Source organism: Blastococcus jejuensis (genome assembly GCF_039534705.1).
Lineage (GTDB): Bacteria > Actinomycetota > Actinomycetes > Mycobacteriales > Geodermatophilaceae > Blastococcus_B > Blastococcus_B jejuensis.
The window spans coordinates 112197-224471 of record NZ_BAAAVV010000004.1 but is presented as its reverse complement, the minus strand read 5'-3'; the positions used below and the strand labels follow the sequence as shown (position 1 = coordinate 224471).

The following is a 112275-nucleotide window of genomic DNA, read 5'->3' as shown; positions in this document are numbered from 1 at the left end:
GCCCGTTGACGACGTCGTGGATCGTCCGCGCGATCGGCAGGTCCAGCCCGTGCTGGTCGGCGAGCTCCACCACCGTCGACGCCGTCTTGACCCCCTCGGCGACCATGCGCATCTCGCCCAGCACCTCGTCGAGCGGCCGCCCCAGCCCCAGCTGCTCGCCGACGTGGCGGTTGCGGCTCTGCGGGCTCATGCACGTGGCGACCAGGTCGCCCATGCCCGCGAGCCCGGCGAGCGTCTGCGCCTCGCCGCCCATCGCGACGGCGAGGGTGGTGAGCTCGGCCAGGCCGCGGGACATCACCGCGGCGCGCGTGTTGTCACCGACCCCGAGGCCCTGGGCCATGCCGGTGGCGATCGCGATCACGTTCTTCAGCGCGCCCCCGATCTCGCAGCCCACGACGTCGTGATGGGTGTAGACCCGGAAGAGGCCGCGGCCCACCTCGCGCTGCAGCGCCGCGGCCACGGCGAGGTCCTCGGTGGCGATCACGCTGGCCGCCGCCTGCCCGGCCAGGATCTCCCGCGCCAGGTTGGGGCCGGTGAGCGCCGCGGCCGGCCGCCCGGGCAGCACTTCCTTGATCACCTCGGTCATGCGCAGGTGGGTGCCCCGCTCGAGCCCCTTGCTCAGGCTCACCACCGGGATCCAGGGCGCCAGGTGCGGCGCGACCCGCTCGAGGCACTCGCGGAACCCGCTGGTCGGCACGCCCACCACCAGCAGTTCGGCGTGCCGGGTGGCCTGCTCGAGATCGGACGTCGCCCGCAGCCGCGCCGGCAGCCGCGCGCCCGGCAGGTAGGCCTCGTTCGTGCGCTGCCCGCCGACCTCGTCGGCGACCTCGGGGTTGCGCGCCCAGAGCAGCACCTCGTGGTCCCGGCGGCACATCAGCGCGGCGACCGTCGTGCCCCACGACCCGGCTCCGAGCACGGTGACCCTCATCGACGTCCTCCTGACGGTCGCGCCCGGAGGGCGACGGGCTGCCGGTGGTGATCACCGGCCCGGACAGGATGGTCGTCGCCGCTCGTCGCGGCCAGTGCCTGCGGCGTGACCGGTCGCCAGGCTGGTGATCCCGTCGTCACCGGCGGGTTCGGCTGGTGGTCGGCCCGCAGCCGCACGCGCTGCGCCGTGGCTGCGGACGCGGGTCAGGCGACCCGCCGGGCGCTGGTGTAGCTGCCCATCGAGTCCAGCGCGGCGGTCTTGACCGGTACGCCCGCCGTCGACGCGTGCACCATCTGGCCGTTGCCGATGTAGATGCCCACGTGGCTGACCGGGCTGTAGAAGAACACCAGGTCACCGGGCTGGAGCTGGTCGCGGGACACCGGTGTGCCCAGCTGCGACTGCATGCGGCTGGAGTGGGGCAGGCTGATCCCGGCCGCGGCGTAGGCGTACTGGACCAGGCCCGAGCAGTCGAACGCGTCCGGCCCGGCGGCGCCCCACACGTAGGCGTCGCCGACCTGTGCCATGGCGGTGTTCACCGCCGTCTGCGCGGCCGCGCTGCCACCGGCCACGACGGGCGCGGCCGGGACGACCGGAGCCGCGGGCGCGGGTGCGGGGCCGGCGTCGCCCGCGGGGGCGCTCTCGGCGGGCGCCGCCTCGACCGCGTGCCGCTCGGCGGCCGCCCGCGACGCCCGTTGCTCCTCGGCGCTGAGGCGGTCGTAGGCGGCCTGGTACTCGGCGATCTGCGCGTCGAGGTCGTCCCGCTGGGCGGTGACGTCCTCGAGCTGGGACTGCGCGTCGGCCGCCGCCCGCTGGGCCGTGGCCTGGGCCTCGTCGGCGGCGGAGGTGGCGCTGTCGGCGGCGCTCAGGACGCCGGCGTTGTGCTCGGCGATCGTCTGGAGGGTGCCGATCCGGTCGAGCATCTCCTCGGCGGAGTCGCTGGTCAGCATCGCCTCGAGGGCACCGAGTCGCTCCCCGGTCCAGGCGCTGTAGGCGACCGCACGGACCTGGTCGCGGGCCTGCCCGAGCGCCGCCTCGGCCGCGGCGAGCTGCGCGGCGGCCGCCTCGGCGGCGTCCTGCGTGGCGGCGAGCTGCTCCCGCGCCTCGTTGAACTGCTCGGTGAGGACTTCGAGGTCGTGGGCGCGCGCGGCGATGAGGTCGGCCGCCTCCGCCGAGGTGGCCGGAGTCGGGTCGGCCGAGGCCGGCGCCGGGAGGAGCGCGAGGCTGCCGGCGGCGAGCAACCCGGCGAGCAACCCAGCGAGGGCGGTCCGGCGGCGGGCAGGGGTGTGCGAACGCGCCATGCCGGCGGTCGTCCCTTCTTCCACGGCCGCCTGCCGCGTTAGCTGACGGGTTCGGGCGGGAAGACGCCCGGCGCCCGGCGGCCCGGTGGGCCGTCGATCGCTTCACCCCGGTGGTGCGTGTGGGTCCCCGGTCCAGGCCGGTGGCGGGCACCGGCAGATGGTTCGGCGGCGTCCGACCCGGTGGTCACTGGGCAGCGACGGAAGGCCGACCCGGACCGGTCGACGGTAGAGCCGTCGCCGGATCGGGACAACCCGGGGCGTCGCGGCACATCGTCGGTGGGCGACGGAGGATGCCACCCGCCTACGCTGCGCCGGTGCGTCCTTTCCGTGCTCGCACGGCGGGGCAGGGTCGCCCCGCCGGCGGGCCACGGGTCCTCCTCCCGCTCCTGGTGCTGGCCGCCGCCGTCGCCCAGGGCTTCGGTCGCTTCGGGTACGCGCTCCTGCTGCCGGCGGTGAACGCCGACCTCGTGCACTCCTACGCCGTCGCGGGACTCCTCGGCACGCTGAACCTCGGTGCCTACCTCGCGGGAACGCTCCTGGTCAGCCTGACCGCCGACCGCATCGCGCCGGCCGCCTCCGTGCGGACGGGCCTGCTGCTGGTGACGGCCGGGCTGGCCGTGCTCGCGCTGGCGCCGTCGGTGGCGGGGCTGGTCGTCGGCATGGTGGTGGCGGGGTTCGGCGGGGCGCTGGTGTGGGTGCCGGCCCCGGGGATCGCCGGTGCGGCCGTGCGGGCCTCCCGGCGCGGCCTGGCCATCGGGCTGGCGGGCAGCGGCGTGGGGGTCGGGGTGATGGCCAGCAGCGCACTGACCGCGCTCGTGCACGCCGTCGCCGGACCCGGCGCGTGGCGCCCGGTGTGGGCGATCGAGGCCGTGCTGGCCGCCCTGGTGGCGGTCGCCGCGCTCGGGTGGCTGCGCCCGCAGGCCGCGCCGGTGTCCGGTCCGGTGCGCATCTCGGCGCTGCGGGCCGTGCCCGGGTGGATCGGCGCGACGCTCTCCTACGGCGGGTACGGCCTCGCCGTCGCCGTCTACATGACGTTCGTGGTCGCCGCCTACGAGCACGACGCGGGCTTCGCCCCGGTGCACGCCTCGGCCGTCTTCGCGGTCGTCGGCGTCTGCATCACGGCCGGCGGCGTGCTGGTCGGCCGATGGTCGGACGGCGTGGGCCGACGGGCCGCCATGACCTGGGCCTACGTGGGCATGGCGGGGGCGATCCTGCTCGTCCCCGTCGGTGCCGAGCCGTGGGCGGTGCTGTCCGCGGCGGTGTTCGGCCTCGCGATGACCGGGGCGCCGACGGTGCTCGCTGCGCACCTGGCCGATTCGCTCGACCCCCGCCGGTTCGCGGCGGCCTTCGGTGCCGTCACCCTCGTCTTCGGCCTCGCCCAGCTGGTGGGGCCGCAGCTCGGCGGGTGGATCGCCGACCGGACCGGCAGCTTCTCCACCGCGTTCCTGGTCGCGGCCGGCGCCGCGCTGGCGGCGGCCGTCGCATCCTCGACCCTGCCCCGGCGCGGTGCCGCCGCCCGGCCCCGCACGAGCGCTCCCGGGGGTACCTGACCCCCGTCGTCCGGCTCGGTCCCGGTGCTCGGGTCAGGGTGCCCGCAGCGTCCGGTGCCGCCATCGGAGCCGCTCGGCGAGCCGGCGGAGGTGGGCGTCCAGCCCGCCGTCGACCGGCGCGGCGACCGGGGCGGTCCGGCGCTCGACCTGTGCCCGGAGCGCGGAGCGTCGGCGCTCCAGGGCCTTCACCTCCGCACGGAGCGACGCGACGCGGGCCGCGGCGTCCTGGTCCAGGCGGTGCCGGGTCGCGGCGGCCGCCGCGTCCGCCCGCCGCCGCTCCTCCCGGGCGGTGCCCAGCATCGCGACGATCTCGTCCCGGGCCTGCAGCCGGGCGGCCCGTGCCTCGTCGACGGCCTGGTGCCGGATCCGGTCGGCGTCCTCGGCGGCGCGCAGCATGATCAGGCGCGCCTTCTCGAGCCGGGCGGCCGCCTCCACGCGTGCCTCCCGGCCCGTCCGCTCGGCCTCGTCGACGATCCGGCCGGCCTCGGCGGTCACCGCCTCGGCCGCGACGACCGCCTCGGCGAGCGTCCGGTGGGCCTCGGCTCCGGCGTCGGCGAGCACCCGCTCCGCCTGGGCGACGGTCGCCTCCGCGTGCGCGGCGGCGGCGGACCGGTCGGCCTCGGCCTCGACCCGGATGCTCTGGGCCTCGTCGGCCGCGGCGGCCAGCATCGAGCCGATCCGGCCGGAGAGCCGCAGCAGCTCGCCGCCACCGGCCGAGTGGGACAGCAGCCGGGTGGCCTCGTCGAGCGCCGACCGCGTGGCGAGGTGCCGCGCCACGAGGTGCTCGCGCTCGCGCTCGGCGGCGGCGAGTTCGTCCTCGGCCCACCGGACGTAGGTGTCCACCTGGAAGCGGTCGTAGCCGGCCACGGCGCGACGGAACATCGGCGCTCCGTGCAGGACGGTGGCCAGGTCACCGGAGACGTTCGGCCGCCGGGAGTCCAGCGGGGCCGCCGGGCCACCGCCCGAGGGGCAGTCGGCCCCGCCGTCGGCCTGCCGTGCACTGCTCATTCGCACCTGCCTCCCCACGCAGCTCGGGTCCGAGGGAGCGGAACGCTACGGGCCTGGAACGGCCGGGACCCCCGGTCGGCGGACGGGCGTCACCCGGAGGGGGAGGGGGCCCACCCGATCCGGGAGCCGGGGCCATCGGCGGTGTCGCTGAGTGACGTCGCTCACACGGGTGAGGGGTCCGGCCGGCGCCGTGCGGGTGCCGGGAACGGCGCGCACCCTCGTCGGATGGACCCCGCCCCGACCCCGCCGCCTCCGGGGAACCTGACCGTCCCGCCGCTGTTCGGCTGGGAGGAGATCGTGACCGTCCTGGGCATCGTGATCGCCGGGGCCGCGGCGTTCCTGGTGATCGCGGCGATCGCGACCGCCTGGACCGGGCGGGCGGAGTGGCGGGCGTACCTGGACGCGCGGTCGCGACGCGACCACTGACCGGCTCTCAGGCGCGGGCCGCCTGGGCGGCCGGCTGGAGGAGGCGCTTGAGCTTCACGGGTGGGGTGCGGTGGTTGACCGCGACGATGCTGCGCGGTGCGACGGCGTCGGGCCAGGCGAGCAGGGCCGAACCCTGGTCGAGCGAGCCGTCGAGCACGGTCGGTTCGCCCTGCGGGTCGAGGTCGCCGACCATCTTGACGTCGAGACCGAACTGTTCGGTCCAGCAGTACTGCGACGGCCGGTAGGGCGCGGCGGTGTTCCCGTGCAGCAGCGCCCGGACCGCGGCGCGGGCCTGGTCGACGGCGTTGGTCCAGTGCGGCGAGCGGGTCAGTTCCCCGTCGCCGGCCGAGATCACGGTGACATCACCTGCGGCGACGACGCCGGGAGCGACCTGGCAGTGGGAGTCGACGACGATCCCGCCGTGCACCTGCACTCCCGAGCCGGCGAGCCACTCGACGTTGGGCACGTCCCCGACCGCCGAGACGACGAGGTCGGCCTCCAGGCGGGTGCCGTCGACCAGTTCCACCCCGGTGGGGGTGGGGGCGCCGAGCAGCCGGACGCCGCCGTCGGTCACGACGATGCGGACACCCGCCTGCGTCGCGACGGACCGCACGTGGCCGCCGACGACGGCGCCGAGCAGCCGGTCCAGCGGTGGCGCCAGGTCGACGACGGTGACGTCCTTGCCCAGCGTGCGAGCGGTGGAGGCGATCTCCATGCCGAGGAACCCGCCGCCCACGACGAGCACGGACGACGATGCGGCCAGGTCGTCGCGCAGGCGGACGCAGTCGCCGTAGGTGCGCAGCACCCGCTCGTCCTGGCCGGGGTGACCCAGCCGCCGGGCGCGGCCGCCGGTGGCGATGACCAGGCCGTCGTAGGGCACGGGCCCCGCGGGGGTGTGCACGGTGCGCGTGCGGAGGTCCAGCCCCGTCGCCGGCGTCTCCAGGCGCAGGTCGACCTCGTCGGCCAGCGGCGCGAGGACGACGTCGTCGATCGACTCGGTGCCGGCGAGCACGCCCTTCGACAGCGGCACGCGGGTGTAGGGCGGCACGTCCTCGTCGCTGAGCACCGTGATCCGGCCGTCGAAGTCCTCCATCCGCAGCATCTCCACCGCGGTGAGCGCCCCGATGGACCCGCCGACGACGACGACCTCGCGCAGGGTCACGGCTGCCCGCTCAGCTCTCGACGCGGAGCGCGGCGACCGGGCAGACCCGCGCGCCCGCCTCGGCCTTGCGCTCCAGCTCCGGCGGGATCGACTCGTGGAGGAGGACCACGATGGCGTCGTCGTCCAGCTCGTAGACCTCCGGAGCCGTGTCCGCGCACAGCCCGTGCCCCTCGCACCGCTCCCGGTCCGCGACGATCCTCATGCTGTCCACCGTCCTGCCGTCGATGCCTGTGCCTCCGAGGACGACCGTCACGCGGGCACGACCTCGAGGACGGGCAGCTTCTCGATGCTGCGGGTGATGTTGCTCGGGACGCGGAGCTCCTCGCCCAGGACCAGGCGCTGGGCCTGGGCGGCGAGGGCCTCGATGACGGCGTGCGCCTCGAGCCGCGCGAGCCCCTGCCCGGCGCAGCCGTGGGGGCCGTAGCCGAAGGTGAGGTGGTCGACCGGGTTGCGCTCGACCAGGAAGGCGTCGGGGTCCTCGTAGTGGCGCGGGTCGCGGTTGCCGGCGCCGAGCAGGATCGCGGCCTGCGAGCCCGCGGGCACCGTGGCGCCGTCGATCTCCACGTCTTTGGCGACGTAGCGGCCCCAGGTGTTGATGGGGGGCCAGAACCGGAGCACCTCGGCGAAGGCGGCCGGCACGAGCGAGCGGTCCTTCCGGACCAGGTCGAACTGCTCCGGATAGCGCCCGAAGAGCGCGACGATGTTGCCGATCGCGGCGATCGTGCTGTCGACGCCGGCCCCGAGGTACTGGTGGATGATGTGCCCGGCCGTGTTCGGCGGGATGTCGCCGCGTGCCTCGGCGTCGAAGATCCCGCGGCCCACCGAGCCGGGCGCCAGGTCCTCGGCGGTGACGCCGGCGCACCAGGCGTAGAGCTCGCCGGCGATCGGGAAGTTCTCCGCGGTCCGCTGGTTCATGGGGCCGATCACCTGCATCGCGGCCTGGCCCCAGCGCAGCATGTTGTCGCGCACGTGGCCGGTGAAGCCGATCAGGTCGGCGACGACCTCCAGCGGGAAGGCGCGGGCCAGCGCGTCGATGGCGTCGAAGGACCCCTGCGCGACCAGCTCGCCGACCAGAGCCTCGGCCTTGGCGTCGATCTGCGTCTTCAGCCCGCGCAGGGCCCGGGGGGAGAGGTTCTCGGTCAGCGTCGCGCGCAGCTGTGCGTGCACCGGCGGGTCCGAGGCGAGCGAGGTGCCCTGCAGGGCCTCGTTGACCATCGGGTTGAAGCCGATGCTGCGCGAGGAGAAGGTCTCCGGGTCGCCGAGGGCGGTGCGGATGACGTCGTAGCGGGTGAGCGCGTAGACGTCGTTCGCCGGCAGGTGCACGACCGCGCCCAGCTCGCGGAGCTCGGCGAAGTACGGGTAGGGGTCGAGCAGGACCTCGTCGGCGAAGAGGTCGATGTCGGATGTGGGGACGGTCATGAGCCACCTCGAGGGAGAGTCGGTGCCGAACCGGGCGTCGATCGCGCGGGTCACGCCTGCGTTGTGGCGGCGATCACGTGCTGATGCGCACCATGACACCTCACTTGACACTGTGTCAAGCAAAAGTCCGCCGTGTAAGGAACGCCGGGTCGCGATCGCGGCTATGGGCCACGTCGCGCGCGGCGCCCGATGACCGGCGCGGGCGTGGAGAGCATCGGCGTCGTCGGCGCCGGCATCGTCGGGCTGGCGGTCGCCCGCCGACTCGCGCAGCTGCGGCCCGACGCCCGGATCACGGTGGTGGACAAGGAGGACGACGTCGGGGTCCACCAGACCGGCCACAACAGCGGGGTGGTCCACGCCGGCCTGTACTACGCGCCCGGGTCGTTGAAGGCCGAGCTCTGCGGCCGGGGACGGGTACTGCTCCGGGAGTTCTGCGGCGAGCACGGGCTGGCCTACGACGAGTGCGGCAAGCTCGTCGTCGCCCGCGGTCCCGAGGAGCTGCCCGCCCTGGGGGAGATCGAGCGGCGGGCCACGCGGAACGGCGTGCCCGGGCTGCGCCGGCTGGCCGGCGCGGGGCTGCGGGAGGTCGAGCCGGAGGCCGTCGGCGCGGCGGCCCTGCACTCGCCGTACACCGCCGTCGTCGACTTCCGCGCCGTCGCGCGCGCCCTCGCCGAGGAGCTGCGCCGGCGCGGCCACGAGGTCCGGCTGGGCTTCGCGGTGACCGCCCTGGAGCGGCCGGCCGGTGGGGGAGTGGTGGTCCGCTCCGAGCGCGAGGCGTTCGCCGTCGACCGGCTCGTCGTGTGCGCCGGCCTGCAGGCCGACCGCGTCGCGCGGCTGGCCGGGGACGAGGAGGGCCCGGCGATCGTGCCGTTCCGCGGCGAGTACTACCGGCTGGTGCCCGAGCGCACCGGCCTCGTCCGGGGCCTGATCTATCCGGTGCCCGACCCGCGCTACCCGTTCCTCGGCGTCCACTTCACCCGCCGGGTCGGCGGCGGGGTCGACATCGGCCCCAACGCGGTGCTCGCGCTGGCGCGCGAGGGCTACCGATGGGGGGACGTCCGCCTCGGTGAGCTCGTCCAGACGCTGGCCTGGCCCGGCACGCGGTCCCTGGCCCGGCGGCACTGGCGCACGGGCGTCCGGGAGGTCCGCGGCTCCCTGTCGCGGAGCGCCTTCCTCGCCGCGGCGCGCGAGTTCGTCCCCGCGCTGCGGGACGACGACGTGCAGAAGGCCCCCGCCGGGGTCCGCGCGCAGGCCGTCGACCGCGACGGCACGCTCGTCGACGACTTCCGGATCCACCGCATCGGCCCCGTGGTCGCCGTCCGCAATGCGCCCTCGCCCGCGGCGACGTCGGCACTGGCGATCGGCGAGTACGTCGCCGAACGCGTGCTGGAACGGACCGGCGGCTAGGTGTACTGCTAGTCGACCCGGCGGGGGGCCCGGAGGGTCTTGCGGGGGCCGGACCCGGCGAAGATCGAGTGGACGATGTCGTCCGGGCTGAAGTCCCCGGTGAGCTCCTCCACCGCCCCGCCCTCGCGGAAGACCACGACCCGGTCGCAGAGCAGGGCCAGTTCGGTCTCGTCGGTTCCCGAGACGAGCACCGCGCACCCGTCGTCGGCCGCCCGGCGGATCGCCGACGTGATCACCTGCCGAGCGCCGACGTCGACGGCCTGGGTGGGCTCGTGCAGGACGAGCAGCGTGGGCCGCGTGGCCAGCCACTTGGCGAGGAGCACCTTCTGCTGGTTGCCGCCGCTGAGCCGGTCGACCGTCGTCGACGGGTCGGGCGGCCGGACGTCGAGCGCGTGCACCCATTCGCGCACGCTCCCGGCCTCGGCGCGACGCTCCAGCGGGAACACCGCAGACCGCGACCGGCGGCGGGGCAGCGAGATGTTGTCGGCGACGGTGAGATCGAGGGCGAGCCCCTCGTCCGCCCGGCTCTCCGGCACCAGCGCCACGCCGGCGGCCATCGCCCGGGCGCTGTCGCAGCGGGTCAGGTCCAGCGTCGTCGACCCGATCTGCACCGTGCCGGCGCGGGCGGGCCGCGCCCCGGTCAGCAGGTAGGGCAGCTCGTCGTGGCCGGACGCCGCCAGCCCGGTGACGCCGACGACCTCGCCGGGGGCGACATCGAGGTCCACGCCGGTGGCCACCGTGCCGGTCACCCCGCGGATCGCGACCGGCCCGGACCCCCGCCCCGGCCCCTCGCCGGCGGTCGTTCCCTTGGCGGCCAGAGCCTCGAGCGGACGGCCCATCACGGCCCGGACGAGCTCCCGTTCCGTGAGCTCCGCGGTCGGCACACCGCGCTCCACGGCGACGCCGTCGCGCAGGACCGTCACCCGGTCGGTGGCCTGGAGGACCTCCTCCAGGTGGTGGGTGATCAGGAGCACCGACGTGCCGGTGGCGACCACGCCGTCGACCAGTTCGTAGAAGTGCTCGAGGCTCCTGCGGGTCAGCGAGCGCGTCGACTCGTCGAAGATGATGATCCCGCGGCCGGCCTCCGCGTCCTGCAGGGCCCGCGCGATGGCGACGGTCGCGCGGTCCTCCTCGGTGAGCGACCGGACCGGGAGGTCGAGCCGCACCGGGCGGCCCAGCCGCTCCAGGACCGCTGCCGCGTCGTCCCGCTCCTGCCGCCACCGGATGGCGCGGGTGAAGCGGTTGGCCGCGAACCGGCCGACGCGGAGGTTCTCCACGACGGTCATGTCCTCGACCAGGCCGAGGCTCTGGTGCACGACCGCGAGACCGCGTCGCCGGGCCTCGAGCGGGCGGACCGGGAGCCGCAGGGGCTCCCCGTCCACCAGCACGCGGCCGCCCGGGTCCGCGGGGTGGTACCCCGTCAGCACCTTGGCCAGCGTCGACTTGCCGGAGCCGTTCTGGCCGATCAGCCCGTGCACCTCGCCGGGGACGACGTCGAGGTGCACGTTGCGGAGCGCCCGGTACCGGCCGAACGTCTTGGAGACGTCGTCGACGCTCAGTCGGGTACCGGCCGGCTCCACCCTGCCGCTCCGGATGCTGGCGTTGCCCTCGTGCACGACCGGTTCGGCGGTCAGGCTCAACTCAGGCCCCACAGCGCGCGGAACTCGTCGACGTAGTCGGTCGGGCCGTACCAGTCGCCGGAGGCCTCGCCGTCCTCGGTGAGCTCGATGTCACCGATGTTCTCCTGGCTGAAGAGGCGGTAGGCGATGTCGTACTCGGGGACCTCGGCGCCGCCCAGCATGAGCCGGAAGAGGGCGTCGGCGGTGGCCCAGCCCTGGTAGCTGAAGTCCTGGCCGACGTTGGCGTAGAGCAGGTTGCCCTCCTCCAGCTGCTGCAGGCCGGCCAGGGTCGCCGCGCTCGTCACGATCTTGATCTGGTTCGCCTTGCCGGACTGCTGGATGCCGCCGATGGTCGGCTGGACGAAGAACTCGAACTCGGCGAGGACGTAGTCGACGTCGGGGTTGCTCAGGATCGCCGCGCTCGTGGAGGAGGGGATCAGCGGGAAGTTCGTCGCCGACACCTCGTTGACCACCACGGTGCAGTCGGGGCAGCGGTCGGCGAACTCGGACTCCGCGGCTTCGGCGTAGGCCAGCGTCGAGGGGTTGTCGGTGACCTTCTGGATGACCACCGTCGCCTCGCCGTTCGAGTCGGCGATGATCCAGTCCGCGGCGCTCGCGAGCATCTGCGGTGCCGGGCCGGAGACGTAGGCCAGGGTCTCGTCGGCCGGCAGCTGCGGGTCGACGACCTGGTTGGCGATCAGGACGGGGATGCCGGATGCCCGGGCGGCCTCCAGGCCGTTGGCCGCCATCCCGTAGGGGATGTTGTCGACCACGATCGCCGCGGCCGACGCGCCCACCGCCTGGTCGATGCAGCCGGCGATCTGCGACGGGTTGGAGCCGCCGTCGCAGACCTGCAGGTCGACGTCGGCCTCGGCCAGCGCCGCGCCGAGCAGCTCGCCGTACAGCTGGAACACGCTGATCTGGGCGGTCAGGGGGACGTAGTACACCGTCGTGCCGGCCAGCGAGGAGAGGTCCCCGGGGAGTTCCTCGGTGGGGGCCGAGATCTCGTCCCGCGGCTGCATCGCCGTCTCGACGTCGGCCTGCACGTCGGCGACGGGGGAGTCCGAACCGCCGTTCGAGGTGGCCGAGCCGCCGTCGTCGTCCGTCGTACCGGGCGAGCAGGCGGCGAGCAGCGTCACGGCGAGGGCCGTGGCGCCGAGGGTGAGCTTGCGCCGAGCAGTGGACATCGATGTACGCCTTTCGGACGGGACGAGCAGGACCAGACGAGTGGAAGGGACGAGCAGAACGGGACGAGCCCGGCCGGGGACGAGCCGGGACGGAGTGCCGGGGAACGGTCAGCCCGAGCGGCGGTGCAGCACGGACGAGATGGTCACGGCGACCACCAGGACGCCGCCGTAGAAGACGCTCGTCACCCAGCCGGTGAAGCCGAGCAGGTTCAGGCCGAGGATCCCGGTGGCCAGGAAGTAGACGGCGATGAGCGTGCCCAGCGGGTTGAAGCGGCCGGGCTGCAGGATCGCCGTGCCCAGGAACGTCGCGGCGAACATCGGCAGCAGATAGCTCTGCGAGGCGTTCGGGTCGAACCCGCCCACCGCGGCGGCCGCGAGGACGCCGCCCACCCCGGCGATGACCCCGGCGGTGACGAAGGCCCCGAACCGGATGCGGTTGACCCGGACGCCGGCCAGCCGGCTGACCTCCCGGTTGGCGCCGACGAAGCGCATGTTGCGGCCGAGCGGGGTGAACGCGAGCACGTAGGCGAACGCGAGCATGAGCAGCAGACCCCAGTAGAAGCCCAGCGGCAGGCCGGCGACCCGGTACAGGGAGATCTCGCCGAACTCGCGGGGGAGGCCGCTGATGGACTGCAGGTCGGTCAGCCACAACCCGACGCCGAGCAGCAGCGTGCCCATGCCGAGGGTCACCACGATGGTGTTGACGCCGAGACGGACGACGAGGAACCCGTTCACGGCACCGATCAGGCCGGCGGCGACCACGGCCGCGAGGGAGGCCGCCCAGACGCTCCAGTCGTGATCGACCACGAGCAGGGACATCAGGACGGCGGCGAACCCGAGCACCGAGGGCACCGACAGGTCGACGAACTCGCCGATGACGATCGTGCACAGCAGGGCGGCGGTGAGGAAGACCAGAGCCTGCTGGCTGCCGAAGATGGTCTGGAAGGTGCCGGTCGTGAAGAACCGGTCGGGCTGCAGCGCCGAGTAGAGGGCGATCATGGCGACCCAGACGCCGATGACCGCGAACCGGGCGCCGAAGATCCCGGCCGCGGAACGGCGGGCGCCGTTCTGCTCCGGCTGCGGAGCCGCCCCGGACGGGGCGCCCGCTCCGCCGGGAGCCGGTCTCTCCGACGAGATCGTCGTCATCGCCGGGCCCCAGCGTCGGCGCGGATCAGCCGGGGGGCCTCGAGGGCAGGACGGTGGGGCTCGATGCGCACGTGGACCTCACTCGGGGTCGGTTGTGGCGCACATCATGTTCGTTAGGTTTACGCACTGTCAAGGGATCGGGCACGAAGTCCGCCGAGACGGCGGTGCTGCCGGTCGGGCTACTCGACCAGGAGGGCGCACCAGGAGTCGGTCATGAGTTCCAGTGCCTCGTCGCGGCCGACGTCCCACCCGTGCCGCATCCAGCGCACCGACGAGAACTCGAGCTGACCGAAGGCCAGGACCCCTCGGATGCGCCGCGTCGAGGGCTCGAAACGGCCGGCGCGGTCCAGGCCCGCCGCGATGTCACCGATCGCGCTCTCGAACCACTGGTCGATGGCTTCCTGGATCTCCACGTCGGACGCGGCGGCCTCGTGCGCCGCGGTCACGTACGGGCGGATCTGCGGCCACTGGTCGATCTTCCGCGACAACCAGGTCCGGATCTGCGCGCGGTCGCCGGACGCCACGACCTCGGCCAGCGGCGGGTCGTCGGACCCGATCAGGATGTCGTTGACGGCGACGATGAGTTCCTTGAGCAGCTGCGCCTTCGACGGGAAGTGCATGTAGAAGGTGGTCCGCGTGGTCCCCGCGGCGGCCGCGATGTCGTCGATCGTCGTCGCGCCGTAGCCCTTGCTCTCGAACATGGCCAGCCCCTCCCGGAGCAGGAGCTCACGGGTCAGGCGCTTCTGGGCTTCGCGGAGACTGGTCACGGCGCGAGGATAGGTCCAACCCGCGCGGTCCTCGACGGGCCGAGCCGACCGGGTCACTCCAACGGCGGGCGGCCCGACCCCGCGCGACGGACGTGTGCCGCGGGACGCCCCAGTTCGGCCCGGAGGGCGTCGAGCGTCGCCGCGCGGCCGGCGCGCATGAACTGCGGCCACTCCGAGGAGTCGAGGAACTGCTCGTAGAACCCGGTGCCGTAGACCTTCTGGTAGGGGACCGGCTCGACGAGCAGGACCTGCGCGCGGGCCCGGAGGCGGGCGAGATTCTCCCGCGCCAACTGCACCTGCTGGCTGGTGCGCACCTGACTCCCGACGTGCAGGACGCTCAGCCGCCGTCGGTCCCAGCCGGACACGTCCTCACCGCGGAACTCGTGCGGGTAGAAGGCGTTGACCGCGATCGCGGTGTCGATCGGCGGTTCGATGTCGAGGACCGGGTGGACGGGGAAGATGTCGACGATGCCGCCGTCGCACCACGAGCGACCGTCCAGCACGACGGGCTGCACGAACAGCGGGAGAGAGACCGCCATGCGGATCGCGCGGGCGACGGGCAGGTCCGGGTAGGTCGCCGGGCCCAGGTACTCGACGGTGTTGGTCTCGATGTTCCAGATCGGCGCGTACGCCGGTGTGGGGAGCTCGCCGAGCGTGCGGTCGCCCAGCCACCGCCGGTAGAACTCCTCGATGCCGTCGCCGCGGAGCAGTCCGGCCCAGCCGCGGCCGCCGGTGGCCACCGCCCTGGCCAGGTCGCGCCACGAGACGTCGACGTAGTCCCGGGGGACCATCGACGCGACCCTCACGGCCACCTCGTCGGCGCTGAACCCTGCGGCGAGCGGGAAGCCGAACATCGCGCCGCCGGAGCACAGCGACCACACCGCCACCGTGGTGCCCGACTCCTCGAGGGCGCGGGCGACCCCGATGAGCGAGGCGAGGGCACCGCTGCCGCCGGTGCTGACGACACCGACCCGGCCGGGCAGCGGCGAGACCGGCGCGGCGTCGCCGGCCGGGAACGGCGATCCGACGGGGGCGCGTCGGGGTGCCGTTCCCGGCAGGATCGCTCGCCGGACGCCGTCGACGAACCCGAGGTCGCGCCGCACGCCGTCCAGCAGGTCACGGCTGCGGACCAGCACGTCGAAGTACTGGCGCACCCGGAAGACGTCGAGGGCGAGGTCCAGCGGACTCGGGGCGCGCCCTCGGCTGGGTGTCGTCACGGTGCCACCTCGGCAAGGCGATCGGAGGCAGGGGCGCCCCGCAGCGTGCGCCCCGCGTTCCCGCGCGACGCAGAGGCGAACGACCCGATCACCGGACCTCCCCGACGATGGCCGTGTGGCACGGCAGGGGTTCTCCGTCAGCGGTCACGGGACCTTGGTCCGTGCCGCGCGGAGCCGGACCGCCACGAGGATCGACGGTGCGACCCTCCACAGGGGCGACCACCCGGCTCCGAGGACACATGGTCATGACCAGCGCAGACACGGACAACCCCAGCGTCCTGGCGCCAGCGGCGTCGGTGGCTCGAATGTTCTTCGACCGGGTGGCGGCGACCCCGGACGCCGAGGCGTTCCGTCACCCCCTCGATGGCGGGTGGACCTCGGTGACCTGGGGCCGGACCGCCGAGACGGTGACGACGACGGCGGCCGGCCTGCTGGCGCTGGGGATCGCGCCGGAGGATCGGGTCGCGATCGCGAGTGCCACCCGCATCGAGTGGCTCTACGCGGACCTGGCGATCATGTGCGCCGGCGCCGCGACGACGGCCGTCTACCCCTCGACCAGCGCCGCGGACGTCACCTTCATCCTGTCCGACAGCAGATCGCGGGTCGTCTTCGCCGAGGACGACGCCCAGATCGCCAAGCTGCGTGCCCAGCGCGACCAGCTGCCCGACCTGCTCCGGGTGGTCACCTTCGACGGCGAGCCGGACGGCGAGTGGGTGATCAGCCTGAGCGACCTGCAGTCCCTGGGCGCCGCGCTCCTCGCCGAGCGGCCGACCGCCGTGGACGAGGCGGTGTCGGCCGTCGGCCCGGAACACCTCGCCACGATCATCTACACGTCGGGGACCACGGGACGGCCCAAGGGTGTGGAGCTGCCCCATCGCTGCTGGACCTACATCGGCGCCGCGGCCGAGACGCTCGACCTCCTGCACCGGGACGACCTGCAGTACCTGTGGCTCCCGCTGGCGCACTCGTTCGGGAAGATGCTCGAGGCGGTGCAGTTGCAGGTCGGGTTCCCCACGGCGGTCGACGGCCGGATCGAGCGGATCGTGGAGAACCTCGCCGTCGTCCGCCCCACCTTCATGGCCGGTCCGCCGCGGATCTTCGAGAAGGTGCACGCCAAGATCACGCAGACCGTCAGGGACGAGGGCGGGCTGAAGCTCCGGCTCTTCACGTGGGCGTTCTCGGTCGGACGCCGGGTCTGGCGGGCCCGCGTGGACGGCACGCCGGTCGGGCCGGCGCTCCGCGCCCAGCACGCTCTGGCCGACCGGCTGGTGCTGTCGAAGATCCGGGCCCGACTGGGGGGACGGATCCGTTTCCTCGTCTCCGGGAGCGCGGCGCTCTCACCGGACATCGCCGACTGGTTCGGCGCCGCGGGCATGGTGGTGATCGAGGGATACGCGCTGACCGAGACCGGTGCCGGGGCGTGCGTCGCCAGCGTCACGCACCCGACGCCCGGGATGGTGGGGGCGCCGCTCGTGGGCTCCGAGGTGAGGATCGCCGACGGCGGCGAGATCCTGATCCGCGGGCCCCACGTGATGCGCGGCTACCACAACCGGCCGGACGCCACCGCCGAGGTGCTCAGCGCCGACGGCTGGTTCGCCACCGGGGACGTCGGCGAGCTCGACGAGCAGGGCCGGCTGCGCGTCACCGACCGCAAGAAGGACCTGATCAAGACCTCCGGCGGCAAGTACATCGCACCGCAGACGATCGAGGCCGAGTTCAAGGCGGTCTGCCCGCTGGCCAGCCAGATGCTGGTGCACGGCGACGGCCGCAACTACGCGACCGCGCTGATCACTCTCGACCCCGACGCGCTGGCCCAGTGGGGCCGTGCGCAGGGACTGGCGTCGACCGACTACGCCGTCCTCGTGGCCGACCCCGCCGTCCTCGACTACCTGCGGGCCTGCGTGGACGAACTCAACGGTCGGCTCAACCGCTGGGAGACGATCAAGGACTTCCGGGTCCTCGACCACGACATGTCGGTCGAGTCGGACGAGCTGACGCCGAGCATGAAGGTCAAGCGGAAGACCATCGAGGCGAGGTACGCGACCCTGCTCGACTCGATGTACGTCAGCCGATGATGTGGATGGATGCAGCGGCCAGGTGCGCCTGCAGCCGCGCCTGATCCAGGCCGACGGACGCGAGCACCTCGCGATCGCGGTCGGTGTCGATCTGCTCGGGCAGCGCCGCATCCGCGCGGTCTGCCGTCGCGTTGTCTCCCTGGGTGTGCAGCAACTGGACCAAGTCGTGCTTGGACAGCTTCATGTCGTGCTCCCGCCTGGGCTCTCCGGTCGGTGGCGTTCTGCGGGCGAGGATGGCCCGCGGCTGCTCGGGGCGGCCACCGCCCGAGGTCCGAGTCGAGCGGGACCTTGGTCTCGACCGACCTCAGGACGCTGATCCGGGGATGCCGGCATGGACCGGATGACTACGTTGCGAGCATGGCTGCTCCGGGGAGCGTGCGGGACGGCGCCGCGGCACGCCAGGTGGCGGCGCGGATGGCCGAGGCCGCCGCGGCGTGGCTGGACGCCCTCGACGCGGATCAGCGGGACGTCGCCTCCGCGCCGGTGCCGAGCGCCGACGACGTGCCCGACGCCGAGCGCCGGCGGTGGTTCTACACGCCCACCGACCACGGCGGCCTGACCTTCCACCAGCAGCGGCCGGCTCAGCAACGGGCCGCGATGCGGCTGGTGGCCACGGGGCTGTCCACGCCCGCCTACGTCACGGTGGCGACGATCGTCGGCCTCGAGAACGTGCTCGACCAGGTCGAAGGCTTCGTGGCCCGCTTCGACCGGGAGCGGGGCCGCGACCCCGGCCTCTACTACCTCCGCGTCTTCGGCCCCCCCGGGGGCACCGATCCGTGGGGCTGGCGATTCGGTGGCCACCACGTGTCGCTCAACAACCTCGTCGTCAACGGCGCGCTCGTCGCCACGACGCCGTGCTTCCTGGGCGCCGACCCGGCGACGGCGCCGCTGCTCGGCGGCGCGGCCAGCCGTCCCCTGGGACGGGTGGAGGATCTCGCGCGTGATCTCGTCCGCTCGCTGCCGGCTGGTCTCGCCGCCCGGGCGCTGCTCCTGGACCGCGCGCCGTCGGACATCGTCACCGGCAACCGCACCACTGTCTCCGCGGGGGACCGAGCCCTGCCGCTGACCGCCATCTGGCGGGACGAGCGGTTCCCCGACCCGGCCGAGCAGGCGAAGCTGCAGGCGGCCAGCGATGCCATCGACGAGGCGGCCGGGTACGGGGACCGGGAGCACGCGGCGCTGGAACACACGTCGGAGCCGCGCGGCGTGCCGGCCGCCGAGCTGGACGCCGAGCAGCGGACGGCGCTGCGGGCGCTGCTGGGTACCTACCTCGAGCGGGTGCCGCCCGAGGTCTCGCCGCTGCGCCGCTACGACGACGACGCGGCGCTCGATGCGGTCTTCTTCGCGTGGGCGGGGCCGACCGAGCCGGGTGCACCGCACTACTACCGCCTGCAAGGCCCCCGCCTGCTGATCGAGTGGGACAACACCCAACGCGGTGCCAACCACGCCCACTCCGTGTGGCGCGATCCGGCGGCCGACTTCGGACTCGACGTGCTGGCACGGCACCGAGCCGCGCACGCCCACTGACCGGCCCGCCGGGTCAGCCCGCGGGCGTCGCGACCGTCTCGGTGGCCAGGTGCTCCTGCGAGGCCGCCCACGACGCGAGCAGCTTCAGCGCGTCGGCGGTCGGGGTGTCGGGAGCGGCCGTGTACACGTTGAGGTAGAGGCCCGGCGACGAGGCCAGCTCCATCCCCTCGAAGTCGAGGTCGAGCTGGCCGACGACGGGGTGGCGCAGCCGCTTCAGCCCGCTGCGGTGGAACGTCACGTCGTGCTGGGCCCACCGATGGCGGAACAGCTCGGAGCGGGTGGACAGCTCACCCACCAGCTCGATGAGGCCCTTGTCGTGCGGGTTGTGGCCGGCCTCCAGGCGGAGCATCGCGGCCGCGTCGTCGGCGATGCGGTCGTAGTCGACGAAGAACTCCCGGGCGGCGTCGGGGTCCAGGTAGACGAAGCGGGTGGTGTTCGCCGGACGACGCGGGTCGGCCAGCACGGGGGAGTACAGCGCCCGGGCCAGCTGGTTCATGGCCACGATGTCGTGTCGGCCGTTGCGCACCCACGCCGGTGCGTCCGTCATCGCGTCGAGCAGCTGCTGCACGGCCGGTCGGACGCTCGTCGGCGCGGCGCGCTTCCGCTGGTTGCCCCGAGCGCCGCTCTCCCGAGCGAGCGCGTACAGGTGGGTCCGCTCGGCCTCGTCGAGACGGAGGGCGCCGGCCAGGGCGTCGAGCACGCTCTCCGAGGCAGAGGCGAGGCCGCCGCGCTCCATCCGCACGTAGTAGTCGACGGACACACCGGCGAGCATCGCCACCTCCTCGCGGCGCAGACCCTTGACCCGGCGGTTGCCGCCGTAGGCGGGCAACCCGGCCTGCTCCGGGGTGATGCGCGCCCGCCGCGTGCTGAGGAACTCGCGGATCTCGGCGCTCAGATCAGTCCTGCTCACGGCTCCACGGTAGGCAGTCCGGCCGGCGGGAGGGAGGGACTGCCAGTACCCGGAACCAGCGGAGACTCCCGGCCCGCGCCGACGACGAGGGGGGCACTAGCAGTGCCTGGATCGACAGGCACTGCCACCGGGGCGGAGGGGCGCCGAGCATGGACCTCATGCGCAGCTCCTCCTTCATCCTGAACAACGGGGTCGAGATCCCCGCCGTCGGGTTCGGCGTCTTCCAGACGCCGCCGGACGAGACCGCCGCGGCCGTGGAGACGGCGCTGGCGGCCGGCTACCGCCACATCGACACCGCCGCGGCCTACGGCAACGAGCGCGGGGTGGGGGAGGCGATCCGCCGGTCCGGCCTCGACCGCGCCGAGCTCTTCGTCGAGACGAAGGTGTGGATCAGCGACTACGGCTACGAGGCGACCCTGCACGCCTTCGACAAGAGCGCCGCCAAGCTCGGGGTCGACCAGCTCGACCTGCTGATCCTGCACCAGCCGCTGCCAGGCGAGTTCGCTCTCACGCTGGACGCCTACCGGGCGCTGGAGCGGCTGCTGGCCGACGGCCGGGTGCGCGCCATCGGCGTCAGCAACTTCATGCCCGCGCATCTCGACCGGCTGCTGGCGGAGACGTCGGTGGTGCCGGCGGTCAACCAGATCGAGGTGCACCCCTATTTCCGGCAGCCCGAGGTGCTCGCGGCCGACGTCGAGCGCGGGATCCTCTCCCAGGCGTGGTCGCCGATCGGCGGCATCACCTTCTACCGAGACGGTTCGCACGGCAGCACCCTCCAGGACCCGACCATCGGGCAGATCGCGACGGCGCACGGCAGGACGCCCGCCCAGGTGATGCTCCGCTGGCACCTGCAGCAGGGCCGTCAGGTGATCCCGAAATCGGTCACGCCGTCCCGGATCGCCGAGAACATCGACGTCTTCGACTTCCGGCTCACCGATGACCAGCTGGCCGCCATCGACGCCCTCGACACCGGCGTCCGGGGTGGCCCCGAGCCGGAGCAGATCACCCGCGAGACCTTCGGCCGCGCGATCCCCGAGGCCTGAGCACGTCCCTCGACAGTCACCCGAGAGAGAGGCACGGATTCGTGCGAGCAACAGTCATGTACGGCGCCGGCGACGTGCGGGTCGAGAACCTGCCCGACCCGACGGTGCAGGCCCCGACCGACGCGGTGGTGCGCGTGGTGCGCGCCTGCGTCTGCGGGAGCGACCTGCACCCCTACCACTCCATGCCGGCCTCGGCGCAGGGCCGGCCGATGGGCCACGAGTTCGTCGGCGTGGTCGAGGAGGTCGGCGCCGAGGTCTCCCGGATCGCGCGGGGCGACTTCGTCATCGCGCCCTTCGCGTGGTTCGACAACACCTGCGAGTTCTGCCGCGAGGGCCTGACCACCTCCTGCCTGCACGGCGGGTTCTTCTCCGAGACGCAGGCCGAGGCCGTCCGCGTGCCGCTGGCCGACGGCACCCTCGTCACCGCCCCGGTCGGGGAGGACTCGGCGCTGCTGCCCTCGCTGCTGACGCTGTCCGACGTCCTCATCACCGGGCACCACGCCGCGGTGACGGCGGGCGTGAACGCGCGGACGTCGGTCACCGTCATCGGTGACGGCGCAGTCGGGCTCCTCGCCGTCATGGCCGCGAAGAGGCTGGGCGCCGAGCGGATCATCCTGATGGGCCGCCACCAGGCCCGCACCGACCTCGGCCGGGAGTTCGGCGCCACCGACGTCGTGGCCGCGCGCGGCGACGAGGGCATCGCCACGGTGCTCGAGCTGACCGGCGGGCAGGGCACGCACACCGTGCTCGAGTGCGTCGGCCACATGCCGGCCTACGAGCAGGCCGTCGGCACGGTCCGCGCCGGTGGCGTGATCAGCCGGGTCGGCGTGCCGCAGTACGAGGAGGCGCCGGTCGGTTTCGCCAGCCTGTTCGGCCGCAACATCACCCTCACCGGCGGCCCGGGAGCGCAGCGCTCATACATCGAGGAGCTGCTGCCCGACGTCCTGGAGGGCCGCATCGAGCCCGGACGGGTCTTCGACCGCACGGTGGGCCTTGACGAGACGCCCGAGGGCTACCGCGCCATGGACCGGCGCGAGGCGCTGAAGGTCCTCGTCCGCCCCTGACCTCCCGGAGAGGAACGACTGTGGAGCTCCTGCCGCAGTAGCAGCATCTGCGGACAGTTGTGCTCTGCCCACAGGGGTGGGCAGAGCACAAGCATGCAAAGAAACCTTTGCACGCGATCCTAGTGCTCTGCCCACGGGGGTGGGCAGAGCACTAGCTGGCTGGGAGGAGGGTGCGGGGTGCGGTGCCGCGGTCGGCTCCGCGACGGTGTGCGGCGAGCCTGCTGGTGGGACCGCATGGCGTGGGCATCGGGGGCCTTCGCCCCTGCATCGGCCTGGTCGAGGGGCGGCAGTCTGGAGCGCACTCGGGCGGGCGCGTGCGCGACCGCCCTGCCGGCGGATCAACGGCTCAACGCGGAAGTGGTGGAGTCATGGCGAACATCCTCATTCCCTACTCGACCGGGGAAGGGCAGACCGCCAAGATCGCGGAGTTCATCGCCGACGTGATGCGGGCCCGGGGCCACGAGGCGACGACGACAGACATCAGGCAGTCGGAGGGTTCGGTGCCCGGCGGGTACGACGGTGTGGTCGTCGGCGCCTCGATCCACATGGGCAAGCACGACAAGCACGCCGTGGAATACGTGCGCGACAACCGCACCGTGCTCGAACGGTTGCCGTCCGCGCTCTTCTCGGTGAGCCTCGCCGCGCACGGGGACACCGAGGAGGCCGAGGGCTACGTCGAGGCGTTCGAGCAGGAGACGGGCTGGCGACCCTCGCGGGTTGCTCTCTTCGGTGGCGCCTTGCTCTACACCCAGTACGGATTCATCAAGCGGCACATGATGAAGAAGATCGCGAGTGGCAAGCCCGGCGATCTCGGCACCGACGTGTCCCGCGACTACGTGTACACGGAATGGGACGGCGTGACGAGGTTCGCCGAGGACTTCCTGGACGGGCTGCCGTCCGGAGGGGCGCAGGAATCCCACAGCGAGAGTGCCGGTCGCTAGCGCCCGGCCGGCCTCTGGTGCTGTGCTGCTCATCACACCACGCTCCTCTCGAACGAGGCCCGTCCACGAGGCCCATCTGTGGCCGCAGGAGGTATCCGGCATGACGCAGACCCTGGACACGCCCGCGCAGGCCCCGGCACAGCGCGCTGGGCGCTGGCTGGCCGACTTCGAGGAGGCGCTGAGCGCCCGTGACGTCGCGCGCGCGGCCGGCATGTTCGCCGCATCGAGCTTCTGGCGCGACCTGGTCTCCTTCACCTGGAACATCACGACGGTCGAGAACCCGGCAGGGGTCACCGACCTGCTCACCGAGACGCTCGAGCGCACCGACCCCTCCGGCTTCGCCGTCGAGGAGCCGCCCGACGAGGCCGACGGGGTCACCACCGCGTGGTTCACCTTCGAGACCGCCGTCGGCCGCGGGCGCGGCCTCGTGCGGCTCGTCGAGGAGGACGGCGTGCCGAAGGCATGGACGTTCCTCACCACGCTCTACGAGCTGAAGGGGCACGAGGAGCCGCGCGGAGCGGCCCGCCCCAAGGGCGCCGAGCACGGCGCGGACAAGCGCCGCCTCACCTGGCTGGAGCGGCGGGAGAAGGAGGAGGCCGAGCTCGGGGTCAGCGTCCAGCCCTACGTCCTGGTCATCGGCGGCGGCCAGGGCGGCATCGCCCTGGGCGCCCGGCTCCGGCAGCTCGGCGTGCCGGCGCTCGTCGTCGACAAGCACGACCGGCCGGGGGACCAGTGGCGGGGCCGGTACAAGTCGCTCTGCCTGCACGACCCGGTCTGGTACGACCACCTGCCGTACCTGAAGTTCCCGGAGAACTGGCCGGTGTTCTCGCCCAAGGACAAGATCGGCGACTGGCTCGAGTCGTACGTGACGGTCATGGAGATCCCGTACTGGGGCAGAACGGTGGCCACGAAGGCGACGTACTCGCCCGAGAAGGGGGAGTGGACCGTCCAGGTCGAGCGGCACGGGAAGCCGCTCACGCTGCGGCCGAAGCACGTCGTGCTGGCCACCGGGATGTCGGGCAAGCCGAACATCCCGGTGATCCCGGGGCAGGACGTCTTCCGCGGCGACCAGCAGCACTCCTCGGCCCACCCCGGGCCCGACGCCTACGCGGGCAAGAAGGTCGTCGTCATCGGCAGCAACAACTCCGCATTCGACATCTGCGGGGCGCTGTGGGAGCACGACGCCGACGTCACGATGGTCCAGCGCTCGTCGACGCACATCGTCAGGAGCGACACCCTGATGGACATCGGGCTCGGCGCGCTCTACTCCGAGGAGGCCGTGGCCGCCGGCGTGACGACGGAGAAGGCGGACATGATCTTCGCCTCGCTGCCCTACCGGATCATGCACGAGTTCCAGATCCCGCTGTACGAGCAGATGAAGGAGCGCGACGCCGACTTCTACGACCGGCTGGAGAAGGCCGGCTTCTGGCTCGACTGGGGCGAGGACGGCTCCGGCCTGTTCATGAAGTACCTGCGCCGGGGCTCGGGCTACTACATCGACGTGGGCGCGGCCGACCTGGTCGCCGACGGGAAGGTGAAGCTGGTCCACGGCCTGGTCGACCACCTGACCGAGGACGCCGTCGTCCTCGAGGACGGCACCGAGCTGCCGGCCGACCTGGTCGTCTACGCCACCGGCTACGGGTCCATGAACGGCTGGGCCGCCGACCTGATCAGCCAGGAGGTGGCCGACAAGGTCGGCAAGGTCTGGGGGCTGGGCTCGAACACGACCAAGGACCCGGGGCCGTGGGAGGGCGAGCAGCGCAACATGTGGAAGCCGACCCGGCAGGAGGCGCTGTGGTTCCACGGCGGCAACCTGCACCAGTCGCGGCACTACTCCCTCTACCTGGCCCTCCAGCTCAAGGCTCGGTACGAGGAGATCCCGACCCCCGTGTACCACCTCCAGGAGGTACACCACCTGAGGTGACCAGTGCCGACGGCGGCGGCGGGAGCGGTCCCTGGCACCGGCCGGTCCTGGCCGGCGCCGTGGCCAATCTCGCCGCCGGGACGCTGTTCGGCTGGAGCCTGGTCGCGCAGCCGGCGGCCGATGCGCTGGGGATGTCTCGGGCGTCGGCGTCCGCGGTCTTCGCGACGGCGATCGTCGTGTTCGCGGTCGTGCTGCTCGTCCTCGCGCCGGTGCAGCGGCGAAGCGGGCCGCGCCGCCTGCTGCACGTCGCGGCAGCCGCCGGTGGGGGCGGGTTGCTGCTGGCGGCGACGGCGCAGCACCCGGTCGTCCTGCTGCTCGGCATCGGGATCCTCTTCGGCGGCGCCAACGGCCTGGCCTACGGCGTCGCCGTGTGGCTCGCCGCGCAGGTGCCCGGGTCGCGGCGCGGGAGCGCCACCGGGCTGGTCGTGGGTGCCTACGCGGCCGGCCCGGTCCTGCTCGGGCTCGTGGCGCCCCCGGCTCTGGACGCCTTCGGCTGGCGGCCGTGCGTGGCCGTCGTGGCCATGGCGGTGGCCGTGCTGCTCACCGTCGCGGCGGCGCTGACCCCCGGCGGCAGACCGGGCAAGGGGCGGCCGAGCCGACCCCACCCCGTCCCGCACCGCGACGTGGTGCTGCTGTGGATCGTCTTCGCCGGGGGAACCGCTCCCGGTCTGATGCTGTTCGCCCACGCGGTCACGGTGGCCGGCGACCGGGGCCTGAGCGCCCGGGCCGCGGGCCTGGCGGTGTCGGCTCTCGCGGCCGGCAACCTGCTGGGGCGGTTGACCGCCGGCGTCTGGTCCGACCGGATCGGCCGACTGCCCGCGCTGGGCGTGGCGTTGACGACCGGCGCGGTGTCGACCGTGGTGGTGGCGCCGGCGTCGTCGTCCGCGCCCGTCCTGGCGGGATTCCTGGGCACCGGCCTGGCCTACGGCGCCGTGTCCGCGCTGGTGCCGGCCGCCACGGCCGACCGGGTCGGGGCCGCCTCCTTCTCCGCTGCCTACGGCGCGGTGTTCACCGGGTGGGGGTGCGCAGGCCTGCTCGCGCCGGTGGCCGGAGGGTGGCTCATCGGTCTCTCCGGACGGACACCCGCGCTGCTGACCCTGGCGGCGGCACCGTTGATCGCTGCGGCGGTCGCGGTGGTGCTGCTGACCCGCCGGGCCCGGGCGGCGGCGCCGTCCTGATCCGGGCCGGGCGCGGCGTCGCCCGAGATCAGGCGGGCTCGGGCACCCCGCCGGGGTCACCGCCGGGATCGTCCGGGGTGGCTTCGATCGGCGGGGGTGGGAGCGGTTCCGGCGCGCCCGGGAGCAGCTCCCCGGGGTCGTCCGGCACCGGCTGGTCCGGATCGATCGCCGGATCCGGTTCGGGGAGTGGCGCACCCATCCGACGAGTCAACCAGCCCATCGGCACGGTCGCAGCGCCACGCGACGCGCTCGTGCCGCAGCTGTGGTCCCTGCTGCGGTAAGTCGGTTGCCCGCGTCCGGAGGATGGGGACGTGGACGCCGAGCGCATGCTGGTGAACTTCTTCTACGCCCAGCCGGTCGGCCATGCGATCGAGGCGCTGCACTACGCCCACGGGCACGCGCTGGCGGTGCCGGGCCGGGAAGTCTCCGTGGCGCTCAACGCCGCGACGGCCACCGAGCTGGCCGGGTTCTGCCCGTTCGTGTCGGCGACCTATCCCATCGACCACCCGTTCCTCGAGCCGTGCGCCGACTCGGCGGCGCGCGTCGGGGGGCTGCCGCGCGACTGGGATTGGGTCGTCGACGACACCCGGCGGCACCAGCCCCTCCAGTACGACCTGTTCCCGGGGATGCGCGACTACTACTCGGCGTCCGACGGCCACCTCCGAGCCGCCGTGAGCCGGTCGGTGGTGGGCGCCCACCGTGCCGGCTACCGCCCGCACCAGCCGCTGCGGCTGGAGCTGCCGGCAGCCGCCCGGAGTGCCGCCGCCGCACGGCTGGCCACCGATCGGGCGCCCGCCGCCCGCATCGCGGTGATGCCGGCCGGCTCCAGCGACTCCTCCCTCTACCCGTCCCCGAGCTCGTGGCTCCTGATCCTCGATGCGCTGACCGACGCCTTCCCCGACGTGCAGATCGCGCTGGTGGGCCGGACGGCGAGGGACGAGCGGACCAGCACCGCGGTGAGCGGCGGCGGCCTGGCGCAGCTCCGGCGGCACCGGTCGGCACCGGTCGACTGCTTCGACGTCCCGCTCGCCGAGCAGCTGGCCGTCGTCGAGGCCTGCGACGTCCTCCTCTCACCGCACACCGGGTTCGGGCTGGCAGCGCTCGCCGTGGCCACCCCGTGGCTGACGCTGTCCGGCGGCCGGTGGTTCGAGTACTACTTCAACCACGTTCCGTTCCGGTCACTGCTCCCGGATCCGGACCGCTATCCGAGCTTCACCCAGTTCGATCCGGCGGCCGTCGTCGTCGACGGGGAGGAGGGGCCGCGGACGCCGAGCATGACCCGCGCCCGCATCCGCGAGGATCTCGACCGCCTCGTGACCGCGGCGCAGGAACTCGCGTGCGGCTCGCTGCCCTACGAGCGGGCGCTGACCGAGTACTTCTCCGGGCTGAAGGACGTCCACCGCGGCGACACGTCGGCGATCTGGTCGATCGACTCGGTGCATCTCGACCACCTGTGACCGCGTGCGAGCGGATCGGTCCAGCGCGGAGCCACTCGTCATGGACGCACACGGCCTCGGGCGGGCTGCCGGCGGCCGTTCCCGCCGCTCACCTTCCAGTACGCGGCAGCGGCGGCCCAGACGACCGCGAACAGCCCGACGACGAGGAAGCCGACGGTGTTCAGGTCCAGCCCGGCGATCCACCCGGTGACCGGATCCCGCCACCGCAGCCGGTCGTGCAGCATCCCGACGAGCTGCACGGTGCCGATGAGCAGGGCGACCGCCACCGACAGCCCGGTGATCGTGAGGTTGTAGAAGAGCTTGCGGACCGGTTCGGCGAACGCCCAGCGGTAGGCGACGATCATGAACGCGCCGTCGAGCGTGTCGAACAGGGTCATGCCGGCGGTGAAGAGCAGCGGGAGCACGAGCACCGCGTACCAGGGCAGGCCGGCGGCCGCGCCCGTGCCGGCCAGGGCGAGCAGGGTCACCTCGGTCGCGGTGTCGAAGCCGATGCCGAACAGCAGCCCGACCGGGAACAGCTGAGCCGGGTGGTGGATCGACCGCATCAGCGGCCGCAGCAGGCGGTTGTACAGCCCCCGGCGCTCGAGGAACTCCTCGAGCGCCGCCGGGTCGGCTCTCCCGGCACGACTGCTCCGGTAGTGGCGGAGGAGGCCGATCAGGGCGACGAGGTTGAGCGCTCCGATCAGGTAGAGGAACAGCCCGGAGACGCCGGCACCGAGCACGCCGAGGCCCTGGCGGACGCCCGAGCCGTCGTCGGCCAGCGCTGTGACGGAGCGTGCCCCGAGCGCGACCGCCGTCGCGAGCACGGCGACCACGGTCGAGTGGCCGAGGGCGAACCAGAAGCCGGCCGACAGCGGCCGCCGTCCCTCGGCGAGCAGCCTGCGGGTGGTGTTGTCGATGGCGGCGATGTGGTCGGCGTCGAAGGCATGCCGCACCCCGAGGACGTAGGCCGTCACGCCCAGCCCCAGTCCGAACACCTGGCCGCCGAGATCCAGCTGCTGGGGGACGACGACGGCGGCCAGGAGCGTCCACCCGGCGGCGGTCATCACGGCGACGATCCCCAGCAGGACGGCGAGCTCGCCGCGGTCCCGACGGTCCAGGCGGGGCGCGGCCGGCGTCGTCAGGGGCGGGGTCGCGACGGCCATGCCGGCTACAGGCCGAGCTCGCTGAGCCCGGGGTGGTCGTCGGGACGCCGGCCCTGCGGCCAGTGGTAGAGCCGCTCGTCCGCCGAGATCGGCAGGTCGTTGATGCTGGCGTGGCGCCGGCGCATCAGCCCGTTCTCGTCGAACTCCCAGTTCTCGTTGCCGTAGGAGCGGAACCAGTTGCCTGAGTCGTCGTGGGACTCGTAGGCGAACCGGACGGCGATGCGGTTGCCCTCGAAGGCCCACATCTCCTTGATCAGCCGGTATTCCAGTTCCCGCCGCCACTTGCGGGTCAGGAAGGCCACGATCTCCTCCCGCCCGGTGAGGAACTCCGACCGGTTCCGCCACCGGGAGTCGACCGTGTAGGCACCGGCGACCCGCTCCGGGTCCCGGGTGTTCCACGCGTCCTCGGCTGCGCGCACCTTCGCGACGGCGGTCTCGAGGGTGAACGGCGGCAGCGGGGGCCGGGTCATGGCGTGTTCCTCCGGGAGAGGCGGGTGTCCAGGTCGAGCAGGGCGGCGCGGAAGCAGCCGAGCGGGGCCTCGGCCACGCCGGCGCCGATCTGCCCGCTGCCGTCGGAGTTGTGCAGGATCCCGGTGGTCACCTTCGGCGTGATGCCGTGCTCGACCACGCGCCGCACGTCGACGCCGACCGGTGTGCCGCGGCCGTCGGCCATGGGGAGGGTGAACCGGGTCGACCGGCCCACGCAGACGCGGTCGAGTTCCCGGGTCAGCTCCGCGGCGGCGGCCTGACCACCCACCAGCTGACCGACCGCCGGCGACCCCGCCGCCGCCGCGCCGCCCAGCCCGACCAGCTCCAGGACCGCGCTGTCGCCGATGTCGGGCGCGGCGTCGTCCGGACCGCGGCCGGGGTGGTAGAGCGCGCGCCCGACCATCGGCGCGGGGGAGCGGAACCACTCGGCGCCCCCGGAGAGCCGGACGCCGAACGTGGTGCCGTTGCGGGCCATCGTCGTCACCACCGAGGACCCCTCCACCTGCCCGGCCCATTCCGTCAGCGTCCGTGCCGCCGCCATCGCCAGGGTGAGGAAGAGCAGGTGGTTGGCCGACAGGAAGCGCGCCGCCTCCACCCGCCGCGGGTGCACCGACCCGACCAGCGCCGGCAGCAGCAGCTTGAACAGCAGGTTGGTCGCGGCCTGGGTGCGCACGTGCACGTCGTCGCCCATCGCCACGGCCTGCGCGGCGAGGGAGAGGACGTCGACCGGCTCGTCGTGGGCGGCGAGCGCCTCGGCCAGCACCGGGGCCACCGCCTCCCGAAGCAGCACCAGCCGCGCGACCGCCTCGGGGGTGTCCCGGCCGAACCAGGCGACGTCCCCCGAGCCCTGACCGATCGGCGCCCAGGCGGTGATGCCGGCGTCGGCGAGGGTGACCACCCACACCGGGGTGGTCGGGCCGACCACCGCGGCCATCGGCACGACGCCGCCGCTCTCGTTGGCCGGACCCAGCGCCACCTCGCCCGAGGCGAGCAGCGCGTCGGCGGCGTCGACGTCGTCGGCCCACCCCTCGGCCACCACCGCCGCGCGCATCGACCGGCGCAGCGGATCGCAGGCGTCGACGAGCTCCAGCGCCGGCCCCGCGTGCCGCAGCGACCGACCGGTCAGCCCGTGCACCACCTCGGCCGCCGGCCGGACGGCAGACAGCACCGGGACGCCGGAATCCAGTCGGCGGAGCACCTCGGCGTTGGCCTCGTCCACCTGTTCGTTGCGCGGTCCGGAGAGCCGGCGCAGCGCGGCCAGCGCGACCGGATCGCCTCCGGCGGGCACCCGCCAGTCCACCTGCACCGCCGGGCGACCCTGCGCTCGCACGGCGTCGGCGAACAGCGGCAGGCCCACGTTGACCACGCCGACCTCATCGGGCAGAACGACCCCGGTCATCGCGCTCCCTCCTTCCCCCCGGCCACGGCCGTGGCGCGCTCGACCAGGTCGCGTTCGGCGGCGCGGAAGCCGCCTCGTCGCTCCCTGGCCAGGCCGAGCAGCTCGGCCGCCTGCTCGCGGCAGGACACCGCCATCCCCTCCACCACCGGCGGTGCGGCGCCGCCCGCGGCGGTGCGCGTGGCCACGATGTGCCGCGGGTCGAGGACGTCGGTGAGGTCGCGGCCGGTCAGCCCGATCTCCCGTCCGGTGTGCTGCTGCGCGGCCGCGTCGAGCATCGCGCCGTCCAGGTCGACGCCGCGCAGTCCGGCGGCGTTCGCCGTCCGCACCGCGATGCCGACCACCTCGTAGGCGGTGCGGTAGTCGACGTCGCACGTCTGCATCACGTACTCGGCCAGGTCGGTGGCCTGGGAGAAGCCGGACTCCAGCGCCGCGGCCATCCGGTCGGCGTTGACCGCCAGCGTCCGCACGACGCCGCCGGTGAGGCGGGTGGTGCGCAGCGCCAGGTCCAGCGCCCGCGGCACCTCGCCGTAGGCGTAGATGAGGTTGTCACTGCGCGCCGACGGGCTCTTGACCACGGCGAGGAAGCCACTGAGCCGGCCGATCAGCGTGCCCGAGGCCCCTCGGATGATCGACAGCGCGTAGGGGTTGCGCTTCTGCGGCATGAGCACGCTGGCCCGGCTGAACCCGTCGGCGAGGGTGACGTAGTCGAACTCCTGCGACGCCCAGATCTCCAGGTCCTCGGCCAGCTTGCTCTGCGTCCCGACGAGGCTGGCCACCACCGCCAGGACGTCGACGAGCCCGTCGGTCTGCCACATCGCGTCGCGGGTGTGCTCGATGACGCCGTCGAAGCCGAGCATCGCCGCGATCGGCCTGCGGTCGTCGAGCAGCCGGCTGCCGTTGACGCAGCCCGCCCCGCCGGGGCTGGAGTTGATCCAGTCCAGCGCATCGACCAGGCGGCGCAGGTCGCGCAGCACGGGGTAGGCGAAGGACAGCAGGTAGTGCCCGAACGTCGAGGGCTGGGCGTGCTGCAGGTAGGTCTGGTCGGGCATCCAGGTGCGGCTGTGGTCGGCCCCGCTCGCCGCCACCGTGTCGGCCAGCGTGGCGCCCGCCTCGATCAGGTCGGTCACCTGGTCGCGCAGGTGCAGCCGCAGGGCGATGCGCACCGCTTCCCGGCGGGGGCGCCCGGCGTGCAGCCAGCCGGCATCGTTGCCCAGCCGGGAGACGAAGAAGCGCTCCCGGCTGTTGTAGGGCTCCCCGAACGCCGGGTCGTACGGGAACTCGTCGGGCGCGGTCCGGTCGGCCTCCAGCAGCAGGCGCAGCAGCCGGCGGGCCGGCTCGTCGGCCACCACGCCGCGCGCGTGCAGGTCGAGCACGTGGGCCAGGTCGGCGCGGTTGAGACCGGCGTGCAGCAGCGGCGCGTCCGCGTTCTCCAGGTAGAACCCGGACTCCACCAGCTCCGGCGCGGGGCCGTCGAGGGGCCGGCCGGCGCCGGTCACCGCGGCGCCCCCGCGGTCTGCGCGGCCCCGGCCCCGAGCCAGCCGGCGACCGCGTCGAGCAGGCCACCCGTGTGCCAGAACAGCGCGGGCCGGCCGGCGGCGACCGCCGGCACGACGGCGAGGGCCTTCGCGGTGTACACCGGGTCGAGCACCAGCCCGGCGGTGCGCAGGGCGGTCGCCGCGGCGGCCTCGCCGTCGGTGGAGGGGAGGGCGTGCCCCGGACCGCGGGCATCGACGAGCTCGACGTCCTGGGCCGTCGGCGCCGGCTCCTCGCGGAGCGCAGCCACCTGCCGGGCGAGGTCGAGCACCCGTGCGGCGACCTCGTCGGTCGGCCGGCTCACCGACGCGCCGACCACCCGCAGCGGTCGACCGCACGCGACGTTGCCGGCGACCAGCCCGGCGAGGGTGCCGCCGGCGCCGGCCGCCACCACGACGACCGGCCGCCGTCCGGCCAGCTGCGTCAGCACCTCGTCGACGGCGGCCCGGTAGCCCATCGCCCCCACCGGGCTGGCCCCGCCGCGGGGCACGAGATAGGGCCGGCGGCCGGCGGCGGCCAGTTCGGCGGCGACGACGGGCAGGGTGTCATCGACGCTCGCCCGGTCGAGGTCGCCGGTGTACCGGAGCTGCGCCCCCCAGGCCAGGGCCGCGGCGAGGTTCGGGTGCACCGGCTGCGCGGCCGGCGGCCCGGCGAGCACCAGCACGCACTGCAGCCCGGCCCACGCGGCGCCCGCCGCCGCGGCCTGGATGAAGTTCGAGCCGGTCGACCCGCCCGTGAGCAGCACGTCGGCCTGCCGACGGAGGGCATCCTCGAGCAGTGGCTCCAGCTGGCGGGCCTTGTTGCCGGCGACCGCGAAGCCCGTCAGGTCGTCCCGCTTGACCAGCAGCGACCCGGCCAGGCCCAGCGCGCCGGCCAGCCGTGGCGCCTCGGTCAGCGGGGTGGGCAGCAGCGCGAGCCGGTTCACCGGGCCCGCTCCGTCCGCGCGCGGGCGACGACCAGGTCGACCATCTCGCCACAGGCGCCCGGGTCCGGGTCCGGCGCCGCGTCCTCGCCCCGGTCGAGCAGGCCGGCGTCCCGGAGCGCCTCGGCCATGGTCCGGCCGGTCTGCCGCCCGGCAGCGAGCGCCGTCTGCAAGGCCTCGCGGGCGTCGTGCCGGCCGAGCCGGGCGGTGAGCACTGCCAGCGCCTGCTCGCTGCCGGTGTAGTCGTCGAGGTTGCGCCGCATCGCCTCGGTGTCGACCTCCAGGCCGGCCAGCAGGTCGGCGGCCAGCGCGCACGCCGTGGCGGTCAGCAGGCAGACCTCCGGCAGCGCGACCCACTCGGCCTTCCAGCTGCGCCCGTCCCGCTCGTGCCCGCCGGTCATGCCCTCCAGCAGCACGCCGGAGGAGGCGCGGACCAGCCGGGCGAGGGTGTCCAGGTGCTCGCTGCGCTCGGGATTGCGCTTGTGCGGCATGGTGATGCTGCCGACCGTGCCGGCCGGCACGGCCTCGCGCAGCTCCCCGAGCTCGGGGCGCTGCAGCTCGTAGACCTCGTTGCCGATCCGGGCGAGCGTCCCGCACACCATCGCCAGGACGGCGCCGATCTCGGCGATCCGGTCGCGGGCCGTCAGCCACGTCATGCCCGGATCGGCCAGGCCCAGCTCGGCGCAGAACCGGGCGCGCACCGCCGGCCCGCGTGGCCCCTGCCCGGCCAGGCTGCCGACGCCGCCGCCGAGCTGGCCGACCAGCCAGCGCGGCTCGCTCTCCCGCATCCGGTCGAGGTGCCGCCGGATCTCCTCGGCCCAGGACGCGGCCTTCCAGCCGAAGGTGATCGGCGCCCCGGGCTGACCGTGCGTGCGGCCGGCCATGAGCGTGTCCCGGTGGCGCACCGCGAGCTGGAGCGCGAATTCCTCGCAGCGCAGCAGGTCGCGGCGCACCTCGGCGAGGACGGTCCGCAGGGCCAGCGCCGTCCAGGTGTCGGTGAGGTCCTGCACGGTCGCCCCCACGTACAGGTGGGCGTGCACGTCCGGGGGGAGGACCGCGCGCAGCGCCCGGATCAGACCGAGGGTGCTGTGCCCGCTCGCCCGCGTCTCGGCGGCGATCACGTCGAGGTCGAGGGCGTCCATCCGGGCGCGGGCGGTGATCACCTGGGCTGCCTCCGCCGGGACGATGCCCTCGGCGGCCTGCGCCCGGGCGAGCGCGCCGAGCACGTCGAGCCATGACTGCAGGCGGGCGCGTTCGTCGAACACGGCGCGGACGGCCGGGGTCCCCCAGAGGTGCCCGTACATCGCCGAGTCGGCGATCCGGGCACTCATGGCCGCATCGGTGCCGTCGCCGGAGCCATCGCGAGGTCCACGGCGGTGGCCAGCGCCTCCCGCAGCTCCCCGAACGAGGCGCCCCACGGGGTGAGCACGGTGCGGCCGTCGACCTCGTTGCGGTCCTCGAACAGGCAGCACTTGGTGAGCAGCACCTCGCCGTCCGGGATGCCGTCCGGGAGCTCGACGCGGGCGGCCAGCGCACGCGGGCACATGTCGATCTGGCGTACCGGACCCCCGTACAGGACGTCGTGGATCTGCCGGGAGCGGGTGCAGCCCAGCAGGGTCCAGTCCTGACGCGGCGGTACCTCGTCGAGGTAGGCGACGGACGCGCCGGGGACCTCCAGGCCGCCCCCGCGGCACGGCAGCAGGTAGGAGTCGTCGGGCGGGCTGGGCAGCAGGTCGGCCAGCTCGATCACGTGCGGCACCAGCTCGAGCCCGGGCAGGTCGTCGGCGGTCGCCAGCACGCGCCGCAGCTGGTCGACCAGCTTGGCCGGTCGCGGCGGGACGACGTCGAGCACGTGCACCCGCACCGGGGCCGGGTCCAGCACGAAGCTCACGTGCCCGTAGGCGCCCTCGACGACGACGCACCGCGCGCCCGGCACGTCGACCGCGGCGGTGAGCAGTGCCGTGGGCACGGCGGTGTCGACATCGGGGCGCTGGAGGTAGACGGTCTCGTCCGGGCCGGCGAGCAGCTCCACGTCCTCCAGCGGGGCGAACAGCCCCGTCTCGGCGCCGCGCACGAGGCGCAGCAGCGCGACCTTCCCGGCGGAGCGCACCACCATGAAGTTGCTGCGGCGGTAGACCGGCCGCGCCATGAGCAGGTCACGCAGGGGACCGGCCTCCAGCGGCACGTCGACGTCGGTGACCGACACCCCGCGGTAGCGGTCCGGGTAGGTGCTCATGGGCGCACCGGGACGGCGTCGAAGGTGTCGGCGCGGAGTCCCAGCCGCAGCGACTCCAGCGCGAGCGCCTCGGCCGGGGCGATGTTGCCGAGGTTCACGTCGGCCCCGTAGCGGCGGATCAGCCAGGCCTGCTGCTCCTTGCGCGGGGCCTCGAACACGGCGCACTCGACGCCCACCACGCCGACCACGGCGTCGACGACGTCGGTCCGCACGTCGCCGCCGGGCGAGAAGAGGCCGACCGTGCCGCTCTCCCGGCCTTCGGTCACCACCCACGTGGCGCCGGCGTCCCGGTCGGCGGCGGCCGCGGCGGCCCAGGCGGCCGGTGTGACCTCGGCCCGCGGGTCCTTGCTGCCGATCTCGGCCAGGACGACGAAGCGCTCGGCAGCCGCCTCGATCAGCTTCCGCTTGTCGGCCGGGCCCAGTGCCGCCACCCCGGAGGACACCTCGACGCACGGGAACCCGACCTCCTCGGCCCACGCCAGGTACGGCTCGACCGCACCCTGGTGCCAGGCGACCTCGAGCAGGGTGCCCCCGGTGCAGCCGAGCACCTGGTGCTCGCGCAGGACGGCGAGCTTGTCGGCCAGCCCGGGGTCGAGGTAGGCCGTTCCCCAGCCGAACTTCCAGACGTCGACGAACTGCCCGCCCACCTCGAGCAGCCGCGCCACGTCGGCGACGGGCAGGCCCTTGTCCAGGACGTGGGTGAGGCCCTGGCGGCGTGGCTTGCGCGCACGCGAGGGCACCACGAGGAAGGACGGCGGGGTATTCACCTTCCGACACGTCCGTTCGTCAGGAGGCGCCCGTGACCGATCTCCCCGCGCTCGCCGAACGACTCCGTGCGCTGCCCGGCGTCCTGGCCAAGGCCGACATCGGCCTGGTGGCCGATGTCCTCGGCGGCGGCGACTGGTACGCCGGACCGGGCGACGACGGCGCGGTGCTGCCGCCCGGCGAGGGTGCGGTCGTCGTCGGCGGGGAGGCGATCCTGCCCGCGTTCGTGGCCGCCGACCCCTACGGGGCGGGGATCGCCGCGGTGCTGGCCAACGTCAACGACCTGGCGGCCATGGGCGCGCGGCCGGTGGCCCTGCTCGACACCGTGGTGGGCTCGGAGGGGCTGGCCCGGGAGGTGCTGCGCGGGATGCGCTGGGCCGCCGCGCGCTACGACGTCCCGATCGTCGGCGGGCACCTGACCCGGACCGACGGGCCGCCCGCGCTCTCGGCGTTCGGCATCGGCCGGGCCGAGCGGGTGCTCTCCGCGACCGCGGCCGCGCCCGGCCAGGTGGTGGTTCTGGGGTGCTGCCTGGACGGGGCGATGCGCCCCGACTTCCTCTTCTTCCCGTCGTTCGAGCAGCGCGGTGAGCGGCTGGCCGGTGACGTCCGGCTGCTGGCCGAGCTGGCCGCCGCCGGGGCCGCGGTGGCGGCCAAGGACGTCAGCATGGCGGGGCTGGTCGGCTCGCTGGCCATGCTGCTCGAGCCGGGCCGGCTGGGCGTCACCATCGACCTGGCGCACCTGCCCGTCCCCGACGGGGTGCCGCTGGGGGACTGGTTGTCCTGCTTCCCGGCGTACGCCTTCCTGCTCACCTGCCCGGCCGAGCGGGTCGAGGACTGCCTGGCCGGTTTCCGCGGCCGCGGCCTGACGGCGGCGGCGCTGGGGGAGCTGGATGACACCGGCCAGGTGCGACTGGCCCGCTCGGGGGCGGCCGTGACGGTGTTCGACCTGGCCAGCCAGGGGGTCACCAACCTGCGTCGCTGAGCCCGGTGTCCTCACTGGACTGCTCACGTCCCTGTCCGCTGCAGCGGGATCGCCATCCACCGGTGCGGCACCCCCAGGTGATCGGCCTGCGGGGCCGTCGGCTCCCAGCCCAGGAACTCGAAGAACCGCACGTTGGGCGCCTGCACCCGCGCCTGCATGCGGGTTCCGCCGCGCTCGCCGGCCAGCGTGACGGCCAGCCGCACCAGGTGGGCGGCGAGCCGCGAGCGGCGGTAGGCGGGCAGCACGGCCAGCCGGTCGCCGTGCCAGAGCGTGTCCGTCAGCGGGTACAGCCGGACGGTGCCGGCCGGCTCGCCGTCGACGAAGCCGAGCACGTGCACGGTGGTCGACCAGGCGTCGTGCTCGTCGGCGTCGCTGGCGGAGAACAGGCCCTGTTCGGTGACGAACACCGCCCGGCGGATCCGATGGTGGGCCGCGAGCTCCCCGGCGGTGGCGACCGGTCGGCAGCCGGGGTCGGGCCCCCGGACCGCCGGCTCAGTGACCGAGGAACGGAAGGGACGGACGTCCGTCACGGATCCCCCCGTCCGAGCGCTCGAACGCGCCCAGGCCCGAGCAGGCCTGGCATCGCGCGCAACCGGCGATGACGCCCGCGGCGGACAGCCCGCGCGCGGCCAGGTGCGGGACGACCCTGCGGTACACGGCCTCGACGACCTCCCGCGGCGGCGGCCGGAAGTCCGCCATGAGGCTGCCGGGCACCGGCCGCAGCGGGACGACGAACGGGTAGACCCCCAGGTCGATGGCGCGCTTGCAGCCCTCGACGGTGACGTCGAGGTCCTCACCCATGCCGAGGATGACGTACGTCGACACCTGCCCGGGACCGAAGGCGGCGACGGCGCGTTCCCACGCCACGAAGTACGCCTCGATGCCCCAGCGCGCCTTGCCGGGCGCGACCCGGGCCAGCACCGCCGGGTCGAAGCTCTCCACGTGGATGCCGACGGAGTCGACCCCCAGGTCGGCGACCCGGTCGATCACGTCCAGGTCGGCCGGCGGCTCGAACTGCACCTGGACCGGCAGTCCGGCGGCCTCCTTGACCGCGGCCGCGCAGCGCGCGACGTACATCGCCCCGCGGTCGGGGGTCGCCGTGCTGCCCGTGGTGAGCGTCGCGTCGACCGCGCCGTCGAGGTCGCGGGCGGCGACCGCCACCTCCGCCAGCATCGCCGGGGTCTTCTTCGCGATCGTGCGGCCCGCGGCGAGGGTGACGCCGATGCCGCAGAACCGGCACTGGTCGTCGTTGCCCCAGTACGCGCAGGTCTGCAGCACCGTGCTGGCCATCGAGTCCAGGTGCATCAGTGCGATCTGCCAGTACGGGACGCCGTCGGCCGTGGTGAGGTCGTAGTAGCGCGGGCGCGGGGCGGGGGAGGCCGAGGCCAGCCGCTTCCCGTCGCGGTAGACCGCCCAGCTCCCGTCGTCCTCACCACGCAGCGCGTACGGGGAGTCGGCGACGTACGGCGCACTGGTCGGCACGGTCGCCGGTACGCCCTCGATGTAGAGCATCCCGGCGTCGGCCGGGCCGGCGCCGCCGGCGCGGGCCTCCATCGGCACCGCGACGCGCAGTCCCTGGCTCTGCAGTGCCGTGATCAGGCGGGCGACGTCCTCCGCGGACGGCGGCGAGGGGGTGGGCGGTAAGGCGGTCGGCGGCAGGGCCGCGGCAGCATCCGGGGGTCGTGTCGTCACGGTCATGTGCTGCCCCTCTCCGGGCCATCACGGGTCGGTGGACGCCCCTGCACCGCCGGACCGGCGTTCACCATAGGAAACAGTTGGCCCGGTGGAGGGTTGTGTCAAGACCCTGTGAGACGGCCGCGGGTGTCCGCCGCGGCGGCGTCCCGGGTCGCGGCGTCGGGATGGCTGCTCGGGCCGGGCTCGGCCGGGTCCTCGACCACCTCGCCGGTCGCGAGGTCGAGGCGGACCCGGTGGACGTGGTGGGTGACCCCGCGGTACTCGTCGTCCGGGACGGTGGTGACCAGGAGCGCGTGCCCGCCGGTGGTCGCCACCTCCAGGCGGGAGTACGGGCGATAGGGATCGCCGGCCGGGTCGCCCGACTCCTCGACCACCACCCACGCCGCGCCGGCGGCGCGTCCTTCCTCGGCCCGGCGCACCCGGCGCCGCGCGGCCTGCTCCCCGCGCAGCTCGCGGTAGCGCATCGCGAGCGCGGCCTGGGCCAGGAGTCCCAGGTCCACCTGGGTGGCCGGGATCCCGCTGTCGTCCGCCACGGCGGCGACCAGCTCCGGCCCGCGCTGGGCGGCAGCGACCAGGGCGCTGGTGCCGGTGCCCAGCAGTCGGAGGTGGTCGGCGGTGGCGCGGACCAGCCGGACGATCCGCTGGTAGAGCTCCGGGTTCTCCAGGACGGTGGGGTAGAGCCGCGCCTCCGCCTGCTCCCAGGACGAGGCGAGCAGTGTGGGCACCGGCCCGTCGTCGGGGTCCGGCGCGCCGGGCGGGAGACCGGCGTAGGGATCGGGTCCGACGACGTCGGGGCTCATTGCGCTCCTCGGGGCCAGGGGTTCACCATCATCAACATGCCGTCTCCTATCCGATCCGGTTCGGCCGTGGTGGCCGTCGGCGGCAACGCACTCACCCGGCCCGAGCAGCTCGGCAGCGCCGAGGAGATCGCGGCCAACGCCGCGGCCATGGCCGGCGCCCTCGCCGACCTGGTCCGGTCCGGCCGGCAGCTCGCCGTCGTGCACGGCAACGGCCCCCAGGTGGGCAACCTGGCACTGCAGCAGGACGCCCTGGCGGCCACCGTGCCCGCCCAGCCGCTGCACCAGCTCTCGGCCATGACGCAGGGCCAGCTGGGGGGCGTGCTGGCCCGGGCGATCGACGCGGAGTGCGGGGCCGGGACGGCCGTCGGCCTGGTCACCCACGTGCTCGTCGACGCCGCCGACCCGGCCTTCGCCCACCCGACCAAGCCGATCGGACCGTTCCTCGACCGGCGGGAGGCCGAGCAGCTCGCCCGGGAACGCGGCTGGCAGGTCGTGGAGGACGCCGGCCGGGGGTGGCGCCGGGTCGTGCCCTCCCCGCGGCCGATCGGGATCGTGGAACTCGCCGCCGTGCGCACCCTGCTCGCCGCCGGCGCGGTCGTGCTGGCCGCGGGCGGCGGCGGCATCGCCGTCTCCGCCGGGCCGGACGGGCGACTGACCGCACTGGACGCGGTCATCGACAAGGACCTGGCGGCCGCGGCGCTGGCCACCGCGGTACGGGCCGAGGAGCTCTACCTGCTCACCGGGGTCGACTGCGTGCACCTCGACCACGGCACGCCGCGGCAGCGGCCGGTGCACCGGCTCGACGTCGAGGAGGCGGCCCGGCTCCTGGCCGCCGGGCAGTTCCCGCCCGGCAGCATGGGGCCGAAGATCACCGCGGCCCTGGCCTTCCTGCGCGACGGTGGCCACCGAGCCATCATCACGTCTGCCGGGCTGCTGCGGGACACCGCCGACGGCCTGCCCGGTGCCGGGACGTGCATCGAGCGCTCCCCGGTGCCGATGGCGAACCTGGCATGACCGTCCGGGGGCTGCGGGTGCACCGCGACACGTACCTGGACTCGCTGCTGCTCATGGCCACCACCGTGACCATGGACCAGCGCAGCGGGGTGAGCTGGGCCGGCGCGGTCATGGCGAGCCCGCGCGGCCGGGAGGATCTCGCCGCCGCCGGCTTCCCCGCGGGCGATCTGGACGGACTGGACGGCAACGACCTCGTGCTCGCGGTCACCGCCGACGACGAGGAGAGCCTCGAGGCCGCCCTGGACGCCGGCCGCGAGGCGGCCTTCGCCGAGCGCCGCGAGGCGACGTCGGACACCGCCGCCGATGCGCCACCGGCCGACATCGCCGAGGCCGTGCGTCGCATGCCCGGCATGTCGGTGGCCGTCGTGTCGGTGCCCGGGGAGTACGCCGCGCTGGAGGCGCACCACGCCTTGACCGCGGGTCTGCACGTGCTGCTCTTCAGCGACAACGTGCCGGTCGAGGAGGAGGTCGAGCTCAAGGATCGGGCACTGCGCCTGGGTCGGCTGGTCATGGGCCCCGGCGCCGGCACCGCGGTCCTGGCCGGCACCGGACTGGGCTTCGCCAACGTGCTCTCGGCGGAACCGTCCCCGGGCCTGCGCGGGGTCGGCGTCGTCGCGGCCGCGGGCACCGGTGCGCAGGAGGTGTCGACGCTGCTCGACCGGTGGGGCGTGCCCGTCACCCAGGTGATCGGCGTGGGCGGGCGGGACCTCACCGCGCAGGTCGGCGGGCGGATGGCCCGGTCGGCGGTGCGCGCCCTCGACGCCGACCCGGACACCGGCGTGGTCCTGCTGGTGAGCAAGCCGCCCGATCCCGCCGTCGCCGAGACGGTGCTGGCCGAGTGCCGCAGCACTCCTGCCGTGGCGGTCTACCTGGGGCTGGACCGGCTCGACACCCGTGTCGACGGGAGCGGAGCGACGGTGCGGCAGGCGCCCACGCTGGAGGCCGGGGTGCGGGCCGCCGCCGCGCTGGCCGGGGCCGAGGTGCCCGTCCTGGACGGCGGGCTCCGCGAGCGGGTGGCGGCGGCCGGTGAACCACCGGCGGGCCGGACGGCGGTGCGCGGCCTGTTCTCCGGCGGCACGCTCTGCTACGAGGCCCAGTACGTGCTCGAGCGCCTGCTCGGCCCGGTGTGGTCCAACGAGCCGCTGCGCCCGGAGCAGGGCCTCCCGGCTCCCGACCGCGCGCACGTGCTGCTCGACCTCGGCGCCGAGGAGTACACCCGCGGCCGCCCGCACCCGATGATCGACCCGGAGCGCCGGCTGGAGCTGCTGCGCGAGGCCGCGGCCGATCCCACCGTCGCCGTCGTCCTGCTCGACGTCGTCCTCGGCCTCGGCAGCGCCGAGGACCCGGCCGGGCGGCTCGCGCCCGTGTGCGCGGAGGTGATGGCGGGCGGTGGCCCCCTGGTCGTCGCCTACCTGCTCGGCACCGAGGCCGATCCGCAGGGCTACCCGGCTCAGCGGACCCGGCTGGAGGAGGCCGGCTGCCTCGTGGCGGAGACCAACGCCCAGGCCGCCCGCGCGGCGGCGGCCCTGGTGCTGCGCCGTCCGGAACTCCTCGAGGAGGGGGCATGACCCCGGATCCGGCCGGGCACCGCCCGGTGGCGCTGCTGACCTACTCGACCAAGCCGCGCGGCGGGGTGGTGCACACGCTGGAGCTGGCGGAGGCGCTGGCCGACCTCGGTGTGCCGGTGCGGGTCGTCGCCCTCGGGGACCCGGCGGCCGGGTTCTTCCGCCCGGTGCGGGCGCCGGTGACCCTGGTGCCCGGCCCGGCCGGCGCGGCCGATCTCGAGGCGAAGGTGGCGGGCAGCATCGACTGCCTGGAGGCCGTGCTCACCGAGGTGGTCGCGGCGGCCCCCGGCGTGGTGCTGCACGCGCAGGACTGCATCAGCGCGCGCGCCGCCGCCCGGGTCCGCGAGGCGGCGGGGGAGCACGTGCCGGTCGTGCGCACGGTGCACCACGTGGACGACTTCACCAGCCGGGTGCTGCAGGACTGCCAGCGCGCGGCCATCCTCGAGCCCGACGTCGTCCTGGCCGTCACCGAGGTGTGGCGGGAGATCCTGGCCGCCGACTACGGCGTGGCGCCGTCGGTGGTGCCCAACGGCGTCGACGTGGCGCGGTACGCCGACGGCTCCCCGGCCCGGGCGGCCCAGCTCCGGGCCTCGGTGGGGGCGACAGACCGGCCGCTCCTGCTCGCGGTCGGCGGGCTGGAACCGCGCAAGGGCAGCGACAACCTGGTCCGCGCGCTGGCGGCGGCGCGCCGCCGGTCGGGTCTCAGCCCGGTCCTGGCCGTGCTGGGCGGGCACTCCTTCCAGGACTACCGCGCGTACCACGACGCGGTCCTCGCCGAACTGCCCGCGCTGGGGCTCGAGCTCGGCCGCGACGTCGTCGAGGTCGGCACGGTGCCCGACGCGGACATGCCCGCCTGGTACCGCGCCGCGGACGCGCTGGCCTTCCCGTCGGTCAAGGAGGGCTTCGGGCTGGCGGTGCTCGAGGCGATGAGCGCCGGGGTGCCCGTGGTCACCAGCGACCTCCCGGTGTTCCGCGAGTACCTGGTCGCCGGGCGGGACGCGCTGCTCGTCCCGGTGGGAGACGTCGACGCCCTGGCCGACGCGCTGCTCGCCGTCCTCACCGACGGCCGGCTGCGGGCCGCGCTGGTCGCGGCAGGGCACGCCGTGGCGCAGCGGTTCACGTGGGCCGCGAGCGCCCGGCGCCACCTGGAGGTCTACGCCGATCTCGACCGCACCCCTGCCCCCGCCTGACGGGCAATCGGCCCTTACTGCGGGCGCAGTGCCATCCAGAGGGCGACGGCGTCGCGGGAGCCGGGGTTGCGCCAGAAGTGCGGCTGCACGGTGCGGAAGTGCAGCGAGTCGCCCGGCTCCAGGCGGTAGCACTGCTCGTTGACCACGAACTCCAGTTCGCCCTCGAGCAGGTACACCAGCTCTTCGCCCGGGTGCTCCATCGCCCGGTCGCCGCTGCTGGCGCCGGGCAGGACCGTGGCGCGTGCTCCGGCCAGGTAGAACCGGCCGTAGGCGCCGCTGATCCCGGCCAGGTCGATCCCGGTGTGCGAGGTCAGGATCGGCCGCCGGTCGCCGTCGCGGATGAACACCGTCGGGTCGGCGGCTTCCTCCTCCTCGTCGACGAAGTAGGCCACCGGCCGCCCCAGCGCCCCCGCGAGCTTCAGCAGGGTCGTGATGGTGGGCACCATGCCGCTCTGCTCGATCTTGTGGATCGCCGCGGCGGAGACGTCGGACCGACCGGACAGCTGCTGCAGGGACAGTCCCGCCTGCTTGCGCAGCGCGCGCAGCTTCGGGCCGATGCCCGACACGATGCGGGTGAGTTCCTCGGTCATCTCCGCCTTTCGCACGCGACGCCGGCATCGCGGTCACATCGGAAACCCGATTATCGGCCCCGCGTCACCGGAGGCCTTGACGCCGCTGTGTGGAGCTACCCAGGATAGTGCACGCCTCGTTCCCCATGCTGAACGCCGATCCCCGGGTCTCACCCGGGCGAAGGAGGCCCCTCGTGGCCAGCCCGACTCCAGCACGGCGCATCGTGATCATCGGTGGGGGAGCCGCGGGCATCGGTGCGGCCGGGGCGGCCCGCGGCACCGACCGCGAGGCCGAGATCACGGTCTACACCGAGTACGAGGACGCGGCGTACAGCCCCTGTGGCATCCCCTACGTGCACGGCGGTGAGATCCCCGACTTCGAGCGGCTCTTCCTCGGCACCAAGCAGCAGTACGCCGACCAGGGCATCGACATCCGCTACCAGACCGCGGTGCAGGCCATCGACGCCCGCGGCAGGAACGTGCGGGTCGGCAACGGCCCGCCGGTGCCCTACGACGCGCTCGTGATAGCCAGCGGCTGGGACTACGGCAAGCCGGACGTGCCGGGCGCCGACCTCGCCGGCATCTACTACATGAAGAACATCCGCGAGGCCATGCGCTGGGACGAGGTGCTCGACGGCGTCCGCAGCGCCGTGGTCCTCGAGGCGCAACCGCTCGGCATGGAGATGGTCACCGCGCTGTGCCACCGCGGCATCGAAACCCACCTGGTCGATCCCAGCCCGTGGGCGCTGTCGATGGCCACCGATCCCGACATCGTCGCCCCGGTCCAGGAGTCCTGGCAGGAGATGGGCGCGCACCTGCACTTCAACACCACGCTCGAGGCGATCCTCGGCGATGCGTCCGGCCGGGTGCGCGGTGTGAGCACCACCGACGGCGAGATCGCCTGCGACCTGGTCGTCGTCTGCAGCCACAAGGTGCCGCGCACCGACCTCGGCGCGGCCGCCGGGCTCGCCGTCGGCTCGGCCGGCGGCTTCGTCGTCGACGAGACCATGGCCACCTCGGTGCCCGGCGTCTGGGCGGCCGGGGACTGCACCGAGATCCCGCACGGGGTCAGCAACGTGCCCATCCAGGGCCTCTCCGGCAGCCATGCGTACGCGCAGGGGAAGGTGGCCGGGGTCAACGCGGCCGGCGGGCGGCGGGCGTACCAGCCGGTGTACGTGCCGTGGGCGATGGTCGCCGGCAAGTGGATGATCGGCGGGGTCTCCTTCAGCGAGACGCTGGCGACCGCGCTGGGCATCCCGTTCGTGACCGGGCAGGCGCAGGGCATCTCCCGTGCCCGCTACTTCCCGGACGTGAAACCGGTCAAGGTCAAGCTTCTCGCCGAGCCGGGCGGGCTGCGGCTGATCGGGGCCCAGATGGTCGGCGGCGAGGGGATCAAGGAGCGGGCCGACTTCCTGGCGATGGCCGTGCGCAAGGGCATCACCCTGCGCGACCTGGCGACGATGGAGAACGTCTACTCCCCGCCGATCGGGGCGCTGAACGAACCGATCGCGATGGCCGCCCAGGACGCCCTCGCGCGGCTGGGGAGCTGAGGTGCCCCCCGTCCGGGCGTCGTTCGCCCGCCGTCTGCGCGAGGTCTCCGAGCGCCAGCTGATGGTGGCCGCGCAACGCGACGTGTGCGGTCGCTACGGCACTGCGCCACCGCCGCCGCCGCGGGGGGTGGACCGCTTCTGGCAGCGGGTCTACGTGCCCGTCTACCACCGCCTTCCCTGGAAGCTGCGCGCCACCGTGATGCGCGCGATGCCGGGCAGCCACCGCCGAACCTGGCACCGGCCCGACGAGGGGAGCGGCCCGGCCGTCTGACGGCGCACACGAGGAGAACGCACACGAGGGACCGCACGCGAGGAACGAACGAACGGCAGGAACCCCCACCCGTCCAGCGACAGTCATCGAGTCCAGGAGAACCGCCATGAGCAGCAAGACCGTCGACATCCCCAAGGCCCAGGACGGCGACGTCCTCTACGACATCGAGGAGAAGGTCTTCCCCGACATCAAGGCCGAGGCGGGGCAGAAGGCGTTCATCTTCATCCACACCGTCCCGTTCGAGGGCTCGGTGGCGCTGGTGAACCTGAAGACGGCGACCCGGCTGGTACGCAAGGGCTTCGAGGTCCACATCGTCCTCTACGGCCCGGGCGTGCTGCTCGCCTCGCGGACCCGCGGCTTCCCGTCCGTGGGCACCGAGGGCTTCCCCGGCAACCTCGCCGTCAACGAACAGCTCAAGACGCTCATGAAGGAGGGGGCGTCCATCTACGCCTGCCGCTTCGCCATGGGCGCCCTTTACGGCTTCCGTGAGGACGACCTCATGGATGGCGTCAAGGCGTTCAGCCCGCTCGACGTGCTCGACTCCGCACTGACCGCGTGGAAGGAAGGCGCGTTCCAGCTCAACACCTGGACCGTCTGAGCAGGGACCCCCTGCCCCCATCGCTCGCGGCGGGCCCCTGCGGGGGCCGCCGCGAGCCCACGCCGGACGAGGAGCCGTGATGAAGGATCGTGTGCACGACATGGGCGGCCGGGACCGCTTCTTCGGCCCGCTCCCGCCGATCGACCCGGACGAGAAGCCCTTCCCGCACGAGTGGGAGAGCAAGGCCTTCGCGCTGGCACTCTTGGCCAACCGGGTGTCCGGCGCCAATCTGCACGCCTTCCGGCACGCGATCGAGCGGGTACCCGAACCGGACTACCTCTCCGGCTACTACGAGCGCTGGCTGGCCAGCGCCGAGATCCTGCTGCTGGACAGCGGCGTCCTGGCGCCGGGGGCGGTCGAGGCGCGGGCCCGGCGGCTGCGCGGGGAGGACGTCGAGGAACCGGCCGCTCCCGAGGCGCACAAGCCGGACATGCCCAGCGGTGGCGGTGGCAACCTGCGCACGGTCGACCAGCCGCCGGCCTTCGCGGTGGGTGACGCCGTGACCACCCGCGCCGAGATGCGCGCCCCGCACACCCGGTTGCCCGCCTACGCACGCGGCCGGACCGGAACGGTGACCGCGCTGCGGCCGGGACACGTCCTCCCCGACACGGCGGCGATCTTCATCGGGGAGTACCCGCAGCACGTCTACTCGGTGGACTTCACCTCGCGGGAGCTGTGGGGCGACGGCGCGGAACCGGCCACCGTGACACTGGACCTGTTCGAGAGCTACCTGAAGAAGGCGGAATGACCACCGACATCGAGGACACCGTCGCGCCGGGGATCGAGCCGGCCCTGCGGGCCGAAGCGCTGGAGTCGCTGCTGCTCGAACGCGGCCTGATCGACACCAAGACGATCGAGACCTTCATCCGCACCTACGAGACCGCCGTCGGACCGATGAACGGCGCGAAGGTCGTGGCCAAGGCGTGGACCGACCCCGAGTACAAGAGGTGGCTGCTCGAGGACGGCACCGCCGCCATCGGCTCGCTGGGGTTCAAGGGTCCGCAGGGCGAGCACATGGTCGTCGTCGAGAACACGCCGACGGTGCACAACGTCGTCGTCTGCACGCTCTGCTCCTGCTACCCGTGGCCGGTGCTGGGGCTGCCGCCGTCCTGGTACAAGGACCCGGCCTACCGGTCGCGTGTGGTGAAGGAGCCACGGGCGGTGCTCGCCGAGTGGGGCACCGAGCTGGGTCCGGACGTCGAGGTGCGGGTGCACGACTCCAGCTCGGAGGTGCGCTACCTGGTGCTGCCCGAGCGTCCGGCCGGCACGGAGTCGATGTCGGAGGAGGAGCTGGCCGGGCTGGTCACCCGAGACGCGATGGTCGGCGTGCGGAAGGTCGCCGCGCCGTGACCCTGTCGACGAACCATCGGCCGACTCTGCAGCTGGACGTCGAGGGCCCGGCCGCGCCGCCCCGGTCGAACGGCGAGCTGGTCTTCGCCGCGCCGTGGGAGGGCCGCGCGTTCGGTCTGACCATGGCGCTGGTCGACGCCGGCGCGATCTCCTACGAGACCTTCCGCGCGGAGCTGATCGAGCAGATCGCCGCCTGGGAGGCCGACCCGCCGGTGGGGGAGTGCTACAGCTACTACGGCTGCTGGCTGCGGGCCCTGGAGCGGGTGGTCGCCGCGGCGGGGCTGGTCTCGGTCGGGGACGTCCGGGAGCGCTCCGCGGCGTTCGCCGCCCGGCCGGCGGGTCACGACCACCGGCACGGCGACGGGCACGGGCACGACCACGAGCACTGAGGGCGACGCCGCCGAGCGGGGCGGGACCAACACCGCCGTCGCGACGTGGCAGGGCGACTGGCTGTGTTCGGTGCAGGCCGGGGGGTTCCGGCTGACCGTCGACGAACCGCCGTCGGCCGGCGGCACCGGGCAGGGGCCGATGCCGACCGACCTCCTGCTCGCATCGCTGGCCTCGTGCTACGCGCTGGCACTGGCGTGGGCCGCGCGCAGGCGGGGCGTCGACCTCCCCGACCTGACGGTGGAGGCAACGGGGACCTACGCGGGCCAGCGGTTCCGTGAGCTCGCGATCACGGTGCACACGAGCCTGCCGGCCGACGTCGTGACGCCACTTCTCGAGCCGGCGCGACGGGTCTGCTACGTCTCCAACACCTTCGCTCAGGCACCCGAGCTGGTCGTGCGCCTCGGCTGATTCGTGCCCCGGCTGCTCCCCGAGGCCGGCCCGTCACCGGTCGACCCCGCGGCTGCCGCAGGAGCGGGTCGGTCGCAACCGCCCCGGAGCCCGGCTACGGCTGGACTGCTGCCGCGGCGTCCAGCCTCGGCCCGGTGACGGCGGCCGGCGCCGTCGGGACCCCGGAACTGCGCGCGGTGTCGAGGATCCGCTGCCGGGCGTCGAGGCCGCCCACGCCGAGATCCGCGAGCATCGCGCCCACCCCGGCAACATGCGGGGTGGCCATCGAGGTGCCGGCCTTGACGCCATAGCCCGGCGTGCCGGTGCAGGAGTCGACCTCCGCCAGGTCCAGCGGCACGGTGGACCAGATGCCGCCGTCGCAGGTGAGCACGCCGCCCCCCGGCGCCGAGACGTCGATCTCGAGGCCCCAGTCGGAGTACACGGCCGGGTCGCTCTCGGTGCCGTACGCCCCGACGCACAGGGCGGCGTCCTGCCAGACCTCCCCCTGGCCGCACCAGGGGACCCCGTCGTTACCGGCCGCGAGGGTGACCAGCACGCCGGCGTCCGCGGCCTCCTGGACCGCCTCGGCCCACCCGTCGTCCAACGGTGCAACGGGGTTGGAGATGACCGGGCCGCTGCCGACGATGAAGCCGATGCTGACCGTGATGACGTCCGCGCCCTGCTCGGTGGCGTACCGGGTGGCGGCGGCCAGGTCGCCGACGATCGAGCCTTCGTCGTCACCCACGCGCACGGGCATGATCGTCGCGTCCGGCGCGACGCCCGTCACGCCCTTGCCGTCGTCGGCCGCGGCCACGGTTCCGGCCACGTGCGTGCCGTGGCCCTGCCCGTCGTCGACGTTCTCGTAGCCGCCGCAGGGGACGGGCACGCCGTCCGGGCAGACCCACGACATCGGGGCGGTGAACCGGCCCTCGAACTCCGGGTGGTGGACGTCGACGCCGGTGTCGATCACGGCCACGACCGCGTCCTCGCCGGTCGAGGTCTCGTGGGCCAGCCGGGCCCCGATCTCCTCCAGACCCCACATCTGGTCGGAGAAGTCGGGGGCGTCGTACTTCTTCGGGCGCGGCGGCCGCTCGCTGGCGCTGGGGCGGTCGCCCCGCTCCCGCGCACCGAGCGTCGCGCTGCCGGTGTAGGACGAGGGCTCGGTGACCAGCCAGGGCTGCACCCGCACCTCGTAGGTCCCCGCCGCGTCGGGGACGGTCACGCTCTCGTCGCTGGCGGCGTTGGCCGAGGACCCGACCAGCGCGCCCTGGGCGTCGTGGACGTAGAGGTCGAAGTCGGCGGACTCCACCGGGCTGCTGATGGAGACGACGAGCGGGTCGGTGCCGTCGCCGTCGACGGTGATCGTGACGTGGTCGCAGACCAGGTTCTCAGGATCCTGCGCCGCCGAGGGGCAGGGCAACGCGGTGGTGGCCGCGACGTCGTAGGTGGCGCCCTGCCAGGCGAAGTCGGTGCGCCGGTCGACGGTGCCGGCGTCGGGTTCGGCCGCCAGCGCCGGGGAGGCGAGTAGCGAGCTCGCCATCAGGAGGAGGACGCCGACTGGTGGCGTGAGTACCCGGGAGATTCGCATGGCCGATCCCTTTCGCGGGGGGACTCCCGCTCAACGAGGCCGGCCGGGCGGAGTTACGCCCTCCCGGGGCTCAACCCGTGACGTCCGTGATGGCCCGGTCGAGGATCTCCAGGCCCAGGTCGAGCTCCGCGTCGGTCACCGTCAGCGGTGGCGCGATGCGGAAGACGCCGCCCATGGCCGGCAGCTGCACGATGTTCATGGACAGTCCGAGGTCGAAGCACCGCCGGCTGATCGCCGCGCCGGTCTCGGGCGCGGGTGTGCGCGAGGAGCGGTCGGCGACGATCTCGACGCCGAGGAGCAGCCCACGCCCTCGGACGTCGCCGATGCACTCGTGGCGCTCCTGCAGCTCCACCAGACCACGCCGCAGCCGGTCGCCGGCCACGGCCGCGCGCTCGGCGAGCCGCTCGCGGGCGACGACCTCCAGGACCGCGAGCCCGACCGCGGCAGGGAGGGGGTCCGAGACGTGGGTCGTGTAGAAGAGGAACCCGCGCTCGTGCGCACGCTGCTCGATCTCGGTCGTGGTGAGGACGGCAGCCAGCGGCAGGCCGGCGCCGAGGGTCTTCGACAGCGTCAGGACATCCGGCGTCATCCCGTCGCGTTCGTGGGCGAACATCCGGCCCGTGCGGCCGACGCCCGTCTGCGCCTCGTCGAGCACGAGCAGCATCCCGCGCTCGCGACACCGCTCCAGGAGGGCGTGGAGGTAGCCCTCGGGCAGGTCGATGACGCCGCCGGAGGACAGGATCGGCTCGGCGATGAACGCCGCCAGCCCGCCCGAGGTCTGCCGGTCGACGAGGTCGAAGCCGTCGTCGAGCTCCCGCTGCCAGTCCAGCGCGCCGTCGGCGGTCGTGAACCGCGGCCGGTAGGCGTTGGGGGCGGGGATCGCCATCGAGCCGACCGCGGGCGGTCCGTAGCCGCGACGTCCGGCCGAGTAGGTGGCGGAGGCGGCGGCGCCGGTCATGCCGTGCCAGGACTGGCTGAAGCCCACGACCTCCCAGCCGCCGGTGACCAGCCGCGCCATCCGGAGGGCTGCCTCGTTGGCCTCGGCCCCCGTGGTCAGCAGCAGCACCCGGTCCAGGCCGGGGACCAGCGTTCCCAGGGCCTCCCCGAGATCGATGACGGGCCGGGAGAGCATCCCGGAGAAGAGGTGGTCCAGCCGGCCGACCATCCCGGTGACGACCTCGACGATCGCCGGGTGCGAGTGCCCGAGGATGGCGCTCATCTGCCCGCTGGTGAAGTCGAGGACCGCTCGGCCGGAGGCGTCGTGCACGAAGGCGCCGGCCGCCCGATCTGCGACGAACGGCACGAACTCGCCGGCACCCATGTACCGGACGAGGTGGCGGGCCGCCCGGTCCAGGTCCGCTCGGTCGGTGGGGGAGAGGCCGGTCACCGGGCGCACGGTATCGGGAAGCGACGCCCCGGTCACCGTGCTCCAGGCGGTCGCCGGGAGCCAGGACAGCGCCGCGGGCACCTCTGGTCGGCGACGGCGCGGGGGACTCGGTACGTCGCCAGACTTCGCCCGCGACGGCTTGACAAAGGCTAACGGCGTTAGCCACACTGGCTAACGCCGTTAGCCAACGTCAATCCGTCGTCAAAGTCTGAGGTGCGCAATGCACGGACGCCCTGCCACGCAGCCCCTGGGTACGCGCGGAGACAGTCACCCTCATCGCTGGCGCATCCTCGTGGTCCTCCTTCTGGCGCTGCTCGTGACGTCGATCGACCACACGATCATCAACGTGGCGCTGCCGTCGCTGGCCGTCGATCTGGGTGCGTCGTCGGCAGGGCTTCAGTGGATCGTGGACTCCTACACGCTCGTGTTCGCGGGGCTGCTGCTGATCGCGGGCGCCCTGGGGGACCGGTTCGGCCGCCGTGGTGCACTCGCGGCCGGCCTCGTGGCGTTCGCGGTCGGCTCCGTCGTCGCGGCGTCCGGGTCCTCGGTTGCGAGCGTGATCGCCGGTCGGGCCGTGATGGGCATCGGGGGAGCGCTGATCATGCCGGCCACCCTGTCCATCCTCGTGAATGTGTTCGGAGATCCGCGAGAGCGGGCGAAGGCGATCGGGGTCTGGGCCGCTGTGAGCGGGGCGGGCATCGCCATCGGCCCGATCGTCGGTGGTGCGCTCATGACCAGGTTCAGCTGGTCGTCGGTCTTCTGGATCAACGTGCCGCTGCTGCTGGCGGCTCTGGCCCTGACTTTCCACCTGGTTCCCCGGTCGCGGGCGGGGCGCCCGTCGAGGCTCGATCCCGTGGGTGCGGTGCTGTCCATCGCGGCGATCACGGCCGTCACCTACGCCGTCATCGAGGCGCCCGAGAACGGATGGACGTCGGCGGTCACCGGGTTGCTGCTCGTCGCCGGTCTGGCGATCGCGGTCGTGTTCGTGTGGTGGGAGCTCCGGCGTCCGGAGCCGATGCTGGACGTGCGACTCTTCCGTCTCCCGGCGTTCACGGCGGCCAGCCTCTCGCTGACCCTGCTCTTCTTCGCCATGGCTGGTGCGATGTTCCTGCAGGCGCAGTATCTGCAGTTCGTGCTCGGCTTCTCGGCGCTCGGCGCGGGGGCAGCTCTCGTCCCGGCGGCGCTCGGCATGCTCGCCGGCACGGGCCTGGGGTCGCGTCTGTCCGCCGCACACGGCGCACGGCTGGCGGTGGCCGCAGGCACCCTGGCCGGTGCCCTCGGCCTGGCTGTGCAGGCGGTCTTCACCGACGGCGGGTCCTACCTACCCACCGGGATCGGTCTGTTCCTGTTCGGACTCGGGGCGGGCGTGGCGATGCCGGCGGCGACCGACTCGATCATGGGCGCCCTGCCAGCGGCTCGCGCGGGCGTCGGTTCGGCGGTCAACGACACGACCCGCGAACTCGGGGGTGTGCTGGGCGTCGCCGTCGTCGGCAGCGTGGCCGCGACCGCGTACTCCACGTCGATGCAGGCGGCGACGCTCGGCGGTCCCGGGCTGCCGGAGGCGGTCCGGACCGCGGTGAACGACAGCATCGGGGCGGCGATGGCGGTGAGCGCCGATCTGGGCGCCGACGGTGCCGGTCTCGCCCGGGTCGCGGTGGATGCCTTCGTCGGTGGCATGGGCGGTGCCCTGTGGATCGCCGCCGCCGTCGCCCTCTGGGGCACCATCGTCGCTGCCGTCCACCTGCCCCGGCCGCAGGCCCCCGCCGCACCGACCCAGCTCGCCTGACGTTCGGAGGTCATTCCCGATGAGCGAGACCGATCGATCCCGACCGGTGGGTACGGAGCGGCAGCGGGACATCGTTGCCGCGGCACTCCGGATCCTCATCAGCGAGGGGCCGGCCGCCGTCACCATGCGGCGGGTGGCCGCCGAGCTCGGCATCCAGGCCCCCTCCCTCTACAAGCACGTCACCGACAAGGGCGTCGTCGAGGAACTCCTGCAGCAGCACGCGATGGCTGAGTTCGGAGTGGCCCTGCGCTCTGGCGGCCGTGCCCCTCGCGACGTCGCTGCCGCCTATCGCAGTTGGGCACTGCAGAACCCGCACCTCTACGAGTTCGCCGTGCGCCGACCGATGCGGCACGACGCCATCGGCGCCACCGAGCAGTTCGCTGCCGAGCCGCTGATCGAGGCCGTCGGCGGTGATCGAGACCGGGCGCTGGCGCTTCTCGGGCTGGCCCACGGGCTGGTCGACCTGGAGCTGAACGACCACTTCCCGCGCGGTACCGACATCGACGCGATCTGGCGGGCCGGAGTCGATGCCATGGCGGCAGATCGGTCATCGACGCCGACCTGACCGTCACGACGGGCCGTCCCCACGAGCTCCTGCGCTGGCCGGTGCGCTCACCGTGGCGCCGGCTTTTCGCCGCCGCGCTACACCACCCTCGACCGCGATGAGCCCCCACAGCGAGCGTGGACAACGCGATCATGCGGATATATGCTGCTGAACCGATAGACATATATGCCGGGGGGTTGTGCAATGACCAAGCGCCTGATCGACCTCGATGATGAACTGCTTGCTCGAGCGCAGAGGGAGCTGAACACCAGCGGGGTGTCGGACACGGTCCGCGCCGCGCTGGGGCAGGCCGCAAGCGCGGCCGCGCGTGCGCGGCAGGTTGCCTGGCTGCGAGAGGGTGGCTTGGAGACGTTGGCCGATCCGGAGAAGCGGACTGACGTGTGGCGGTGATCGCCCGGTTTCTCATCGACACCAGCGCGGCGGCCCGTATGCGCGTGGTTGCCGTCGCGGACCGATTGGAGCCGCTCATCACCGGCGGCCTGGTCGCCACTTGCGCCACCCTCGATGCCGAGGCGCTCCACAGCGCTCGCAGCCCGGCCGAGTACGAGCAGGTGCGTGCGGACCGCCGAGAGGCGTACGAGTACCTGCCCACCGACGACGTTCACTGGCAGCGTGCCTTCGACGCCCAGCGAACGCTCGCCCGAAGCGGGCGGCATCGAGCGGTGGGCATCACCGATCTGCTCACCGCGGTGCTCGCCGCGGAACACGGGGTCACGGTCCTGCACTACGACGGCGACTTCGAGATCGCCGCCGAGGTACTCGACTTCGAACACCGGTGGGTCATGACACGAGGAACCGTGTAGTGACACCCATCAAGAGGTGTGCATGAGCTGGTGTCCGAGGGGGGACTTGAACCCCCACGCCCGATAAAGGGCACTAGCACCTCAAGCTAGCGCGTCTGCCATTCCGCCACCCGGACGAGTGCGTCGCAAAGACTACCCGACCGTAGCGCCGGGTTCGTGCACCCCCCGACCCCGGCGGTGGACCGGGCGGGAGTCAGGCCGAGGCGACGGCGACGCGCCCCCGACCGGCGCGCTTGGCGTCGTAGAGCGCGGTGTCGGCCGCGGTGTAGAGCCCGCGCCGGTCGCTGGAGTGTTGCGGCACGTGGGCCACGCCGACGCTGATCGACAGCGCCAGCAGGGTTCCGTCGGCGAGCGTCAGCGGCGCGGACCGGACGCCGTCGAGCAGCTCCTCGGCGCGCAGCACGGCGACGTCGCGGGAGCAGCCCGGCATGAGCACGGCCAGCTCGTCACCCCCCAGCCGGGACAGGACGGCGTCCTCGGCCCGCACGCCGCGGCGCAGGACGGCGGCGAGGTGGACGAGCACGTCGTCACCGACGGGGTGGCCGTGGTTGTCGTTGATCGACTTGAAGGCATCGACGTCGATGAGCACCAGGGCGGTGCCGCCCGGCACCGAGCGGTTCAGGGCCGCCTCGAGCGCGCTGTCGAACGCGCGGCGGGTCGCCAGGCCGGTCAGGGCGTCGATGGTCAGCTGCTGCTGGAGCGCGGCCACGAGCCGCTCCTGGGTCCGGTTGGCCCGAAGCAGCATCACCGCCATCACGGCCAGCACCGCGCCGAAGAAGACGAAGTCGGTGAACGCGGCCGGCGCAGGCATGAGGGCGAACAGCGTGGCGCCGTCGGCGATCAGCGCCGTCCCCGTCACGAGCGCCACGGCCGCCGGCCGCAGGTGGAAGGCGGCCCACAGCACGGGGAACGCGAAGAACGCCTGCGCCGCGGCCGACGTGTCGGCGGTCAGGAAATTCAGGGTGCAGATCAGGACGACGCCGCCGACGGCGATGAGGACGCCGACGCCGAGCCGGTCGAGCCGCTCGGCGGGGACGACGGTGCACGCGACGGCCGCGGCGATCAGGGCGGCCACACCCGACCAGTGGATGGTCAGCACCAGCGGGCCGGCATCGGTCTCCTGGAACGAGGTGAGGCCGGCCACGACGGCAGCGCAGACCAGCAGGATCAGCCGCAGGCTGTGCGCGGCTGCCTGGGGGTCACGCGCCCGCAGTGCAGTCAGGAACCTCACGTCAGAGGCTTCGGCAGTCGGAGCGGAACGATCGAGGTGCGCATCACCCGCACGGGTGGGATCCGGACGGTGGCACGATCGGCCCCATGGCCGAGACCCCCGCCCCGCCCCTCGCCGGCGCCCAGGACGAGGTGGCCGAGCTGCTGTCGGACCTGATCCGGATCGACACGACCAACACCGGCGACACGACGACCAGCGCGGGGGAGCGGGCGGCGGCGGAGTGGGTGGCCTGCACGCTCGCCGACGTCGGCATCGAGTCCGAGATCCACGAGTCCGAGCGCGGCCGCGCCAGCCTGGTCGCCCGCATCGAGGGTGCCGACCGGTCGCGTCCGGCCCTGCTCGTGCACGGTCATCTCGACGTCGTCCCCGCCGACCCGGCCGAGTGGAGCGTCCACCCCTTCTCCGGCGAGGAGCGCGACGGCTACGTCTGGGGCCGGGGCGCGGTGGACATGAAGGACATGGACGCGATGGTCCTGGCACTGGTCCGCGACTGGGCCCGCACCGGCGTGCGGCCCCCGCGCGACATCGTGCTGGCGTTCGTCGCCGACGAGGAGGCCGGCGGCAAGCTCGGCGCCCGCTGGCTGGTCGACGAGCACCCCGACCTGTTCGACGACTGCACCGAGGCCATCAGCGAGGTCGGCGGCTTCTCCATCACCGTCCGCGACGACCTGCGCCTCTACCTCGTCCAGACGGCCGAGAAGGGGCTGGCCTGGATGCGGCTCACCGCCGGCGGCAAGCCCGGCCACGGCTCGTTCGTCCACGACGACAACGCCGTCACCCGGCTGTGCGAGGCGGTCGCCCGCCTCGGGTCGGCCCGGCTGCCCACCGCGCTCACCCCGCCCATGCGCCAGTTCCTCGCCGCTGTCGAGGACGCCTACGGCATAGAGATCGATCCCCACGAGCCCGAGCAGGCGCTGGCCCGGCTGGGCTCGATCAGCCGGATGATCGGCGCCGCCCTGCGCAACACCGCCAACCCGACGATGCTCCACGCCGGCTACAAGGCCAACGTCATCCCGGGCACGGCCTGCGCCACCGTCGACGGCCGGTTCCTCTACGGGCAGCAGGAGGAGTTCGAGCGGCAGCTCGCGGGCCTGATCGGCGAGGGCATCGAGCGCGAGTGGCTGGTGCTCGACAACGCCGTCGAGACCACGTTCGACGGCCCGCTGGTCGATCAGATGGTCGCCGCGCTCAAGGCCGAGGACGACGGCGCGCGGCCGGTGCCCTTCACGATGAGCGGCGGCACCGACGCCAAGAGCTTCGAGCGTCTGGGCATGCGCTGCTTCGGGTTCTCGCCCCTGCGGCTGCCGCCCGACCTGGACTTCGCCTCGCTGTTCCACGGCATCGACGAGCGGGTGCCGGTGGAGTCCTTGCAGTTCGGCATCCGGGTGCTCGACCGCTTCCTGCGCTCTGCATGATGTGGCGGTGACCACTCCGCGGGCAGGTTCCGTCGCACTGATCACCGGGGGGACGGGCGGCTTCGGCCGCGCGCTCGCCACGAAGCTCCGCGCGCTGGAGGTCACCGCCGTCCTGGCCGACCTCGACAGCGAGCGCAACCGCGCCGTCGCCGCCGACCTCGGCTGCCCGTTCGTCGCGCTCGACGTCACCGACCGGGCCGCCAACGAGGCCGTCGTCGCCAGCGTGGAGGCCGAGCACGGCCGGCTCGACGCCGCGTACCTCAACGCCGGCATCTCCTCGGCCAAGTCCGATGACGCCGTCGACCTCGACGAGTTCCTGCGCGTGGTCGACATCGACCTGTTCGGGGTCGTCTACGGGACCCTCGCCGCCCGGCCGGCGATCAAGCGCGCCGGTGGGGGAGCGATCGTCGTGACGGCGTCCCTCGCCGGCCTCTCGCCGATGGCCGGCGACCCCGCGTACAGCGTCGCCAAGGGCGGCGCGGTCGCGTTCGTGCGCTCCATGGCGCCGCGGCTGGCGGCCGAGGGGACGACGATCTCGGCGATCTGCCCCGGCTTCGCCGACACCGCGATCATCGACCCGATCCGCGACACGTTCACGCAGGCGGGATTCCCCGTGCTCACCGCTGAGGAGGTCGCCGACGCCATGCTGCTGGCCTGGACGTCGGCCGAGCCCGGCGCCGCCTACGTCATCCAGCCCGGGGTGGGCACGGTGCCCTACAAGTTCAAAGGGGTGCCGTCGGCGAAGACGTCGGCCGGCGAGACCGCCGTCGTCCCGGAGGCGCTGCGCCCGCCGTCGATGCGCTGACGCCGGGGGCCCGAGGACCCTTCGACCGGCCCGCGGCGTCGTCGACACTGGGACTTCCGTCAGCGCGCCCGGCGAGGTGGCCCATGAGACACGAGATCCGGTCCGAGATCGAGATCGAGGCCCCGCCCGATGCGGTCTGGGCCCGGTTGGCGGACCTCGGCGGCTACGCGGAGTGGAACCCGTTCATCACGCGGGCGGAGGGCACGGCCCGAGCCGGCGAGCGGCTGTCGCTGCGCATGCAGCCCTCCGGCGGCCGGGCCATGACCATCCGCCCGACCGTCACCGCCGCCGCCACGGGCTCCACCTTCGAGTGGCTCGGCCACCTGGGGGTCCCGGGAGTGTTCGACGGCCGGCACCGCTTCGAGCTGACACCCACGCCGGCCGGCACGCGGCTGGTGCAGAGCGAGTCGTTCCGCGGCCTGCTCGTGCGGCCGCTCCGGCGGTCCCTGGACACCGGCACCCGCGCGGGCTTCGAGGCGATGAACGCGGCGCTGCGCCGGCGGGTCCTGTCGGCGGAGCCGGAGCCCTGACCGCCCGCATCGGTCGCCCGACCCGCGTCCGAGGCCGCCCGACCGCGGTCGCCGGACGTCTGGCAGGGTCGCGGCATGCGCGCATGGCGGGTCCACGAGCTCGGTGATCCCTCCCAGGTGATGAGCCTCGACGAGATCGAGCAGCCCACGCCCGGCGAGGGCCAGGTGCTGGTCAAGGTGAAGGCCGCGGCCCTGAACTTCCCCGACGTGCTCATGGCGATGGGCATGTACCAGGAGAAGCCCCCGCTGCCCTACATCCCCGGCGTCGAGCTGTGCGGCGAGATCGTCGAGACCGGCCGGCGGGTCATCGGCTCGCCCTCGGGGGGCCCCGGCGCGTTCGCCGAGTACGCGCTGATGGACGCCGACAACGCCTGGCCGGTGCCGGACTCGATGACCGACGAGAAGGCCGCGTCGCTGTACCTGACCTACCAGACCGGCTACGTGGGCCTGCACCGCCGGGCGAACATCCAGGCCGGTGACTGGTTGCTCGTGCACGCCGGCGCCGGGGGAGTGGGCAGCGCTGCCATCCAGCTGGGCAAGGCCGCCGGGGCGACGGTGATCGCCACCGCCGGCGGGGCCCGCAAGACCGAGGTCTGCCGCGAGCTCGGCGCCGACCACGTCATCGACTACACGACCGAGGACTTCGTCCCGATCGTCAAGGAGGTGACCGGCGGGCACGGCGCCGACATCGTCTACGACCCGGTCGGTGGCGACGTCTTCGACAAGAGCACCAAGTGCATCGCCTTCGAGGGCCGCATCGTCGTCGTCGGGTTCACCAGCGGCCGCATCCCCGAGGCGAAGGCCAACCACCTGCTGGTGAAGAACTACAGCGTGGTCGGCCTGCACTGGGGGCTCTACCGCACGAAGGAGCCCTCGCTCATCGGGAAGGTGCACGACGAGCTGGTGACGCTCGTCGAGTCCGGCGCCGTCGACCCGCTGGTGGGGGAGTCCCTGCCGCTGGACCAGGCCCCGCAGGCACTGGCCAAGCTGGCCGATCGCAGCACCGTCGGCAAGGTCGTGCTGGTTCCCTGACCCGTCACCGGGCATAGCGGAAGGCCCGCCGCTCCCGGCGCTCGAACGGACGGCGCAGGAACAGCCGCCACACGAGGATCAGCATCGGCACCTTCGGCTCGGCCCGCATCCGGTCCAGCGCGGCGTCCGGCAGGCCGGGCAGCACCCACTGCGCCACGCGCAGCAGTTGCCGGGCCGTCAGCGGCTTCTCGAAGTACTCGACCGACACCCGCAGCCACTCCTCCTGGGTCAGGTGCCGCTGCACGAGGGCCAGCGCATCGCGCTCCTCATGGGCCAGGTGCGCGCCCAGGTGTTCGGCGGCAGCGGTCAGGTCACTCGCCAGGACGTCCCTGCCCCCGGCATCGGGGGAGCGCGCCATGCGCCGGAAGCCGGCCGCGCACGCCTCCAGCAGGGGGTCGATCCGGCCGTGCTCGGCGCTCATGGCCTCCAGCGTCGCCCGGCCCTCGACGTCCCCGGCGGTGTCGACCCGCTCCAGCAGCAGCGGCCACAGGCCGGCGTCCTCACCGGAGTGGTGGTCGTGCAGGATCCGCGAGAACACGTCCCAGCGGGCGGCGAGCGCCGTCCACGTGTCCCCGTCGTCGACGGGGGTGGCCGGGACGGCGCGGGAGAAGTTCTCCAGGTCGCGGCGGAAGCCGCGGTGCATCGTGAACATCGTCGTCAGGTCGACCGGGCCGTCGGGGGCGGCCGCCTGGCCGGGGAGCATCAGCTGGCCGGCGCGGTGCGGGGTGGGGGTCGCGGTCATCGGGGCTCTCCTCGGGTGGGTGGGTGGTGGAGGGCGCACCCGGCGACGGCGTCGATCTCGTCGACGAGCGCGGTCGCGGCGGCGTCGGCACGCAGCCGGGCGCCGAGGCGACGGGCGTTCTCCCGGAAGGACGGTTCGTCCAGGAGCCGCCGCGCGGCGGCGGCGATCGCCGCCGGCGGCGCACCGGGACGCAGCCGCAGGACGGCGCCGTGCCGCGCGGCACGGACGGTGTTGTCCTTCTGGTCGCGGCCCATCGGCAGGCAGAGCGACGGGACCCCCGCCGCCAGGGCCTTGAGCAGGGTGCCGTGCCCGGCGTGCGTGACGACGGCGTCGGCGATCGGGAACAGCTGCGCGTGGGGGGCCGACCGGACGACGTCGACCCGCGGCGTCGAACGGATCTCGTCCGGGTCGACGGCCGGCCCGGTGGTCACGACGGCCCGGACCGCGAGGCTCTCCAGGGCGGCGGCGATGCGGCGCAGGACGTCGGCCTGCCGCATGTAGCTGCTCGACAGGCCCACGACCACCAACGGCTCGTCTCCGGCGGGCGGCCGGTACGGCGCGGCCCACGCAGGGTCGTCGAGCACCGGCCCCACGTACCGGACGTTGGGCGGCAGCACGCCCGGCAGGTCGAAGGCGGGGGAGGTGAGCACCAGCACCCGGGCCGCGCGGTCCCACTGCTCCCAGACCTCGGCGAGCGGATCGAGACCGACGCGGGCGCGGGCGGCGTTGAGGTCACCCAGCCCGCGGTTCCACAGCGCCTGCGCGACCCGGTTCAGCGCGCGGTCACGCGCCCGGCCGGCGGGCCCGCGCCCGGGCGTCAGCCCGGATCCGAAGGGGGGCAGCCCGGGGGCCGGGCGGGAGTAGACGTTGGCGCACAGGGCGACTGCGGGCACGCCCGCCGACTCCGCGCCGATCAGCGCGCCGAGCAGGGGACCGCTGGCGACGACCGCGTCGGCCGGACGGTGCGCGAGCTGCTCGCGGACGTCGGCGGCGAACGCATCGGCGGGACCGGTGATCATCCGGTCGCACAGCCGACGGAGCACCCCGACCGGGGTCCGGCACTCCCAGTCGCGGAACACGTCGTCGTACGGTGCCGAGGTCTTCCGGTGCGGGGCCCGGGTCCAGCTGCGGAACGCCGCGCCGACGGCACGGGCGTCCGGTTCGATCGTCGGGTCGCCCAGCACCGTGACGGAATGGCCGCGGGCCACCAGCCGGCGGGCGACGCCGATCTCCGCGGGAACCGTGCCGCCGCCGTCCCACAGGGTGACCAGGACGTGCATGGGGGGTCCTCCTCGGCGGGTCAGAGGTGGCGGACGCTCTCCAGGGCGGCCCCGAGCAGGGCTCCGAGCACGGCGGCGGTGTCGCGGCGGGACCGGCCCAGGTCGCGGCGCAGCAGCTTCCAGGTGCCGACGTCGGTCACCGCGTAGAGCGCCGCGAGGGCCCGGCGCCGCGCGGCGGGCGCGGCGGGGAGCGCGTCGGCGAAGGTGGCCTCGAGCCAGGCGGTGTGGCCTGTGCGGCCGACCTCGATGGCCCGGTCGAGGGCGGGAATCCGTTCGGCGACGGCGACCAGCCGAGCGTTCCCGTCACCGAACGCCTCGTACTGGCGCATCAGGCCCCGGACCGCGGCGTCGACGTCACCGGGGACGACGGGACCGCGCAGGCCCGCCACCTCCGGGGCGACGAACTCCGCGACCGACAGGAGCAGGCCTTCCTTCGAGGAGAAGTGGTTGAGCAGCGTCTGCTCGCTGACCCCGGCGGCGGCGGCGATCTCGCCGAGGCGCACCTCGTCGTACGCCAGCGTGAAGAAGCGCTCCTGGGCCACGCCGAGGATGCGCTCCCGGGTGCGTTCGACCCCTGCGGCGCGCGCCTGCGACCGGTAGCTCCGGGCGGCCTGAGGCATGCACGAAAGCCTGGCACTCCGCTGGGGTCGTGGTCAAGCGAAAACTTGGGTTCGACCCAAACGAAATGTTCGACCGGGGTGCACCCCGCCTACGCTGGTTCCGACATGCCCGACCGCCCGCTACCCCTCGCCGGCCGGCACGACCGCCTCCGGGCCGACTGCTCCCGTTGCGCCGGCCTGTGCTGCGTCGCGCCGGCGTTCTCAGCGTCGGCGGACTTCGCGATCGACAAGCCGGCGGGCGTGCCCTGTCCGAACCTGGCCGCGGACTTCCGGTGCGGCATCCACGACCGGCTGCGCGAGCGCGGGTTCCCCGGCTGCGAGGTCTTCGACTGCTTCGGCGCCGGCCAGCAGCTGACCCAGGTCACCTTCGCCGGGCGGTCGTGGCGCGAGTCACCGGAGCTCGCCGCCACGCAGTTCTCCGTCTTCCCGGTGATGCGGCAGCTGCACGAGATGCTGTGGCACCTCACCGAGGCGGGGTCGCGGGGCACGACCCTGGACGCCGATGCCCGCGCGGCACTGGCCCGCGTCGAGCGCCTCACGTCCGCGCCCGCCGAGGAGCTGCGGGAGCTCGACGTCGGTGCGCTGCGCAGCGAGGTGGGTGAGCTGCTGGGCCGGGTCAGCGCGACGGTCCGCGGCCCGGGTGCGCCCGACCGGCGGGGCGCGGACCTCATGGGCCGCGACCTGCGCCGGTCGCGGCTGCGGGACGCCTGCCTCCGGGGCGCCTACCTGATCGGGGCGGATCTGCGCGGGGTCGATCTCGGCACGGCCGACCTGCTCGGGGCGGACCTGCGCGCAGCGGACCTCCGGGGTGCGGATCTCGGCCGCTGCTTGTTCGTTACCCAGTCGCAGGTGACCGCGGCACGGGGCGACGAGTCGACACGTCTCCCTGTCGCCGTGGCGACTCCCGCCCACTGGGGCTGATCGGAGGGAGGGCCGGTGGCCGATCGTCGGCGCCCGCGTGCCGTCCGCGTCCCGGTCGAGGAGCCGCTGGCGGGCGGTGGCCACGACTACGCGGACGCCTTCGAGGTCCGGCTGGCCGACCCGGACCACCGCACCGCGGAGCAGTGGCTGCGCGCCGGCCTCGAGCAGGCACCCGCGGCCGTGCGTCGGACCATCCGGATCGCCCACCGCCACGTCCTGCGCTTCCGTCTGGGGCCGCCGTCGCCCGACCGCGTCCTGGGCTGGGACATCGCCACCTCGACGCCGGAGGTGTTCAGGCTGCAGACGCGCTCGTCGCTGATGCGGGCGGCCATCGTCGTCCGGCGGCGCGACTCGACCCGGACGACGCTGACGACGGTCCTGCATTACGACCGCTCGGTCCTGGCCCGCATCGTCTGGGTCGTCGTGGGCCCGCTGCACCGGAGGATCGCGCCCCTGCTGCTGGCCCGGGCCGCGGCCCTCGGGTCGAACGATCCGGGGTCGAGCGAGCCGGTCAGTGCGACTGCGGGCGGCCGAGGCGGGTCTTCGTCGACTCGACGTCCAGGCCGTGCAGGCGCAGCAGGTTCTCGCCGAGGATCTTCCGCTTGGCGACGTCGGTGAGCTGCGGGTAGCCGTAGCCGTCGCACAGGTCCTGCGGGATCGAGAAGTCCATGAACGCCTTCAACGCCCACTGCGGGTGGAAGATCGGCGCCTCCGACCCGTAGACGATCTTGTCCTCGCCGCACCAGAACAGCAGCTTGCCGAGGATCTCGGCGAACATCCGCGGCGCGCGGACGAGGAAGTTGATCGTGGCGGCCAGGGAGGCGTACAGGTTCGGGTAGCGGATCAGCTGCCAGCAGGTCTCGTCGATGAACGGCAACCCGACGTGGTAGATCACGAAGTTGATGTCGGGGAAGTTGGCGGCCGCGCCGTCCATGTCCCAGGTCTGGGTGTGCTCGATCGGCTGCGGGCCCAGCGGCACGCCCTTGTGCACGCCGATGAGGTTGACCCCCAGCTCCTGCGCCTTCTCGAAGATCGGGAAGGCCACCTTCGGGTCGTCCATGCGCCACGGGAACGGTGAGCCGTAGTCGTAGCGCACGTTGTAGAACTTGAAGGCCTTGGCGCCGAACTCGCCGACCTGGCGCTCCATGAGGTCGATGGCCTTCCGGCCCTCGAGCGGGTTGACCGAGCCCCAGAAGACCGTGCGGTCGGGATCGCGCGACGCCAGCTCGGTGCACGCCTCCCACGGCGAGAGCCCGTCGCGGAACAGGTCGGTCAGGGGCAGCGGCATCGCCACGAGCATGTCGGTGTCGGACTCGTCGTAGACCATCTGGCGGATGTCCGCCGGCGTCCACTCCTTGAGGAACTCGTCGGAGGACAGGTGGGTCTCGTCGTCCGGGGTGAGCGTGGCGTGGAAGGCGTAGAGGTGGTTGGCGAACATCTGCCCCGGCGTCCCGTACGCGTTCTTGCCGGTGAAGTTGAACGGGTGCGCCACCCCGTCGAACACGAAGGCGTCACCGATCATCGCTGGTCTCCTCGTTGCTGGGACAGGTAGGCATCCCGGTCAGGCACGGCGACCGGGTCGGGCAGGAACCGCAGCTTCCGGGTGGCCGACTCCGAGAGCCGGTCGGTCGTCCAGGCCTCGTCCCAGACGACCTCGACCTCGCAGGACTCGACACCGGGCTCGGCGTTGATCGCATCGGCGACGTCGGTGAGCACCCGCGCGGCGAACGGGCACCAGCCGGAGGTGAGCAGCAGCTCCACGCGCGCGTGGGTGTCGCGCATCTCGACGGAGCGCAGCAGGCCCATGTCGACCACCGAGATGCCCTTCTCGCGGCAGCAGGGGTCGTACACCCCCGACAGGGCGCGCACCGCCCACTCCGGCGCCGGCTGCGTCATGGCCGCCATCGTGGGACCGGGCGGGGGCCCCGGCCAGGGTGCGGATTTCAGATGGCGACGAAAGCTCAGGCGCCCAGCGCCAGCGCCCGCGAGATCCGGCCCGCAGCGGTCAGCGCGGTGCGCCGGGCCGGTTCCGTCGACGGGCTGACCACCCCGACGGCACCCACGCCGTCGAGCGTGGGCACGGCGGCCGCCACGCAGCACACCCCGACCGCGTACTCGCCGTCGTCGACGGCGACCTCGCCCGCCAGAGGCAACCGGAGGCGCCGCGGGTCGACGACGGTGCGCGGGGTGAGGTCGTGCAGGGGATGGCGCGCGAGGTAGTCGAGCCGGGCATCGGCGGCCAGCTGGCCCAGGATGCACTTGCCGATCGCCGTCGCGTGGCCGGCGTCGTGCACCCCGACCCACAGGTCGATCCGCGGCGCCCGCGCGCTGTCGACGATCTCGGTCACCACGATCTCGCCGTCCACGTAGCGGGCCAGGTAGACCGCACCGCCGAGCTCGTCGCGCAGCCACTCCAGGGCCGGCCGCGCGTGGGCCAGCCCGCGGGCCGCCGTCCCGTGCTGCCGGACGACGTCGATCCGGTGCCCGAGCACGTACGAGCCGTCGTCCAGTCGCTGCAGCCAGCCCTCGTGGGCGCAGGTCCGCAGCAGGTGGTACGTCGTGGCGAGCGGCAGGCCGGCCGCCCGGGCCAGCTCCTTGGCGCGCGCCCGGCCGTCGCGCTCGGCGAGCACCTCGAGCAGCCGCAGCGCCCGCTGCACGGACTGGATCAGCGTCGGTTCGCCCACGTCCGGCCCCCTCGCACCGTGGTGTGCACACCTTGGCGCGCGCCGGGCCGGCGGGGAAGGGGTGTGGCGTCTAGAGGACCGGACCGGGCAGGTAGGACAGCCGCGCACGCCTGCGCAGGATCACCTTGCGGGTGCCGTCGGCGTGCAGCTGCAGCCGGGCGAGCTCCCAGCCGCCGACGTCGGCCTGCAGGCTCAGCATGGTCGCCGCTGCGGATCGGGACGTGCCCGGCGGTATCCGCAGCGGCGCGAACTCGTAGTCCCCGGCTGCCTCCATCGGCAGCGATTGTGCCTGCTTCCCGCCGGTCGGTCACCTCCCTCGCGTCCGGGTCACCCGGTCCGGTCTGCCACCGGTGCCCGGTCCCCGGCAGGATGGGCCCCGGCATCCGCGGTGCTCTCTGCATCCGTCTCGATGCATCCGTACCGCTCGACGAGGGGAGACGACATGACCGGACCCGGCGTGCCCGAAGCCGACCGAGCGGAGCAGGAGGCTCTGATCGACCCGCCGGAGGTGTCCATCGCCGGTGACGCGCACGCCCCGGCCCCGGACGTGCCCGAGGCCGACTCCCTCGACCAGCAGCTCGTCGCCCGCCCGCACGGGACCGGTGGCCCGGTGCACCCCGTCGGCGACCGGGAGGCCGACGCCGCCGACGTCCTCGAGCAGGAGGCCGACGTGCCGGTGGAGGACGACGACGTCGACTGACGGATTCCGGTGACCGGCGGCCCGCGCTGACGGGGCTTTGGCCCCTCGGTGCGGGCCGCCATCGCTTGGGACGGTGACGGTGACCAGGGAGGTCACCATGAACCCGATGCGCATCTGGCTCGCCGGTGTGCTGATCGCGCTCGGCGGCGTGTGGCTGCTCGACGCCGCCGACGTGCTGGACGCCGACTCCGTCATCGACCGGTGGTGGCCGGTCGCGGTGATCGCGCTGGCCCTGCTCGCCGCGGTCGCCGAGCGCCGGATGGGCCTGGGCCCGACGGCGCTGCTCGTCATCGGCGTGCTGCTGCTGGTCGACCGGCTCGACCTCGTCGACGTCGACCAGATCCTGTGGCCGCTGGTGGCCGTGATCGTCGGCCTCTGGCTGCTGGTGAGCCGGGGGAAGCGGGCGCGGCTGCGCGAGCAGGCGGGTGAGCGTCAGGACGTCGTCGCGCTGCTCGGCGGCTCGCAGAGCCGGAACCGCTCGGAGCACTTCCGGCACGCCAACGTCTCGGCGGTCCTCGGGGGTGCCACGCTCGACATGCGGGAGGCGCACCTGGACCCAGGGGCCTCGGTCGACGCTCTGGCCGTGTTCGGCGGGGTCGACGTCATCGTCCCCGAGGGCTGGCGGGTCCAGCTCGGCGGCCTGCCCATCTTCGGCGGCTACGAGGACAAGACCCACAAGAACGGCGGCCTGGCCCTCGACGCACCCGTGCTGAAGGTCGGGGCGACGGCGATCTTCGGCGGCGTCACCGTCAAGAACCACCCCGACCACGGCGACTGACCCGGACGAGATCTGCACACTGGCCCACTTCCGGCCCCGGAAGTGGGCCGGTGTGCAGATCTGGCCGCGCGGAGGGGCGGGTGCGGCAGGTGTTCAGCCGTGCGTCGCCACGTACCCGACGAGGCCACCGACGGTGCCGACCTCGGCGTAGGCGCCCTCGGGGATGTCCACGCCTGCCTTCGCGGCGATCGTCTCCAGGACCCGCAGGAAGTCCAGGGAGTCCAGCTCCAGGTCCTGGCGCAGTCGCGCCCCTTCGACGAGGTCCTCCGGGTCGACGTCGGGCGCCACCTGGCCGATGGCCGAGCGCACCGTCTCCCATGCGTCCTGCTCGTTCACAGTTCCTCCGGTCGCTGCAGCAGTTCGGTGATCCGGTCGAGGAAGCGGCCGCCGCGCAGGCCGTCGCTGACCCGGTGGTCGGCGGAGAGGGTCGCGGTGACGGTGGGGCGGACGCCGAGCAGCCCGTGCTCGGCCCAGGGCCGCTCCATCACCCGCCCGAACCCCACGAGGGCCACCTGGGGCGGGAAGACGACGCCGAACACGCTCTCCACCCCGAGGTCGCCGAGGTTGGTGACCGTGATCGTGGAGTCGGTCATCTCCGCGCGCTGCAGGCGGCCGCCCCGCGCTCGGGCGACGAGGTCGCGCAGGCCGGCCATCAGCTGGTCGAGGGTCAGGGTGTCGGCGTCGTGCAGCGCCGGCGCCACCAGCCCGCCCTTGCGCAGCGCGACCGCCACGCCCAGGTGGACGGCGCCACTCGGGGCGAACTCCCCGTTCTCGAAGAAGCCGTTCATGGCGGGCACGTCGCGGGCCGCGAGCGCCGTCGCCTTGAGCAGCAGGGCACTGGGCACCAGCCGCTCGGCGACCGGCCGGCCGCTGTTGGTCGCCTGCATCCAGTCCAGCGCGGTGTGCAGGTCGATCGTCGTGCTCAGGTAGTAGTGCGGGATCTCGCGCTTGGACCGGGCCATGAGCGCCCCGATGGCGCGCCGGAGCCCGGCCGTCCGGTCCTGCGCCGGTGCGATCACCGGAGAGGCCATCGGCGCGGCTGCGGTCGTCGCAGCGAGCTCAGCCGGAGCGGCCCGACGGACGTCGGCCTCGGTCACCGCGCCGTCGGGCCCGGTACCGGTCAGGCCCGCCAGCTCCAGACCCAGTTCCGCCGCCAGCCGCCGGGCGCGCGGTGACGACCGGACCCGAGCGGCCGGGGGAGGAAGGGCAGCCGGCGCCGCGGCGGTCCGCTCGACGTCGGCCCGGGTGATCGCGCCGCCCTTCCCGCTGCCCGTGACGGTGGTCAGGTCGACGCCGAGCCGGTGCGCGAGATGGCGCACCGGTGGCGCGGCGTGGGGGTGCACCGGGCGGGGCGGCCCGGTCAAGGGCGGGGGAGGGGGCGTCGGCGGGACGATCGGCTCCGGCGGCGGGACGGGGATCGGCGGCGGCACCGGTTCCGGTGGGGTGATCGGCTCCGGTGGAGGCACGGGCTCCGGCGGGGGCACCGGGATCGGGGGCTCTCCCGGGCCGGGGACCGGGGCCTCCTCGATGCGGGCGAGCAGCGTCCCGACGGGGACGTCGGTCCCGGCCTCGACGACCACCTCGGTGACGACGCCGTCGCTGAAGGACTCGACGTCCATCAGCGCCTTGTCGGTGTCGACCGTGGCCAGGATGTCGCCCCGGTGGACGGTGTCGCCGGGCTTCACCAGCCACTCGATGATCCGGCCGTGCTCCATGTCGGCCCCCAGCGAGGGCATCCGGAACTCACCCACCGGCGTGCACCGCCTCCCGCGCTGCGGCCACGATCCGGTCGACCGAGGGCAGCGCCGCCAGTTCCATGTGCCGCGCGTAGGGGATCGGCACCTCGGCGCTGCACACCCGGCCGACGGGTGCGTCCAGGTCGTAGAACAGCCGCTCGGTGATCCGCGCGCTGATCTCGGCGGACAGGCTGCCGCTGCGCCAGCCCTCGTCCACCACGACCGCCCGGTGGGTCTTCGCCACCGTCGCGGTGATCGCGTCGTCGTCCAGGGGGCGCAGCGTGCGCAGGTCGAGCACCTCCGCGTCGATGCCGTCGGCCGCCAGCCGCTCCGCGGCCTCGAGCACCGTGGGGAGGGTGCCGCCGTAGGTGATCAGCGAGACGTCGCCGCCGGGACGGCGCCCCGCGGCCGTGTCGAGGTCCACCGGCCCCGCGTCGTCGTCGAGTTCGCCCTGCGCGTTGTAGAGGGTGCCGTGCTCGAAGATCAGCACCGGGTCGGGGTCCTCCAGCGCCGTCCAGAGCATGCCGCGGGCGTCGGCGAGGGTGGCCGGCGCGACGATCCGCAGCCCGGGGATGTGCGCGTACCAGCCCTCGAGGCTGTGCGAGTGCTGCGCCGCCAGCTGCCGGCCGGCCCCGGTGGTCATGCGGATGACCAGCGGCACGTTGAACTGCCCCCCGGACATGTGCAGCAGGCTGGCGGCGTTGTTCACGATCTGGTCCAGCGCCAGCAGGCTGAAGTTGACGGTCATGATCTCGACGATCGGCCGCATGCCGCCCAGCGCCGCGCCGATGCCGGCCCCGACGAAACCCGACTCCGACAGCGGGGTGTCGCGGATGCGGTCGGGCCCGAACTCCTCCAGCAGCCCGAGGCTCACCGCGTAGCAGCCGCCGTAGTGCCCGACGTCCTCGCCCATCAGGAACACCCGGTCGTCGCGCCGCATCGCGTCGCGGATGGCCTCGCGCATGGCCTCCCGGTAGCTGGTCTTCACCGGGCCGGCCGATCGCTGTGCACGAACCGGGTGAGCTCCTCGACCGGTTCGTCGGTGCCGGCCTCGGCGAAGGCGACGGCGGCCTGCAGCTCGGCGTCGACGTCGCGCTGCATCTCCGTCCACTCCTGCTCGGGCAGCGCCAGGCTCGCCCGCAGCGTCTCGATCGGGTCCCGTTCCACCCAGCGGGCGACCTCGGCCTTCTCCCGGTACCGCTCCGGGTCGAACATCGAGTGCGCCCGGAAGCGGTAGGTGCGCAGCTCCAGGAAGTGCGGGCCGCCTCCGCCGCGGACCGCGTCGACGGCGCGCCGGGCGGTCTCGGCGACGGCGAGGACGTCCATGCCGTCGACCGGCCAGGCCGGGATCTCGTACGCCGAGGCCTTGAGCGCGATGTCGGTCTCGGACTCCACCAGACGCAGCGCGGTTCCCATCGCGTAGAGGTTGTTCTCGCAGCAGAACAGCACCGGCAGCCGCCACAGCGCCGCGAGGTTCAGGCTCTCGTGGAACTCGCCCTCGGCCACGGCGCCCTCGCCGAAGAAGCAGACGGTGACGCGGTCGCGGCCCTGCATCTTGTCGGCCAGCGCCAGGCCGACCGCCAGCGGCAGCCCGCCGGCGACGATGGCGTTGCCGCCGTAGAAGCGGGTGGCGGCGTCGAACAGGTGCATCGAGCCGCCCCGGCCCCGGCAGCAGCCCTCCTGCTTGCCGTACATCTCGGCGAGGATCGCCTCCGCCGACACCCCGCGGAGCAGGGCGTGCCCGTGCTCGCGGTAGGTGGCGACGACGGCGTCGTCCGCTGCCAGCGCGCTCGACACGCCGGTGGCCACGGCCTCCTCGCCGATGTAGACGTGCAGGAAGCCGCGGATCTTCGCGGCGCTGTACAGCTCGACGCAGGTCTCCTCGAGCCGCCGGACGCGCAGCATCTGGCGCAGCAGGTCGACCGGTTCGGTCATCGCGGTGCCTCCAGGGTGGAGAGGTCGCCCTCGGGGAGGCCGAGTTCGCGGGCGCGCAGCAGGCGGCGCAGGATCTTGCCGCTGCGGGTCTTGGGCAGGTTCTCGGCGAAGGCGATCTCCCGCGGCGCCACCGCCGGCCCGAGCCGCTTGCGGGCGAAGCCGAGGATGTCCAGCCGCAGCTCGTCGGTCGGTTCGACGCCCCGCCGGAGCTGCACGAACGCCTTCACCACCTGCCCGGCGACCGGGTCGGGGACGCCGATCGCCCCGGCCTCGGCGACGGCGTCGTGCTCCATCAGGCTGCTCTCGACCTCGAACGGCCCGATCAGGTGGCCGGCGGACTTGATGACGTCGTCGCCGCGCCCTACGAACCAGAACCAGCCGTCGGCGTCCCGCCGGGCGAGGTCCCCGGTGAGGTACCAGCCGCCGACGAAGCAGCGCCGGTAGCGCTCCTCCTCGTTCAGGTAGCCGCGGAACATCGACGGCCAGCCGGGGCGCAGCGCCAGCTCGCCCTCGAGCTCGGGATCGGTGACCAGCACCGCGGCGCCGTCCCGGACGATCGGGTCGCCGTCGTCGTCGCGGGCCACCAGCGCGGCCTCGATCCCCGGGATCGGGCGCCCCATCGAACCGGGCCGGATGTCGGCCGCGACGAAGTTGGCGATCATGATCCCGCCGGTCTCGGTCTGCCACCAGTTGTCGTGGACGGGCAGCCCCCACGCCTCCTGGCCCCACACGACCACCTCGGGGTTGAGCGGCTCGCCCACGCTGGCCACGAACCGCAGCGCCGAGAGGTCGTGCGCCCGCGCCCGCTCGGTGCCGGCGCGCATGAGCATCCGCAGCGCGGTCGGGGCGGTGTACCAGACGGTCACGTGCTGCTCGGCGAGGATCGAGTACCAGCGGTCGGCGTCCATCTCCTCCTCGTCGACGACCGCGGTCACCCCGTGCACCAGCGGCGCGATGATCCCGTAGGACATGCCGGTCACCCAGCCGGGATCGGCGGTGCACCAGTAGACGTCGCCGGGGTGCAGGTCCAGCGCGTACAGGCCGGTCGCCCAGTGCGCCACGACCGCCTCGTGCACGTGCATGGCGCCCTTGGGCGTGCCGGTCGTGCCGCTGGTGAAGTGCAGCAGCGCCAGGTCGTCGGGCCGGGTGCGGGCGATCTCGGTCTCCGGCTCCGCGGCGGCCATCAGTTCGGCGAGGTCGAGGGTGCCCGGCTCGGCCGGACCGTCGACGAGCAGGACGTGCTCGAGGGCGGGGAGCTGGTCCCGGACCGGCGCCACCTTCTTGCGGTAATACGCCCGCGTGGTGAGCAGCACCCGCCCGCCGCCGAGGTGCAGCCGCTGGCGGACCGGCTCGGGGCCGAACGCGGAGAACAGGGGGCAGAAGACGGAGCCGTACCGGAGCGTGCCCAGGACGGCCACGTAGAGATCGGGACTGCGGCCCAGCAGCGAGAACACCCGGTCACCCGGCTGCACGCCCAGGTCGCGCAGCACGCCGGCGAAGCGGGCGGACCGCCCGTCGAGCTCGGCGTAGCTGTAGGAGCGGGTGCTGCCGTCGGCCCGGACGAACCGCAGCGCCTCGCGGTCCCGCAGCGGGCCGGCGGCGTGCCGGCCCACGGCCTCGTGGGCGATGTTCAGCCCGCCCCCCGGCAGGCCGTTGAGGGCGCGGCGGGCGTCGTCCCACCGGAACTCCGCGCAGGTGGCGTCGTAGTCGGCGAGATGGGGCGGGACGGCGGCCGGTTGCTTCACGATGGTCGGCCAGCGGGTCGCGAGGCCGGCGTCGGCAGTCACCGGGTCATGGGACCGCCCGGTGGCTCCCCGGCACAGGGCCGAAGGTCGCACCGGACGACGGCCGTCGGCCCTCTCACCTGCGGAGGAAGCAGCTGAGGAGGGGCTCCGGCAGACCGCCGCCACATGACGATCTCGTTGCCGTTCCTTTGCCTCGGTAACTTTCGGGCGTCCCGTCCGGTACCCGGCGGTAGCTTCGTCTGCCGTACCCCACGGGGAGTGCGGCGCCCTGCAGGAGCACGAGGCGCCGCCTTCGGAGATCGGAACCTCCCCGTGCAGCAGGCGGAGCCGAGGCACCAGTCGCCCGGCCGACCCGACGCGTCCCGACCCGAGGGATCGCCGTGGCCGCCTGCCCCGACGGCGAGAGGACGACGTGACCGCACTGCGCGTGGAGGGCCTGTACAAGGTCTTCGGCCGGCGACCCGAGGAAGCGGTGGCCCGGCTCCGGGCCGGCGCGACCGCCGACGAGGTACGGGCGACCGGGGCGACGCCGGCGGTGATCGACGCCTCCTTCGCCGTGCAGCCCGGCGAGATCTTCGTCGTGATGGGCCTGTCGGGGTCGGGCAAGTCGACCCTGCTGCGCATGCTCAACGGCCTGCTGGAGCCGACGGCCGGGTCGGTCTTCGCCGGTGAGGAGCAGATCACCGGCCTCGACGACAAGCGCCTGCGCGAGGTGCGGCAGCGGCGGATGAGCATGGTCTTCCAGCACTTCGCCCTGCTGCCGCACCGGAGCGTGGCCGAGAACGCCGGCTACGCCCTCGAGGTGCGCGGGGTCGACCGCCGGACGCGGCTGGCCGCTGCCCGGGAGGCGCTGGCGATGGTGGGCCTCGAAGGCGAGGCCGACCGGCGCCCGGACGAGCTCTCCGGCGGGATGCAGCAGCGGGTCGGCCTGGCCCGGGCGCTGGCTTCGGAGGCGGAGATCCTGCTCATGGACGAGGCGTTCAGCGCCCTCGACCCGCTCATCCGCCGCGAGATGCAGGACCAGCTGCTCGACCTGCAGCGGCGCCTGGGCCGGACCATCGTCTTCATCACCCACGACCTCAACGAGGCGATGCGCCTGGGCGACCGCGTGGCGATCATGCGCAGCGGGCGGATCGTGCGCACCGGCACGCCGGAGGACATCCTCGCCGACCCGGGCGATGACTACGTGGCCCGCTTCCTCGCCGACGTCGACCGGTCGCGGGTGTACACCGCGGCCGACGTGATGACCGACGCGGACACCGTGGTCCACGCCGACGACTCGCCCAGCGCGGTGCTGGCTGCCCTCGGCGTGCACGGCGACACCTCGGCGCTCGTGGTCGACGACCGCGGGGGCCTGACCGGGGTCGTCACCGAGGGCGACCTGCGCGACGCGGGCCGTCCCGGCGGCGCCGGCACCATCGCCGCGCACGTACGCCCACCCGCCGCCCGCGTCGCGGCGACCGACCCGCTGGCCGACCTGCTCGGCCCGGTCGGCACCAGCGACCTGCCGGTGGTCGTCGTCGACGACGAGGGCCACCCCAGCGGGGTGGTGCACCCGGGCGCGGTGCTCGCCGCGCTGGCGGGAGCGCCCGCCGAGGAGGCCGACGGCCGTCCGGCCGGCGTCCCGGTGGACGCCGTCCCGGTGGACGCCGTCCCCGCGCCCGAGCGGATCGACGAACGCCCGGAGCTCGCCGGAGGTCCCCGTGGCTGACGGCTTCCTCCCGCGCATCCCGGTCGGCGACGGCATCGACGTCGCCTTCGACTGGCTCAAGGAGCACCTCGACCCGGTCTTCGACGCCGTCAGCACCGTCACCGAGGGGGCCGTGGAGACCCTCACCGACGGCCTGCTCGTGCTCCCGCCGATCCTCTTCGCCGTCCTGCTCGCCCTGCTGGGCGTCGTTGCCCGCTCGCTGGTGTTCGGCATCGGCTCGCTGCTCGGTCTGCTGCTGGTGCAGAGCATGGAGCTGTGGCCGCAGGCCATGCAGACCCTGGCCCTGCTGCTGGTCGCCACGCTGGTGTCGGTGGTGATCGCCGTCCCGGTGGGCATCGCGGCGGCCAAGAACGACCGGGTCAGCTCCTTCGTCCGCCCCGTCCTGGACTTCATGCAGACGATGCCGGCCTTCGTCTACCTGGTGCCGGCCGTCGTCCTCTTCGGCCTCGGCGTCGTCCCCGGCGTCGTCACCACGATCATCTTCGCGCTGCCGCCGGGCGTGCGGCTGACCGAGCTCGGCATCCGGCAGGTCGACCGGGAGACCGTGGAGGCCGGGCACGCCTTCGGCACCCCGCCCGGGCAGATCCTGCGGGGCATCGAGCTGCCACTGGCCCGGCCGACGATCATGGCCGGCATCAACCAGGTGATCATGCTGGGGCTGTCGATGGCCGTGATCGCCGGGCTCATCGGGGCCGACGGCCTCGGCAAGGTGGTCGTCACCGGCATCTCCCGGCTCGACGTCGGCCTCGGCTTCGAGGGTGGCCTCGCCGTCGTCATCCTCGCCATCTACCTCGACCGCCTGACCGCCGCCTTCGGCGAGCGCGGGACCCGCCGGCGCGGCTTGCGCGTCCCTTTCGCCGGACGTCGCCGCCGTCCGCCCACCCCGGCCGCCGGCGTCCCCGCGGACGAGGCGGTCCCGCAGCACTAGCGCTGCCCCCTGAACTGCGCGGACCCGGCGGCCACCTCTCCGGGTGTCCGCCGGTTCCTCCGCGTGCACCACGCCGGCCGGCGACACCGCGGGCCGGCACGCGATCCGAGAGGAGCACCACGTGAGCGCGCACCGTCTGCGCACGAGCACCCGACTGGCGGCCGGCCTGGCCGCCGTCGCCCTGACCACCACCGCCTGCGGTGGGGACGACACCGACGACACGACCGCCGCCGCCGGCGGGAACGGCGAGAACTGCAACTCGGTCACCCTCGGGTTCATCCCGTCCTGGACCGACGGGCTGAGCATGGCCTACCTCTGGCAGGACGTGCTCGAGGACCGCGGCTACGAGGTCGAGTTCGAGGAGATCAACGACGCCGCCCCGCTGTACGCGGGCCTCGCCGGTGGGGACGTCGACGTCTACCCGTCGGCCTGGTCGGAGGTCACCCACGCCGACTACATGGCCGAGTACGGCGACGACATCGAGGATCTCGGCGCCTGGTACGAGGGCGCGAAGCTGACCTTCGCCGTCCCCGAGTACACCGACATCGACTCGATCGCCGACCTGGCCGGCAACGCCGACATGTTCGACGGCCGGATCGTGGGCATCGAGCCGGGTGCGGGCCTCACCCGCACGACCAAGGAATCGGTGATGCCGACCTACGGGCTCACCGACGACTACACGCTCGTGGAGTCCTCGACCACGGCCATGCTCGCCGAGCTGCAGGCCGCCGTGGACGCGCAGGAGGACATCGTCGTCACCCTGTGGCGGCCGTTCTGGGCCAACAGCGAGTTCCCGGTCAAGGACCTCGAGGACCCGGAGGGCGCGCTCGGCGACAGCGAGGGCCTGCACAACCTGGCCCGCACCGGCTTCTCGGACGAGTGCGCCGAGGTGGCCGACCTGATGTCGAGCTTCGAGCTCACCGACGAGCAGTACGGCTCGCTGGAGAACCTGGTCGTCAACGAGTACGGCGAGGGCCAGTACCCCGACGCCGTCGACGCGTGGTTCGAGGAGAACCCCGAGGTCGCCGCCGCGCTGAAGGGCTGACCTTCCGGGCTCACCTGACGGGGTCCTGGCTCACGATCGACCGTGAGCCAGGACCCCTGATGACCAGGTGACCTGATCATCAGGGGAGGGGCGGTCAGTCCAGCGTCTCGGCCAGCAGCCGGGCCAGCCGGGTGCGCCGCGGGCGGACGTCGACCTCCCGCACGGCCCGGGCCAGCGCCGCGCCGGACGCGTGCACGATCGACAGGTGCCGCTGGGCGCGGGTCAGCGCCGTGTAGACCAGCGGCCGCGACAGCATCCCCCCGGCCTCCGGCGGCAGGACGACGACGACGCCCGGCCACTCCGAGCCCTGCGCGCGGTGCACGGTGATCGCCCAGCCGTGCCGCAGATCGCCCAGCGCCTGCCCGGTCACGGTGACCGGCCCCGAGCTGAAGTCGACGTTCAGCGAGCCCTCGCCGGTGCCGGTGACGACGCCGACCTCGCCGTTGGCGAACCCGGTGGGCTCCAGGTCGAGGTGGTTGGCGGTGGCGACGACGCGGTCGCCCGGGTCGAAGCCCCACACGGTGCCCTGACCCGGGTTGAGCTTCTCCTTCAGCGCCTTGTTCAGCTCGATCGTGCCGGCCGGCCCGCGGTGCACCGGGGTCACGACCTGCACGGCGCCCGGCTCGATGCCCAGCGCCCGCGGGATCGAGTCGGTGACCAGTTGGACCACCCGCCGCGCGGCCTCGGCCGACCCGGTGGCCGGTACGACGACGACCTCCCGGTCGGGGGAGTCGACCGGGGGCAGCTCCCCGCCGCGGACCGCCGTCGCCAGGCGGGCGATCGCGCCACCCTCGGCCTGGCGGTACAGCGTCGTGAGCTCGGTGACCGGGACCGCACCGGAGTCGATGAGGTCGCCGAGCACGTGCCCCGGACCGATCGAGGGCAGCTGGGCCGGGTCGCCGACCAGCAGCAGGTGCGTGCCGTCGGGGCAGGCCTCCAGCAGCGCCGCGGTCAGCTCCACGTCGAGCATCGAGGCCTCGTCCACCACGACGACGTCGGCGTCGAGCGGCCACTCCTCGTTGCGGGCGAACCCACCGGTCATGCCCTGCGCGCCGAGCAGGCGGTGCACCGTGACCGCGGGGCGGTCGGTGAGCTCCTCCAGCCGCTTGGCGGCCCGGCCGGTCGGGGCGGCCAGCGCGACGTCGGTGCCCTTGGCCCGCAGCAGCTTCACGATCGCCGCGACCGTGCGGCTCTTGCCGGTGCCGGGCCCGCCGGTCAGCAGGCTCACCCCGGCGCCGAGCACCTGGGCGACGGCCTGCTTCTGCGCGTCGTCGAGCCCCTTCGCCACCGAGCGCACCGACGCCGGGTCGGCGATGCGCTCCGCCGTGGCGGCCAGCCGGACGACGGCCTCGGCGACCAGCTCCTCGGCCATGCCGTAGCGCGCCAGCGAGAGGGTCCGCAGCGCGGGGTCGGGGTCGGTGTCGGGATCCTCCGGCTCCGGCGGTTCGTGCTCGAGCACCTCGCCGGAGTCGACGGCGGCCACGATCGCGGCCACCGGGTCGGCGATGCCCTCGGCCTGCAGCGCCGCGACGACCAGGTCGGCGGGCAGCACGGTGTGCCCGTCGCGGGTCGCCGTCCGCAGGGTCTGCGCGACGATCGCCCGGCCGCGGCGGGTGTCCTGCCGGTCGGCGCCGGGGAGGACGGCGATGGCGAGCCGGTCGGCGTCGGTGAGGGTGACGCCGGTCAGTCCGAGCAGCGCCCACGGGTCGTCGCGCAGCCGCCGCGGGGCGTCCGGGCCCAGCGCGTCGGTGACGCCGGCCGCCAGCTTCGCGGCCAGCCCGGCGCCGACGAGCAGTTCGACGACCTCGTAGGTGGGCGCGGCGGCCAGGAAGCTGGAGAAGAGCCGCTCGGCGCGCTGCCGGCCCACCCGCGGCAGCTTCATCAGCCGGTCGGCCGTCACGTCGTCGGGCGCGGTGATGCCGGCGGAGGGCAGGTCGGCCGCCGTCCGCTTGCCCAGGCCGGGCCACAGGCCTGCGGCGCAGAAGGCGGCGAACACCGGGTCGCCGCCCAGGGCCGGGGCGGCAGAACTCATCGCTCCGACCGGCGTTCCGGGTAGCTGAACGGCGGGGCCGACACGTCCTCCAGGGCGGTGCGGATCGCGGCCGGCAGCCGCACCCCGTCGGCGTCGAGGGAGGCCTGCAGCTGCTGCGCGGTGCGGGCGCCGACGATCGGGGCGACCACCCCGGGACGGTCGCGCACCCAGGCCAGCGCCACGGCCAGCGGACTGGTGCCCAGCCCCTCGGCCGCGGTGATCACGGCCTCGACGATGCGGTCGGACTTCGAGGAGCGCAGCCCGTCGATGAAGCCCTGCCACTGCTGTGACGCGCCCCGCGACTCGGACGGGGTCGAGTGCCGGTACTTGCCGGTGAGGATGCCGCGCCCCAGCGGCGACCAGGCCAGCACGCCCAGCCCCAGGGCCTCGGCCGCGGGGACGACCTCGCGCTCCACGCCGCGCTGCAGCAGCGAGTACTCGACCTGCGTGCTCACCAGCGGCGTCCGGCCGGGCCAGGCGCGCTGCCAGGTGGCGGCCTGGGCGGTCTGCCAGCCGGCGAAGTTGCTGATGCCGACGTACCGGGCGCGACCGGAGGAGACGGCGAGGTCGCAGGCGGCGAGGGTCTCCTCGAGGGGCGTGGCGTCGTCCCACGCGTGCAGCTGCCACAGGTCGACGTAGTCCAGGCCCAGCCGCTCCAGGGAGGCGTCGAGGGCGGCCATCAGGTGGCCGCGGGACGCGCCGCGGCCCATGGGGCCGGGCCCGGTCCGGCCGACGGCCTTGGTGGCGACGAGCACGTCGGCGCGGGGGACGACGTCGGTGAGCAGGTGCCCGAGGGTGCGCTCGCTCTCACCGTCGCAGTAGACGTCGGCGGTGTCGACCAGGGTGCCGCCCGCGTCGACGAAGGCCGTGAGCTGCATCGCGGCCTCGTCCTCGTCGGTGTCCCGGCCCCAGGTCATCGTGCCCAGCGCCAGCCGGCTGACGACCAGACCGCTGCGCCCCAGCGCCCGTTGTTCCACGACCGGCCAACCTACCGGCGCGAGCTGGCCCGCACCGGGCAGCACCCGAACCTCCGGGGCGGCGCGGCGGGTCGCGGTCGCCCGACGCCTAAGGTGACCCTCCGTGCCTCGCCGACCCACCCCGCATCCCGTCCGGCCCGCGACGGGGGGCCGGTGATGGGCTGGTTCGAGGCCGTCGTCCTCGGCGTGGTGCAGGGCCTGACCGAGTTCCTGCCGATCTCCTCCAGCGCGCACCTGCGGGTGGTCGGCAGCGTCTTCGGCTGGGAGGACCCCGGCGCGGCGTTCACCGCGATCACCCAGATCGGCACCGAGGCCGCCGTCCTGCTCTACTTCCGCCGCGAGATCGGCCGGATCATCGTCGCCTGGCTGGGGTCGCTGGCCGGCCGACGCAAAGGCGACCCCGACGCCCGCATGGGCTGGCTGATCATCGTGGGCAGCATCCCGATCGTCGCCCTCGGCCTGCTGTTCCAGGACGACATCGAGACGACGCTGCGCGACCTGCGGATCGTCGCCGCGGCGCTGGTCCTCTTCTCGCTGATCCTGTTCTGGGCCGACCGCGTGGGCGCCAAGAAGCGCGAACTGCACCAGCTGACCGTCGGGCACGGCATTGCCTTCGGCTTCGCCCAGGCGATGGCGCTGATCCCCGGCGTGTCCCGGTCCGGCGGCACGATCACGATGGGGTTGTTCCTCGGCTACTCACGGGCGGCCGCGGCCCGCTACTCGTTCCTGCTCGCCGTCCCCGCCGTCCTGGGGTCCGGGTTCTTCCAGGCCTACGAGGCGCTGACCGGCGACGTCGAGGGCCGGGGGGTGTCCTGGGGCCCGACGATCCTCGCCACGGTCATCGCCTTCGGCGTGGGGCTGACGGTCATCGCCTGGCTGCTGCGCTACCTCGACCGGGGCAGCTTCACGCCGTTCGTCGTCTACCGCGTCGTCGTCGGGTCGTTGATCATCGCCCTGGTGACGGCGGGGGTCCTCGCACCCACCTGAGCCGGTCCTTCCAGCTCGGACGCTTAGGCTCGCGGTCGTGCCCACCGTCATCCTGCTGCGCCACGGCCGCACGACGGCGAACGCCGGCGGGATCCTCGCCGGCTGGACGCCGGGCGTGCAGCTCGACGAGGCCGGCACGGCCCAGGTGAGCGCCGTCGGCGAGCGGCTGGCGAAGATCCCGCTGGCCGCCATCGTGAGCAGCCCGCTCGAGCGGTGCCGGCAGACCGCCGAGGCGGTGGCCGCCGGCCGGGGGCTCGAGGTCCGCGACGACGACCGGCTCGGCGAGGCCCGCTACGGCGACTGGACCGGCCGGGCGATCAAGGAGCTGGTCAAGGAGCCCCTCTGGAAGGTCGTCCAGCAGCACCCGTCGGCGGCGGTCTTCCCCGGCCCGGAGGGGGAGGGGCTGGCCGACACCCAGGCCCGCGCGGTCGCCGCCGTCCGTTCCTGGAACGCCTCCCTGGCCCCGGACGCCGTTTGGCTGGCCTGCAGCCACGGCGACGTCATCAAGGCGATCCTGGCCGACGCGCTGGGCCTGCACCTCGACCAGTTCCAGCGGATCGTCGTCGACCCCGCGTCGATCTCGGTCGTCACGTACACCGAGACCCGGCCGTTCGTGCTCCGGGTGAACGACACCGGCGGCGACGTCTCGGCCCTGGTCCCGCCGCCGCGCAAGCGCCGCCGCCGCACGGCGTCCTCCGACGCCGTGGTGGGCGGCGGAGCGGGCGCCACGGTCTGACCTGCGCGCTGACCTCGGTGTCGTCGCGGCACGGTGTCGGCGCGCCCGCGTAACCTGACCTCGTGCCCCGTCAGGTCCATCTCTTCGACCGCCCGACCCGGTTCGTCGCCGGCACCGTGGGTCAGCCCGGGGACCGCACGTTCTACCTGCAGGCGTCGGACGACACCGGCCGCACGGTGAGCGTCGCCCTCGAGAAGACCCAGGTGCAGATCCTGGCCGACCGCATGAACGAGCTCCTCGACGAGGTGGCCGGTCGTGCGAACACCGTGATCCCACCCGATGCCGACGTCGACGACCTCGAGCCGCTCACCGCCCCCGTCGACGAGGAGTTCCGCGTCGCCGCCATGGGGTTGGCCTGGGACGGCACCGCCGAGGCGGTCGTCGTCGAGGCCGTGGCCGCCTCCGACGAGCCGATCGAGGAGGAGGTCATCCTCTCCGACAGCGACGAGGGCCCCGACGCGCTGCGGGTGACCATCACGCCGATGGCCGCCCGCGCCTTCGTCGCCCGCGCCCGGCGCGTGGTCGCCGCCGGCCGGCCCTCGTGCCCGCTCTGCTCGCTGCCGCTGGACCCCACGGGGCACGTCTGCCCACGGCAGAACGGCTACCGCCGCTGAGCGGCCGGCCATGAGCGAGCACCCCGCGGAGCCGGTCGCCGGTCCGGAGCTGCGCCCGCCGCTGGACGACGCCGAGGCCGCGCTGCTGCTGAGCGAGGGCGAGATCGACCTCGAGGGCCGGCTGCTCGACGCGTCGAACGTGACGCTGGTCGGCGCCATCCGCACCGACACGCTGGCCGCCGAGTGCGTCTACAAGCCGGTCGCGGGGGAGCGGCCGCTGTGGGACTTCCCCGACGGCACCCTGGCCGGCCGCGAGATCTCGGCCTACCTCGTCTCCGAGACGACCGGCTGGGGCGTCGTGCCGCCCACCGTGCTGCGTGACGGCCCGTTCGGGCCGGGCATGGTCCAGCTGTGGGTCGACGGCGACGAGCACGTCGACCTCGCCGCGTTCGTGCGCCGCGACCACGCCGGGCTGCGCCGCATGGCGATCTTCGACGCGGTCGTGAACAACGCCGACCGGAAGGGCGGCCACATCATCCCGACCTCCGACGGGCACGTGTACGGCGTCGACCACGGCATCTGCTTCTCCGTCGACCCGAAGCTGCGCACCCTGCTGTGGCGCTGGGCCGGCACGCCGCTGCCCGACGAGGCGGTCGCGGTGCTCGAGCGGCTCGCCGACGAGCTGCGGGGCGACCTCGGCGAGCAGCTGCACGAGCACCTGACCCGCACCGAGGTGCGCTGCACGCAGCGCCGGGTGGCCGAGCTGCTGCGCACCGGCCGGCACCCCGAACCCAGCGGGGAGTGGCCGGCCCTGCCCTGGCCGCCGTTCTGAGTGCGGCCCCCGCACGGCGAGATCGGCGATCTCGCACGCTTTCGGGGTCCAAGGCGCGCGAGATCGCCGATCTCGCGCGTCGTCCGGCGGGGCGGCATCCGAACAACCAGCTCAGGACGCCGGAAGTGTCGGTGGCGCCCGCCAGGATGCTGGCATGCCGCATCGAAGCCGTCTGTCGATCCTCCTCCTGGACCTGCCGCCCGAGCACCACTCCACGGGTGCAGCCTTCTGGGCCGGTGCCACCGGGCGCTCGGTCGATCCTGATCCCACCGACGCCGACTGGGCCTCGCTGGGCTCGTTCGCCGACGGATGGCACGTCGAGATCCAGCGGACGGGGGAGGGGACGCCGCCGCGCTGGCACGTCGACATCGAGACCGACGACATTCCGGCCGAGGTGGCGCGGCTGGAGGCGCTCGGCGCGACCCGCCACCGCGACATGGGCAGGTTCTGGCAGATGCTCGACCCGACGGGGCTGGTCTTCTGCGTTGTCGGCATCCAGACCGGCGAGGAGTTCGAGCGCCACTCCGTGAGCTGGCCGTGAGCCCGAAGGGGCGCCGCCCTCGCCGGCCGGGCCGGTCGCGTGGCCACCGGTGCGAGGGGCGCCTGGCCATAGCATCCGTGCGCGTGCTCGACGGTTCGCAGCCGCTCCGCCTCGTCATGCGCTACGCCGACGGTGGGTGGGCCTTCCTGTGCAACACGACCGCGCACATCGACGACCTGGTGAGCGTGCACGCGCACCACCTGTTCGACGAGTTCCCCCGCGATCTCGCCGCGCTCGGTCCGCTCCCGCCGGGCCACCTCGCGGTGCGTGATCAGCCCGGAAGCCCGTGGCGTATCGAGCCGTACGTCGAGGAGTGAGGGCCTCGCCGCCCCTCACCTCGCCCGGATCGGGCGCGCTTCCTCAACGGCGTGGCTCATGCCCGGGTTGCCGGCACGGCGTGCTCCCTCGACCACGCCGTCGATGTCGGCAGCGGGCCGGTTCTGGCTCAGCTTGGCCTTCGCCTCGATCCGGGTGATCAGCAGCTCCACCCCGACGATGGCGCGCAGCTGTCCCGCGACGAACGCCGGCGGTGCGTCGTCGACCGCCCACGGCTGCGGCCGGCGGGCCTCGTGCTTCGCGGTCAGCCGGCGGACCAGGTCCTCCAGCCAGACGACGTCGTCGTGCACGACCAGGTCGCCGTAGACGTGGGCCGTCACGTAGTTCCAGGTCGGGACGACGCGGCCGTGCTCGCGCTTCGAGGCGTACCACTGGGGCGTGATGTAGGCGTCGGGCCCGCGCAGGATGACCAGCGCCTCGCCGATCGGCGCGTGCCGCCAGTGCTGGTTGGTGCGCGCGACGTGGCCGAGCAGGGCCCCGTGCGGCCCGCGGTCCGGGTCGTGCACGAACGGCAGCATCGTGGCGAGCAGACCCTGCGCCGTGGCCGTGACGAGATCCCCGGCGCCGTGCTCGCGCAGCAGGTCCAGGACCGCGGCGTCGGACATCGCGAAGTGCTCCGGCACGTACACGCCCCCGAGGCTAGTGGCGCTGAACCTTTACTCGATCCGCACGCGGTCGATCATCGCCGCGGCCTGCAGCGGGTCGCCGTCGACGGTGAGCACCTCGACCGGGAGGCGCCGCCAGGCGGCCAGCAGCAGGTCACCGGCGTTCCCGGTCAGCACGGCGATCGGGAAGGGCCGCGTGCCGGGGAAGAGCGTCCGCTCGGCATCGGCGTCGAGGGCGTGGAAGACGACAGGGTGCGCGTCGGCGGGCGGCCCGTCGGGGAACGCGCCCGGCACCATCACCTCCAGCCACTCGTCCAGCCCGTCCAGACCGACGTCGGGCGGGATCGGACGGAGCTCCCCGAGCACCTCCTCGACGTCGGCGGTGTGCACGGTCGCCTCCTGGGCCTGGCGGCGCAGCACGAACCCGACGTCCTTCCGTGGCGCCCAGGTCCACACCGGCTCGTCCGCACCGGCCCCGGCGAGCGCCGCCTCGAGTTCGGCGCTCTGTGCCAGCCCGTAGGCCAGCAGCTCGTCGTCGGCGGGCCGGCCGGGCTCGGGGTAGGCCGAGGGGTCCTGCGCCCGCGTGCGCACGACCCACGCCCAGAAGTGCTGCACCTCGGCCAGGTGCCACACCAGGTCGGCGAGCCTCCAGGCGGGGCAGCCGGGGACCCGCGCCGTCCAGCCGTGCGCCAGCACGGCCTGCGCCGCGGCGTCGGCGAACCGTGCGTCGGCCCGCCGTAGCGCGTCCAGGTAGTCGGCCTGCTCCATCGCTCCTCCTTGGCCCGGTCGCCCGATGGCCGTCGGTGCTCCGCTCTAGGCTCGTGGCGTGCTCGCCTGGCCTGCCCCGCTGCTGCCGACCCTGCCCGGGACCGGCCCCGTGCTCAAGCTCCACGACACCGCGCGCGGTGAGGTGGTGCCCACGAGCCCCGACCGGACGGCCCGGATGTACGTCTGCGGCATCACCCCGTACGACGCCACCCATCTCGGCCACGCCGCCACCTACCTGGCCTTCGACCTGATCAACCGCATGTGGCGCGACGCCGGCCACGCCGTCCACTACGTCCAGAACGTCACCGACATCGACGACCCGCTGCTCGAGCGAGCCGAGCGCGACCACGAGGACTGGATCGTCCTGGGCATGCGCGAGACCGCGCTGTTCCGCGAGGACATGACGGCGCTGCGCGTGCTCCCGCCCGAGGACTACATCGGTGCGGTCGAGTCGATCCCGGCGATCGTGGCGCGGATCGAGACCCTGCTCGACGAGGGGCTGGCCTACGTCCTCGACGACGGCACCGGCGACGTCTACCACGACGTGTCGCAGGCGCCGGGCTTCGGCAGCGAGTCCCGCTACGACGAGACGACGATGCTGCGCTTCTTCGCCGAGCGCGGGGGAGACCCCGACCGGGCGGGCAAGCGCCAGCCCCTCGACCCGCTGCTCTGGCGCGGGGAGCGGCCCGGCGAGCCGTCGTGGCCGGGGCCCCGGGGCACCGCCGGCCGCCCCGGCTGGCACATCGAGTGCGCCACGATCGCCCTGGACACCATCGGGATGGGCTTCGACGTCCAGGGCGGGGGCAGCGACCTGGTCTTCCCGCACCACGAGTACTCCGCCGTCCACGCCGAGGCGCTCACCGCCGCGGCGACGGGGGAGAAGGGGCCCTTCGCCCGGGCCTACGTGCACGCGGCGATGATCGGGCTCGACGGCGAGAAGATGAGCAAGAGCAAGGGCAACCTGGTCTTCGTCTCCCGGCTGCGCGGCGACCGCGTCGACCCGATGGCCATCCGCCTGGCGCTGCTCTCCGGGCACTACCGCACCGACCGCTTCTGGACCAGCGACCTGCTGACCACCGCGCAGGAGCGCCTGGCCACCTGGCGCGAGGCGGTCTCGCGCGACGCCGGCGCGCCCGCCGCCCCGCTGCTGCGGGGCCTGCGCGAGCGGTTGGCCGACGACCTCGACACTCCCGGCGCGATCGCCCTCGTCGACGCCTGGGCCCACGCCACCCTGCACGGTGCCGGCGACCTCGGTGCCGACGACCTCGGTGCCGACGAGCTCGAGGACGAGGCGCCACGGATCGTGCAGGACGCCGTCGACGCCCTGCTCGGCGTGGCGCTGGACCCGTGCGCCCTGAAGGGCAGCTGATGGGCGGGTTCCGGCTGACCGACCGGGCGGCGCGCGAGCGCGAGGAGGACCAGCTCGCTCCGGCGGCCACGCGCTCGGCCGCGACGCGCGGCCGCGCCCACCCGGAGCCGGAGGACGCGCTGCGCACCGCGTTCGAGCGGGACCGCGACCGCATCCTGCACGCCAAGGCGTTCCGCCGGCTCAAGCACAAGACGCAGGTCTTCCTCAACCCCGACGGCGACCACTTCGTCACACGCCTGACCCACACGCTGCAGGTGACGCAGGTGGCGCGGTCCCTCGCCCGTGCGCTCGGGCTCAACGAGACCCTCGCCGAGGCTATCGCCCTGGCCCACGACGTCGGCCACTCGCCGTTCGGCCACCTCGGCGAGGACGCGCTGGAGCCCTACGTCGCCGGCGGCTGGCACCACGCCGCCCAGGGCGTGCGCATCGTCGAGGTGCTCGAGCAGCTCAACCTCACCTGGGAGGTGCGCGACGGCGTCCGCGCCCACAGCTGGAAGATCGACCCGCCGCCGGCGACGCGCGAGGCCGAGTGCGTGCGCTACGCCGACCGCATCGGGTACCTCTCGCACGACGCGCTGGACGCCATCCGGGCCGGCGTGCTGCGCCCGGAGGAGCTGCCGGCCCGCGCCCGGGCCGTGTTCGGCGAGCCCGGGTCGGAGATGGTCGGGGCGATGATCGAGGCCGTCGTCCGCGGGTCGCTCTCGGAGGAGAACACCGCCGGTTCCGTCGTCATGGCACCCGAGCCCCTCGCGGCGATGCACGAGCTCCGGACCTTCATGTTCGACCGCGTCTACATGTCCGACACGGCCGCCGGGCAGAAGCACGTGGCGATCGACGTCATCCGCCGGCTGGTCGACCACCACCTGGCCCACCCCGAGCTGATCCCGGCGTCCTACCGCGACACGGAGGCCGACCGCGTCACCCAGGTGGTCGACTACGTGTCGGGGATGACCGACCGCTTCGCGCTGAACATGCACGACCGGCTCTTCGACGCCGACGCGAGCGCGCAGATGACGCCGTTGTTGCGCTGAGCTGTTTCCGTCGCCGACCGTCGACCTGCTGTCGTCTCACCGACCGCGACGCGACAACAGCCCGACACTCGCCGCCTCATCGCCCCTGAGAGCGCGCCCTCCCGGGCACTCCATTGCCCCAGCATCGCCGAGTGCGGAGTTGGTGCCGCCGACACGCACCGACACGCCGGAGTGGTCGACCACAACTCGACACTCGCCCCGTGGCCCCCTCCCGGGCACCGCGCCCAGCCTGCGAGCGGGTCCCTCCTCAGCCGCCGGTCGAGCCCCGGCGGCGGAGGTAGCGCTCGAACTCGCGGGCGATCTGGTCGCCGTTGGCCTGCGACAGGTCGACCTCGGTGGCCCGCTCCTCCAGGGAGCGCACGTACTCGACGACCTCGGCGTCCTCGTTGGCCATCTCGTCGACGGTCTTCACCCAGTCCTCGGCCTGCTGCGGGAGGGCCCCCAGCGGCACGGTCAGCTCCAGCACCTCCTCGACCCGCTGCAGCAGCGCGACCGTGGCGCGCGGCGAGGGCGGCTGCGACACGTAGTGCGGGACGGCGGCCCAGAAGCTGATCGCCGGCAGGCCGGCCTGGACGCAGGCGTCCTGGAAGACGCCGAGGATGCCGGTCGGCCCCTCGTAGCGCGAGGTCTCCAGCCCGTAGGTGCGCGCGGACTCCGCGTCGTAGGCCGAACCGGTGACGGGCGTGGGGCGGGTGTGCGGCGTGTCGGCCAGCAGGGCGCCGAGGGCGACGACGATCTGGACGTCGAGCTCCTGCAGGATCTCGATGAGCTCGGCGCAGAACCCGCGCCACCGCATGTTGGGCTCGATGCCCCGGATGATGACGACGTCGCGGTCGCTGCCCGGTGGCCGGGCGACCGAGATGCGGGTCGTCGGCCACTCGACACGCCGGCTCACGCCCCCGATCAGCGACACGGTCGGCCGGTTGACCTGGAAGTCGTAGTAGTCCTCGGGGTCCAGCGCGGCCAGCGGCTCGGCGTCCCAGATCAGCTCCAGGTGCTCGACGGCCCCGGTCGCGGCGTCCCCGGCGTCGTTCCAGCCCTCGAACGCGACCACCACCATCGGGTCGGTCAGCTCGGGCAGGTCCGCGGAGGTGGACTTGGGGTCGATCACCTTTGCGAGCCTACGTCGATCCGGGCCCCGTGCCGCGCCGTGCTGACCCTTCCGTGTGGGCCGTCGTCCCCCGTGGCGCGAACCGGACGGCGGGAACGCGCGTCTACTCTTGTCCGGTGTCTGCCACCCCGCGTCCGGACGCCACGGCAGAGCTGACCGCACTGCTGAGCGAGCGCATCCTCGTCCTCGACGGCGCGATGGGGACCGCCATCCAGCGGGACCGTCCCGACGAGGCGGGCTACCGCGGGGAGCGGTTCGCCGACTGGCCCACCGACGTGCAGGGCAACAACGACCTGCTCAGCATCACCGCACCCGAGATCATCGCCGGCATCCACCGCGAGTACCTCGACGCCGGCGCGGACCTCATCTCGACGAACACCTTCAACGCCAATGCCATCTCGCTCAGCGACTACGGCATGCAGGAGCTGGCCTACGAGCTCAACGTGGCCTCGGCGCGGCTGGCCCGCGAGGCCTGCGACGCCCGGGCGACCCCCGACCGGCCGCGGTACGTCGTCGGCGCGCTCGGCCCGACCAGCCGCACGGCCTCGATCTCGCCCGACGTGAACGACCCGGGCGCCCGCAACGTCACCTTCGACGAGCTCGTCACGGCCTACCTGGAGCAGGCCCACGGACTGGTCGACGGCGGTGCCGACGTCCTGCTGATCGAGACCGTCTTCGACACGCTCAACGCCAAGGCGGCGATCTTCGCGCTGGAGACGCTGTTCGAGGAGCGCGGGCGCCGCTGGCCGGTGATGATCTCCGGCACCATCACCGACGCCTCCGGGCGCACCCTCTCCGGCCAGGTCACCGAGGCCTTCTGGCACTCCGTCCGGCATGCCCGGCCGTTGCTCGTCGGGCTCAACTGCGCGCTGGGCGCCGCGGAGATGCGCCCCTACATCGCCGAGATCTCCCGGATCGCCGACACGTTCGTCTCCTGCTACCCGAACGCCGGGCTGCCCAACGCGTTCGGCGAGTACGACGAGACGCCGGCCGAGACCGCGGCGGTCCTCGAGGAGTTCGCCGGCGCCGGCTTCGTCAACCTGGTCGGCGGCTGCTGCGGCACCACGCCCGCGCACATCGCAGCGATCGCCGCGGCCGTCGAGGGCCGGGCGCCGCGGAGGCCGTCGGTCCTCGCCCCCGCACTGCGGCTGTCGGGCCTCGAGCCGCTGACGGTCACCGACGACAGCCTGTTCGTCAACGTCGGCGAGCGCACGAACATCACCGGGTCGGCCCGCTTCCGCAACCTGATCAAGGCCGGCGACTACCCGGCCGCCCTCACCGTCGCCCGGCAGCAGGTCGAGGCCGGCGCTCAGGTCATCGACATCAACATGGACGAGGGGATGATCGACGGCGTCGAGGCGATGGACCGCTTCACGAAGCTCGTCGCCGCCGAGCCCGACATCTGCCGCGTCCCCACGATGATCGACTCCTCCAAGTGGGAGGTCATCGAGGCCGGCCTCAAGTGCGTCCAGGGCAAGGCGATCGTCAACTCGATCTCCCTCAAGGAGGGCGAGGAGAAGTTCGTCCGCGAGGCGCGGCTGTGCCGCAAGTACGGCGCCGCGGTCGTCGTCATGGCCTTCGACGAGGACGGCCAGGCCGACAACCTGGAACGCCGCACCCAGATCTGCCGGCGGGCCTACGACATCCTCACCACCGACGTCGGGTTCCCGGCCGAGGACATCATCTTCGACCCGAACGTCTTCGCCGTCGCCACGGGCATCGAGGAGCACGCCAACTACGGGCTGGACTTCATCGAGGCCACCCGCTGGATCAAGCAGAACCTGCCGGGCGCGCTCGTCTCGGGCGGTGTCTCGAACGTCTCCTTCTCGTTCCGCGGCAACAACCCGGTGCGCGAGGCCATCCACGCGGTGTTCCTCTTCCACGCCATCGCGGCCGGCATGGACATGGGCATCGTCAACGCGGGGGCGCTCGAGGTCTACGACGAGGTCCCGGACCTGCTGCGCGACCGCATCGAGGACGTGATCCTCAACCGCCGTCCCGACAGCACCGAGCGGCTCCTCGAGATCGCCGCTGACTTCGCCGGCGACGGCTCGGTGAAGGAGATCGCCTCCGAGGAGTGGCGGTCGCTGCCGGTGGGGGAGCGGATCACCCACGCGCTGGTGAAGGGCATCGACGAGTTCGCCGAGAGCGACACCGAGGAGTTGCGCGCCGAGATCAGCGCCCGCGGCGGCCGGCCCATCGAGGTCATCGAGGGCCCGCTGATGGCCGGCATGAACGTCGTCGGCGACCTGTTCGGCGCCGGGAAGATGTTCCTGCCGCAGGTGGTGAAGTCCGCCCGCGTCATGAAGAAGGCCGTCGCCTACCTGATCCCGTTCATCGAGGCGGAGAAGCGCCCCGGCGACGCCGAGCGCGCCATCGGCAAGGTCGTCATGGCCACCGTCAAGGGCGACGTCCACGACATCGGGAAGAACATCGTCGGCGTCGTCCTGCAGTGCAACAACTACGAGGTCGTCGACCTCGGCGTGATGGTGCCCGCCCAGCGCATCCTGGACGCCGCCAAGGAGGAGGGCGCCGACATCATCGGGCTCTCCGGCCTCATCACGCCGTCCCTGGACGAGATGGTGAACCTCGCGTCGGAGATGGAACGCCAGGGCTTCGACATCCCGCTGCTCATCGGCGGGGCCACCACCTCGCGGGCGCACACCGCGGTGAAGGTCGCGCAGAAGTACCACGGCCCGGTGATCTGGGTGAAGGACGCCTCCCGGTCGGTGCCGGTGGTCGCGGCCCTGCTGTCCGACGAGCAACGCCCGAAGCTGCTGGCCGAGACCGACGCCGAGTACGAGACGCTGCGGGAGCGGCACGCCGCCCGCCAGGACACGCGCACGATGCTCCCGCTCGCCGCCGCGCGCGCCGCCGCACCGGAGATCGAGTGGAGCAGCTACCACCCGCCCCGGCCGAGGATGCTGCTGCAGCAGGCGATGGACGTGTGCGCGGGGCCCTCGTGCGACCACCTGCACCACGTGGCGACGCAGTTCGTCCGCAGCTTCCCCGACTACCCGCTGGAGGAGCTGCGGCACTACATCGACTGGCAGCCGTTCTTCACCACCTGGGAGATGCGCGGCCGGTTCCCCGACATCCTGCACAACCCGGCGTCCGGTGAGGCCGCCCGCCGGCTGTACGAGGACGCGCAGCAGATGCTCGACCAGATCATCGCGGGCCGGTGGCTGCGGGCCAGCGGTGTGTTCGGCCTGTTCCCGGCCAACCAGGTGCCCGGCGACGACATCGAGGTCTACACCGACGAGTCCCGCCGCACCGTGCTCACGACCCTGCACCAGCTGCGGCAGCAGACCGAGGGCCGCGACGGCTCGGCCCGCAAGTCCCTCGCCGACTTCGTCGCGCCCAAGGAGACCGGCCTCCGCGACTACGTGGGCGCCTTCGCCGTCACGGCGGGCCTGGGTGCGGGGGAGCGGGTCGCCGCGTTCAGGAAGGCCAACGACGACTACAGCGCGATCCTGCTCGAGTCGCTGGCCGACCGGCTGGCCGAGGCGTTCGCCGAACGCCTGCACGAGCGCGTGCGCAAGGAGTTCTGGGCCTACGCGCCCGACGAGCACCTCGACAACGACGCGCTGATCGCCGAGAAGTACCACGGCATCCGGCCCGCACCGGGCTACCCCGCCTGCCCCGAGCACACCGAGAAGCGGACCATCTGGGAGCTGCTCGACGTCGAGGCCCGCACCGGGATCGAGCTCACCGAGAGCATGGCCATGTGGCCGGGCGCGGCGGTCAGCGGGTTGTACTTCTCGCACCCCCAGGCGCGCTACTTCGTGCTGGGGCGGCTCGGGCGCGACCAGGTCGAGGACTACGCCCGCCGCAAGGGCTGGACGGTCGACGAGGCCGAGAGGTGGCTCTCGCCCAACCTCGGCTACCGCACCGAGGACGAGTGACCTCGTCCACATCTGGCAGAGGATCACAGTTCGGTAACGCGGATTCGTAGTACGTTGGCCTGCGTCCGCCGGGCCCCGCTCCTCGATCGAGGACCTCGGCCGGACACCGCCGAACTGCGCGCGGCCGAGCGTCGCGAGCAGACCGGGGACCCATGGTTCCTCTGGGGTGAATCCTGCGCGCGCGTGCGCGTGCCAGGTAGGGCAACTTCCGGCCCGAACCCGTCAGCTAACTCGGTAGGCGGCTAGGGAAGAACGGAGAGCCGCCCCTGTGGCGTCCCTGAACCTGCGCTTGCGCTCCATGACCACCCGCTCCATCTCCACCCGATCCACGGCCACCGAGGGCCGGCCCGCCGACGAGCATTCCGACGGCGCACCGCTCGACCTCATCGCCCGACCCGACGGTCGCCGGCACGGCGCCCCGCACTCCCGGGTGGCCTACGCCCTGGGGATCTCGGCTGTGTGCACGCTGGCCTTCGTCGACCTGGTGGCGGCGGGCCCGGCGGCGACCGCCACGGCCAGCTCCCAGTCGCCGTCCGTCGCCGTCGCCGACGCGCTGGGCATCGACGGCACCGGCGTCGACCAGCCGTCGACGGCGGACTCCGAGTTCCTCGGACAGCTCGCCGCGAGCCGGGCCGAGCGCGACGCGGACCAGGCGGCGGCGGCCGCGTCCCAGGCCCAGGCCGAGCAGGCAGCGGCGGAGGCGCAGGCCGCGGCGGAGGCCCAGGCGGCAGCCGAAGCCGCCGCGGCCGAGGCAGCAGCGGCCGAGGCAGCCGCGGCCGAGTCCGAGGCAGCGGCAGCGCCCGCGGCCAGTTCCAGCGGGACGGCGGCCACCGCCGTCGCGCGGATCTCCAACAGTGCCGGGCCGGTGCGACCGCAGGCGCAGGCCGCCGCGGACGCGGTGGTCTCGAACGTGCCCGGTGCCGCCGGCATCACCATCGGCGGCACCCGCGCCAGCGCCGCCGACCCCGGCGGTCACCCCTCCGGGCTGGCCCTGGACTACATGTGCAGCCCGTCCCTGGGCGACGCGATCGCCCAGTACCACATCGACCACTGGGACGAGCTGGGCGTGGAGTACATCATCTGGCAGCAGCGGATGCTGAGCTCGCCCGGCGGCTCCTGGCAGCCGATGGAGAACCGCGGCAGCGCGACGGCCAACCACATGGACCACGTGCACGTGAACTACCGCTGACCACCCGTCGTGACCTTGGCCACGCGCCAAGGCCCTGACCAGCGGTTCTCCGGGCCGTGGCCGCGTCGGCCACGGCCCGGGCCATCCTGCGGTGGGACGATGGCCGGGTGGAGGCAGTGCTGTTCGACATGGACGGAACCCTGGTCGAGACCGAGCAGCACTGGGGGACGGCGCTGCACGAGTTCGCCCGGCGCCTCGGCGGCCGGCTCTCCGACGAGGCTCGCGCAGCCACCGTCGGCACGAGCATGCGGACGTCGATGACCCTGCTCCACGACGACCTCGGCCTCGAGGTCACGGACGACCAGTTGCTCGTCGCCGCCCGCTGGGTCGAGGGCCGGGCCGCGGAGCTGCTGGCGGGGGAGATCATCTGGCGCCCGGGGGCGCGGGAGCTGCTCGAGGACGTCCGGTCCGCAGCGCTGCCGACCGCCCTGGTGACGACGACGCCCCGCCCGGTCGCCGAGCTCGTGCTGCGGCGCATCGACGAGGCGTTCCCCGACCTGCCGCCCTTCGACGTGACCGTCTGCGGCGACGAGGTGCCGGCCCGCAAGCCGGATCCGGCGCCGTACCGGCAGGCGATGGGGGAGCTGGGCGTCGATCCGGCTCGCTGTGTGGTCGTCGAGGACTCGCTGGTGGGCGTCACGGCGGGGCTGGCCGCAGGGGCCGCCGTCCTCGGGGTGCCGTCGCTGCAGGCGCTGGAGCCGGCGCCGGGCCTGGTGCTGCGCGACACGCTGGCCGGTGTGGGCGTGGCCGAGCTCGCCGACGTCCTCGCCGCGCGCGACGGCGCGTCACTGCCCGCCTGAGACGACCTCGCGCCCGCGGGAGACCACGAGGCGCACGTCACGCAGCGCCGGGACGTCGGTGACCGCGTCCCCGCCGACCGCCAGCAGGTCGGCGTCCAGGCCCGCGGCCAGGCGGCCCGTGCGGTCCCGCAGCCCGCAGACGACGGCCGCCACGCTGGTGGCGGCGGCGAGCGCGGCCGTCACCGGCAGACCCGCCGTCACCAGCTCGATGACGTGCTCGCACATGATCCCGTGCGGCTTCGCCGGATTGATGCCGGCGTCCGTGCCGCCGACCAGGGTGACGCCGGCCCCGTGCAGGGCCACGAACTGCGGATACCGGTCCTCCCACGCCATGTGGGTGCGCTCGAGCAGCGCCTGGATGTGCGGCGGGGGGACGGCGCCGGGCGCGCGGGCGTTCGTGGGACACACCGCGATGCCGGCGGCGGCGATGCCCTGCGCCATCCCGGCAGGCATGCGGATCCCGTCAGGGGTCATGCAGGTGCAGTGCTCGATGCCGTCGACCCCGGCGGCGAGGCACAGGTCGACCGCGGGCACTCCGTGGGCGTGGCCGGTGACCGGAAGGCCCCCGTGGTGCGCCTCGTCGACGACCAGCCGCAACTCCTCCAGGGTGAACTGGCACGCCATGACGTCGGTGCCCAGCGTCATCATGCCGCCGCTGGTCATGACCTTGACGACGTCGACGCCGTGCTCCACCCGCTCCCGGACGGCCCGGCGGAGGCCATCGGCACCCGACGCCTCCCCACCCATCCCGGCGCAGTGGCCACCCGGTGAGGTGATCGGCGGGCCGGCCGCGACGACGGTCGGGCCGTCTGCTCGGCCGCGGTGGCGGTCCGCGACCGCCCACCGGGCGTCGCCGAGGTCGCGGACCGCGGTGACCCCACCGGCGAGCTGGGCGTCCAGCGACGCCGCGATCACCGAGTCGAGCTCGGCGTCGGTCAGGTCGGGCAGCTGGTCGAGGGCCCGGGGGCCGCTGTCGCCGCACAGGTGCACGTGTGCGTCGATCAGGCCCGGGAGCAGCGTGGCGCCCGGGAGGTCGGTGACGGCGCAGCCCGCCGGAACGGGGAACCGCGCCGACTCCACCCCGGCGATGCGGTCGCCGTCGACGAGCACGAGCGCACCGCCGGGCAACAGCCGTTCGCCGTCGAACGCCCTCGACGCCCGGTACGCGTGCACATCGGCCCCCTGGCGCCGGGTGACGGCCGGCGCCGGCGCCGGCGACGCTAGTGACGACGGACGGCTGCCGACAGCGGGTTCGCCACGCCGTCGCCGTTCAGTCGCGCTCGACGACCGGCAGCGGTGTCTGCCAGCCGGCGGCGGCCGCCGCCTCGGCCGGGAAGGGCGGGGGAGTGCCGCCGAACGACGGGCACAGCGCCTGGTGGTCGCACCAGCCGCACAGCCGCGTCTTGTTCGGCCGGAAGTCTCCCGTGGCGACGGCGCGCTCGATCGCCGACCAGATGGCCAGCAACGTGCGTTCGAAGCGCACCAGCTCCTGCTCCTCGGGGGCGTAGGTCAGCGCGTCGCCGTCGCCGAGGTAGAGCAGCTTGAGCTGGCTGGCGACCACGCCACGGGTGCGCCAGAGGACCAGCGCGTAGAACTTCATCTGGAACAGGGCTTTGCCCTCGAACGCCTCGCGGGGCATCGAGCCGGTCTTGTAGTCGACGACGCGCAGCGCGCCGTTCGCGGCGACGTCGAGCCGGTCGACGTAGCCGCGGAGGAGCAACCCGTCGGGCAGCGTGACCTCGACGAGCTCCTCGCGGCCGTGCGGCTGGATGCGCGTCGGGTCTTCGAGCGTGAAGTACTTCTCGACGAGGGTGCCGGCCGAGGCCAGCCAGGCCTCCACCGACTCCGGCGCGGTCGGGGTGGTCTCGGCGCCGTCGTCCTGAGCCGTGGCGAACAGCTCGGCGATTCCCGGCTCCTCGCGGAGATCGGCCCACGCCGGCTCGAGCAGCTCGAGGGCGCCGGTGACGGTCCGCTCCGCGGGCGGGAGGTCGTAGAGCCGCTCGAGGACGGTGTGGACCAGCGTGCCGCGGACGGCGGCGAGGCTCTTGCGCTCGGGCAGCCGGTCGATCGTGCGGAAGCGGTAGAGCAGCGGGCAGGTCTTGAAGTCGGCCGCGCGGCTCGGGGACAGCGAGGGGCGGCGCGGGGCCTGCGGCTCCGGGGCGGCCGCGTCGTCCTGGACCTCCGCGGTCGGTTCCACCTGCGTCGTCGCTGTCATGGGATCGAGGCTAGGTCGCACCACCGACAGAATCCGAGCGCCCGCGCCGCGCACGTACCGAGGGTCACATCCACCCCGTCCGTAGGCTGGCCGCCCGTGACCGAGGACATGCAGGCGGACGACACCGTGGCTGACACCGTGGCCGGCACCGTGCCCGAGCCGGTGCCGGGGGCGTTCGTCGTCGGCGACCGGGTGCAGCTCACCGATCCGAAGGGCCGGTTGCACACCGTCGTCCTCGAGCCGGGCAAGCAGTTCCACACCCACCGGGGCGCGATCGCGCACGACGACCTGATCGGCGCCCCCGAGGGGTCGGTCGTGCACTCGACGGCCAACACCGGCTACCTGGCGTTCCGGCCCCTGTTGGCCGACTTCGTGCTGTCGATGCCGCGGGGCGCCCAGGTCATCTACCCGAAGGACGCCGCGCAGATCGTCGGCTTCGGCGACATCGGGCCCGGCATGCGGGTGCTCGAGGCCGGCGCCGGCTCCGGTGCCCTCTCGTGCTCGCTGCTGCGGGCCGTGGGCAGCACCGGCTCCCTGACCAGCTACGAGCGGCGGGAGGACTTCGCCGACGTCGCCCGCGCCAACGTCGGCGCCTTCTTCGGGGAGTCTCCGGCGAACTGGACGCTGCGCCTCGGCGACCTCGCCGAGCACCCGGCCGAGGATGTCGTCGACCGGGCGGTGCTCGACATGCTCGAGCCCTGGGCGGTGCTGCCGACCGTCGCCGCCGCGGTGCGCCCCGGCGGCGTCCTGATCGGCTACGTCGCCACCGTGACCCAGCTGTCCACCTACGTCGAGGCGCTGCGCGCGCAGGGCGTCTGGACCGAGCCCCACGCCTGGGAGACCCTGATGCGGCCGTGGCACGCGGTCGGCCTGGCAGTCCGTCCGGAGCACCGGATGGTGGCCCACACGGCGTTCCTGGTGACCGCACGACGGCTCGCCGCGGGCACGGTCGCGCCGATCAGGCAGCGGCGGGCCCAGAAGCACTAGGACCGGCCCCGGGCGCGGATGGTACGGGTGTGACGGCTCGGTATCGCCCACCGCGAGCCGACGCCGCTCTGTCCGAGCCCGTGTATAGATTTGATTCCTGGCTCCCCCCGAGGTGTGTGGAGGTGCGCGATGGGCCCCGGCTCGAGCAATGGTCCCGACGAACAACGGTCCCGGCGGGAACGTGATGTGGCTGCGCTGCTGAGCCAGATCTCCTACCTCGAGGAGGAGATCGGCCTGCTGCGGCGCAAGGTGGCCGACAGCCCGCGCCAGGTGCGCGCGCTGGAAGAGCGGATCGCCGAGGCCGAGGGCCGCGCCGCCTTCCTGTCCGAGCGCAACGACAAGCTGACCAGCACCCTGCGCGATGCCCGCGAGCAGCTGGTGACGCTCAAGGAGGAGGTCGACCGTCTCGGCCAGCCGCCGTCGGGCTACGGCGTCTTCCTGGGGCGGTACGAGGACGGCACGGTCGACGTGTTCACCAGCGGCCGCAAGCTGCGGGTGTCGCTGTCGCCGAACGTCGAGGGCGACGACCTCAAGCCCGGCCAGGAGGTCATGCTCAACGAGGCGATGAACGTCGTCGAGGCGCGCGGCTTCGAGCGCCAGGGTGACGTGGTCATGCTCAAGGAGCTGCTCGAGCCGATCGACGGCGTCACGCCGCGGGCCCTGGTCATCGGGCACACCGACGAGGAACGGGTCGTGTACCTCGCCGACTCGCTCACCGGGCAGCCGCTGCGCAGCGGCGACTCGTTGCTGCTGGAGACCCGGTCGGGCTACGTCTACGAGCGGATCCCGAAGAGCGAGGTCGAGGAGCTCGTCCTCGAAGAGGTCCCCGACATCGACTACTCCGACATCGGCGGGCTCTCCCGGCAGATCGAGCAGATCCGCGACGCCGTCGAGCTGCCGTTCCTGCACGCCGACCTGTTCCGCGAGTACCAGCTCCGGCCGCCGAAGGGCATCCTGCTCTACGGCCCGCCCGGGTGCGGGAAGACGCTGATCGCCAAGGCGGTCGCCAACTCCTTGGCCAAGAAGGTCGCCGCGGTGCAGGGGGAGGGGCAGGCGAAGTCCTACTTCCTGAACATCAAGGGCCCCGAGCTGCTCAACAAGTACGTGGGTGAGACCGAGCGGCACATCCGGCTGGTGTTCCAGCGGGCGCGGGAGAAGGCCAGCGAGGGCACGCCCGTCATCGTGTTCTTCGACGAGATGGACTCGATCTTCCGCACGCGGGGGTCGGGGGTGTCCTCCGACGTCGAGTCGACGATCGTGCCGCAGCTGCTCAGCGAGATCGACGGCGTCGAGGGGCTCGAGAACGTCATCGTGATCGGTGCGTCCAACCGCGAGGACATGATCGACCCGGCGATCCTGCGGCCGGGCCGGCTGGACGTGAAGATCAAGATCGAGCGGCCTGACGCAGAGGCCGCGCGCGACATCTTCACCAAGTACCTGACCACCGAGCTGCCGATCCACCCCGACGACCTCGCCGAGCACGGTGGCAGCCGCGAGGCCACGATCGCCGGGATGATCCAGCGCACCGTCGAGCGCATGTACACCGAGAGCGAGGAGAACCGCTTCCTCGAGGTGACCTACGCCAACGGTGACAAGGAGGTCCTGTACTTCAAGGACTTCAACTCCGGCGCGATGCTGCAGAACATCGTCGACCGCGGCAAGAAGATGGCGATCAAGGAGCAGCTGGAGACCGGCACAGGGGGGCTCCGGGTCAGCCACCTGATGGCCGCTTGCCTCGACGAGTTCAAGGAGAACGAGGACCTCCCGAACACGACCAACCCCGACGACTGGGCTCGGATCTCGGGCAAGAAGGGCGAGCGGATCGTCTACATCCGCACGCTCATCAGCGGCAAGGGCAACGAGTCCGGCCGGGCCATCGACACGGCCACGAACACCGGCCAGTACCTGTAACTACGACGCATCGGCGGCCCGGCCCCCGAGGGGACCGGGCCGCGTTGTTTCGGGCCATCGAAACTGCTGTACCTCGGAACCGGGGTGGGCCATCATGCGGCCATGACCGAGGCGGTCCGCGAGGCGATGCGTCAGCTCGTGTCTGGCCGAGGGCTCGCCGTCCTCACGGTCATCGTCATCGTCGCGTTGGTGAGCGCCGGAGTGCTGCTCGACGACGACGTCCTCGCCATGGAGCCGACCAGCGATCGGGTGCGGGACCTGATGTGGTTCGCGTTCCTTTCCGCCATCACTACCTACGCACTGGTCGAACTGGCGAAGCGCTTGCTCCTGCTCCGAGCCCGGTACCAGCGGGCCGCGGTGCGCCGTTGGCTGATCGAGCGAGCCGGAAGTGCGGGCGGGGACCCACACGAGGGGTGGCGTGCCTGGGAGGATCTGGAGGTCCGGCTCGGCCGGCCGTCGTACTCCTCGCGGAGTCGGGGGCTCCCGGAGCTCTACAACGCCCCCGCGGGCATCCTCACGGCGCAGATCGCGGCGGCTGTGGAGGAACCGCTCGCGCACAGCGGCCTCCATTCGCCGCTCGTGCGCGTGCTCGCTGCCGATCCCGACGACCTGAAGTTCGGCGGGGACGAGCGCATCGTGCGCCAGCGTGCTCGCGCGTCCCTGGACCAACTACAGCTCGAGCTCAGTGCCGCGTGGCGTCGTGGACTGCAGACGGCCGTCGTGGTGACCGCCGGGCTCATGGCCTTCCTGCTGTCGATCGTCGTGGCGGACGACCTGCCGGAGACCCTCCTGCTGTGCGCCGTCGGGATGGTCCTCGGCGGGCCGCTGGCCTGGCTGATGCGGGATGTCACGGCGACGGTCGAGCGCCTCCGACGGTGAGGTCCGATGACCCTGCCCGCACTCTCGGTCCGCTCGGAGCTCGGGGACACCCCGATGGCCGACGTCGTCCGTGTGGCGCGCGGTCTGGACGATGCTTTGCACGCGCCGCGGTTGATCATCCTGATCCACGGCTACCAGAACTCGGAAACAGCGGCGCACGAGTCGTTCTCCACCTTCGCCGAGCGACTAGCCACCGTCGGTTGGCCGACCGCATTGGCGAGGTTCGGGACGCTCTGGGAGTTCCACTGGCCGGGCAACCATCCCAACAGGATTGTCTCGCTGGCCACCTACTCGGTGCGAGTGCCTGAAGCGATCCGCGCAGGGGAAAAGCTCGCGGAGTTCCTCGGGGATCTGTCGGCCGAGCAGGAGGTCTGCTTGGTCGCACACTCGCTGGGGTGCCGCGTGGCACTCGAGACCGTGCACAAGATCGGCCTGATGGGGGCTGGCTACCGCGGCCCACAAGTGTCGCAGGTCTTCCTGATGGCCGCGGCCGTGCCTGTGCCCTTGTGCGAGTCGGGACAGCGGCTCGACCGGGCCGCACCCGGCGATGTCCACCACGTTTATCACTCCAACCGGGACTCGGCTCTGACGCGTGCGAAGTTCGGGATCGGGCAGTCGGGGTACGGGGGAGAGCTTGAACGCGGTCCCGCCGTGGGCCTGGAAGGTGCTCCTGAACCACGATGGGCATCAAGCGTGCCGACCGGAATTGACCACGGTGGGTACTGGTCCTCTTACCTCGTCGCGGAGGACATCGCCCGCCGACTGGGCGTCGTCACGGAGCGCTCGCTGCCCGAGCACACTGTTCCCGTCTGGGATCTCGAGGACCTCTGGGTGTCTCTGGATGCCGAGGAGGGGATGGCCGAACGCGAGATCACGAGCCGTGACGCGACAGAATCGGTCGCGTAGTCGCGGCCTAGTGTGGGGTCCATGAGTGTGCGGCGGGTCATGGGCACCGAGGTGGAGTACGGCATCTCGGTGCCCGGCCAGCCGACGGCGAATCCGACCACCCTGTCCAGCCAGGTGGTCAACGCGTGGGCGGTGGCCGAGGCGCCGACGCCGCGCCGGCCGCGGTGGGACTTCGAGGAGGAGTCCCCGCTGCGCGACGCCCGCGGGTTCGACCTGTCGCCGGCGCAGGCGCTGGACCACAACGATCTCGACGAGGACACCGGGATGGTCAACGTCATCCTGACCAACGGCGCGCGGCTGTACGTGGACCACGCGCACCCGGAGTACTCCACGCCCGAGGTGACCAACCCGCGCGACGTCGTCCTGTGGGACAAGGCGGGGGAGCAGGTGATGGCCGAGGCGTCGCGGCGGGCGGCGCGCATCCCCGGCCAGCCGGCGATCCAGCTCTACAAGAACAACACCGACGGCAAGGGCGCCTCCTACGGGGCGCACGAGAACTACCTGATGGACCGGAAGACGCCGTTCATCGACATCATCCGCGGGCTGGTGCCCTTCTTCGTGACGCGACAGGTGTTCGCCGGGGCGGGACGGGTCGGCATCGGCACGGAGAGCCGCCGCGACGGCTTCCAGCTCTCCCAGCGGGCCGACTTCTTCGAGGTCGAGGTCGGGCTGGAGACCACGCTCAAGCGGCCGATCATCAACACCCGCGACGAGCCGCACGCCGACGCCGACAAGTACCGCCGGCTGCACGTGATCATCGGCGACGCGAACCTCGCCGAGCTGTCGACCTACCTGAAGGTCGGGACGACGTCGCTCGTGCTGGCGATGATCGAGGCCCGGGCGCTGCCGCGGGACCTCGCGCTCGAGGAGCCGGTGGAGTCGCTGCAGGCGATCAGCCACGACCCCTCGCTGACCCACCAGGTGCGCCTGCGCGACGGGCGGCGCATGACCGCGATCGAGGTGCAGCGGCTGTACCTGGAGCAGGCGGCGAAGTTCGTCGACAACCAGGGGGAGGCCGACGAGCAGACCGCCGACGTGCTGCGGCGGTGGGCCGAGGTGCTCGACGACCTGTCGATCGACCCGATGCGCTGCGCCGACCGGCTGGACTGGCCGGCCAAGCTGCGGCTGCTCGAGGGCTACCGGGCGCGGGACGGGCTGTCGTGGGGCGATTCCCGGCTGCAGCTGGTCGACCTGCAGTACTCCGACGTCCGGCCGGAGAAGGGGCTGTACCACCGCCTGGTGGCCCGCGGGTCCATGCAGCGCCTGCTGACCGACGACGAGGTGGCTCGGGCGATGGGGGCGCCGCCGGCCGACACGCGTGCGTTCTTCCGGGGGGAGTGCCTGCGCCGGTTCCCCGCCCAGGTCGCCGCGGCGTCGTGGGACTCGGTCGTGTTCGACCTCGGCCGGGAGAACCTGGTGCGGATCCCGACCATGGAGCCGCTGCGGGGGACCCGCGAGCACGTCGGAGCGCTGTTCGAGGCGTCGGCGACGGCGCAGGAGCTCGTGGACACGATCACCGGCGGCTGAATCCACAACATGCCCCTCGCCCCGTCCGGGTGAGCCTGAATGTCACATCCGGCGGGTACTTTCAGCCCAGCAGCTACCTGAAGGACCGGAGGGCAGTCATGGCCACCAGGGACACCGGCGGACAGCAGAAGGCGACGCGCACGCGCGAGGAGACCGACGAGGTCGAGGCCTCGGTCGACTCCGAAGTCGCCGAACGCCACAAGGAAATGACCGACGACGTCGATTCTCTTTTGGACGAAATTGACGAAGTCCTAGAGGAGAATTCGGAAGAATTCGTTAGGCAATATGTACAAAAAGGAGGGGAGTGAAACTGTCCAGTTCCGTAACTATGTGAGTATCAGGTTATGGAATACGGGAAGTACTGCACCGATTGCGGTGCGGTTCGGCCAGCGTCCGCCTTCACGAGGGACAAGCGACGCAAGGATGGTCTCGCCTTCTACTGTCGCGATCACGCGCGTCAGCGTGTGAGGGAGTCGAAGCTGCGGCGACTAGGACCACCGCAGTCCCGCCACCGACTGGACAGGGTTGTGCCGGACGGGTCCAAATGGTGTCCAGACTGCGATCAGATCAAGCCCTTTAACGATTTCCCTGGGACTCGGGCGAACGCGTCCGGACGTCACACGTATTGCAAGCCGTGTCACAACGCGCGAGGGCGCGCGACGCTCGAGAAGCAGGGTGGCTCGCGCAGCTACCACTTGAAGCGGCGATACGGCATCACCGCCGATGACGCCGACCAGATGCTCAAGCACCAGGGCGGGCTCTGCGCCATCTGCCGGGCAGCTCCCGCGGTGCATGTCGATCACGACCATGCGACGGGTGCGGTCAGGGCGCTGTTGTGTTTCAACTGCAACGGTGGACTGGGGCAGTTCAAGGACGATCCGGGTGTACTGCGAGCCGCGGCGGACTACGTCCGATTCCACACGCTGAGCCAGCACGTCCTCGCCGCGTGTGCAGCGGCCGGCATCGGGCCGGTCCGAGCCATCCGACCGGGGGAGCCGCCGGTAGGGTCGGACCGACGCCCGGGGGGCCGCAGCACCAGCACGCGGACCACCGGGCGGACCAGCGGGTCACGCCGACGGAAGACGGCGGGAGAGGCGGATGGGTGAACGAGTTCTCGACGGGCCGGAGCGGGTTCCCGCCCGCCTATCTGGACCGGGTGGGCTCCTCGTTCACCGACTTCCTGGCCTCGGCGGCACCTGACCTGCTGCCCAGCCGCCGCCCCGTGCCGCAGCTGCCGGTGAGCGAGATCCCGCACGGCACCACGATCGTCGCCGTCACCTTCGACGGCGGCGTGCTCATGGGGGGCGACCGCCGCGCCACCATGGGCAACCTGATCTCCAGCCGCGACATCGAGAAGGTCTACCCGGCCGACTCCTACAGCGTCATCGGCATCGCCGGCGCCGCGGGCATCGCCATCGAGATGGTCAAGCTCTACCAGGTGGAGCTCGAGCACTACGAGAAGATCGAGGGCCTCACGCTCAGCCTCGACGGCAAGGCCAACCGGCTCGCCCAGATGATCCGCGGCAACCTCGGCGCCGCCATGCAGGGCCTCGCGGTCGTCCCGCTGTTCGCGGGCTTCGACCTCGACGCCGCGGAGGGCGCCCCGCCCGGCCGCATCTTCAGCTACGACGTCACCGGCGGGAACTACGAGGAGCGCGGCTACGCCGCGGTCGGTTCCGGGTCGCTGTTCGCCAAGAACTCGCTGAAGAAGACCTGGCGCCAGGGCCTGCCGGCCGCCGACGCCACCCGCACCGTCGTCGAGGCCCTGTACGACGCCGCCGACGACGACTCGGCCACCGGCGGCCCCGACCCGGTCCGCCGGCTGTACCCGATCGTCTACCGCGTCGACGCCGAGGGCGCCGTCCGGCTCACCGACGCCGAGGTCGCCGCCGTGGCCGACACCATCGTCACCGAGCGGGCCGAAGCCGACCGCCAGAACACGATGCGGGAGGCCTGAACGCCATGACGATGCCGTACTACGCCTCCGCCGAGCAGGTCATGCGCGACCGCTCGGAGTACGCCCGCAAGGGCATCTCCCGCGGCCGCAGCGTCGCCGTCCTCACCTACGCCGACGGCGTCCTGTTCATCGCCGAGAACCCCAGCTCCACGCTGCACAAGGTCGGCGAGATCTACGACCGCATCGGGTTCGCGGCCGTCGGCCGCTACAGCGAGTTCGAGGCACTGCGGGTGGCCGGCGTGCGGCTGGCCGACGTCCGCGGGTACTCCTACAACCGGCGCGACGTCACCGGCCGGGTCATCGCCAACGCCTACGCGCAGACCCTGGGCGCGATCTTCACCGAGCAGATGAAGCCCTACGAGGTCGAGCTCTGCGTCGCCGAGGTCGGGGACCGTCCGGAGAACGACCAGCTCTTCCGCCTCACCTTCGACGGCTCGGTCGTCGACGAGCCCGACTTCGTCGTCATGGGCGGCCAGGCCGAGGCGGTCACCGGCCACCTGCGCGAGCACTTCCACGCCGGCATGGGCCTCGCTGACGCCCTGCAGGTCGGGGTCCGCGCCCTGTCCGCCGTCAGCCCGGTCACCGCCGGGGCCGGCAGCGGCGGTCCCACCCAGCTGACCGCGGCGCAGCTCGAGGTCGCCGTCCTCGACCGGCGCCGGCCCAAGCGCGCCTTCCGGCGCGTCGTCGGCGCGGCCCTGGGCCGCCTCCTCGGTGGCGAGGAGCCGGCCATCGAGCCGGACGACGTCACCCCCGCCACCCACGTCCACGCACCGAGCGTCTCCGAGCCGGGAACGCCCCCCGGCCTCGGCGACCCCGCCAACCCCGACACCGTCGGCGGTCCGCACGACAGCACCGACACCGACGAGCGCACGGACGGCGAGGAGCACACCGACACCGGGGAGTGAGTGCCGTGCCGAAGTACCGCGTCAACGGCGACGCCGTCGCCCAGGCCGAGAAGCTCATCGACGCCGGGACCTACGACGACACGACCGAGTGGTCCGATGCCGCCCCGTCGGCCGACGACGGGAACGCCGAGATCGAGAAGCACGGGTACGACGGCTTCGGCGCCTGGCACCTCGCCGTCGACCCCGAGGCCTCCGAGGACACCAAGGGCCGCTACGCGTTCCCCTACGGCGACTTCCGGACGGTCAACCGAGCGGCCCTGATCCACGGCAAGCAACGCGCCGCCCAGAACGGGCACGACGCGATCGAGAAGGCCGCCGACCGGCTGCTGCAGCGCCTCGACGAGAAGCGCGACGCGTAACGGGTCGGCTGCTGCGGCGCGGCGAGGGGCGGCCCCTGTCGGTCGCGGCGCCTAGTCTCGGTCCGTGGACCGACGGATCTTCGGCATCGAGACCGAGTACGGCGTCACGTGCACCTTCAAGGGGCAGCGCCGGCTCTCCCCGGACGAGGTCGCCCGCTACCTGTTCCGGCGGGTGGTCTCCTGGGGGCGCAGCTCCAACGTGTTCCTGCGCAACGGCTCCCGGCTCTACCTCGACGTGGGCAGCCACCCCGAGTACGCCACGGCCGAGTGCGACGACCTCACCGAGCTGGTCGTCCACGACAAGGCCGGCGAGCGGATCCTCGAGGGCCTGCTGGTCGACGCCGAGCAGCGCCTGGCCGAGGAGGGCGTCACCGGCGACATCTACCTGTTCAAGAACAACACCGACTCCGCCGGCAACAGCTACGGCTGCCACGAGAACTACCTGGTCGGCCGGCACGGGGAGTTCAGCCGTCTCGCCGACGTCCTGATCCCGTTCCTGGTCAGCCGGCAGATCGTCGTCGGCGCCGGCAAGGTGCTGCAGACCCCCCGCGGCGCCATCTACTGCGTCAGCCAGCGCGCCGAGCACATCTGGGAAGGCGTCTCGTCGGCCACGACGAGGAGCCGCCCGATCATCAACACCCGCGACGAGCCGCACGCCGACGCCGAGCGCTACCGGCGGCTGCACGTCATCGTCGGCGACTCGAACATGAACGAGACGACGACGCTGCTCAAGGTCACCATGACCGACCTGGTGCTGCGCATGATCGAAGCCGGCGTCCCGATCAAGGACATGACGCTGGAGAACCCGATCCGCGCCATCCGCGAGATCAGCCACGACATGACCGGACGGCGCAAGGTCCGCCTGGCCAACGGCCGGGAGATGTCGGCGCTGGAGATCCAGTCCGAGTACCACAACCGGGCGATGGAGTACGCCGACCGCGAGGGCTTCGGGCCCGTGCACCGGCAGATGCTCGAGCTGTGGGGCCGGGTGCTCAAGGCCGTCGACACCGAAGACCTCAGCCTCATCGACCGCGAGATCGACTGGGCCACCAAGTACAGCCTGATCGAGCGCTACCGGGCCAAGCGGGACCTCCCGCTGTCCCACCCGCGCATCGCACAGATGGACCTCGCCTACCACGACATCAGCCGCACCCGCGGCCTGTACTACCTGCTCGAGCGCAACGGGCAGGTCGACCGCGTCGCGCACGAGCCGCGGATCTTCGAGGCCAAGAACGTGCCGCCGCAGACCACCCGCGCCCGGCTGCGCGGGGAGTTCATCCGCAAGGCGCAGGAGAAGCGGCGCGACTTCACCGTCGACTGGGTGCACCTCAAGCTCAACGACCAGGCCCAGCGCACCGTGCTGTGCAAGGACCCGTTCAAGGCCGTCGACGAGCGCGTCGACAAGCTCATCGCGAGTATGTAGAAGAGGTGAGCCGCCCTGCGGGGGACGTGCCGGGACGCGGGGCCGGAGGCTCCCGGCCCGGTGCGTCGAAAGGGCTCAGCTCAACGGGGGGACGGCACCTGGCCGCGGTGCGATCCGGAGGATCGCAATGTCATTCCACCGGCACGCGGAGGGCCGCGTACCTTCCCGCGGCTGCGGCGGCGAGGAAGTAGGCGCGTTCCTCGGGGAAGCCGCGGCCCATGGTGCGCAGCGGGACGGGGGAGAGGCCGAGGGCGGCGTCGAGACCGTCGGTGTCCACCCAGACCACCGGGTTGCGCTCCGGCTGCCCGGCGAGGTCCTCGTCGACCTGCCCCCCGAGCTCCGACGACAGCCCGCGCGGCGCGACCAGCGTGACCCCGCCCAGCGCGACCCGCCCGAAGGCGGTCAGCGAGTGGTGCGACACGCCACGGTGCCGGGGCCGCGGGTCGGCGTCGGAGATGCGCAGCGCCCCGATCGCCTCCCCGCCGAGCACGGTCACCGCGTTGCACGCCTCGCCGGCGGCCACGCCGGAGAAGCCCCACGGGGTCCCCGTGCCGAGGTTGCCCGGGCCCTGCGTGACGATCGCGAGGTCGGCGCCGAGCACGTGCCGGGCCGCCAGCAGCCCGGTGTGCACGGTGACCGCCTCGAGGTCACCGCCGAACGACTGGCCCACGGTCACGACGCCGGCCAGCGACGCCGCGAGCGTGTCCAGCGTCCGCGAGAAGGCCGCGGGAAGCGCCCCGCCGTCCTGCATGACGTAGGCGACCTTCAGGTCGGGGTCGGTGGCCAGCATGCCGATCAGCACCGCCGGCAGCGCCGAGTGCAGGTCGGCGACCACCACGGGCATCCCGACGATGTCGTCGGCCGCCGAGATCGTGGCGTGGTGCTCGGTCTCCTGCTCGTCGACACCCTGCACGGTGACCTGCAGCGGCGTGTAGCGCGCCTTCACCAGGTGCCCCGGCCCCTCGGGGTCGGGGGGCAGCCGGTCGGGGACGGCCACGACGAGGGCGACCCCACCGGTGCCCAGCCCCTGGGCGAGCGCGGTGGTGTTGAGCAGCACCACGTCGTCGACCTGGGGGATGCCCACCAGCGAGGGGTAGGCCAGCGCCTTCAGCGCGCCCTCGTCGGGCACCTCGACGGTCAGCTCGAGACTGTCCCGGCCGCGGCGCCCCGTCGCCGTCACCCGCCCGCGCCGCCAGCGGATGCGCGAGGGCGGGGGAGGGGAGGCGGAGAAGGGCATGACTGGCAGGCTAGCCAGCGTCGAGCGGGCGGGCGCACCGGCGGTGCCGAGCCCCGGCGCGTCCTGACTAGCCTGGGCACATGGCGGCGAAGCGGGCGGAACGACTGGTCAACCTGGTCATCGCCCTGCTGAGCACCCGGCAGTACGTCACGGCCGCCCGCATCCGCGCCACCGTGCCCGGCTACGAGCCCGACGACGGCTCCGAGCGCGCCGACGAGGCGTTCAAGCGCATGTTCGAGCGGGACAAGGCCGATCTGCGCGAGATGGGCGTGCCCCTGGAGACCGGGCGCACCAGTGTCTTCGACACCGAGGACGGCTACCGGATCGCCCGCGCCGACTACGAGCTGCCCGAGATCCACCTGACCGGCGAGGAGGCCGCCGCCGTCGGCCTGGCGCTGCGGCTGTGGGAGTCCGCGCAGATGGCGGGCCCCGCGCACAGCGCGCTGGTGAAGCTCAAGGCCGCCGGCGTCGAGATCGACAGCTCGCGGGGCATCCCGCTGCAGCCGCGGCTGGACGCCGGCGAGCCCGCCTTCGAGCCCTGCTACGCCGCGGCCCGCGACCGCCGGCTGCTCGAGTTCGACTACCGGCGCCCCGACGAGGACGAACCCGGTCACCGGCGCGTCCAGCCGTGGGGTGTGGTGGCCTGGCACGGCCGCTGGTACCTCGGCGGTCTCGACCTCGACCGGCAGCGTCCCCGGGTCTTCCGGCTGTCCCGCGTCGTCGGCATGCCCAAGCCGGTCGGGCCGGCCGGGGCCTTCGAGCCTCCGCCGGACGTCGACCTCGCCGCGATGGTCGCCGGGCAGATGACGGGGGAGGAGCACCTCGTGGTGGTCCGCGCCCGCCCCGGCACGGCGATCGGCCTGCGCCGGCACGCCGTCCCGCTCGGCCCGGGGCAGGACGGGGAGGACCTCCTCCAGCTCACGACGACGGAGCCGTGGTCGCTGGCCGACTCCATCGCGTCCTACGGCGCCGACGTCGTCGTCGAGGCACCCACGGAGGTCCGGGAGGCCGTGATCGAGCGTCTCGGACGCCTGGCCGCGATGGGGGCACCGGCGTGACGAGCAGCGGCACCACCGACCGGATGACCCGCCTGCTGTCGCTGGTCCCGTACCTGACGGCCCGGCCCGACGGGGTCGCCGTCGCCGAGGCCGCGCGCGACTTCGGCGTCACCGAGAAGCAGCTGCGCACCGACCTCGAGCTGCTCTGGATGTGCGGGCTGCCCGGCTACGGCCCCGGCGACCTCATCGACCTGGCGTTCGAGGGCGACCGGGTGCGGGTCACGTTCCCCGCCGGCATGGCCCGCCCGCTCCGGCTGACCACCGACGAGGCAGTGGCGCTCGTCGTCGCGCTGCGCACACTGCAGGAGATGCCGGGCCTCGCCGAGGGGGAGGCGGTCGCCCGAGCGCTGGCCAAGGTGTCGGCCGCCGCGGGACACGCCGCCGAGCAGCTCACGCCGGTGGCGGTCAGCGTCGACGCGCGCGAGGAGGCCCTCGCCGTCGTCCGCGAGGGGCTGGAGCGGCGCCGTGCGCTGCACCTGCACTACTACGTGCCCACCCGCGACGAGCGCACCGAGCGCACCGTCGACCCGATGCGGCTGCTGCTGGTCGACGGCCGGTCCTACCTGGAGGCGTGGTGCCGCCGCGCGGAGGGCGTGCGGTTGTTCCGGCTCGACCGGGTCGACGACGTCGCCGTCCTCGACGAGCCGGCCGCGCCGCCGCCGCAGGCGCACGGTCGCGACGTCGAGCACGGCGTCTACCAGCCCGAACCGGGATCGCCCGCGGTCCGGCTCCGGCTGGCCCGCACCGCCCGCTGGGTGGCCGACTACTACCCGGTCGACTCCGTGGCGCCGGTCGACGATCCGCCGGGCGGGCTCGCGGTCACCGTCCGCACCGCCGACCTGGCCTGGGCCCGCCGCCTGGTCGCCTCCCTCGGCGGCGCCGCCGTCGTCGACGAGCCGGCCGACCTCGCCGCGCAGGTGGCGGCCGACGCCCGCGCCGCGCTGGCCCGCTACGGGGTCGAGGCGCCAGCGAGCGCCGGTTAGGGTTCGGGCGTGCTGCTGCTCTGGGTGTGGGTCGTTGTGGTGGTCCTCGCCCTCGTCGTCCTCGGTGGCCTCGCCTACGGGCTGCTGGGCGCGTTCACCCGACTCCAGCGCGAGGTCCAGGGCGCCGAGCAGGACCTCCGGCCGGTCCTCGAGCAGTTGCAGGCGGCCTCGGTGCGCGCCGAGGCCCGCGCCGAGGCCGTCGCCGTCCGCCGGGCGAACAGCGACTGAACGGACGTCGCACTCCGGGCGGACGGCCTGGCCCGACCCCCGTCCCGGCGTAGCATCACCGGAGACCACACCCCTGGAGGACCTGTCATGGGCGGACTCGGCCCGCTGGAGATCGGCCTGATCATCCTGGCCATCCTGTTGCTGTTCGGCTACAAGAAGCTCCCGGACGCCTCCCGCTCGCTCGGCCGCTCGCTGCGGATCTTCAAGGGCGAGATGAAGGGCATGAAGGACGACGACGTCCGCACCAAGGACGCCGCACGCACCACCCCGGTCCGCGGCGAGATCGTCACCCCCGGCCCGGTTGCGGCTCCGGGAACCGATGCGGCGCCCGGCACGGTCTCCGCGTCGGGCGACCTGACCGCGCAGCTGCACGAGGAGGCCCGCGTCGCCGAGGCCCGCGCCGCGGAACTGCGCGCCCGCGCCGAGCAGTCCCGCACGGGCGACGGCTCCCTCTGACCCTCCTGTCCCGGGCAGGACGACGGTGAGCGACGCCGGACAGCGGCTGCGGCGACGGCGCGCCCCGCGCGACCCGCAGGCGACGATGACGCTCGTCGCGCACCTCACCGAGCTGCGCAACCGCATCGCCCTGTCGCTGCTGGCCCTGCTCGTCGCCACCGCCGTCTCCTTCTGGTGGTACGAGCACGGCCTCGGCGAGTTCATCCGCGCCCCGTACTGCAACCTGCCCGAGGATCTCCGCTACGGGGGCGACGCCGCCGGCGGCTGCGGTCTGCTGATCACCGACGTCTTCGGCGGGGTCTTCATCCGGCTCAAGGTCAGCTTCCTGGCCGGCGCCGTGCTCGCCTCGCCATTCTGGCTCTACCAACTCTGGGCGTTCGTCACGCCGGGGCTCAAGCGCAACGAGAAGCGCTACGGGATCACCTTCGTCGCCGTGTCGTCGCTGCTGTTCGCCGGCGGCGCGGTGCTGGCCTACATCTCGCTGTCGGCCGGCCTGCGGCTGCTGCTCTCCCTGGCCGGCGACGGCGTCGTCGTCGCGCTGACCGCGCAGGACTACATCGGCTTCGTGCTCTCGCTGCTGGTCGCCTTCGGGGTCAGCTTCGAGGTGCCGCTGATCGCCGTCGCGCTCAACCTGGTCGGCGCGCTGTCCTACCAGGTGCTGGCGAAGAGCCGGCGCTGGATCTTCTTCCTCACCATCGTCTTCGCCGCCTTCGTGACGCCCACCCAGGACCCGTTCACGATGCTGCTGATGGCCGGCCCGATGATCCTGCTGTTCGAGATCGCGATCCAGATCGCCCGGATCGTCGACAAGCGGCGGGCCAAGCGGGATGCCCTCGAGCACTTCCACGACCTGTCCGACGACGAGGCCTCGCCGATCGACGCCCGCCCGTCGTCCCTCGACGAGCCGGTCGACTCGCCCGCGGCCTCGCCGCGCGCCTAGTCCAGACTGCGCGCATGGACGTCGCCGTGCTGGTCAGCCCCGCCGCCGGCCGGGGGAGGGCCCGCACGTGGTCGGCCGGCGTCCTCTCGGCCCTGGAGGCGGCCGGTCTCACCCCGCGCGTGCTCCCGGCGACGACCGGGCCGGACGCCGAGCGGCAGGCGGCCGAGGCGATCGCGGCCGGCGCCGGAGCGCTGGTGGCGATCGGCGGCGACGGCACGGCCCATGCGGCGCTGCAGGCGGTCGCCGGCACGTCGACCCCGCTGGCGGTCATCCCGGCCGGTACCGGCAACGACCTGGCGCTGGCCCTGGGCATCCCGCGCGACCCGGTCGTCGCCGCCCGGGCCGCGGCCGAGGACCTGGTCGCCGGCACCACGCGGGCCGTCGACGCCGGCCGGACCGGCGACCGCTGGTGGGCGACGGTGCTGTGCTGCGGCTTCGACTCCGCCGTCTCCGACCGGGCC

General features: G+C 73.4%; 113 protein-coding genes, 1 tRNA gene and 1 riboswitch (2 of these 115 running past the window's edge). Of the genes, 64 read left to right on the top strand and 50 right to left on the bottom strand.

Annotation, left to right across the window (positions count from 1 at the left end):
• Together ABD644_RS10690 and ABD644_RS10685 are read right to left on the bottom strand one after the other, a co-directional pair.
• A protein-coding gene (locus ABD644_RS10690; protein ID WP_344688834.1) for an NAD(P)H-dependent glycerol-3-phosphate dehydrogenase crosses the window boundary here: on the bottom strand, positions 1 to 928 show its 5' portion. The gene continues 74 nt to the left of window position 1, outside the view; only the first 928 of its 1002 coding nucleotides appear in the window; the start codon lies at positions 926 to 928; the stop codon falls past the left edge of the window.
• A gap of 203 nt (positions 929 to 1131) precedes the next feature.
• On the bottom strand, positions 1132 to 2226 hold the full coding sequence (locus ABD644_RS10685; RefSeq protein ID WP_344688833.1) for a C40 family peptidase: 1095 nt from the start codon (positions 2224 to 2226) through the stop codon (positions 1132 to 1134).
• Between the two features lie 314 nt (positions 2227 to 2540).
• Here ABD644_RS10685 and ABD644_RS10680 point away from each other — a divergent pair, with 314 nt between their 5' ends.
• Positions 2541 to 3776: a YbfB/YjiJ family MFS transporter gene (locus tag ABD644_RS10680; RefSeq protein WP_344688832.1), complete on the top strand. Its 1236-nt coding sequence runs from the start codon at positions 2541 to 2543 to the stop codon at positions 3774 to 3776.
• A 33-nt stretch (positions 3777 to 3809) separates the two neighbouring features.
• On the opposite strand, the gene ABD644_RS10675 is transcribed toward ABD644_RS10680, so the two are convergent.
• On the bottom strand, positions 3810 to 4784 hold the full coding sequence (locus ABD644_RS10675) for a coiled-coil domain-containing protein (RefSeq protein ID WP_344688831.1): 975 nt from the start codon (positions 4782 to 4784) through the stop codon (positions 3810 to 3812).
• Positions 4785 to 5009: 225 nt separating this feature from the next.
• Between ABD644_RS10675 and ABD644_RS10670 the strand changes: the two genes are divergently transcribed.
• The gene (locus tag ABD644_RS10670; protein WP_344688830.1) at positions 5010 to 5210 is read left to right on the top strand and encodes a hypothetical protein; all 201 of its coding nucleotides are present in this window, start codon (positions 5010 to 5012) and stop codon (positions 5208 to 5210) included.
• A gap of 7 nt (positions 5211 to 5217) precedes the next feature.
• Here ABD644_RS10670 and ABD644_RS10665 read toward each other — a convergent pair whose 3' ends face one another.
• Genes ABD644_RS10665 through ABD644_RS10655 form a run of 3 tightly spaced genes read right to left on the bottom strand, consistent with a single transcriptional unit; the run spans position 5218 to position 7791 of the window.
• Positions 5218 to 6372 carry an NAD(P)/FAD-dependent oxidoreductase gene (locus ABD644_RS10665; RefSeq protein ID WP_344688829.1) on the bottom strand — a complete coding sequence of 385 codons (1155 nt, stop codon included), beginning with the start codon at positions 6370 to 6372 and terminating at the stop codon, positions 5218 to 5220.
• Between the two features lie 10 nt (positions 6373 to 6382).
• Positions 6383 to 6574 (bottom strand): ferredoxin, encoded by a 192-nt coding sequence (locus tag ABD644_RS10660; RefSeq protein WP_344688828.1) that lies wholly within the window; start codon positions 6572 to 6574, stop codon positions 6383 to 6385.
• Positions 6575 to 6621: 47 nt separating this feature from the next.
• A complete protein-coding gene (locus tag ABD644_RS10655; protein ID WP_344688827.1) occupies positions 6622 to 7791 on the bottom strand; it encodes a cytochrome P450 in 1170 nt (389 codons plus the stop codon).
• Between the two features lie 189 nt (positions 7792 to 7980).
• On the opposite strand from ABD644_RS10655, the gene lhgO reads away from it, so the two are divergent.
• The gene (gene lhgO / locus ABD644_RS10650; RefSeq protein WP_344688826.1) at positions 7981 to 9198 is read left to right on the top strand and encodes an L-2-hydroxyglutarate oxidase; all 1218 of its coding nucleotides are present in this window, start codon (positions 7981 to 7983) and stop codon (positions 9196 to 9198) included.
• Positions 9199 to 9206: 8 nt separating this feature from the next.
• Here lhgO and ABD644_RS10645 read toward each other — a convergent pair whose 3' ends face one another.
• The 5 genes from ABD644_RS10645 to ABD644_RS10625 form a co-directional block, all read right to left on the bottom strand.
• Positions 9207 to 10850, bottom strand: a complete 1644-nt coding sequence (locus ABD644_RS10645; RefSeq protein ID WP_344688825.1) for a sugar ABC transporter ATP-binding protein — start codon at positions 10848 to 10850, stop codon at positions 9207 to 9209.
• Entirely contained in the window at positions 10835 to 12004 is a 1170-nt protein-coding gene (locus ABD644_RS10640) for a sugar ABC transporter substrate-binding protein (RefSeq protein ID WP_344688824.1), read from the bottom strand. Before ABD644_RS10640 ends, ABD644_RS10645 begins: the two co-directional genes overlap by 16 nt.
• A 108-nt stretch (positions 12005 to 12112) precedes the next feature.
• Positions 12113 to 13150, bottom strand: coding sequence for an ABC transporter permease (locus tag ABD644_RS10635; RefSeq protein WP_344688823.1), 1038 nt, complete (start codon positions 13148 to 13150; stop codon positions 12113 to 12115).
• A gap of 179 nt (positions 13151 to 13329) precedes the next feature.
• Complete coding sequence (locus ABD644_RS10630; protein ID WP_344688822.1) at positions 13330 to 13917, bottom strand: TetR/AcrR family transcriptional regulator; 588 nt, start codon at positions 13915 to 13917, stop codon at positions 13330 to 13332.
• Positions 13918 to 13970: 53 nt separating this feature from the next.
• Entirely contained in the window at positions 13971 to 15134 is a 1164-nt protein-coding gene (locus tag ABD644_RS10625) for a patatin-like phospholipase family protein (protein WP_344688821.1), read from the bottom strand.
• Positions 15135 to 15379: 245 nt separating this feature from the next.
• Here ABD644_RS10625 and ABD644_RS10620 point away from each other — a divergent pair, with 245 nt between their 5' ends.
• Entirely contained in the window at positions 15380 to 17209 is a 1830-nt protein-coding gene (locus tag ABD644_RS10620) for an AMP-dependent synthetase/ligase (protein WP_344688820.1), read from the top strand.
• On the opposite strand, the gene ABD644_RS10615 is transcribed toward ABD644_RS10620, so the two are convergent.
• Entirely contained in the window at positions 17199 to 17393 is a 195-nt protein-coding gene (locus ABD644_RS10615) for a hypothetical protein (protein ID WP_344688819.1), read from the bottom strand. The genes ABD644_RS10620 and ABD644_RS10615 overlap by 11 nt on opposite strands.
• A 173-nt stretch (positions 17394 to 17566) precedes the next feature.
• On the opposite strand from ABD644_RS10615, the gene ABD644_RS10610 reads away from it, so the two are divergent.
• Positions 17567 to 18736 (top strand): DUF3500 domain-containing protein, encoded by a 1170-nt coding sequence (locus ABD644_RS10610; RefSeq protein ID WP_344688818.1) that lies wholly within the window; start codon positions 17567 to 17569, stop codon positions 18734 to 18736.
• A gap of 13 nt (positions 18737 to 18749) precedes the next feature.
• Here ABD644_RS10610 and ABD644_RS10605 read toward each other — a convergent pair whose 3' ends face one another.
• Positions 18750 to 19646, bottom strand: coding sequence for a helix-turn-helix transcriptional regulator (locus tag ABD644_RS10605; protein ID WP_344688817.1), 897 nt, complete (start codon positions 19644 to 19646; stop codon positions 18750 to 18752).
• A gap of 158 nt (positions 19647 to 19804) precedes the next feature.
• Here ABD644_RS10605 and ABD644_RS10600 point away from each other — a divergent pair, with 158 nt between their 5' ends.
• The 5 genes from ABD644_RS10600 (at position 19805) to ABD644_RS10580 (ending at position 25796) form a co-directional block, all read left to right on the top strand.
• Positions 19805 to 20689 carry an aldo/keto reductase gene (locus tag ABD644_RS10600; protein ID WP_344688816.1) on the top strand — a complete coding sequence of 295 codons (885 nt, stop codon included), beginning with the start codon at positions 19805 to 19807 and terminating at the stop codon, positions 20687 to 20689.
• A 41-nt stretch (positions 20690 to 20730) separates the two neighbouring features.
• Complete coding sequence (locus tag ABD644_RS10595; RefSeq protein ID WP_344688815.1) at positions 20731 to 21753, top strand: zinc-binding dehydrogenase; 1023 nt, start codon at positions 20731 to 20733, stop codon at positions 21751 to 21753.
• 368 nt (positions 21754 to 22121) lie between these two features.
• Positions 22122 to 22694 carry a flavodoxin domain-containing protein gene (locus ABD644_RS10590; protein WP_344688814.1) on the top strand — a complete coding sequence of 191 codons (573 nt, stop codon included), beginning with the start codon at positions 22122 to 22124 and terminating at the stop codon, positions 22692 to 22694.
• Positions 22695 to 22794: 100 nt separating this feature from the next.
• The gene (locus tag ABD644_RS10585) at positions 22795 to 24618 is read left to right on the top strand and encodes a flavin-containing monooxygenase (RefSeq protein WP_344688813.1); all 1824 of its coding nucleotides are present in this window, start codon (positions 22795 to 22797) and stop codon (positions 24616 to 24618) included.
• Entirely contained in the window at positions 24615 to 25796 is a 1182-nt protein-coding gene (locus ABD644_RS10580) for an MFS transporter (RefSeq protein WP_344688812.1), read from the top strand. The genes ABD644_RS10585 and ABD644_RS10580 overlap by 4 nt, the downstream gene beginning before the upstream one ends.
• 28 nt (positions 25797 to 25824) lie before the next feature.
• On the opposite strand, the gene ABD644_RS10575 is transcribed toward ABD644_RS10580, so the two are convergent.
• Entirely contained in the window at positions 25825 to 25995 is a 171-nt protein-coding gene (locus tag ABD644_RS10575) for a hypothetical protein (RefSeq protein WP_344688811.1), read from the bottom strand.
• Positions 25996 to 26107: 112 nt separating this feature from the next.
• Here ABD644_RS10575 and ABD644_RS10570 point away from each other — a divergent pair, with 112 nt between their 5' ends.
• Entirely contained in the window at positions 26108 to 27253 is a 1146-nt protein-coding gene (locus ABD644_RS10570) for a hypothetical protein (RefSeq protein WP_344688810.1), read from the top strand.
• A gap of 38 nt (positions 27254 to 27291) precedes the next feature.
• On the opposite strand, the gene nicT is transcribed toward ABD644_RS10570, so the two are convergent.
• Genes nicT through ABD644_RS10530 form a run of 8 tightly spaced genes read right to left on the bottom strand, consistent with a single transcriptional unit; the run spans position 27292 to position 35744 of the window.
• Positions 27292 to 28398, bottom strand: coding sequence for a Nickel transporter NicT (nicT, locus tag ABD644_RS10565; RefSeq protein ID WP_344688809.1), 1107 nt, complete (start codon positions 28396 to 28398; stop codon positions 27292 to 27294).
• A 5-nt stretch (positions 28399 to 28403) separates the two neighbouring features.
• A complete protein-coding gene (locus ABD644_RS10560; protein ID WP_344688808.1) occupies positions 28404 to 28868 on the bottom strand; it encodes a nuclear transport factor 2 family protein in 465 nt (154 codons plus the stop codon).
• Positions 28865 to 30286 carry a YlbE family protein gene (locus ABD644_RS10555; RefSeq protein ID WP_344688807.1) on the bottom strand — a complete coding sequence of 474 codons (1422 nt, stop codon included), beginning with the start codon at positions 30284 to 30286 and terminating at the stop codon, positions 28865 to 28867. The genes ABD644_RS10560 and ABD644_RS10555 overlap by 4 nt, the downstream gene beginning before the upstream one ends.
• On the bottom strand, positions 30283 to 31782 hold the full coding sequence (locus ABD644_RS10550) for an argininosuccinate lyase (RefSeq protein ID WP_344688806.1): 1500 nt from the start codon (positions 31780 to 31782) through the stop codon (positions 30283 to 30285). The genes ABD644_RS10555 and ABD644_RS10550 overlap by 4 nt, the downstream gene beginning before the upstream one ends.
• Positions 31779 to 32744 (bottom strand): 1-aminocyclopropane-1-carboxylate deaminase/D-cysteine desulfhydrase, encoded by a 966-nt coding sequence (locus ABD644_RS10545; RefSeq protein ID WP_344688805.1) that lies wholly within the window; start codon positions 32742 to 32744, stop codon positions 31779 to 31781. Before ABD644_RS10545 ends, ABD644_RS10550 begins: the two co-directional genes overlap by 4 nt.
• Entirely contained in the window at positions 32741 to 34072 is a 1332-nt protein-coding gene (locus ABD644_RS10540) for a class-II fumarase/aspartase family protein (RefSeq protein ID WP_344688804.1), read from the bottom strand. The genes ABD644_RS10545 and ABD644_RS10540 overlap by 4 nt, the downstream gene beginning before the upstream one ends.
• Positions 34069 to 34977 carry an XcbA family protein gene (locus tag ABD644_RS10535; RefSeq protein ID WP_344688803.1) on the bottom strand — a complete coding sequence of 303 codons (909 nt, stop codon included), beginning with the start codon at positions 34975 to 34977 and terminating at the stop codon, positions 34069 to 34071. Before ABD644_RS10535 ends, ABD644_RS10540 begins: the two co-directional genes overlap by 4 nt.
• Entirely contained in the window at positions 34974 to 35744 is a 771-nt protein-coding gene (locus ABD644_RS10530) for a phosphosulfolactate synthase (RefSeq protein ID WP_344688802.1), read from the bottom strand. The genes ABD644_RS10535 and ABD644_RS10530 overlap by 4 nt, the downstream gene beginning before the upstream one ends.
• Positions 35745 to 35776: 32 nt before the next feature.
• Here ABD644_RS10530 and ABD644_RS10525 point away from each other — a divergent pair, with 32 nt between their 5' ends.
• Positions 35777 to 36724: an AIR synthase related protein gene (locus tag ABD644_RS10525; RefSeq protein WP_344688801.1), complete on the top strand. Its 948-nt coding sequence runs from the start codon at positions 35777 to 35779 to the stop codon at positions 36722 to 36724.
• A 23-nt stretch (positions 36725 to 36747) separates the two neighbouring features.
• On the opposite strand, the gene ABD644_RS10520 is transcribed toward ABD644_RS10525, so the two are convergent.
• From ABD644_RS10520 to ABD644_RS10510, 3 genes are all read right to left on the bottom strand, one after another.
• The gene (locus tag ABD644_RS10520) at positions 36748 to 37254 is read right to left on the bottom strand and encodes an MSMEG_0567/Sll0786 family nitrogen starvation N-acetyltransferase (RefSeq protein WP_344688800.1); all 507 of its coding nucleotides are present in this window, start codon (positions 37252 to 37254) and stop codon (positions 36748 to 36750) included.
• Complete coding sequence (locus ABD644_RS10515; protein WP_344688799.1) at positions 37217 to 38422, bottom strand: MSMEG_0568 family radical SAM protein; 1206 nt, start codon at positions 38420 to 38422, stop codon at positions 37217 to 37219. Before ABD644_RS10515 ends, ABD644_RS10520 begins: the two co-directional genes overlap by 38 nt.
• A 98-nt stretch (positions 38423 to 38520) precedes the next feature.
• Positions 38521 to 39219, bottom strand: a complete 699-nt coding sequence (locus tag ABD644_RS10510) for a hypothetical protein (protein ID WP_344688798.1) — start codon at positions 39217 to 39219, stop codon at positions 38521 to 38523.
• Positions 39220 to 39255: 36 nt separating this feature from the next.
• Here ABD644_RS10510 and ABD644_RS10505 point away from each other — a divergent pair, with 36 nt between their 5' ends.
• Genes ABD644_RS10505 through ABD644_RS10495 form a run of 3 tightly spaced genes read left to right on the top strand, consistent with a single transcriptional unit; the run spans position 39256 to position 42988 of the window.
• Positions 39256 to 40233, top strand: coding sequence for a carbamate kinase (locus ABD644_RS10505; protein ID WP_344688797.1), 978 nt, complete (start codon positions 39256 to 39258; stop codon positions 40231 to 40233).
• The gene (locus tag ABD644_RS10500; protein WP_344688796.1) at positions 40230 to 41801 is read left to right on the top strand and encodes an AllF/FdrA family protein; all 1572 of its coding nucleotides are present in this window, start codon (positions 40230 to 40232) and stop codon (positions 41799 to 41801) included. Before ABD644_RS10505 ends, ABD644_RS10500 begins: the two co-directional genes overlap by 4 nt.
• The gene (locus ABD644_RS10495; RefSeq protein WP_344688795.1) at positions 41798 to 42988 is read left to right on the top strand and encodes an MSMEG_0565 family glycosyltransferase; all 1191 of its coding nucleotides are present in this window, start codon (positions 41798 to 41800) and stop codon (positions 42986 to 42988) included. The genes ABD644_RS10500 and ABD644_RS10495 overlap by 4 nt, the downstream gene beginning before the upstream one ends.
• Positions 42989 to 43002: 14 nt before the next feature.
• Here ABD644_RS10495 and ABD644_RS10490 read toward each other — a convergent pair whose 3' ends face one another.
• Positions 43003 to 43578 carry a cupin domain-containing protein gene (locus tag ABD644_RS10490; RefSeq protein ID WP_344688794.1) on the bottom strand — a complete coding sequence of 192 codons (576 nt, stop codon included), beginning with the start codon at positions 43576 to 43578 and terminating at the stop codon, positions 43003 to 43005.
• 173 nt (positions 43579 to 43751) lie between these two features.
• Between ABD644_RS10490 and ABD644_RS10485 the strand changes: the two genes are divergently transcribed.
• The 7 genes from ABD644_RS10485 (at position 43752) to ABD644_RS10455 (ending at position 48124) form a co-directional block, all read left to right on the top strand.
• Complete coding sequence (locus ABD644_RS10485) at positions 43752 to 45107, top strand: FAD-dependent oxidoreductase (protein ID WP_344688793.1); 1356 nt, start codon at positions 43752 to 43754, stop codon at positions 45105 to 45107.
• A 1-nt stretch (position 45108) separates the two neighbouring features.
• The gene (locus ABD644_RS10480) at positions 45109 to 45378 is read left to right on the top strand and encodes a hypothetical protein (protein ID WP_344688792.1); all 270 of its coding nucleotides are present in this window, start codon (positions 45109 to 45111) and stop codon (positions 45376 to 45378) included.
• 106 nt (positions 45379 to 45484) lie between these two features.
• The gene (locus ABD644_RS10475; protein ID WP_344688791.1) at positions 45485 to 45976 is read left to right on the top strand and encodes an MSMEG_0572/Sll0783 family nitrogen starvation response protein; all 492 of its coding nucleotides are present in this window, start codon (positions 45485 to 45487) and stop codon (positions 45974 to 45976) included.
• Between the two features lie 79 nt (positions 45977 to 46055).
• Entirely contained in the window at positions 46056 to 46724 is a 669-nt protein-coding gene (gene nthB, locus ABD644_RS10470) for a nitrile hydratase subunit beta (protein ID WP_344688790.1), read from the top strand.
• Entirely contained in the window at positions 46721 to 47326 is a 606-nt protein-coding gene (nthA, locus tag ABD644_RS10465) for a nitrile hydratase subunit alpha (protein ID WP_344688789.1), read from the top strand. The genes nthB and nthA overlap by 4 nt, the downstream gene beginning before the upstream one ends.
• Complete coding sequence (locus tag ABD644_RS10460) at positions 47323 to 47715, top strand: nitrile hydratase accessory protein (protein ID WP_344688788.1); 393 nt, start codon at positions 47323 to 47325, stop codon at positions 47713 to 47715. The genes nthA and ABD644_RS10460 overlap by 4 nt, the downstream gene beginning before the upstream one ends.
• Before the next feature lie 70 nt (positions 47716 to 47785).
• On the top strand, positions 47786 to 48124 hold the full coding sequence (locus ABD644_RS10455; RefSeq protein ID WP_344688787.1) for an OsmC family protein: 339 nt from the start codon (positions 47786 to 47788) through the stop codon (positions 48122 to 48124).
• Between the two features lie 94 nt (positions 48125 to 48218).
• Here the strand turns inward: ABD644_RS10455 and ABD644_RS10450 are convergent, their stop codons facing one another.
• On the bottom strand, positions 48219 to 49643 hold the full coding sequence (locus ABD644_RS10450; RefSeq protein WP_344688786.1) for a S8 family serine peptidase: 1425 nt from the start codon (positions 49641 to 49643) through the stop codon (positions 48219 to 48221).
• Between the two features lie 118 nt (positions 49644 to 49761).
• Entirely contained in the window at positions 49762 to 51078 is a 1317-nt protein-coding gene (locus ABD644_RS10445) for an aspartate aminotransferase family protein (RefSeq protein ID WP_344688785.1), read from the bottom strand.
• A 292-nt stretch (positions 51079 to 51370) separates the two neighbouring features.
• Between ABD644_RS10445 and ABD644_RS10440 the strand changes: the two genes are divergently transcribed.
• The 4 genes from ABD644_RS10440 (at position 51371) to ABD644_RS10425 (ending at position 54232) form a co-directional block, all read left to right on the top strand.
• Positions 51371 to 52864 (top strand): DHA2 family efflux MFS transporter permease subunit, encoded by a 1494-nt coding sequence (locus ABD644_RS10440; RefSeq protein WP_344688784.1) that lies wholly within the window; start codon positions 51371 to 51373, stop codon positions 52862 to 52864.
• Positions 52865 to 52883: 19 nt separating this feature from the next.
• Positions 52884 to 53429, top strand: coding sequence for a TetR/AcrR family transcriptional regulator (locus ABD644_RS10435; protein ID WP_344688783.1), 546 nt, complete (start codon positions 52884 to 52886; stop codon positions 53427 to 53429).
• A 183-nt stretch (positions 53430 to 53612) separates the two neighbouring features.
• Positions 53613 to 53819: a DUF2191 domain-containing protein gene (locus ABD644_RS10430; RefSeq protein WP_344688782.1), complete on the top strand. Its 207-nt coding sequence runs from the start codon at positions 53613 to 53615 to the stop codon at positions 53817 to 53819.
• Positions 53810 to 54232, top strand: coding sequence for a PIN domain-containing protein (locus ABD644_RS10425; protein ID WP_344688781.1), 423 nt, complete (start codon positions 53810 to 53812; stop codon positions 54230 to 54232). Before ABD644_RS10430 ends, ABD644_RS10425 begins: the two co-directional genes overlap by 10 nt.
• Positions 54233 to 54260: 28 nt before the next feature.
• Here ABD644_RS10425 and ABD644_RS10420 read toward each other — a convergent pair.
• Both ABD644_RS10420 and ABD644_RS10415 read right to left on the bottom strand, forming a co-directional pair.
• Positions 54261 to 54348 (bottom strand) — tRNA-Leu (locus ABD644_RS10420).
• Between the two features lie 77 nt (positions 54349 to 54425).
• Positions 54426 to 55463, bottom strand: coding sequence for a GGDEF domain-containing protein (locus ABD644_RS10415; protein ID WP_344688780.1), 1038 nt, complete (start codon positions 55461 to 55463; stop codon positions 54426 to 54428).
• Positions 55464 to 55549: 86 nt separating this feature from the next.
• Here ABD644_RS10415 and ABD644_RS10410 point away from each other — a divergent pair, with 86 nt between their 5' ends.
• The 4 genes from ABD644_RS10410 (at position 55550) to ABD644_RS10395 (ending at position 59245) form a co-directional block, all read left to right on the top strand.
• Positions 55550 to 56878 (top strand): M20/M25/M40 family metallo-hydrolase, encoded by a 1329-nt coding sequence (locus ABD644_RS10410; protein ID WP_344688779.1) that lies wholly within the window; start codon positions 55550 to 55552, stop codon positions 56876 to 56878.
• Between the two features lie 7 nt (positions 56879 to 56885).
• Positions 56886 to 57683, top strand: coding sequence for an SDR family oxidoreductase (locus tag ABD644_RS10405; RefSeq protein ID WP_344688778.1), 798 nt, complete (start codon positions 56886 to 56888; stop codon positions 57681 to 57683).
• An 83-nt stretch (positions 57684 to 57766) separates the two neighbouring features.
• Positions 57767 to 58213 carry an SRPBCC family protein gene (locus ABD644_RS10400; protein ID WP_344688777.1) on the top strand — a complete coding sequence of 149 codons (447 nt, stop codon included), beginning with the start codon at positions 57767 to 57769 and terminating at the stop codon, positions 58211 to 58213.
• A 75-nt stretch (positions 58214 to 58288) separates the two neighbouring features.
• Positions 58289 to 59245, top strand: a complete 957-nt coding sequence (locus ABD644_RS10395; protein WP_344688776.1) for an NADPH:quinone oxidoreductase family protein — start codon at positions 58289 to 58291, stop codon at positions 59243 to 59245.
• A gap of 4 nt (positions 59246 to 59249) precedes the next feature.
• Here the strand turns inward: ABD644_RS10395 and ABD644_RS10390 are convergent, their stop codons facing one another.
• From ABD644_RS10390 to ABD644_RS10380, 3 genes are read right to left on the bottom strand one after another with little or no spacing between them, the layout of a single operon-like run.
• Complete coding sequence (locus ABD644_RS10390; RefSeq protein WP_344688775.1) at positions 59250 to 59987, bottom strand: hemerythrin domain-containing protein; 738 nt, start codon at positions 59985 to 59987, stop codon at positions 59250 to 59252.
• A complete protein-coding gene (locus ABD644_RS10385) occupies positions 59984 to 61267 on the bottom strand; it encodes a nucleotide disphospho-sugar-binding domain-containing protein (RefSeq protein ID WP_344688774.1) in 1284 nt (427 codons plus the stop codon). The genes ABD644_RS10390 and ABD644_RS10385 overlap by 4 nt, the downstream gene beginning before the upstream one ends.
• 20 nt (positions 61268 to 61287) lie before the next feature.
• The gene (locus ABD644_RS10380; protein ID WP_344688773.1) at positions 61288 to 61887 is read right to left on the bottom strand and encodes a TetR/AcrR family transcriptional regulator; all 600 of its coding nucleotides are present in this window, start codon (positions 61885 to 61887) and stop codon (positions 61288 to 61290) included.
• Positions 61888 to 61992: 105 nt separating this feature from the next.
• Between ABD644_RS10380 and ABD644_RS10375 the strand changes: the two genes are divergently transcribed.
• Positions 61993 to 62808 carry a pentapeptide repeat-containing protein gene (locus ABD644_RS10375; protein ID WP_344688772.1) on the top strand — a complete coding sequence of 272 codons (816 nt, stop codon included), beginning with the start codon at positions 61993 to 61995 and terminating at the stop codon, positions 62806 to 62808.
• Positions 62809 to 63319: 511 nt separating this feature from the next.
• Here ABD644_RS10375 and ABD644_RS10370 read toward each other — a convergent pair.
• The 4 genes from ABD644_RS10370 to ABD644_RS10355 all read right to left on the bottom strand — a co-directional run bounded on the left by ABD644_RS10370 (position 63320) and on the right by ABD644_RS10355 (position 65766).
• Positions 63320 to 64330, bottom strand: coding sequence for an amidohydrolase family protein (locus ABD644_RS10370; RefSeq protein ID WP_344688771.1), 1011 nt, complete (start codon positions 64328 to 64330; stop codon positions 63320 to 63322).
• Complete coding sequence (locus tag ABD644_RS10365; protein WP_344688770.1) at positions 64327 to 64704, bottom strand: metal-sulfur cluster assembly factor; 378 nt, start codon at positions 64702 to 64704, stop codon at positions 64327 to 64329. Before ABD644_RS10365 ends, ABD644_RS10370 begins: the two co-directional genes overlap by 4 nt.
• A 65-nt stretch (positions 64705 to 64769) precedes the next feature.
• A complete protein-coding gene (locus tag ABD644_RS10360) occupies positions 64770 to 65492 on the bottom strand; it encodes an IclR family transcriptional regulator (RefSeq protein ID WP_344688769.1) in 723 nt (240 codons plus the stop codon).
• Positions 65493 to 65562: 70 nt separating this feature from the next.
• A complete protein-coding gene (locus ABD644_RS10355) occupies positions 65563 to 65766 on the bottom strand; it encodes a DUF5703 family protein (protein WP_344688768.1) in 204 nt (67 codons plus the stop codon).
• 168 nt (positions 65767 to 65934) lie between these two features.
• Between ABD644_RS10355 and ABD644_RS10350 the strand changes: the two genes are divergently transcribed.
• Together ABD644_RS10350 and ABD644_RS10345 are read left to right on the top strand one after the other, a co-directional pair.
• Positions 65935 to 66192 carry a hypothetical protein gene (locus ABD644_RS10350; RefSeq protein ID WP_344688767.1) on the top strand — a complete coding sequence of 86 codons (258 nt, stop codon included), beginning with the start codon at positions 65935 to 65937 and terminating at the stop codon, positions 66190 to 66192.
• A gap of 97 nt (positions 66193 to 66289) precedes the next feature.
• A complete protein-coding gene (locus tag ABD644_RS10345; protein ID WP_344688766.1) occupies positions 66290 to 66970 on the top strand; it encodes a LiaF transmembrane domain-containing protein in 681 nt (226 codons plus the stop codon).
• Positions 66971 to 67063: 93 nt separating this feature from the next.
• Here the strand turns inward: ABD644_RS10345 and ABD644_RS10340 are convergent, their stop codons facing one another.
• The 5 genes from ABD644_RS10340 to acsA are packed head-to-tail and all read right to left on the bottom strand — an operon-like array spanning position 67064 to position 72428.
• A complete protein-coding gene (locus tag ABD644_RS10340; protein WP_344688765.1) occupies positions 67064 to 67306 on the bottom strand; it encodes an acyl carrier protein in 243 nt (80 codons plus the stop codon).
• Positions 67303 to 68721, bottom strand: a complete 1419-nt coding sequence (locus ABD644_RS10335) for a dihydrolipoamide acetyltransferase family protein (RefSeq protein ID WP_344688764.1) — start codon at positions 68719 to 68721, stop codon at positions 67303 to 67305. Before ABD644_RS10335 ends, ABD644_RS10340 begins: the two co-directional genes overlap by 4 nt.
• Positions 68714 to 69694 carry an alpha-ketoacid dehydrogenase subunit beta gene (locus ABD644_RS10330; protein WP_344688763.1) on the bottom strand — a complete coding sequence of 327 codons (981 nt, stop codon included), beginning with the start codon at positions 69692 to 69694 and terminating at the stop codon, positions 68714 to 68716. Before ABD644_RS10330 ends, ABD644_RS10335 begins: the two co-directional genes overlap by 8 nt.
• Entirely contained in the window at positions 69691 to 70641 is a 951-nt protein-coding gene (pdhA, locus tag ABD644_RS10325) for a pyruvate dehydrogenase (acetyl-transferring) E1 component subunit alpha (RefSeq protein WP_344688762.1), read from the bottom strand. The genes ABD644_RS10330 and pdhA overlap by 4 nt, the downstream gene beginning before the upstream one ends.
• Positions 70638 to 72428, bottom strand: coding sequence for an acetate--CoA ligase (acsA, locus tag ABD644_RS10320; protein WP_344688761.1), 1791 nt, complete (start codon positions 72426 to 72428; stop codon positions 70638 to 70640). The genes pdhA and acsA overlap by 4 nt, the downstream gene beginning before the upstream one ends.
• A 370-nt stretch (positions 72429 to 72798) precedes the next feature.
• Between acsA and ABD644_RS10315 the strand changes: the two genes are divergently transcribed.
• The 3 genes from ABD644_RS10315 to ABD644_RS10305 all read left to right on the top strand — a co-directional run bounded on the left by ABD644_RS10315 (position 72799) and on the right by ABD644_RS10305 (position 76070).
• Positions 72799 to 74097, top strand: coding sequence for a quaternary amine ABC transporter ATP-binding protein (locus tag ABD644_RS10315; protein WP_344688760.1), 1299 nt, complete (start codon positions 72799 to 72801; stop codon positions 74095 to 74097).
• Positions 74090 to 75025: an ABC transporter permease gene (locus ABD644_RS10310; protein WP_344688759.1), complete on the top strand. Its 936-nt coding sequence runs from the start codon at positions 74090 to 74092 to the stop codon at positions 75023 to 75025. Before ABD644_RS10315 ends, ABD644_RS10310 begins: the two co-directional genes overlap by 8 nt.
• Before the next feature lie 121 nt (positions 75026 to 75146).
• Entirely contained in the window at positions 75147 to 76070 is a 924-nt protein-coding gene (locus ABD644_RS10305) for a glycine betaine ABC transporter substrate-binding protein (protein ID WP_344688758.1), read from the top strand.
• A 94-nt stretch (positions 76071 to 76164) separates the two neighbouring features.
• Here ABD644_RS10305 and ABD644_RS10300 read toward each other — a convergent pair whose 3' ends face one another.
• Complete coding sequence (locus ABD644_RS10300) at positions 76165 to 78102, bottom strand: AAA family ATPase (RefSeq protein ID WP_344688757.1); 1938 nt, start codon at positions 78100 to 78102, stop codon at positions 76165 to 76167.
• Positions 78099 to 79079 (bottom strand): aldo/keto reductase, encoded by a 981-nt coding sequence (locus ABD644_RS10295; protein ID WP_344688756.1) that lies wholly within the window; start codon positions 79077 to 79079, stop codon positions 78099 to 78101. Before ABD644_RS10295 ends, ABD644_RS10300 begins: the two co-directional genes overlap by 4 nt.
• 156 nt (positions 79080 to 79235) lie before the next feature.
• On the opposite strand from ABD644_RS10295, the gene ABD644_RS10290 reads away from it, so the two are divergent.
• The 6 genes from ABD644_RS10290 to ABD644_RS10265 all read left to right on the top strand — a co-directional run bounded on the left by ABD644_RS10290 (position 79236) and on the right by ABD644_RS10265 (position 83046).
• Positions 79236 to 80066 carry an undecaprenyl-diphosphate phosphatase gene (locus tag ABD644_RS10290; protein WP_344688755.1) on the top strand — a complete coding sequence of 277 codons (831 nt, stop codon included), beginning with the start codon at positions 79236 to 79238 and terminating at the stop codon, positions 80064 to 80066.
• Positions 80067 to 80103: 37 nt separating this feature from the next.
• The gene (locus ABD644_RS10285) at positions 80104 to 80802 is read left to right on the top strand and encodes a histidine phosphatase family protein (protein WP_344688754.1); all 699 of its coding nucleotides are present in this window, start codon (positions 80104 to 80106) and stop codon (positions 80800 to 80802) included.
• A 62-nt stretch (positions 80803 to 80864) separates the two neighbouring features.
• On the top strand, positions 80865 to 81416 hold the full coding sequence (locus tag ABD644_RS10280; protein WP_344688753.1) for a DUF3090 family protein: 552 nt from the start codon (positions 80865 to 80867) through the stop codon (positions 81414 to 81416).
• A 10-nt stretch (positions 81417 to 81426) separates the two neighbouring features.
• Positions 81427 to 82188: an SCO1664 family protein gene (locus tag ABD644_RS10275; protein WP_344688752.1), complete on the top strand. Its 762-nt coding sequence runs from the start codon at positions 81427 to 81429 to the stop codon at positions 82186 to 82188.
• A gap of 154 nt (positions 82189 to 82342) precedes the next feature.
• Positions 82343 to 82729: a VOC family protein gene (locus ABD644_RS10270; protein ID WP_344688751.1), complete on the top strand. Its 387-nt coding sequence runs from the start codon at positions 82343 to 82345 to the stop codon at positions 82727 to 82729.
• 83 nt (positions 82730 to 82812) lie between these two features.
• The gene (locus ABD644_RS10265; protein ID WP_344688750.1) at positions 82813 to 83046 is read left to right on the top strand and encodes a hypothetical protein; all 234 of its coding nucleotides are present in this window, start codon (positions 82813 to 82815) and stop codon (positions 83044 to 83046) included.
• 15 nt (positions 83047 to 83061) lie between these two features.
• Here the strand turns inward: ABD644_RS10265 and ABD644_RS10260 are convergent, their stop codons facing one another.
• Positions 83062 to 83694, bottom strand: coding sequence for an FMN-binding negative transcriptional regulator (locus ABD644_RS10260; protein ID WP_344688749.1), 633 nt, complete (start codon positions 83692 to 83694; stop codon positions 83062 to 83064).
• Positions 83695 to 83721: 27 nt separating this feature from the next.
• Positions 83722 to 84438 (bottom strand): maleylpyruvate isomerase N-terminal domain-containing protein, encoded by a 717-nt coding sequence (locus ABD644_RS10255; RefSeq protein ID WP_344688748.1) that lies wholly within the window; start codon positions 84436 to 84438, stop codon positions 83722 to 83724.
• A 58-nt stretch (positions 84439 to 84496) separates the two neighbouring features.
• Between ABD644_RS10255 and mshC the strand changes: the two genes are divergently transcribed.
• On the top strand, positions 84497 to 85807 hold the full coding sequence (gene mshC / locus ABD644_RS10250; protein WP_344688747.1) for a cysteine--1-D-myo-inosityl 2-amino-2-deoxy-alpha-D-glucopyranoside ligase: 1311 nt from the start codon (positions 84497 to 84499) through the stop codon (positions 85805 to 85807).
• A complete protein-coding gene (locus ABD644_RS10245; protein WP_344688746.1) occupies positions 85786 to 86838 on the top strand; it encodes an HD domain-containing protein in 1053 nt (350 codons plus the stop codon). Before mshC ends, ABD644_RS10245 begins: the two co-directional genes overlap by 22 nt.
• A gap of 247 nt (positions 86839 to 87085) precedes the next feature.
• Here ABD644_RS10245 and ABD644_RS10240 read toward each other — a convergent pair whose 3' ends face one another.
• Positions 87086 to 87949, bottom strand: a complete 864-nt coding sequence (locus ABD644_RS10240; protein ID WP_344688745.1) for a PAC2 family protein — start codon at positions 87947 to 87949, stop codon at positions 87086 to 87088.
• A 116-nt stretch (positions 87950 to 88065) separates the two neighbouring features.
• Between ABD644_RS10240 and metH the strand changes: the two genes are divergently transcribed.
• The 3 genes from metH (at position 88066) to ABD644_RS10225 (ending at position 93843) form a co-directional block, all read left to right on the top strand.
• Positions 88066 to 91854: a methionine synthase gene (metH, locus tag ABD644_RS10235; RefSeq protein WP_344688744.1), complete on the top strand. Its 3789-nt coding sequence runs from the start codon at positions 88066 to 88068 to the stop codon at positions 91852 to 91854.
• A gap of 112 nt (positions 91855 to 91966) precedes the next feature.
• Positions 91967 to 92110: riboswitch (cyclic di-AMP (ydaO/yuaA leader) on the top strand.
• A 42-nt stretch (positions 92111 to 92152) separates the two neighbouring features.
• Positions 92153 to 93043 carry a VldE C-terminal domain-containing protein gene (locus tag ABD644_RS10230; protein WP_344688743.1) on the top strand — a complete coding sequence of 297 codons (891 nt, stop codon included), beginning with the start codon at positions 92153 to 92155 and terminating at the stop codon, positions 93041 to 93043.
• A gap of 107 nt (positions 93044 to 93150) precedes the next feature.
• On the top strand, positions 93151 to 93843 hold the full coding sequence (locus tag ABD644_RS10225; protein ID WP_344688742.1) for an HAD family hydrolase: 693 nt from the start codon (positions 93151 to 93153) through the stop codon (positions 93841 to 93843).
• Here the strand turns inward: ABD644_RS10225 and ABD644_RS10220 are convergent.
• Entirely contained in the window at positions 93829 to 95016 is a 1188-nt protein-coding gene (locus ABD644_RS10220; protein WP_344688741.1) for an amidohydrolase family protein, read from the bottom strand. The two genes, ABD644_RS10225 and ABD644_RS10220, sit on opposite strands and share 15 nt — an antisense overlap.
• A 97-nt stretch (positions 95017 to 95113) precedes the next feature.
• Positions 95114 to 96058, bottom strand: coding sequence for a RecB family exonuclease (locus tag ABD644_RS10215; protein ID WP_344688740.1), 945 nt, complete (start codon positions 96056 to 96058; stop codon positions 95114 to 95116).
• A 96-nt stretch (positions 96059 to 96154) separates the two neighbouring features.
• Here ABD644_RS10215 and ABD644_RS10210 point away from each other — a divergent pair, with 96 nt between their 5' ends.
• The 11 genes from ABD644_RS10210 (at position 96155) to pafA (ending at position 106912) form a co-directional block, all read left to right on the top strand.
• The gene (locus ABD644_RS10210; RefSeq protein ID WP_425547424.1) at positions 96155 to 97045 is read left to right on the top strand and encodes a tRNA (adenine-N1)-methyltransferase; all 891 of its coding nucleotides are present in this window, start codon (positions 96155 to 96157) and stop codon (positions 97043 to 97045) included.
• Between the two features lie 186 nt (positions 97046 to 97231).
• Complete coding sequence (gene arc / locus ABD644_RS10205) at positions 97232 to 98956, top strand: proteasome ATPase (RefSeq protein WP_344688739.1); 1725 nt, start codon at positions 97232 to 97234, stop codon at positions 98954 to 98956.
• A 102-nt stretch (positions 98957 to 99058) separates the two neighbouring features.
• Positions 99059 to 99835 carry a hypothetical protein gene (locus ABD644_RS10200; RefSeq protein ID WP_344688738.1) on the top strand — a complete coding sequence of 259 codons (777 nt, stop codon included), beginning with the start codon at positions 99059 to 99061 and terminating at the stop codon, positions 99833 to 99835.
• A gap of 6 nt (positions 99836 to 99841) precedes the next feature.
• Positions 99842 to 100741, top strand: coding sequence for an alpha/beta hydrolase (locus tag ABD644_RS10195; RefSeq protein ID WP_344688737.1), 900 nt, complete (start codon positions 99842 to 99844; stop codon positions 100739 to 100741).
• A 21-nt stretch (positions 100742 to 100762) separates the two neighbouring features.
• The gene (gene dop / locus ABD644_RS10190; RefSeq protein ID WP_344688736.1) at positions 100763 to 102268 is read left to right on the top strand and encodes a depupylase/deamidase Dop; all 1506 of its coding nucleotides are present in this window, start codon (positions 100763 to 100765) and stop codon (positions 102266 to 102268) included.
• A gap of 98 nt (positions 102269 to 102366) precedes the next feature.
• On the top strand, positions 102367 to 102576 hold the full coding sequence (locus ABD644_RS10185) for a ubiquitin-like protein Pup (RefSeq protein WP_344688735.1): 210 nt from the start codon (positions 102367 to 102369) through the stop codon (positions 102574 to 102576).
• A 36-nt stretch (positions 102577 to 102612) separates the two neighbouring features.
• Entirely contained in the window at positions 102613 to 103374 is a 762-nt protein-coding gene (locus tag ABD644_RS10180; RefSeq protein ID WP_344688734.1) for an endonuclease VII domain-containing protein, read from the top strand.
• The gene (gene prcB / locus ABD644_RS10175; RefSeq protein ID WP_344688733.1) at positions 103371 to 104225 is read left to right on the top strand and encodes a proteasome subunit beta; all 855 of its coding nucleotides are present in this window, start codon (positions 103371 to 103373) and stop codon (positions 104223 to 104225) included. The genes ABD644_RS10180 and prcB overlap by 4 nt, the downstream gene beginning before the upstream one ends.
• A gap of 5 nt (positions 104226 to 104230) precedes the next feature.
• Positions 104231 to 105130, top strand: a complete 900-nt coding sequence (gene prcA, locus ABD644_RS10170) for a proteasome subunit alpha (RefSeq protein ID WP_344688732.1) — start codon at positions 104231 to 104233, stop codon at positions 105128 to 105130.
• 5 nt (positions 105131 to 105135) lie between these two features.
• Positions 105136 to 105489 (top strand): hypothetical protein, encoded by a 354-nt coding sequence (locus ABD644_RS10165; protein WP_344688731.1) that lies wholly within the window; start codon positions 105136 to 105138, stop codon positions 105487 to 105489.
• A 64-nt stretch (positions 105490 to 105553) separates the two neighbouring features.
• Entirely contained in the window at positions 105554 to 106912 is a 1359-nt protein-coding gene (gene pafA / locus ABD644_RS10160) for a Pup--protein ligase (protein ID WP_344688730.1), read from the top strand.
• Positions 106913 to 107042: 130 nt separating this feature from the next.
• On the opposite strand, the gene ABD644_RS10155 is transcribed toward pafA, so the two are convergent.
• Positions 107043 to 108149 carry a DUF3866 family protein gene (locus tag ABD644_RS10155; RefSeq protein WP_344688729.1) on the bottom strand — a complete coding sequence of 369 codons (1107 nt, stop codon included), beginning with the start codon at positions 108147 to 108149 and terminating at the stop codon, positions 107043 to 107045.
• An 80-nt stretch (positions 108150 to 108229) separates the two neighbouring features.
• Here ABD644_RS10155 and ABD644_RS10150 point away from each other — a divergent pair, with 80 nt between their 5' ends.
• The 6 genes from ABD644_RS10150 to ABD644_RS10125 all read left to right on the top strand — a co-directional run.
• Positions 108230 to 109207 (top strand): helix-turn-helix transcriptional regulator, encoded by a 978-nt coding sequence (locus ABD644_RS10150; protein ID WP_344688728.1) that lies wholly within the window; start codon positions 108230 to 108232, stop codon positions 109205 to 109207.
• Positions 109204 to 110190, top strand: coding sequence for a helix-turn-helix transcriptional regulator (locus ABD644_RS10145; protein WP_344688727.1), 987 nt, complete (start codon positions 109204 to 109206; stop codon positions 110188 to 110190). The genes ABD644_RS10150 and ABD644_RS10145 overlap by 4 nt, the downstream gene beginning before the upstream one ends.
• A 9-nt stretch (positions 110191 to 110199) precedes the next feature.
• Entirely contained in the window at positions 110200 to 110418 is a 219-nt protein-coding gene (locus ABD644_RS10140; RefSeq protein WP_344688726.1) for a hypothetical protein, read from the top strand.
• 87 nt (positions 110419 to 110505) lie between these two features.
• On the top strand, positions 110506 to 110874 hold the full coding sequence (gene tatA, locus ABD644_RS10135) for a Sec-independent protein translocase subunit TatA (protein ID WP_344688725.1): 369 nt from the start codon (positions 110506 to 110508) through the stop codon (positions 110872 to 110874).
• Positions 110875 to 110899: 25 nt separating this feature from the next.
• A complete protein-coding gene (tatC, locus tag ABD644_RS10130; protein ID WP_344688724.1) occupies positions 110900 to 111814 on the top strand; it encodes a twin-arginine translocase subunit TatC in 915 nt (304 codons plus the stop codon).
• A gap of 14 nt (positions 111815 to 111828) precedes the next feature.
• A protein-coding gene (locus ABD644_RS10125; protein ID WP_344688723.1) for a diacylglycerol/lipid kinase family protein crosses the window boundary here: on the top strand, positions 111829 to 112275 show its 5' portion. Its footprint extends 441 nt past the window's final position; 447 of the gene's 888 nt are visible here — the first part of the coding sequence; its start codon is at positions 111829 to 111831; its stop codon lies beyond the right edge, outside the window.

Coding starts and splice junctions, on each gene's coding strand:
- ABD644_RS10615 (WP_344688819.1), bottom strand. CDS start 17,393: ATGAAGCTGTCCAAGCACGACTTGGTCCAGTTGCTGCACACCCAGGGA.
- pdhA (WP_344688762.1), bottom strand. CDS start 70,641: ATGACCGAACCGGTCGACCTGCTGCGCCAGATGCTGCGCGTCCGGCGG.
- ABD644_RS10385 (WP_344688774.1), bottom strand. CDS start 61,267: ATGCACGTCCTGGTCACCCTGTGGGACGGCGGCGGCACGGTTCCCGCG.
- ABD644_RS10180 (WP_344688734.1), top strand. CDS start 102,613: ATGGAATACGGGAAGTACTGCACCGATTGCGGTGCGGTTCGGCCAGCG.
- ABD644_RS10585 (WP_344688813.1), top strand. CDS start 22,795: ATGACGCAGACCCTGGACACGCCCGCGCAGGCCCCGGCACAGCGCGCT.
- ABD644_RS10540 (WP_344688804.1), bottom strand. CDS start 34,072: ATGAGTGCCCGGATCGCCGACTCGGCGATGTACGGGCACCTCTGGGGG.
- ABD644_RS10620 (WP_344688820.1), top strand. CDS start 15,380: ATGACCAGCGCAGACACGGACAACCCCAGCGTCCTGGCGCCAGCGGCG.
- ABD644_RS10655 (WP_344688827.1), bottom strand. CDS start 7,791: ATGACCGTCCCCACATCCGACATCGACCTCTTCGCCGACGAGGTCCTG.
- tatA (WP_344688725.1), top strand. CDS start 110,506: ATGGGCGGACTCGGCCCGCTGGAGATCGGCCTGATCATCCTGGCCATC.
- ABD644_RS10660 (WP_344688828.1), bottom strand. CDS start 6,574: ATGAGGATCGTCGCGGACCGGGAGCGGTGCGAGGGGCACGGGCTGTGC.
- nicT (WP_344688809.1), bottom strand. CDS start 28,398: ATGGCCGTCGCGACCCCGCCCCTGACGACGCCGGCCGCGCCCCGCCTG.
- ABD644_RS10300 (WP_344688757.1), bottom strand. CDS start 78,102: ATGAGTTCTGCCGCCCCGGCCCTGGGCGGCGACCCGGTGTTCGCCGCC.
- ABD644_RS10215 (WP_344688740.1), bottom strand. CDS start 96,058: ATGACAGCGACGACGCAGGTGGAACCGACCGCGGAGGTCCAGGACGAC.
- ABD644_RS10450 (WP_344688786.1), bottom strand. CDS start 49,643: ATGGCGAGCTCGCTACTCGCCTCCCCGGCGCTGGCGGCCGAACCCGAC.
- ABD644_RS10395 (WP_344688776.1), top strand. CDS start 58,289: ATGCGCGCATGGCGGGTCCACGAGCTCGGTGATCCCTCCCAGGTGATG.
- ABD644_RS10685 (WP_344688833.1), bottom strand. CDS start 2,226: ATGGCGCGTTCGCACACCCCTGCCCGCCGCCGGACCGCCCTCGCTGGG.
- ABD644_RS10155 (WP_344688729.1), bottom strand. CDS start 108,149: ATGCCCTTCTCCGCCTCCCCTCCCCCGCCCTCGCGCATCCGCTGGCGG.
- ABD644_RS10365 (WP_344688770.1), bottom strand. CDS start 64,704: ATGACGCAGCCGGCGCCGGAGTGGGCGGTGCGCGCCCTGTCGGGGGTG.
- ABD644_RS10475 (WP_344688791.1), top strand. CDS start 45,485: ATGAGCAGCAAGACCGTCGACATCCCCAAGGCCCAGGACGGCGACGTC.
- ABD644_RS10600 (WP_344688816.1), top strand. CDS start 19,805: ATGCGCAGCTCCTCCTTCATCCTGAACAACGGGGTCGAGATCCCCGCC.
- ABD644_RS10435 (WP_344688783.1), top strand. CDS start 52,884: ATGAGCGAGACCGATCGATCCCGACCGGTGGGTACGGAGCGGCAGCGG.
- ABD644_RS10370 (WP_344688771.1), bottom strand. CDS start 64,330: ATGATCGGTGACGCCTTCGTGTTCGACGGGGTGGCGCACCCGTTCAAC.
- prcA (WP_344688732.1), top strand. CDS start 104,231: ATGACGATGCCGTACTACGCCTCCGCCGAGCAGGTCATGCGCGACCGC.
- lhgO (WP_344688826.1), top strand. CDS start 7,981: ATGACCGGCGCGGGCGTGGAGAGCATCGGCGTCGTCGGCGCCGGCATC.
- ABD644_RS10490 (WP_344688794.1), bottom strand. CDS start 43,578: ATGACCGAGGAACTCACCCGCATCGTGTCGGGCATCGGCCCGAAGCTG.
- ABD644_RS10610 (WP_344688818.1), top strand. CDS start 17,567: ATGGCTGCTCCGGGGAGCGTGCGGGACGGCGCCGCGGCACGCCAGGTG.
- ABD644_RS10275 (WP_344688752.1), top strand. CDS start 81,427: ATGAGCGAGCACCCCGCGGAGCCGGTCGCCGGTCCGGAGCTGCGCCCG.
- ABD644_RS10400 (WP_344688777.1), top strand. CDS start 57,767: ATGAGACACGAGATCCGGTCCGAGATCGAGATCGAGGCCCCGCCCGAT.
- ABD644_RS10515 (WP_344688799.1), bottom strand. CDS start 38,422: ATGACCGTGACGACACGACCCCCGGATGCTGCCGCGGCCCTGCCGCCG.
- ABD644_RS10270 (WP_344688751.1), top strand. CDS start 82,343: ATGCCGCATCGAAGCCGTCTGTCGATCCTCCTCCTGGACCTGCCGCCC.
- ABD644_RS10675 (WP_344688831.1), bottom strand. CDS start 4,784: ATGAGCAGTGCACGGCAGGCCGACGGCGGGGCCGACTGCCCCTCGGGC.
- ABD644_RS10380 (WP_344688773.1), bottom strand. CDS start 61,887: ATGCCTCAGGCCGCCCGGAGCTACCGGTCGCAGGCGCGCGCCGCAGGG.
- ABD644_RS10200 (WP_344688738.1), top strand. CDS start 99,059: ATGACCGAGGCGGTCCGCGAGGCGATGCGTCAGCTCGTGTCTGGCCGA.
- ABD644_RS10535 (WP_344688803.1), bottom strand. CDS start 34,977: ATGAGCACCTACCCGGACCGCTACCGCGGGGTGTCGGTCACCGACGTC.
- ABD644_RS10560 (WP_344688808.1), bottom strand. CDS start 28,868: ATGACCCGGCCCCCGCTGCCGCCGTTCACCCTCGAGACCGCCGTCGCG.
- ABD644_RS10575 (WP_344688811.1), bottom strand. CDS start 25,995: ATGGGTGCGCCACTCCCCGAACCGGATCCGGCGATCGATCCGGACCAG.
- ABD644_RS10635 (WP_344688823.1), bottom strand. CDS start 13,150: ATGACGACGATCTCGTCGGAGAGACCGGCTCCCGGCGGAGCGGGCGCC.
- ABD644_RS10150 (WP_344688728.1), top strand. CDS start 108,230: ATGGCGGCGAAGCGGGCGGAACGACTGGTCAACCTGGTCATCGCCCTG.
- nthB (WP_344688790.1), top strand. CDS start 46,056: ATGAAGGATCGTGTGCACGACATGGGCGGCCGGGACCGCTTCTTCGGC.
- dop (WP_344688736.1), top strand. CDS start 100,763: ATGAGTGTGCGGCGGGTCATGGGCACCGAGGTGGAGTACGGCATCTCG.
- ABD644_RS10590 (WP_344688814.1), top strand. CDS start 22,122: ATGGCGAACATCCTCATTCCCTACTCGACCGGGGAAGGGCAGACCGCC.
- ABD644_RS10495 (WP_344688795.1), top strand. CDS start 41,798: ATGACCCCGGATCCGGCCGGGCACCGCCCGGTGGCGCTGCTGACCTAC.
- ABD644_RS10430 (WP_344688782.1), top strand. CDS start 53,613: ATGACCAAGCGCCTGATCGACCTCGATGATGAACTGCTTGCTCGAGCG.
- ABD644_RS10555 (WP_344688807.1), bottom strand. CDS start 30,286: ATGACCGGGGTCGTTCTGCCCGATGAGGTCGGCGTGGTCAACGTGGGC.
- ABD644_RS10345 (WP_344688766.1), top strand. CDS start 66,290: ATGAACCCGATGCGCATCTGGCTCGCCGGTGTGCTGATCGCGCTCGGC.
- ABD644_RS10350 (WP_344688767.1), top strand. CDS start 65,935: ATGACCGGACCCGGCGTGCCCGAAGCCGACCGAGCGGAGCAGGAGGCT.
- ABD644_RS10390 (WP_344688775.1), bottom strand. CDS start 59,987: ATGACCGCGACCCCCACCCCGCACCGCGCCGGCCAGCTGATGCTCCCC.
- ABD644_RS10505 (WP_344688797.1), top strand. CDS start 39,256: ATGCCGTCTCCTATCCGATCCGGTTCGGCCGTGGTGGCCGTCGGCGGC.
- ABD644_RS10640 (WP_344688824.1), bottom strand. CDS start 12,004: ATGTCCACTGCTCGGCGCAAGCTCACCCTCGGCGCCACGGCCCTCGCC.
- ABD644_RS10410 (WP_344688779.1), top strand. CDS start 55,550: ATGGCCGAGACCCCCGCCCCGCCCCTCGCCGGCGCCCAGGACGAGGTG.
- ABD644_RS10230 (WP_344688743.1), top strand. CDS start 92,153: ATGACCACCCGCTCCATCTCCACCCGATCCACGGCCACCGAGGGCCGG.
- ABD644_RS10290 (WP_344688755.1), top strand. CDS start 79,236: ATGGGCTGGTTCGAGGCCGTCGTCCTCGGCGTGGTGCAGGGCCTGACC.
- ABD644_RS10500 (WP_344688796.1), top strand. CDS start 40,230: ATGACCGTCCGGGGGCTGCGGGTGCACCGCGACACGTACCTGGACTCG.
- ABD644_RS10185 (WP_344688735.1), top strand. CDS start 102,367: ATGGCCACCAGGGACACCGGCGGACAGCAGAAGGCGACGCGCACGCGC.
- ABD644_RS10195 (WP_344688737.1), top strand. CDS start 99,842: ATGACCCTGCCCGCACTCTCGGTCCGCTCGGAGCTCGGGGACACCCCG.
- ABD644_RS10375 (WP_344688772.1), top strand. CDS start 61,993: ATGCCCGACCGCCCGCTACCCCTCGCCGGCCGGCACGACCGCCTCCGG.
- ABD644_RS10510 (WP_344688798.1), bottom strand. CDS start 39,219: ATGAGCCCCGACGTCGTCGGACCCGATCCCTACGCCGGTCTCCCGCCC.
- nthA (WP_344688789.1), top strand. CDS start 46,721: ATGACCACCGACATCGAGGACACCGTCGCGCCGGGGATCGAGCCGGCC.
- ABD644_RS10355 (WP_344688768.1), bottom strand. CDS start 65,766: ATGGAGGCAGCCGGGGACTACGAGTTCGCGCCGCTGCGGATACCGCCG.
- ABD644_RS10255 (WP_344688748.1), bottom strand. CDS start 84,438: ATGGAGCAGGCCGACTACCTGGACGCGCTACGGCGGGCCGACGCACGG.
- ABD644_RS10670 (WP_344688830.1), top strand. CDS start 5,010: ATGGACCCCGCCCCGACCCCGCCGCCTCCGGGGAACCTGACCGTCCCG.